At 69.5% G+C, this 91,520-nt stretch carries 84 protein-coding genes; 41 read left to right on the top strand and 43 right to left on the bottom strand.

Annotated features, from left to right (window positions below):
• Positions 1-408: ABC transporter ATP-binding protein (locus QZ258_RS02055; RefSeq protein WP_294178562.1), on the top strand; the 408-nt coding region annotated here is incomplete at its 5' end.
• Positions 405-1,721, top strand: a complete 1,317-nt coding sequence (locus QZ258_RS02050; protein WP_294178560.1) for an ABC transporter permease — start codon at positions 405-407, stop codon at positions 1,719-1,721. The genes QZ258_RS02055 and QZ258_RS02050, both read left to right, overlap by 4 nt.
• A gap of 59 nt (positions 1,722-1,780) precedes the next feature.
• Here QZ258_RS02050 and QZ258_RS02045 read toward each other — a convergent pair whose 3' ends face one another.
• Positions 1,781-2,368, bottom strand: coding sequence for an HhH-GPD-type base excision DNA repair protein (locus tag QZ258_RS02045; protein ID WP_294178559.1), 588 nt, complete (start codon positions 2,366-2,368; stop codon positions 1,781-1,783).
• Between the two features lie 41 nt (positions 2,369-2,409).
• Between QZ258_RS02045 and QZ258_RS02040 the strand changes: the two genes are divergently transcribed.
• The 3 genes from QZ258_RS02040 to QZ258_RS02030 are packed head-to-tail and all read left to right on the top strand — an operon-like array spanning position 2,410 to position 4,156.
• Positions 2,410-3,204 carry an NAD(P)H-hydrate epimerase gene (locus tag QZ258_RS02040; protein ID WP_294178558.1) on the top strand — a complete coding sequence of 265 codons (795 nt, stop codon included), beginning with the start codon at positions 2,410-2,412 and terminating at the stop codon, positions 3,202-3,204.
• Entirely contained in the window at positions 3,201-3,482 is a 282-nt protein-coding gene (locus QZ258_RS02035; RefSeq protein WP_294178556.1) for an acylphosphatase, read from the top strand. The genes QZ258_RS02040 and QZ258_RS02035 overlap by 4 nt, the downstream gene beginning before the upstream one ends.
• 32 nt (positions 3,483-3,514) lie before the next feature.
• Positions 3,515-4,156 carry a phosphoribosyltransferase gene (locus QZ258_RS02030; RefSeq protein WP_294178554.1) on the top strand — a complete coding sequence of 214 codons (642 nt, stop codon included), beginning with the start codon at positions 3,515-3,517 and terminating at the stop codon, positions 4,154-4,156.
• Here QZ258_RS02030 and QZ258_RS02025 read toward each other — a convergent pair.
• From QZ258_RS02025 to QZ258_RS02010, 4 genes are all read right to left on the bottom strand, one after another.
• Entirely contained in the window at positions 4,153-5,190 is a 1,038-nt protein-coding gene (locus tag QZ258_RS02025) for an LLM class flavin-dependent oxidoreductase (protein ID WP_294178552.1), read from the bottom strand. The two genes, QZ258_RS02030 and QZ258_RS02025, sit on opposite strands and share 4 nt — an antisense overlap.
• Positions 5,191-5,224: 34 nt before the next feature.
• A complete protein-coding gene (locus QZ258_RS02020) occupies positions 5,225-5,968 on the bottom strand; it encodes a dienelactone hydrolase family protein (protein ID WP_294178551.1) in 744 nt (247 codons plus the stop codon).
• Between the two features lie 92 nt (positions 5,969-6,060).
• Entirely contained in the window at positions 6,061-6,330 is a 270-nt protein-coding gene (rpsO, locus tag QZ258_RS02015; RefSeq protein ID WP_294178546.1) for a 30S ribosomal protein S15, read from the bottom strand.
• A 127-nt stretch (positions 6,331-6,457) separates the two neighbouring features.
• Positions 6,458-8,344, bottom strand: a complete 1,887-nt coding sequence (locus QZ258_RS02010; protein ID WP_294178544.1) for a patatin-like phospholipase family protein — start codon at positions 8,342-8,344, stop codon at positions 6,458-6,460.
• A 115-nt stretch (positions 8,345-8,459) separates the two neighbouring features.
• On the opposite strand from QZ258_RS02010, the gene QZ258_RS02005 reads away from it, so the two are divergent.
• Complete coding sequence (locus QZ258_RS02005; protein WP_294178542.1) at positions 8,460-8,705, top strand: DUF167 domain-containing protein; 246 nt, start codon at positions 8,460-8,462, stop codon at positions 8,703-8,705.
• Positions 8,706-8,896: 191 nt separating this feature from the next.
• Positions 8,897-9,850 (top strand): DUF4190 domain-containing protein, encoded by a 954-nt coding sequence (locus QZ258_RS02000; protein ID WP_294178540.1) that lies wholly within the window; start codon positions 8,897-8,899, stop codon positions 9,848-9,850.
• 93 nt (positions 9,851-9,943) lie between these two features.
• Here QZ258_RS02000 and QZ258_RS01995 read toward each other — a convergent pair whose 3' ends face one another.
• Entirely contained in the window at positions 9,944-12,235 is a 2,292-nt protein-coding gene (locus QZ258_RS01995) for an LLM class flavin-dependent oxidoreductase (protein ID WP_294178539.1), read from the bottom strand.
• Positions 12,236-12,356: 121 nt separating this feature from the next.
• On the opposite strand from QZ258_RS01995, the gene QZ258_RS01990 reads away from it, so the two are divergent.
• On the top strand, positions 12,357-13,124 hold the full coding sequence (locus tag QZ258_RS01990) for a 1-acyl-sn-glycerol-3-phosphate acyltransferase (RefSeq protein WP_294178538.1): 768 nt from the start codon (positions 12,357-12,359) through the stop codon (positions 13,122-13,124).
• Here QZ258_RS01990 and QZ258_RS01985 read toward each other — a convergent pair.
• The gene (locus QZ258_RS01985; RefSeq protein WP_294178536.1) at positions 13,121-13,357 is read right to left on the bottom strand and encodes a helix-turn-helix transcriptional regulator; all 237 of its coding nucleotides are present in this window, start codon (positions 13,355-13,357) and stop codon (positions 13,121-13,123) included. The two genes, QZ258_RS01990 and QZ258_RS01985, sit on opposite strands and share 4 nt — an antisense overlap.
• Positions 13,354-13,827, bottom strand: coding sequence for a hypothetical protein (locus QZ258_RS01980; RefSeq protein ID WP_294178534.1), 474 nt, complete (start codon positions 13,825-13,827; stop codon positions 13,354-13,356). The genes QZ258_RS01985 and QZ258_RS01980 overlap by 4 nt, the downstream gene beginning before the upstream one ends.
• Positions 13,828-13,979: 152 nt before the next feature.
• On the opposite strand from QZ258_RS01980, the gene QZ258_RS01975 reads away from it, so the two are divergent.
• The 5 genes from QZ258_RS01975 (at position 13,980) to QZ258_RS01955 (ending at position 18,931) form a co-directional block, all read left to right on the top strand.
• Positions 13,980-14,657, top strand: coding sequence for a TetR family transcriptional regulator (locus tag QZ258_RS01975; RefSeq protein ID WP_294178532.1), 678 nt, complete (start codon positions 13,980-13,982; stop codon positions 14,655-14,657).
• Complete coding sequence (locus QZ258_RS01970) at positions 14,654-15,571, top strand: ABC transporter ATP-binding protein (protein ID WP_294178530.1); 918 nt, start codon at positions 14,654-14,656, stop codon at positions 15,569-15,571. Before QZ258_RS01975 ends, QZ258_RS01970 begins: the two co-directional genes overlap by 4 nt.
• The gene (locus tag QZ258_RS01965) at positions 15,568-16,407 is read left to right on the top strand and encodes an ABC transporter permease subunit (protein WP_294178529.1); all 840 of its coding nucleotides are present in this window, start codon (positions 15,568-15,570) and stop codon (positions 16,405-16,407) included. Before QZ258_RS01970 ends, QZ258_RS01965 begins: the two co-directional genes overlap by 4 nt.
• Positions 16,408-16,477: 70 nt before the next feature.
• On the top strand, positions 16,478-17,668 hold the full coding sequence (locus QZ258_RS01960; protein WP_294178527.1) for a MarP family serine protease: 1,191 nt from the start codon (positions 16,478-16,480) through the stop codon (positions 17,666-17,668).
• Positions 17,669-17,854: 186 nt separating this feature from the next.
• Complete coding sequence (locus QZ258_RS01955) at positions 17,855-18,931, top strand: hypothetical protein (protein ID WP_294178525.1); 1,077 nt, start codon at positions 17,855-17,857, stop codon at positions 18,929-18,931.
• On the opposite strand, the gene QZ258_RS01950 is transcribed toward QZ258_RS01955, so the two are convergent.
• The 4 genes from QZ258_RS01950 to QZ258_RS01935 all read right to left on the bottom strand — a co-directional run bounded on the left by QZ258_RS01950 (position 18,921) and on the right by QZ258_RS01935 (position 23,176).
• A complete protein-coding gene (locus QZ258_RS01950) occupies positions 18,921-20,117 on the bottom strand; it encodes a PrsW family intramembrane metalloprotease (RefSeq protein WP_294178522.1) in 1,197 nt (398 codons plus the stop codon). The two genes, QZ258_RS01955 and QZ258_RS01950, sit on opposite strands and share 11 nt — an antisense overlap.
• Before the next feature lie 79 nt (positions 20,118-20,196).
• A complete protein-coding gene (locus QZ258_RS01945) occupies positions 20,197-20,970 on the bottom strand; it encodes a hypothetical protein (RefSeq protein WP_294178518.1) in 774 nt (257 codons plus the stop codon).
• Between the two features lie 96 nt (positions 20,971-21,066).
• A complete protein-coding gene (locus QZ258_RS01940; protein ID WP_294178516.1) occupies positions 21,067-21,684 on the bottom strand; it encodes a hypothetical protein in 618 nt (205 codons plus the stop codon).
• Between the two features lie 100 nt (positions 21,685-21,784).
• Positions 21,785-23,176, bottom strand: a complete 1,392-nt coding sequence (locus tag QZ258_RS01935) for an FAD-binding oxidoreductase (RefSeq protein WP_294178514.1) — start codon at positions 23,174-23,176, stop codon at positions 21,785-21,787.
• Positions 23,177-23,268: 92 nt separating this feature from the next.
• Here QZ258_RS01935 and QZ258_RS01930 point away from each other — a divergent pair, with 92 nt between their 5' ends.
• From QZ258_RS01930 to QZ258_RS01910, 5 genes are all read left to right on the top strand, one after another.
• Entirely contained in the window at positions 23,269-24,864 is a 1,596-nt protein-coding gene (locus QZ258_RS01930) for a DNA-3-methyladenine glycosylase 2 family protein (RefSeq protein ID WP_294178512.1), read from the top strand.
• Positions 24,865-24,874: 10 nt separating this feature from the next.
• Entirely contained in the window at positions 24,875-25,393 is a 519-nt protein-coding gene (locus tag QZ258_RS01925) for a DUF6328 family protein (protein ID WP_294178510.1), read from the top strand.
• Positions 25,394-25,571: 178 nt separating this feature from the next.
• Positions 25,572-26,453, top strand: a complete 882-nt coding sequence (locus tag QZ258_RS01920; protein ID WP_294178504.1) for an SDR family oxidoreductase — start codon at positions 25,572-25,574, stop codon at positions 26,451-26,453.
• A 27-nt stretch (positions 26,454-26,480) separates the two neighbouring features.
• Positions 26,481-26,747 carry a Rho termination factor N-terminal domain-containing protein gene (locus QZ258_RS01915; RefSeq protein ID WP_294178502.1) on the top strand — a complete coding sequence of 89 codons (267 nt, stop codon included), beginning with the start codon at positions 26,481-26,483 and terminating at the stop codon, positions 26,745-26,747.
• A gap of 23 nt (positions 26,748-26,770) precedes the next feature.
• The gene (locus tag QZ258_RS01910) at positions 26,771-26,965 is read left to right on the top strand and encodes a hypothetical protein (RefSeq protein WP_294178499.1); all 195 of its coding nucleotides are present in this window, start codon (positions 26,771-26,773) and stop codon (positions 26,963-26,965) included.
• 37 nt (positions 26,966-27,002) lie between these two features.
• Here the strand turns inward: QZ258_RS01910 and QZ258_RS01905 are convergent, their stop codons facing one another.
• The 3 genes from QZ258_RS01905 to QZ258_RS01895 all read right to left on the bottom strand — a co-directional run bounded on the left by QZ258_RS01905 (position 27,003) and on the right by QZ258_RS01895 (position 29,806).
• The gene (locus QZ258_RS01905; RefSeq protein WP_294178568.1) at positions 27,003-27,773 is read right to left on the bottom strand and encodes a CPBP family intramembrane glutamic endopeptidase; all 771 of its coding nucleotides are present in this window, start codon (positions 27,771-27,773) and stop codon (positions 27,003-27,005) included.
• 65 nt (positions 27,774-27,838) lie between these two features.
• Positions 27,839-29,290: an aspartate ammonia-lyase gene (locus QZ258_RS01900; protein ID WP_294178567.1), complete on the bottom strand. Its 1,452-nt coding sequence runs from the start codon at positions 29,288-29,290 to the stop codon at positions 27,839-27,841.
• A gap of 93 nt (positions 29,291-29,383) precedes the next feature.
• Complete coding sequence (locus QZ258_RS01895) at positions 29,384-29,806, bottom strand: DUF1761 domain-containing protein (protein WP_294178498.1); 423 nt, start codon at positions 29,804-29,806, stop codon at positions 29,384-29,386.
• 409 nt (positions 29,807-30,215) lie between these two features.
• Between QZ258_RS01895 and QZ258_RS01890 the strand changes: the two genes are divergently transcribed.
• Positions 30,216-30,503, top strand: a complete 288-nt coding sequence (locus QZ258_RS01890; protein ID WP_294178497.1) for a hypothetical protein — start codon at positions 30,216-30,218, stop codon at positions 30,501-30,503.
• Between the two features lie 42 nt (positions 30,504-30,545).
• Here QZ258_RS01890 and QZ258_RS01885 read toward each other — a convergent pair whose 3' ends face one another.
• Positions 30,546-33,158: an RNA helicase gene (locus tag QZ258_RS01885; protein WP_294178495.1), complete on the bottom strand. Its 2,613-nt coding sequence runs from the start codon at positions 33,156-33,158 to the stop codon at positions 30,546-30,548.
• A gap of 189 nt (positions 33,159-33,347) precedes the next feature.
• On the opposite strand from QZ258_RS01885, the gene QZ258_RS01880 reads away from it, so the two are divergent.
• From QZ258_RS01880 to QZ258_RS01860, 5 genes are all read left to right on the top strand, one after another.
• Positions 33,348-34,589 carry a DUF2510 domain-containing protein gene (locus tag QZ258_RS01880; RefSeq protein ID WP_294178494.1) on the top strand — a complete coding sequence of 414 codons (1,242 nt, stop codon included), beginning with the start codon at positions 33,348-33,350 and terminating at the stop codon, positions 34,587-34,589.
• Positions 34,590-34,783: 194 nt separating this feature from the next.
• On the top strand, positions 34,784-36,130 hold the full coding sequence (locus QZ258_RS01875) for a DUF2510 domain-containing protein (RefSeq protein WP_294178493.1): 1,347 nt from the start codon (positions 34,784-34,786) through the stop codon (positions 36,128-36,130).
• 24 nt (positions 36,131-36,154) lie between these two features.
• A complete protein-coding gene (locus QZ258_RS01870) occupies positions 36,155-36,502 on the top strand; it encodes a DUF2510 domain-containing protein (protein WP_294178492.1) in 348 nt (115 codons plus the stop codon).
• A 135-nt stretch (positions 36,503-36,637) separates the two neighbouring features.
• Entirely contained in the window at positions 36,638-37,318 is a 681-nt protein-coding gene (locus tag QZ258_RS01865) for a histidine phosphatase family protein (RefSeq protein ID WP_294178491.1), read from the top strand.
• A 349-nt stretch (positions 37,319-37,667) separates the two neighbouring features.
• The gene (locus tag QZ258_RS01860; protein WP_294178490.1) at positions 37,668-38,042 is read left to right on the top strand and encodes a hypothetical protein; all 375 of its coding nucleotides are present in this window, start codon (positions 37,668-37,670) and stop codon (positions 38,040-38,042) included.
• A gap of 76 nt (positions 38,043-38,118) precedes the next feature.
• On the opposite strand, the gene QZ258_RS01855 is transcribed toward QZ258_RS01860, so the two are convergent.
• From QZ258_RS01855 to QZ258_RS01840, 4 genes are all read right to left on the bottom strand, one after another.
• A complete protein-coding gene (locus QZ258_RS01855) occupies positions 38,119-38,910 on the bottom strand; it encodes a DarT ssDNA thymidine ADP-ribosyltransferase family protein (RefSeq protein WP_294178489.1) in 792 nt (263 codons plus the stop codon).
• A gap of 284 nt (positions 38,911-39,194) precedes the next feature.
• Positions 39,195-40,766: an HNH endonuclease signature motif containing protein gene (locus QZ258_RS01850; RefSeq protein ID WP_294178487.1), complete on the bottom strand. Its 1,572-nt coding sequence runs from the start codon at positions 40,764-40,766 to the stop codon at positions 39,195-39,197.
• A gap of 601 nt (positions 40,767-41,367) precedes the next feature.
• Positions 41,368-41,928: a hypothetical protein gene (locus QZ258_RS01845; protein WP_294178485.1), complete on the bottom strand. Its 561-nt coding sequence runs from the start codon at positions 41,926-41,928 to the stop codon at positions 41,368-41,370.
• Positions 41,929-42,093: 165 nt separating this feature from the next.
• Entirely contained in the window at positions 42,094-45,645 is a 3,552-nt protein-coding gene (locus tag QZ258_RS01840) for a bifunctional RecB family nuclease/DEAD/DEAH box helicase (protein WP_294178483.1), read from the bottom strand.
• A 107-nt stretch (positions 45,646-45,752) separates the two neighbouring features.
• Between QZ258_RS01840 and QZ258_RS01835 the strand changes: the two genes are divergently transcribed.
• From QZ258_RS01835 to QZ258_RS01820, 4 genes are all read left to right on the top strand, one after another.
• Positions 45,753-46,166: a hypothetical protein gene (locus QZ258_RS01835; RefSeq protein ID WP_294178481.1), complete on the top strand. Its 414-nt coding sequence runs from the start codon at positions 45,753-45,755 to the stop codon at positions 46,164-46,166.
• Between the two features lie 44 nt (positions 46,167-46,210).
• A complete protein-coding gene (locus QZ258_RS01830) occupies positions 46,211-46,522 on the top strand; it encodes a helix-turn-helix domain-containing protein (protein ID WP_294178479.1) in 312 nt (103 codons plus the stop codon).
• Between the two features lie 65 nt (positions 46,523-46,587).
• Positions 46,588-47,808 (top strand): exonuclease SbcCD subunit D, encoded by a 1,221-nt coding sequence (locus QZ258_RS01825; RefSeq protein ID WP_294178477.1) that lies wholly within the window; start codon positions 46,588-46,590, stop codon positions 47,806-47,808.
• Complete coding sequence (locus QZ258_RS01820) at positions 47,805-50,741, top strand: SMC family ATPase (RefSeq protein ID WP_294178475.1); 2,937 nt, start codon at positions 47,805-47,807, stop codon at positions 50,739-50,741. The genes QZ258_RS01825 and QZ258_RS01820 overlap by 4 nt, the downstream gene beginning before the upstream one ends.
• A gap of 193 nt (positions 50,742-50,934) precedes the next feature.
• Here the strand turns inward: QZ258_RS01820 and QZ258_RS01815 are convergent, their stop codons facing one another.
• The gene (locus QZ258_RS01815; RefSeq protein ID WP_294178473.1) at positions 50,935-53,151 is read right to left on the bottom strand and encodes an AAA family ATPase; all 2,217 of its coding nucleotides are present in this window, start codon (positions 53,149-53,151) and stop codon (positions 50,935-50,937) included.
• Entirely contained in the window at positions 53,144-57,919 is a 4,776-nt protein-coding gene (locus QZ258_RS01810) for a type ISP restriction/modification enzyme (protein ID WP_294178471.1), read from the bottom strand. Before QZ258_RS01810 ends, QZ258_RS01815 begins: the two co-directional genes overlap by 8 nt.
• A 224-nt stretch (positions 57,920-58,143) precedes the next feature.
• Here QZ258_RS01810 and QZ258_RS01805 point away from each other — a divergent pair, with 224 nt between their 5' ends.
• The 4 genes from QZ258_RS01805 to QZ258_RS01790 all read left to right on the top strand — a co-directional run bounded on the left by QZ258_RS01805 (position 58,144) and on the right by QZ258_RS01790 (position 60,379).
• Positions 58,144-58,464 carry a hypothetical protein gene (locus QZ258_RS01805; RefSeq protein ID WP_294178470.1) on the top strand — a complete coding sequence of 107 codons (321 nt, stop codon included), beginning with the start codon at positions 58,144-58,146 and terminating at the stop codon, positions 58,462-58,464.
• A gap of 401 nt (positions 58,465-58,865) precedes the next feature.
• A complete protein-coding gene (locus QZ258_RS01800) occupies positions 58,866-59,492 on the top strand; it encodes a vWA domain-containing protein (RefSeq protein WP_294178469.1) in 627 nt (208 codons plus the stop codon).
• A gap of 92 nt (positions 59,493-59,584) precedes the next feature.
• Positions 59,585-60,040: a prevent-host-death protein gene (locus QZ258_RS01795; RefSeq protein ID WP_294178468.1), complete on the top strand. Its 456-nt coding sequence runs from the start codon at positions 59,585-59,587 to the stop codon at positions 60,038-60,040.
• A 3-nt stretch (positions 60,041-60,043) separates the two neighbouring features.
• Positions 60,044-60,379, top strand: coding sequence for a hypothetical protein (locus tag QZ258_RS01790; RefSeq protein ID WP_294178467.1), 336 nt, complete (start codon positions 60,044-60,046; stop codon positions 60,377-60,379).
• 21 nt (positions 60,380-60,400) lie between these two features.
• On the opposite strand, the gene QZ258_RS01785 is transcribed toward QZ258_RS01790, so the two are convergent.
• Positions 60,401-60,523, bottom strand: a complete 123-nt coding sequence (locus tag QZ258_RS01785) for a hypothetical protein (RefSeq protein WP_294178466.1) — start codon at positions 60,521-60,523, stop codon at positions 60,401-60,403.
• Positions 60,524-60,617: 94 nt separating this feature from the next.
• On the opposite strand from QZ258_RS01785, the gene QZ258_RS01780 reads away from it, so the two are divergent.
• Positions 60,618-62,705 carry a nuclease-related domain-containing DEAD/DEAH box helicase gene (locus QZ258_RS01780; RefSeq protein WP_294178465.1) on the top strand — a complete coding sequence of 696 codons (2,088 nt, stop codon included), beginning with the start codon at positions 60,618-60,620 and terminating at the stop codon, positions 62,703-62,705.
• A gap of 198 nt (positions 62,706-62,903) precedes the next feature.
• Here QZ258_RS01780 and QZ258_RS01775 read toward each other — a convergent pair whose 3' ends face one another.
• The 5 genes from QZ258_RS01775 to QZ258_RS01755 all read right to left on the bottom strand — a co-directional run bounded on the left by QZ258_RS01775 (position 62,904) and on the right by QZ258_RS01755 (position 69,321).
• Complete coding sequence (locus tag QZ258_RS01775) at positions 62,904-64,244, bottom strand: GNAT family N-acetyltransferase (protein ID WP_294178464.1); 1,341 nt, start codon at positions 64,242-64,244, stop codon at positions 62,904-62,906.
• 194 nt (positions 64,245-64,438) lie between these two features.
• A complete protein-coding gene (locus tag QZ258_RS01770) occupies positions 64,439-65,653 on the bottom strand; it encodes a GNAT family N-acetyltransferase (protein ID WP_294178463.1) in 1,215 nt (404 codons plus the stop codon).
• 14 nt (positions 65,654-65,667) lie between these two features.
• Positions 65,668-66,375 carry a hypothetical protein gene (locus QZ258_RS01765; RefSeq protein ID WP_294178462.1) on the bottom strand — a complete coding sequence of 236 codons (708 nt, stop codon included), beginning with the start codon at positions 66,373-66,375 and terminating at the stop codon, positions 65,668-65,670.
• A 42-nt stretch (positions 66,376-66,417) separates the two neighbouring features.
• Positions 66,418-67,386: a J domain-containing protein gene (locus tag QZ258_RS01760; protein ID WP_294178461.1), complete on the bottom strand. Its 969-nt coding sequence runs from the start codon at positions 67,384-67,386 to the stop codon at positions 66,418-66,420.
• A 9-nt stretch (positions 67,387-67,395) separates the two neighbouring features.
• Positions 67,396-69,321 carry a DUF2207 family protein gene (locus QZ258_RS01755; RefSeq protein WP_294178460.1) on the bottom strand — a complete coding sequence of 642 codons (1,926 nt, stop codon included), beginning with the start codon at positions 69,319-69,321 and terminating at the stop codon, positions 67,396-67,398.
• Between the two features lie 34 nt (positions 69,322-69,355).
• Between QZ258_RS01755 and QZ258_RS01750 the strand changes: the two genes are divergently transcribed.
• Positions 69,356-69,694, top strand: a complete 339-nt coding sequence (locus tag QZ258_RS01750; RefSeq protein ID WP_294178459.1) for a tryptophan synthase subunit alpha — start codon at positions 69,356-69,358, stop codon at positions 69,692-69,694.
• Positions 69,695-69,701: 7 nt separating this feature from the next.
• Here the strand turns inward: QZ258_RS01750 and QZ258_RS01745 are convergent, their stop codons facing one another.
• On the bottom strand, positions 69,702-70,112 hold the full coding sequence (locus tag QZ258_RS01745; protein ID WP_294178458.1) for a DUF5997 family protein: 411 nt from the start codon (positions 70,110-70,112) through the stop codon (positions 69,702-69,704).
• 22 nt (positions 70,113-70,134) lie between these two features.
• On the opposite strand from QZ258_RS01745, the gene QZ258_RS01740 reads away from it, so the two are divergent.
• Positions 70,135-70,680: a LysR substrate-binding domain-containing protein gene (locus QZ258_RS01740; protein ID WP_294178456.1), complete on the top strand. Its 546-nt coding sequence runs from the start codon at positions 70,135-70,137 to the stop codon at positions 70,678-70,680.
• Between the two features lie 230 nt (positions 70,681-70,910).
• Here QZ258_RS01740 and QZ258_RS01735 read toward each other — a convergent pair whose 3' ends face one another.
• Both QZ258_RS01735 and QZ258_RS01730 read right to left on the bottom strand, forming a co-directional pair.
• Positions 70,911-73,031 (bottom strand): DEAD/DEAH box helicase, encoded by a 2,121-nt coding sequence (locus QZ258_RS01735; RefSeq protein WP_294178454.1) that lies wholly within the window; start codon positions 73,029-73,031, stop codon positions 70,911-70,913.
• Between the two features lie 196 nt (positions 73,032-73,227).
• Positions 73,228-73,590, bottom strand: coding sequence for a DUF6804 family protein (locus tag QZ258_RS01730; protein WP_294178452.1), 363 nt, complete (start codon positions 73,588-73,590; stop codon positions 73,228-73,230).
• 52 nt (positions 73,591-73,642) lie between these two features.
• Between QZ258_RS01730 and QZ258_RS01725 the strand changes: the two genes are divergently transcribed.
• The gene (locus QZ258_RS01725; protein ID WP_294178450.1) at positions 73,643-74,974 is read left to right on the top strand and encodes a M20/M25/M40 family metallo-hydrolase; all 1,332 of its coding nucleotides are present in this window, start codon (positions 73,643-73,645) and stop codon (positions 74,972-74,974) included.
• 156 nt (positions 74,975-75,130) lie between these two features.
• Here QZ258_RS01725 and QZ258_RS01720 read toward each other — a convergent pair whose 3' ends face one another.
• The 6 genes from QZ258_RS01720 to QZ258_RS01695 all read right to left on the bottom strand — a co-directional run bounded on the left by QZ258_RS01720 (position 75,131) and on the right by QZ258_RS01695 (position 81,777).
• The gene (locus QZ258_RS01720) at positions 75,131-76,048 is read right to left on the bottom strand and encodes a glycerophosphodiester phosphodiesterase family protein (protein ID WP_294178449.1); all 918 of its coding nucleotides are present in this window, start codon (positions 76,046-76,048) and stop codon (positions 75,131-75,133) included.
• A 99-nt stretch (positions 76,049-76,147) separates the two neighbouring features.
• On the bottom strand, positions 76,148-77,650 hold the full coding sequence (locus QZ258_RS01715) for an SDR family oxidoreductase (RefSeq protein WP_294178448.1): 1,503 nt from the start codon (positions 77,648-77,650) through the stop codon (positions 76,148-76,150).
• Between the two features lie 178 nt (positions 77,651-77,828).
• The gene (locus QZ258_RS01710; RefSeq protein ID WP_294178447.1) at positions 77,829-78,689 is read right to left on the bottom strand and encodes an aldehyde dehydrogenase family protein; all 861 of its coding nucleotides are present in this window, start codon (positions 78,687-78,689) and stop codon (positions 77,829-77,831) included.
• Complete coding sequence (locus QZ258_RS01705) at positions 78,686-80,236, bottom strand: aldehyde dehydrogenase family protein (protein WP_294178446.1); 1,551 nt, start codon at positions 80,234-80,236, stop codon at positions 78,686-78,688. The genes QZ258_RS01710 and QZ258_RS01705 overlap by 4 nt, the downstream gene beginning before the upstream one ends.
• Before the next feature lie 10 nt (positions 80,237-80,246).
• Positions 80,247-81,209: a deoxyribose-phosphate aldolase gene (gene deoC / locus QZ258_RS01700; RefSeq protein WP_363181828.1), complete on the bottom strand. Its 963-nt coding sequence runs from the start codon at positions 81,207-81,209 to the stop codon at positions 80,247-80,249.
• 112 nt (positions 81,210-81,321) lie between these two features.
• On the bottom strand, positions 81,322-81,777 hold the full coding sequence (locus tag QZ258_RS01695; RefSeq protein ID WP_294178444.1) for a hypothetical protein: 456 nt from the start codon (positions 81,775-81,777) through the stop codon (positions 81,322-81,324).
• A gap of 141 nt (positions 81,778-81,918) precedes the next feature.
• Between QZ258_RS01695 and QZ258_RS01690 the strand changes: the two genes are divergently transcribed.
• Positions 81,919-82,860 (top strand): ROK family protein, encoded by a 942-nt coding sequence (locus tag QZ258_RS01690; RefSeq protein WP_294178565.1) that lies wholly within the window; start codon positions 81,919-81,921, stop codon positions 82,858-82,860.
• Here QZ258_RS01690 and QZ258_RS01685 read toward each other — a convergent pair.
• Entirely contained in the window at positions 82,857-84,113 is a 1,257-nt protein-coding gene (locus QZ258_RS01685) for an MFS transporter (RefSeq protein ID WP_294178443.1), read from the bottom strand. The two genes, QZ258_RS01690 and QZ258_RS01685, sit on opposite strands and share 4 nt — an antisense overlap.
• A 71-nt stretch (positions 84,114-84,184) precedes the next feature.
• Between QZ258_RS01685 and QZ258_RS01680 the strand changes: the two genes are divergently transcribed.
• Positions 84,185-84,772, top strand: coding sequence for a hypothetical protein (locus tag QZ258_RS01680; RefSeq protein WP_294178442.1), 588 nt, complete (start codon positions 84,185-84,187; stop codon positions 84,770-84,772).
• A 5-nt stretch (positions 84,773-84,777) separates the two neighbouring features.
• On the opposite strand, the gene QZ258_RS01675 is transcribed toward QZ258_RS01680, so the two are convergent.
• From QZ258_RS01675 to truB, 4 genes are read right to left on the bottom strand one after another with little or no spacing between them, the layout of a single operon-like run.
• Positions 84,778-85,740, bottom strand: a complete 963-nt coding sequence (locus QZ258_RS01675) for a bifunctional riboflavin kinase/FAD synthetase (RefSeq protein ID WP_294178441.1) — start codon at positions 85,738-85,740, stop codon at positions 84,778-84,780.
• Complete coding sequence (locus QZ258_RS01670) at positions 85,737-86,192, bottom strand: hypothetical protein (protein ID WP_294178440.1); 456 nt, start codon at positions 86,190-86,192, stop codon at positions 85,737-85,739. Before QZ258_RS01670 ends, QZ258_RS01675 begins: the two co-directional genes overlap by 4 nt.
• A 43-nt stretch (positions 86,193-86,235) precedes the next feature.
• Complete coding sequence (locus QZ258_RS01665) at positions 86,236-86,604, bottom strand: hypothetical protein (protein WP_294178438.1); 369 nt, start codon at positions 86,602-86,604, stop codon at positions 86,236-86,238.
• Positions 86,601-87,512, bottom strand: coding sequence for a tRNA pseudouridine(55) synthase TruB (truB, locus tag QZ258_RS01660; RefSeq protein ID WP_294178436.1), 912 nt, complete (start codon positions 87,510-87,512; stop codon positions 86,601-86,603). The genes QZ258_RS01665 and truB overlap by 4 nt, the downstream gene beginning before the upstream one ends.
• 53 nt (positions 87,513-87,565) lie before the next feature.
• Between truB and QZ258_RS01655 the strand changes: the two genes are divergently transcribed.
• Entirely contained in the window at positions 87,566-88,561 is a 996-nt protein-coding gene (locus QZ258_RS01655; RefSeq protein WP_294178434.1) for a ketopantoate reductase family protein, read from the top strand.
• A 31-nt stretch (positions 88,562-88,592) separates the two neighbouring features.
• Here QZ258_RS01655 and QZ258_RS01650 read toward each other — a convergent pair whose 3' ends face one another.
• A complete protein-coding gene (locus tag QZ258_RS01650; RefSeq protein WP_294178432.1) occupies positions 88,593-89,180 on the bottom strand; it encodes a hypothetical protein in 588 nt (195 codons plus the stop codon).
• A gap of 37 nt (positions 89,181-89,217) precedes the next feature.
• Here QZ258_RS01650 and QZ258_RS01645 point away from each other — a divergent pair, with 37 nt between their 5' ends.
• Positions 89,218-90,135: an A/G-specific adenine glycosylase gene (locus QZ258_RS01645; RefSeq protein WP_294178431.1), complete on the top strand. Its 918-nt coding sequence runs from the start codon at positions 89,218-89,220 to the stop codon at positions 90,133-90,135.
• Between the two features lie 9 nt (positions 90,136-90,144).
• Positions 90,145-91,520: RNB domain-containing ribonuclease (locus QZ258_RS01640; protein WP_294178429.1), on the top strand; the 1,376-nt coding region annotated here is incomplete at its 3' end.

Genomic DNA, 91,520 nt, shown 5'->3' with positions numbered 1-91,520 from the left:
CTGAACGCCAACAGCACCGTGCTCGACAATGTCACGCTGCCGATGAAGATCGCCGGCGTGGGTGCGGCCGAACGGAAGCGCCGCGGGCTCGCGGCGCTCGAACAGCTGGAACTCGCGGACAAGTCCAAGAACAAGGCGATGAACCTCTCCGGCGGGCAGAAGCAGCGTGCCGTCATCGCGCGCGCCCTGGTCAACAACCCGCGCATCATCTTCGCCGACGAGCCGACCGGCAACCTCGACTCGGTCACCGGGTCCGTGGTGGAAGACATCCTCTTCGACCTCAACCGGGATCACGGCATCACGCTCATCATCGTCACCCACGATGAGGAATTGGCGGCGCGGTGCGATCGGCAGTTGCGCATCCGCGACGGACTGCTCATCGACGACCCGAGCGAGGTGGCCGCGTGAAGACGACCGACCTGATCGCCTCCGCGGTCTCCAACACGTTCCGATCCAAGACCCGCACCATCCTGACGATCCTCTCGATCTTCATCGGCACGTTCACGCTCGCCATCACGAGCGGCCTCGGCACGGGGATCAACAACTACATCGACGACACCGTGAGCGGCGTCGGCGCCTCCGACGCGATGACCGTCACCAAGGCGAGCGAAAGCGCCCAAGAATTCTTGGGCGGCGACAGCGGACCGAACGAGTACGACCCCGATGCCATCTCGAGCGGCGTGTCGAACGGGCCCGGCGAGGGTGCCACCGTCGTTGCGTTGACCCCGGACGACATCGACGACCTCGCCGAGATCGAGGGCGTCGTCGAGGTCGAGGCACAACGGACGATTACGCCCGACTTCGTGCAGTTCGAGGACGGCACGCAGTACGAGGCGTACGTCGGGAGCCTGGTTGCCGACCAGACCACCGTGCTCGCCGACGGCAGCGAACCCGACAACACGGACGAGGCCGCGCAGGTCGCCATCCCGCAGTCCTACGTCGAGCCGCTGGGCTTCGACTCCGACGCGGATGCGATCGGCCAGACCGTGACGATCGGCATCACCGATGCGCTGCGCGACAGCCACGAAATCCAGGCGACCGTCGTCGGAGTGACGGAGGAAGCGCTGGCATCGCCCACGGGCTCCAGCATCCTCATCAATGAGGCGCTCAGCGATGAGCTGTTCGACGCGCAGAGCACCGGGCTCACCGAGGACGAAGCCAACCGCTACGCCCAGGCGACCGTCTGGTTCGCCGAGGACGCCACCGTCGACGACGTCGACGCGCTCAAGGATCTCCTGGCCGAGGAGGGCTACAGCGGCACCACGGTCGCCGATACGCTCGGCACGGTCACGAGTGTGATCGACGGCATCGTGCTGGTGTTGAACGCCTTCGCGATCATCGCGCTGCTCGCGGCCGCGTTCGGCATCGTCAACACGCTCTACATGTCGGTGCAGGAGCGCACCCGTGAGATTGGGCTGATGAAGGCGATGGGCATGGGCAGCGGGCGTGTGTTCAGCCTGTTCAGCCTCGAGGCGACCTTCATCGGATTCCTCGGCAGCGCAATCGGCGCGGTGGTCGCCATCGGGGCCGGCACCGCCCTCAGCTCGGTGCTCTCGGGCTCGCTGCTGGCCGACCTGCCCGGGCTTCAGCTCGTCGCATTCGACCCGGTGTCGATCGTGAGCATCATCGCGCTCGTCATGGCGATCGCGTTCCTCGCCGGGACACTCCCGGCGGCTCGCGCCGCGAAGGCCGATCCGGTCACGTCACTGCGCTACGAGTAGGCAGTTCCTCACCGGGGTGTCGGGCGTTCGCGCCCGGCACCCCGTTCTGCTGTACCCGGCTAGCCCTTCTTCGCGGCCGCCTTCGCCGCCTTCTTGTTCTCGCGCACGCGCTCGAGGCTCCCGCGATCGACGATGTCGGCCACCGAGTGGTGCGACCCCTCCTCGCCGTAGTGCCCGGCGGCCTCGCGCCAGCCCGGCGCCTCCACCCCGTACTGCTTGCCCAGCAGGGCCAGGAAGATGCGCGCCTTCTGTTCGCCGAAGCCCGGAAGCGCCTTCAGACGCTTCAGCACGGTCGCACCGTCGGGGGCGTCGCGCATCCACAGTGCTGCGGCGTCGCCGTCCCACTCGTCGACAAGGGTGACGCAGAGTTTCTGGATGCGCGCCGCCATCGAGCCGGGGAAGCGGTGCACAGCGGGGGTCTCGGCGCACAGCGCCGCGAAGCCATCCGGGTCGTGGGCGGCGATCGTGGCCGCATCAAAGCGCCGACCGTGCCGGGCCAGACGCTCGGTGAGCTTGTACGGGCCGGCGAACGCCGTCTCGAGCGCCACCTGCTGATCGAGCAGCATGCCGATCAGGAGCGCGAGCGGATCGGTGGAGAGCAGGTCGTCGGCGGCGGCGTCGCCGGTGATGTGGATCGCGGGGGTCATCCGCCCATGGTGCCACCCGGGGCGGAGCGTAGCCTGGAGAAATGAACGCGCCCGAGTCGCTCGGCTACACGGCCGCGCAGATCCGCGCCGCCGAGCGCCCGTTGCTGGAGGCCGGGGTGCCGCTGATGCGCCGCGCGGCGGCCGGGCTCGCTGGCGAGCTGACCCGGTTGCTCGCCGAGCGGACGTCCGATCGGCCCGCACGGGTGCTGCTGCTCGTCGGCTCCGGCGACAACGGCGGTGACACCCTGTTTGCCGGGGCCGAACTGGCGGCGGGCGGGGCGCACGTCGTCGCGCTGTCGACCGGGAGCCGCGTGCACGAGACCGGTGCCGCCGCGGCACGTGCCGCCGGGGTCGAGATCCTCAGTGAGGACGAGGCGGATGCGCGAGTTGCCGAGCTCGTCGGCGCGGCCGACGTGCTCGTCGACGGGATTCTCGGCATCGGGGGTGCGGGCTCCCCCGCGCTGCGGGGCCGAGCGCGCGAGATCGTGGCGCGCATCCGGCCGTTGTTGGAGGCGGAGAACGCGCCGCTCGTGGTGGCGGTGGATGTGCCGAGCGGCATCGACGCCGACGACGGTAGCCTGCCCGACCCGACGGTGCTCCCCGCCGACGTCACCGTCACGTTCGGCGCGCTCAAGGCGGGGCTGTTGCACTCCCCCGGCGCCGAACTCGCCGGCGAGCTGATCCTCATCGACATCGGGCTCAATCCGGACAGCCGGTCGAGCAGCGCGACTCCGAGCCGGTCGAGCAGCGCGGCCCCGAGCCGGTCGAGTAGCGCGACCCCGAGCCGGTCGAGTAGCGCGAAGCGCGTATCGAGACCCCAGGACGCCCGCGAATGACCCCCGTCCCCCGCGTCCACGCACACGTCCACGGCGTCGTCCAGGGCGTCGGTTTCCGCTGGGCCACCCGCGCCGAAGCCGAACGTCTCGGCCTGACCGGCTGGGTGCGCAACCTCCCCGACGGGTCCGTGGAGTGCGAGCTCGAGGGCGAACCCGACACCGTCGCCCGGATGCTCGACTGGCTGCGCGTCGGACCGTTCGGCGCCCGCGTCGACCGCGTGGACGAGCACGCCGTCGCGCCGACGGGTGCGACCGGGTTCGAGATCCGGCACCATTAGCCGGCACTGCCGTGACGACGAGGAGGTCGTTCATGACCACGGGGTTTCGAGACCGGGTCGACGCCGGTCACCGCCTTGCCGCGCACCTTCGTGAGCGCAACGACGCCAACCCGGTGGTGCTGGGGCTCCCCCGCGGCGGGGTCCCCGTCGCCGCCGAGGTCGCCACCGCGCTGGGCGCGCCGCTCGATGTGATTGTCGTGCGCAAGCTCGGCGTGCCGTACTCGCCGGAGGTGGCGATGGGCGCCATCGGCGAAGGCGGCGTGCGGATTCTGGATGCCGACCTCGTCCGCCGCGCCGGCGTCACCGATCGCGATGTCGCCGCCGTCGAACGCGCGGAACGCCGCACGCTCGATACCCGCGCGGCGCGGCTCCGGGGCGAGTTCGGTCGGCTCGAGCTGGAAGGTAAGACCGCGATCATCGTCGATGACGGCATCGCGACCGGCGCCACCGCATCCGCCGCCTGTCGGGTGGCCCGCGCGCTCGGTGCACGCCGGGTCGTTCTCGCCGCGCCGGTGGGTGGGCCCGATGCCGCCGCCCTCGTTCCCGATGCCGACGAGGTGATCTGCCTCCTCCAGCCTCGCGACTTCCACGCCGTCGGGGCCTTCTACCGCGACTTCGGCGCGGTCAGCGACTCCGAGGTGGTGGCGTTGCTCCGGGCGGGACGTCGCACCTAGCCTGCGAGCGCCTCCAACGTCCGTTCGCGGCTCAAGCTTCGGTCGCTCGGGTCGGTCTCGCGCGCGCCCGTGTTGGGCGACACCATGACTTCGTCGACGCCGAATCGCGCGGCGAGCGAACGCACGGCGGCGGCCGCCTCGGCCGGCGCATCGATGATCCAGCGCCCGCGCATCGCCTCGATCAGCTCACGCTGGGCGGGGCCGAGCTCGGCCCGTGCGGCCTGCTCCACCGTGTCGAGCGCGGTCAGCGGCTGCCCGGTGCGCAGCCGCGCCATGCTCAGCAGGCTCGGCAGGGCGAGCTCCTCCGCCTCGTCGCGGGTCTCGCCGACGGCGACGTTGACCGTCACGAAGGTACGCGGTGCGGCGCCGTGCTCGCTCGGACGGAAGCCGTTGCGATAGAGGTCGAGCGCACGTTCGGTGCCCTCGCCCGAGAAGTGGTGCGCGAAGACGTAGGGCAGCCCGAGCTTCGCGGCGAGCTGCGCCGAGAAGTCGCTCGACCCGAGCAGCCACACCTCGGGGACGCCCGCGGCGGCCGGCGTCGCGCGCACCGTGTAGTCACGATCGCCGAGCTGCAGTGAGGCACCGTCTCGGCGCAGCAGGGCGAGGATGTCGTTCACGTGCGAGGGGAACCGGTCGGCGTCGCTCGTCGGCCCGCTCGATCGCAGCAGCGCGGTGATCACCGGATCGCTTCCCGGGGCGCGCCCGAGACCCAGGTCGATCCGTCCCGGGGCCGCCGCCTCGAGGGTGGCGAACTGCTCGGCGACGACGAACGGCGCGTGGTTCGGCAGCATCACCCCACCGGACCCGAGCCGGATGCGCTGCGTGCGCCCCGCCGCGAGCGCGATCAGCACCGGCGGGGTCGTCGCCGCCACCGCGGGCATGTTGTGGTGTTCGGCGAACCAGTAGCGCCGGAAGCCGAGTTCGTCGGCGCGCTGGGCGAGGTGGAGCGAGGCGCCCACCGCATCCGCGGAGGTCTGGCCATGCCGCACGGGCACCAGGTCGAGCACGGAGAGGGCGGGCGGAGCAGTCATCATCGGGTGCAACCGCCGTACCCCTCGGCGCATTCCGCTACGGCGATGTCGGCCCGATCGTGGCGCCGAAGAAGGTCTCGATGCGGTGCCAGGCATCCGCCGCCGCCTCGGGGTTCGGGCCGAGCCCGAGGAAGCGCGTGAACAGCAGCCGGGCGGCGAGCGGACCGGAGTCGGCGTCGTTCATGAAGGCGTGCCCGGCCTCGGGGTACTCCTTCACGTCGTGCGGCACGTCGAGCCGCGTGAGTGCCGCGTCGAGTTTCTCGGCCGCGCCGCGCAAGGAGTTGTCACGAGCACCGAAGCTCGCCACGATCGGGCACGCCCCGCGCAGGTCGTCGTCGAGGTTCGTCGGCAACATGCCGTAGTTGGCCGCGGCGACCTCGAAGCCGCGCCCGCTGGCGGCGGCGAGTGCGAAGCCGCCACCCATGCAGAATCCCAGGATGCCGACCCGGCCCGTGCAGTCCCCGCGGGCGGCGAGCCACGACCTGGCGGTCTCGATGTCGACGAAGGCGCGCCCCTCCCCCGCGCGCAGCGCCCGGAAGGTCGCGGTGAGGCAGCGTCGGGCGCCGCCCTCGGCGAACAGGTCGGGCATGAGCACCAGGTAGCCGGCGGAGGTCAGCCGCTCGACCTGGCGGCGCATCACGTCGTTGATGCCGAACGCCTCGTGCACCATCACGACCGCGGGCCAGGGGCCGTCGCCCTCCGGGACACCCAACACGCCGGTCAGGCCGCGACTGCCGCCCGGCGTCTCGGGGAGGTCAGTGTCGGTGAGCGCCGCGGGCATGCTGTGAGGGTACGGGAGGTGGCGCATCCGTGACACACAAAACGGGCCGCCACCCGAAGGTGACGACCCGTCTCGTAAGAAGTTCGCGGAATCTATCGACGCAGACCCAGGCGCTCGATCAGCGAGCGGTAGCGCTCGATGTCGATGTCCTGGAGGTAGCCGAGCATGCGGCGACGCTGACCGACGAGAAGCAGCAGGCCACGACGCGAGTGGTGGTCGTGCTTGTGCTCCTTGAGGTGCTCGGTGAGGTCCTTGATGCGCTTGGTCATGAGAGCGACCTGCACTTCGGGGGATCCCGTGTCACCGGGCTGCGTTGCATACTCTTCGATGATCGCCTTCTTGGTCTCGTTGTCGAGTGCCATAGATGGGACCCCTTCCTCTCGTTGCGCGGCGCCCGTCACCGTATGTGTGGGCTCTCTTCATCCGCGGCCGTTCTGACGGCAACCTTGGGAGTTTAGCAGAGCGCGCCGCGGTGCCGGCGCCCCGTTCTCAGATCCGCGCGACGCGGCGCAGACTCCCCCGTGGCCGCGGCGAGTCGGTGAGCGACTCGACCGCCGCATCCGGGGCCGCCGCGACCGCCTCGGCGCCGTGGGTGAGCGCCCCGCTGAGCCTCCCGGCGAGCGCGCGGCTGGGCGCGGGCAGATCGAATCCGGGCGGCTCGGTCGGGTCGATGTGCAGCTCGGCGCGGCCACGGCGGTAGGCGCCGAGGAACTCGGGCAACGTCGCCATCAGCGCGCGGTAGCGCACCCAGCGGTGGTTCGCCCACCCGTCGAAGCCTCGGTAGTGCGGCTTCGTGAACTGGTCGATCAGCGCGGAGGCCGCCGCCTCTCCGCGGAGCGCGAGGCGCTCGATCGCGTCATCCGACATGTTCAGGTTCAGCCCGCCCTGCTCGCTCGTCTGCAGCACCCGCACGATGCGGTCGCGATAGCCGGGCATCGTCACGTAGGAGTTGTCCTGCCAGTTGCGGGAGGTGTCGAGCATGGTGCCGGCGAAGTCGACGAGCGCGCCCACCCCCTCCTCGGCGATCGGCTGGTAGGGCGGCTGCACCCCACTCGAGTTGCGGGTGGCGAACACGATGTTCTCCGACTCGTCCGTCGGATGCTGGTCGGCGTCGCGCCGGAACGATCCGAGATTGATGGCGAAGGTGGGCCGGGTCGGCAACGGCGCCTCGAAGAGGTGCAGCGGGAAGTTGCTGCACATTCCGCCGTCGGTGAACCAGAGCTTCTCGAACTGCAGCTTCTCCCCGCGACGCCGCCGCACCGCATGCAACGGGATCGCCGAGATCAGCACCGGGAAGCTCAACGACATCCGCACGGCGACGATCACCGGCAGGTCGCGCGCCTCCGGCAGCCGCACGAGCCCCCGCTCGTTCGCCGCCTGGTTCTCGCGGCGCCCCCGCGCCTCGCTCGCGCCCTCCTCCGCCTCGGCGCACACGGCAGGAGCCGCGAGCAGCGACTCCATGACGTTCGGCGGAAAGAGCGTCGCCCACTCCTCGGGGTCGAAGAAGAAGTTCGACCCTTCGAGGGGCATCTCGTAGGGGCGACCACGACTCAGACACGTGGTGATCAGCCGCAGGTCGATGTCGCGCGCGCGACGATCCTCGGTCGCCGTAGCGTCGTCGCCCCACAGCTGCCCGAAGGTGAGCGGCGGGCCGCCTGCGGGAAGACCGGCGACCTCGTCGATGAGGTCAGACAGCCAGTCGGTGAAGCCGGGGCCGCCACCCTCCGTGCCGAGGCCGCGGCAGATGCCGAACAGGTTCTGGGGCGTCGCGACGGTGAGCAGGTCGACGAGCCGAAGCGTCAGCGCGAGCGCCCAGCCGACGACGACGAGCGCGAGCGCGGCGAGCGCGAGCGCGATGGCCGGTGCGAGCTGGAACCACTGCTCGCCGAGCACGGCCACGACGACGCTCGCCACCCCGAGCGCGAACAGCAGGATGCCCGCGAGAGCCCCGACGAGGCTCCGGCCCGGGAAACGCGTCAGCAACGCGCCGACGACCGCCCGCACCTTCGCCGCGGTGCCGGGCTTCGCGCGCAGCACGGCGAGCAGCACCCGCAGCAGCGGTTCGGTGCTCGGCTGCGCCTGGAACAACGCCTCCAGGCGCCCGTCGCGCAGCCGCCCCGGGATTTCGGTGAGTTTCTGGAAACCGCCCGTCTCGCGGCCGAACTCGGCCGCGCCGGCCAGCGCCGCCCCGATCGCGCCCGCCGAGGAGCCGCCGACGCCGCGCAGCCGGTACTCCTCCGCGAACTTCGCGATCGCGAGCGGGTAGACCACCCCCGAGGTGATCCCGCCCTTCATCACCAGGTCGCACTGCCGCTGCGGTGCCGCCCAGCGCTCGGCACCCTCGTGGTCGATCGTCGTTCCCCGTCTGCGCGCCATCGGCCCGACCTCCCGCGTTGTCGTGGCGCCACCTTCGCACCGTCCGTCGCCAGCGTCAACGCCCGCCGAACTCGCGGCAGGCGCGGCCGATCCGCGGCCGTGCCAGGCTGGGCCTGTGTCCTCGCCCGCCGATCTGCCCGAGCAGCTGCGCATCCGCGTCAAGCCCGGCAGTCGCAAGGGCCCGCTCATCGAGACGGATGCCGAGGGCACCCTGGTCGTGTTCGTGCGCGAGCGCGCCGTCGACGGCGCCGCCAACACGGCCGTCGAGACGGTGCTCGCCGCGCACTTCGGCGTCGCCCCGTCCCACGTGGCGATCACGCGCGGTCACGGCGCACGGTTCAAGACCGTCCACTTTTCCTGACGCCCGGAGCGACGCTCCGAGTCCGCGATGCGACCCGCGACGTGCGGGGTACGTGAGGGAATGTCGGCCGCATGGTGTGCACTCCTCATGTTGCGCCGTGTCACTTCCGGCGCGATCGCGAAGGTCGCCGACCGACGCGGAGCCGCGTCGCCTCGCGTCGATGGCTCGCCGAACAGCAAGAGGAAGCAGCTATGCAAGAATCCAACACCCCTGACGACGCCACGCAGTCTGCCGACGCCGCGCCGACCGAGAGCGCGCCGACGATGACGCAGCCCGACGCGCCGACGCCGACGGAGGCCGACGCGCCGACGCCGAACGACGTGCCGACGCCCGTCGCCGCGGAGGCAGCCCCGCGCGGCAGCGGCCTCGCGATCACCACACTCGTGCTCGGAATCGTCGCGTTCGTCTTCGCGTTCATCCCCGGTCTCAGCTTCGCCGCGTGGCTTCCCGCCATCGGCGCGATCGTCTTCGGCGTCATCGCGCTCGTGCGCAAGTCGGGCAAGCGCGGTTTCACCATTGCGGGCCTCATCCTCGGACCGCTCGCCTGGCTGGTCGCCATCATCGTGAGCGTCGGCGCCCTCGTCGGCGCGGCGGGCTCGTCGATCTCGGACGGACTCTCCGAAGGCGTCTCCGACGGGAGCGGCTCCACGCTCGAGGACGTCGACGACTCGACCACGGAGGAGGCGGCCGCTGCCGACTCTGACCTCGGCACTCGCGCCAATCCGGCACCGGCCGGGTCCAGCGTGGAACTCGGCGATTTCGGGGCCACGGAGTGGGAGGTGACGTTCGGCGAGACCGTTCTCAACGCGAACAAGCTCGTCGCCAACGAGAACCAGTTCAACGATGCCCCCGAGGACGGGTTCCAGTACATCCTCGTTCCGGTCACGTACACGTACGTGGGTGACGAGAGCGGAACGCCGTGGATCGATGTGACCATCGAGTTCGTCTCTGCCGCGGGCACGACCCACTCGACCTCCGACCAGTTCATCGTGGCTCCCGACAGCGCGTACGACATCAACGAGCTCTACCCGGGTGCCTCGGCGACGGGCAACGTGGTGATCATGGTGCCGAGCGATGGCGTCGACGCGGGCACGTGGTCCGTGTCGTCGTGGTTCAGCGACTCCGTCTTCGTGAAGGTCGTCTAACCGCGCCCGCCGGTGCCGGGGTCGCGCACGCCGCGCCCTCGGCACCGGAACACGCCACGCGACGCGGCGGCGGGTCGCGCCGAGCGGCGCGGGTCAGACCCCGTCGCTTGAGGTCGCGACGTTGAAGTTGTCGCGGAACACGTTCTCCGGATCCCACTCCGCCTTGAGCGCACGAAGCCTGGCGAGGGTCCGCTCCGACCACGCGCGACCGAGGCGCGCGGGATCCAGACTCGAATCGAAGTTCAGATACGAGCCCGACAGCAGCGGCTCGAGGCGGCGCCACTCGGTCTCGAGCGCCGCCTCATCAGACCCCTGGGCGACGATCGACACCGTGGCCGATCGCCCCGAATACGCGGTGGCCTCGCTGGCGACATCCGAGACCGCTCCCCCGAGCGAACGCAACTGCACGAAGTGGCTCACCCCCTTCTCCAGCAGCCGCACGGTGCGGGTGGCGACCTGAATGCTGAACTCGTCAACGAGCCCCGACCGCGAGACCGGTTCGCCGTTCGAGTCGTGCGGCGCATGTTCGACGAGCGTCGCGACGACCTCCTCATACGGCGCCATCTGCACCTGCTGCCCGACGAGGGGCGCGAGCCCGGCGAACGGGCGCAGTCGTTCGATGACGAGGCCCGACTCGGCGGTGTCGACGACGGCCAGCAGCCGCACGATGTGGGGCTGCCCCGCCGGCACCGGCGTCAGCACGAGCGAGGAGGTGAGGTCGCGCGAGGCGATCGCCATCGCGGCGGCCCAATTGACCAGGAATCCGGCGACCCCGCCGGGCGCCGCCGAGGCCTCGAAGGCCAGTTGCGCCCAGCCGACGTGGGGCTCCACCGGATGCGCTTCGAACTCGAACGCGGTCGCGATCCCGAAGTTCGCCCCGGCGCCGCGCATCGCCCAGAACAGCTCCGGATGCTCGTCGTCGCTCGCGCGCACGAGTTCACCGGACGCGGTCACCAGTTCGACCGCGCGCAGGTGGTCGATCGTGAGGCCGTGTTCACGGGCGAACCAGCCGAACCCGCCCGCCGTCGCAAGACCGCCGACGCCGACGGCGCCGTGATCGCCGGAGGTGAGCGCCCAGCCGTAGGGCGCCAGCACCGTCGACACGTCCACCCACCGCGCGCCCGGTCCGACGCGCACCCGCCGGGACTTCTCGTCGAGCGCCGTGATCTCGGCGAAGTGCGACATGTCGATGACGATGCCGCCGACGTTGGTCGAACGGCCGCTCACCCCGTGACCGCCGCTGCGCACCCCGAGCGGCACCGGCTGCCGGCGCGCGAAGGCGATCGCGTCGCCGACCTGCGCGAGGGTGCGCGGCGTCACGACGAGCCCCGGGGCACCGCCGCGGTTGTAGGTGTTGCGCACGCGCGCATAGCCGGGGTCCCCCGGCTCCACCGCTTCCGCGACCAGGGAGGCCGGTAGCGCCTCGTAGTCGATGCCGGCGACCCGCTGTGCGCGCGCCGCTGCCCCGCGCATCCCGTCGCGCTCGCCCCCGCGCCCGCGCCGCGCCGCATCGACGGCGGCACGAAGCGGCGGCATCACCTCCTGCGCGAAGGTGGTCATGGTCTCGGGATCATCGGTCGCCAGGATGAAGGTCGAGACGCCGTCGTCGACGGCGAACGCCAGGAGCTCCTCGACCCAGCGTTCGGGCGGCCCCTGAAGCAGTTCTGTTCCGGCCGACGCGAAGCGCCCGCCGACGTTGAGCATGCGACGAATGTGCCGCGGATCGCGCCCGGCGTCGACCGCCGCCTCGTCGACGACGGCATTCGCCCGCGCCAGGTCGCCCGGCTGAAGGGCGAACAGCGAGGGAAGCCATCCCTCGGCGCGACGCGCGATCAACCGCAGCATGCGCGGCTTGTATCCCCCGACCCAGATCGGGATGTCGTGCGCGGGCCGAGGCCCCCGCTTCGCCCCGTCGAGGCGGTAGTGCTCGCCCGCGATGCGCAACGGCGTTCGGTCGTCGACATCCCAGATGCCCCGGATGACGTCGAGCGCCTCGTCGAGCGCCTCGATGCTCTCCCCCGGGGTGCGGCGCTCGCCACCCATGGCGGCGATCGCGTCCCAGAAACCGCCCGCGCCGAGGCCCAGCGCCACGCGCCCGCCGGAGAGCACGTCGAGGCTCGCCGCCGCCCGCGCGAGCACGGCGGGGGGACGCAGCGGCAGATTGTGCACGTTCGCGGCGATCTGCACGCGCGACGTCTGCGCCGCCACCCAGGTCATCAGCGTCCAGGTGTCGAAAAACGCGGGCTGGTACGGGTGATCCTGAAACGTCACCAGGTCGTACCCGAGCTCTTCGGCGCGCTGGGCGAGACCGAGCGCGCCGTCGCTCGGCGACACGTTCGGGGTGATGAACGTGCCGAACGCCAGCTCGTGGCCGTAGTCGGGCATAACCCCACTGTGCTCCTGTGAGCTGGACTTCGCTAGCCACCTGGGGAGAACTCCCCTGCTCGGCGCCCGGTGGGTGCGCTTTCCTCGGGAGGCATCCGCTTCGCCCGCGTACGCTGAAGACATGACCGTCCGGTACCGAAACGAGCCCATCTACACCGCCGCGATCGGCGCCGGCCGGCTGATGTTCGGGGCCCTCCGGGTCAAACGCGACGTGCGCGGCGCCGAGAACTTCCCGGACTCCGGCGGAGCCGTCATCGCGATCACTCACTACGGCTTCCTGGAGTTCGCCCTCGTCGAGTGGGTGCTGTGGCTGCACAACCGCCGCCGCATCCGCTTCATGGCGAAGAAGGGCGCGTTCCGCGGCTGGCCGCTCGGCTTCTGGATGCGCAACATGAAGCACATCCCGGTCGACCGCGACGCGGGCGCGGGCGCCTACGATGCCGCCATCGAGGCGCTGCGGCGCGGCGAGTTGATCGGCGTGTTCCCCGAGGGCACCATCAGCCGCAGCTTCGAGGTCCAGAACCTGAAGACCGGCGCGGCGCGACTCGCGCAAGAGGCCGGGGTGCCCATCGTTCCGGTCGCCGTGTGGGGCGGGCACCGCATTCTCACGAAGGGGGCGAAGGGCCGCCGCCGCGACCGTTTCGGGGTTCCCGTCCAGGTGCGGGTCGGTGCGCCGATCACGGTCGCCGCGGGGGCCGACGTGACGACGACGACGGATGCGCTGCGCGGCACCCTGCAACACCTCACCGATGAACTCCAGGCCAGCTATCCCGTCGACGGCACCGGCCAGTGGTGGCAGCCGGCGCGCCTCGGCGGCACGGCTCCGACCGTCGCCGAGACAGCGCACGAGCAGCGGGGCTCGCGCCGTCCCGACGAGATCAGCGGTTAGCTCGCCGACGCGTCGCCCTGCTCGTCGGGGTAGTGGAATACCTCGTCGAGCGGCACCTCGAAGGCGCGCGCGATCTGAAAGGCGACCTCGAGCGAGGGAGAGTAGCGCGCCTGCTCGATCGCGATGATGGTCTGCCTCGTCACGCCGACTCGGTCGGCGAGTTCTGACTGCGTCATCTCGCCGCGCGCGAACCGCAACGCGCGGATCGAGTTGGTCACCCGGGTGGACTTCACGCGCGCAGCCCCCACCGGTAGGCCGAGAGCTTGAAGATCGCGCCGAAGATCGCCGAGACGTAGAAGCCGAGGAAGATCACATTCGCGATCCAGAAGTGCTCGAGCTCGAGCCCGGCGAACCCGAGCGCGGCGAGCGCTCCCGCGATGAGGAACCAGCGCGCGGCCAGTTCACCCGACCTGTTGATGGCCCGGTCTCGCTCGTCGCTCTCCTGCATGACGCGGCGCACGGTCGCGTCGGCGGTCTTCGGGTCGCGCGAGCCGGCGACGATTCCGGCGATCACGGCGACGACGACGTTGAGCACGACGGTGCCGACGACCGAACCGACGATGACGACCGCCATCGGGATCAGATACTCGGCCTCGACGAGCGGGCCGCCAGCGGCGCCGGTCATGACGAGATTGAAATAGACCGCGTAGCCGACGACGGCGACAAGAAGCGCGATCCAGGCGTTGCGCTGTTCGGCAACCATTGATGTCCTCCAGTGATGTGAGTGGGTGTGTAAAACAAACTTGACATTGGGAATGTACAGATATCTCGACGTGGTGTCAAGAATCATTGACACTGAGTCCGAAATTCCTGACACCCTTGACGTGAACTGAACGTGTGTTTAGTATTTTGAACATGCGTTCAGCCTCGAGCTCCCCGGGCGACCGCGTGGCATCGGCCCGCATTCGCGACGCCGCGATCGTGCTCTTCGGTCGCGACGGCCTCGAACGCACGAGCGTGCGCGCCATCGCCGCCGAGGCGGGAGTGAGCCCCGGCCTCGTGATCCACCACTTCGGTTCGAAAGAGAACCTGCGTGATGCGTGCGATCTCTTCATCACCGAGGAACTCTTCGGGCGCAAGTCTGCGCTCGACGCCTCCCGATTGAACGAGCAGTTGCAGCGCTGGCTCGCCGACGTCGACCAGTTCCGCCCCTGGCTCGACTATCTCGCGCGCATGCTGATCGACGACTCCCCCGCCTCCGGCCGCCTCTTCGATGCGCTCCTCGGCTCGACCCGCTCGACGCTCGACGCGCAGACCGAGGCGGGTCTCGTACGACCCAGCGACGACCCGGATGCCCGCGCCGCGATCGTCACCGTCTCGGGGCTCGCCTCCTTGATCATGTCCAAGCAGCTCAGCCGGGTCTTCGGCGACGACTACTTCGGTGACGCCATGGTGCGGCGGATGACCATTCCCACACTCGAGCTCTACACCCACGGCCTCTACCGCGACGACCGGATCCTCGAAGCGGCGCGCACTGCGCTCGCACCGAGCCCGGACAACGACCGCCCCACCCCGAAGGAGAACACCGCATGACTCTGGCGATACAGACCTCCGCGCTGAGCAAGAGCTATGGCTCGGTCACCGCCGTGCATTCGCTCGACCTCGCCGTCGAACAGGGCACCGTCTTCGGGCTGATCGGCCCGAATGGCGCCGGGAAGACCACGACCCTGCGGATGCTGCTCGACATCATCCGCCCGAGCTCCGGCAGCGCCACGATTCTCGGGCAGAGCCCGCGCGCCGGCGGCGCAGCGCAGCGCCGACGCATCGGCTTCATTCCCGGCGAGCTGCGACTCGACGGGCGTGTGAAAGGCCTGGCACTGCTGCGGCACTACGCCGACATCAGCGGCCCGGTGGCCCCCGGCGCGATCGAGGCACTCGCGGAACGTCTCAACCTCGACCTCACCCGCCCGGTGCGTGCCCTCTCGAAAGGCAACCGCCAGAAGCTCGGACTCATCCAGGCGTTCATGCATCGGCCCGAACTGCTCGTACTCGACGAACCGACGAGTGGCCTCGATCCCCTCATCCAGCGCGAGTTCCTCCAAATGCTGCGCGAGGCGCGCGACGCGGGACAGACCGTGCTGCTGAGCTCGCACGTGCTGAGCGAGATCCAGCAGTCCGCCGACCAGGTGGCAGTCCTCGCGGCGGGACGCATCGTCGCCGAGGGCGATGTGGCATCGCTTCGACTCCACAGCGTCCGGCGTCTGCGCGCGGGAATCGCCGAGAGCGACGTCGCCACCGTACGCGACCGGCTCTCACGACTCGAGCACGTGCGCGACCTCGAAATCTTCGAAGGCGCGACCGTGCGCGTGCTCGCGACCGTCAACGGCGACATCGACGAGCTCGTCAAGGCGCTCGCGAACTTCCGCCTGACCGATCTCACGGTGGAAGAACCCGACCTCGAAGAGTCGGTGCTCGATCTCTACGGACGACAGGAGGTCGCCTCATGACCCACACCGCCGAAACCCGCGACCACGTGGACGCCGGGCGCCGGGCGCTGCTGCCGGTGTTCCGCCGTGCGGTGCTCGACAGCTGGCGTTCGACCCTCGGCTGGGCCGCCGGACTCGCCGCCGCCGTCATGCTCTACCTGCCGCTCTACCCCTCGATCGGCACGACACAGATGATGGATGTGCTCGACAGCATGCCGCCCGAGCTCATCAAAGCTCTCGGCTACGAGCAGATCGGAAGCGGTGCCGGCTACACCCAGGCCACCATCTTCGGCCTGATCGGCTTCGCGCTCCTGACGATCGCCGCGACCACCTGGTCGTCGGCGGCGATCGCGGGCGCCGAGGAGAGCGGACGCCTCGAACTCATGCTCGGCCACGCCGTGAGCCGCGTGCAGTACGCGCTCGAATCGACGCTGGCACTCGTCGTCCGCCTGGCGGCGCTCATCGCCTTCACGATGGCGCTGATTCTCGTGATCAACGACTCCGCCCAGCTCGAGCTGGAACCGGTCAACGTGCTCGCCGCGAGTCTGGCGTTTCTCGGCCTCACGGTGCTCACCGCGAGCGTCGGGCTCGCCGTCGGCGCGGTCAGCGGTCGGCGCGCGATCGCCACCGCATCCGCCGCCGGTGTCGCGATCGCCGGTTACGTGATGAGCGCGATCGGCAACCAGAGCGCCGACCTCGAGTGGCTTCACCGCTTCTCGCCGTACGACTGGGCCTACCTGAATTCTCCGCTCACCGAGGGGTTCGATGTCGGAGGCCTGGGCCTGCTGTTCGGCCTCGCGGCCGTCGTCATCGGCCTGGCGGTGGTCGCGCTCGATCGACGGGATGTGACGGGCTAGCCGCGCTCAGCCAACGAACGGACGCATCCGACAGACTGGATGCGTCCGTTCGTCTGTCAGGAGCAACCCGGTGACCGCTGCGCTCGTCCTCGACGTGATCCTGGTCGTCGTGCTCGTCGGCTTCCTGATCTCGGGACTTCGCCACGGGCTCGCGCGCAGCCTGGGTTCGATTCTGGGGCTCGCGGCCGGGGGCGTCGCCGCCTTCCTGCTCGCGCCCATCCTGACCGGCATCGTGCCGTGGCCGTTCTGGCGCGTCTTCTTCGTCGTCACGGCGGCGGTGTTCCTGCTGATCGTCGGGCACTCGATCGGGCGCGCGATCGGGCGACTGATCGGCCGCGGAGTGGATCGCACGGCGCTGCGCCCCCTCGATCGGATGCTCGGCGGTGCCGCGACGCTCGTGACCGCCGCGCTCGTCACCTCCCTTCTCGCGGGAAGCATGACCGCGCTCGGAGCCCCGGTGCTCTCGCGCGCGGCGAACGATTCCGCCGTCATCTCCGGAATCGAGCGGCTCACGCCGGACCCGGTCGATAGTGCGCTCGCACGCCTGCGATCGCTGATCCTGGCCGACGGCGTTCCGGTGCTCGGGCAGGGCCTCGGCGGCGTCGCGACGGCTCCGAGCGCGGCGCCCGAGGTCGAGACCGCTACGGACCCGTTGATCGCCGCCTCCGCCTCGGTCGTGCGGATCACCGGCACCGCCTATGCCTGCGGGCAGAACCAGTCCGGCTCGGGTTTCGTGATCGCCTCGAACCGGATCGTCACCAATGCCCACGTCGTCGCCGGTGTCGACCAGCCGGTCGTCGAGGCCCCGAACGGCCAGAGCATCGAGGGACGCGTCGTCTACTTCGATGCGCGCGATGACCTCGCCGTGATCGCCACCATCGGGCTCGACGTTCCCCCGCTCGCGCTCAACGAGCCTCTCGCGATCGGCGACGAGAGTGTCGTGCAGGGTTACCCCTTCGGTGGTCCCTTCGTCTCCGACGGCGCCGAGGTGCTCGCGGTCTCGACCGAGCGCCTGCGCGACATCTACGGCGGCCAGACGAGTGAACGCGAGGTCTACACGCTCGCGGCCGAGATCAACCCCGGCAACTCCGGCGGCCCCCTGCTCGCGCTCGACGGCGAGGTGGCGGGCGTCGTGTTCGCCAAGAGCGCCGACTCGTCGCAGCTCGGCTACGCGATGACGAACACGGAACTCGCCCCGGTGGCCGACGCGGCCCCGGGCCTCAGTGCGCAGGTCTCCTCCGGGAGCTGCGTCGCCGGGTAAGGACGCGCATCCGCGAGCCCGCGCCTGAGCGGAGCTCGACCAAAATCCTCTTGACGACAGCGGCTCCGAGGTGCACCCTGAATACAGAACAACTCGTCGCCCAGAAGAGCCGGAGTCACTGACCCGCCGCTGGGCGACGAGTCTGTTAAGGCGCGAAGTTCACTCAGAACCCGCTTAGATGGGCGGATGGGCCGCACCGTCGACTACTCGCCGCTCTGGCTCGAGCCGCCGGCGGCGGAAGTTCGCGAGTATCGGCGTCGGGCCCGCGCACTCGGGATGCCCGGAACGCTCCTGGCGCCGGGCAACCTCGTGCAGGTCGTTGTCGTGTTGCCGATCGCCCTCGTCGGCGGATCGTTCTTCGTCGGCGGCGCAGTCGACGCGTTCCTGGATCGCACCGACCCCGTGCTGCCGGCGTTCTTCGGTGTATTCCTGGTCGCGATCCTGGCGGCATCGGGCATCGGAGCGCTCCTCAGTCTCCTCGGACGGCGCACCTGGGTGCGCTGGACCCAACTCGACCGCTTCGCGCGAGCCAACGGTCTCCTGTTCTCTCCCCACAGCCCCGCGCCGAACTATCCGGGGGCGATCTTCGGGCTCGGTGACGCGCGCGCCTCGAGCGAGCACCTCCGCAGCGCCGAGGGGCGGTTTCTCGACTTCGGCAACTTCCAGTACACGACCGGGTCGGGAAAGCGACGGACACGGCACCGGTGGGGATTTCTCGCGCTGCACCTCGATCGTCGCCTTCCGCACATGGTGCTCGACTCACGCGCCAACAACGGCCTGTTCGGCGTTTCGAATCTGCCGACGACGTTCGATCGCTCCCAGCGGCTCTCACTCGAGGGCGACTTCGATCGCTTCTTCACGCTCTACTGCCCGGCACGCTACGAAACCGACGCTCTGTACGTCTTCACCCCCGATCTGATGGCGCTCCTGATCGATGAGGCATCCCCGTACGACGTCGAAATCATCGACGACTGGATGTTCGTCTATCACCCGGGCGGATTCGAGTCCGGATCGCCCGCGGTCTACCAACGGCTCTTTCGAATCGCCGACACGGTCGGGGCGAAGACGCTCGACCAGACCGAGCGCTACCGCGACGAACGTGTTCCGGATGCGCTCGCCTCGAACGTCGTCGAGGCCTCGGGTCAGCGTTTGCGTCGGGGCGTTCCGGTCGCCGCGGTCGTCGGCGTGGTCGCCGTCGTGGCGGTGTGGCTCGTGGGCTTCGCGCCCGAGGTCATCGGCGCCGTGCTGAACCTCAGGCCGTAGCGCTCGTCGGGCGGGCCGCCGCGAGCCGCCGCCGCGTGTCGGTGATCCGTGCCAGCAAAGCCGCCTCGTCGGCCTGATTGCCGATCAGATCGCGCCCGGTCATCATCCGCTGGCGCGCGTAGGCGAGCTTCGTCGCATCGCGGATGTAGTCGCGCATGACCGACCCGATGCCGTTCGACTTCGCCCACTGCATCGCCTGTCGGCGTCCGGCGGGCGTGGCGAGGCTCGGAACCTCGGCGGCGCTGATCCATCCGGCGGCCGCGTACTCCGCCAGCCGCTCGCCCGTCAGCTGCACCTCTTGGCGCCGCATCAGGGCGACCATCCCGACCGCGATGAGGAACAACGGCACGTGAATCGCGATGTAAACGACGAAGAAGTCCGCGAAGAACGTGGATCCGTTCCAGAACGCGTGCAGCACGATCGCGGGGACCAGTCCGAGAAGGAACGCCCCGAAGGTCAGCCAGGCACTCCCGCGCTTGGCGGCGACCCCGATCGCGTAGCCGATGCAGGCGGTGAAGAGCACATGCGCGAAGGGAGACAGGATGCCGCGCACGAAGAACACCAGGGCAACGTTCGAATCCTCGCCGTAGTAGCCCGAGACCTCGAGCCCGAAGTACTGGATGTTCTCAGTGAAGGCGAAGCCCGCCGCCACCACCGCCGCATACACAATGCCGTCGATCGGGCCGTCGACGTGGTGTTTGGCGAACAGGTAGATCAAGAAGACCCCGATGCCCTTGCCGAGTTCCTCGACGATGGGCGCCTGAATCGCGCTCTGGGCGAAGTTGGTGAAGTCGGTCGGGCCGCCGATCGCCGCGATGACCTCCTGCAGCCCCGAATCGACGAACAGCGCGACGAGGATCGCGATCGTGGCACCCCAGAGGAAGGCGAAGAGCAGCGCGCCGCGCGGTTCGGGCTCCCAGCGGTCGATCCAGCCCACGCCCACGAGCACGACCGCGAGCGGAATGAGCGCGATGATCGCGGCGATCAGGGTGAATGCGGGGCCGAGCACCGACAAGAAATACGCGGCGAGCACGACCAGAGCGATGCCCATCAGCGTGAAGCCGATGACGGCGCCGACGACGCGACCGGTGCGCGGACGCGCAGGCAGTGCCAGCACCGCCTGGGGCGCGTGATCGGTCGTGCGGCGGACCTCGTCGGGTGCGACGTCGGGGCTCTCCTGGCTCATGGGGCAACCCTATTCCAGCACCCCACGCCCGTGGGCAATCCTCACTGCGCGTCGGCCCGGCGGTGCCCGATCGGCCCGCTCAGTCCTGCTGTTCGCGCAGAATCGCGAGCGCGCGGCTCACCCGATCGCGCAGCCCCGGCACGCGACGCCGCTGCGGGATGCGGGCGCGTTCGAGCAGCGCCACGACCTCGGCACGTTGGGTCTCGAGTACGACCGTCAGCGCTGCCTGCCGCGCCACATCAGCACGGACGGCGAGAGCACCGGCCGCCAATGAGACCACCGCCCCGATCGTGAAACTGATCGAGAAGACGCCCGGTGCCAACAGCCAGCTGGCAACGGCGAGAGCGACGACGACCGCCACACCGAGAAGGCGCAACGGCAGCGCGTTCTGGCTGCGACGCGCGCGCGTGCGGTCGGCGAGACTCAACCGGCGCTCGAAGTCGAGCAGCTCGTCGTCGTCGAAGCTGTAGATCGCGCGGTCCCGCAGATCGCGGCGGATGCGCGCATAGCTTGGCCGTTCACGGCGGCCCGCCGCGACGACCGCGCCCACCCCGACGACGAACGTGAACACCGTGACGGCGAACAGGATGAGCGCTGCGGCGACCGGGTCATTCGCATCCCAGACGGCACGCGCCGCCGAATCGACGGCGAAGGCGATGATCACGGCGAGTGCGGCGACGATCGCCACCAGCCAGGCCAGATCGCGGATGCGTCGCCGGGTCAGCGCATCCGGTTCCTCGTCGTCGCGGACGTGTCGCGCATCCACCCAAGCGGAGATCGCATCGGCCACCAGAAGCGCCAGAACGACGAAACCGACGAAGGCCGAACTCGCAAGCAGAGCATCGGTGTTCACCCTGCGACCCTACCCCGCGCTCGAAGCCCGGCCCGTGCGTGAAACGTGACCCTGACTCGGCTTCGGGGCAGCCGTCACCGGCCGTGCCGAACGGCGTCAGGCGGCGAGGTTCGGGCGGCGTCCCTCGATCGTCTCGACGTCGTCGAACACGCCCGCACGGATCGCCTGGAACACCTCGACGGCGGCCTGCGCGAGCCGGCCGTGGCTGCCGAGACCGATGCGGCGGGCCTGCGGCTCGTCACGGATCGCGATCGCCTGCTCCGCCTCGACGACACGCGCGCCGAGGGAGCGCACCCACGCCGCCGTCATCTCGGCGACCACCGAGTCGGTCGACTCGACGCGCACCTCGGCTCCGCGAACGACCGGCCGCGTGCGCAACAGGGCACGGGCGATCAGCCCTGGAGCCAGGTAGCTCACGACCTGCTCGTCGCTGATCCAATCGGGCACCCCGAGCACATCGGTCTGGTCGAGCAGGACGAGCTCCCCGAGTTCTTGGCCGCGGTCGCGCCAGGCCACCCGGTCACGCGGCGCGAAGCCGTTCGTGTCGGGGCCCGCCGCATCGACGACGCCGACCACGAAGCCGCGACCGCGGCGGGTGGGGCGAAGGCGCAATCGGCCCGTGGAGGGGCGAGGGATGCCCGAACGCGTGCGGGCTCGGCCCGTGTGCGCCGACATCGGGCTGGGGGTGTTGGGAACGGCTTCGATCGTATTCATCGTGTTTGACGTACTCACCTCACCAGGAGAAAACCCCGTCTACCTCCGCGACATTCCCGCATTGCCTGGGAGTTCGCTCAGAGCGAAAGGGGCCCGTGGGTCAGTAGACCTTGCCCGGATTCAGGATGCCGCGCGGGTCGAACACGCGCTTGATCTCGCGCTGAAGTTCGAACGAAACATCACCGATCTCGGCGCGCAGCCAGCGCCGTTTGAGCAGTCCCACGCCGTGCTCGCCGGTGAGGGTGCCGCCCAATCGCAGCGCCGCGGTGAACATTGCGTCGGCCGCCGCCCACACCTCCTCGGGGACGATCGGTTCGCCCGCGGCGTCGACGCCGCGACTTTCGAACGTGAAATTCGGATGCAGGTTGCCGTCGCCCGCGTGCGCCACCGTCGAAATGTCGACCCCGAAACGCGCGCTGATGCGTTCCAGCTCGTCGAACATCTCGGCGAGGGCACTCCGCGGAACCGCGACGTCTTCGATGAGCACCTCGCCCCGCGCGGCCATCGCCCCGTGGAAGGCGCGGCGCATCGCGAACAGCTCCTCCCCCGCCTCGACGCTGACGGCGAGTTCACCGCGGCCACCAAGCTCCGCGGTGAGTTCCAGCGCACGCTGGGCGGCCTGGGCCGCCCCCTCCCCATCCGTGCGGATGAGCAGCTGAGCGCCGCGATCGGAGAAGTCCCGACCCAGATGGGTGCCGATCGCGCGAAGAGCCGCGGCATCCAGGATCTCCAGGGCCGAGGGCTGGATTCCCGCCGCCATGATCGCGGCGGCGGCTCGCGCCGCGTCGCGCGTGCTGTCGAAGCTCGCGCTGACGGTATCCGGTGTTGCCGCCGGGCGCGGCCTGACCCGCAGCGTGGCCTCGACGATCACGCCCAGCGTGCCCTCCGAGCCGACCATGAGGGCCACCAGATCAAGGCCCGTGACGCCCTTCACCGTGCGATGACCGGTGCGTAGCAGCCGCCCGTCGGCGAGCACCACGGCCAGCCCCAGCACGGCCTCGCGCGTCACACCGTACTTCACACACGAGAACCCGCCCGCGTTGGTCGCGATGTTGCCGCCGATCGTCGAGATCGCGCGGCTGGCCGGGTCGGGGGCGAACCACAGTCCGTGCGCGGCCAACTGGTCGTTGAGATCGCCGTTGAGGATCCCCGGCTCCACCACCACCAGCTCATCGGCGGCCGAGAGTTCGAGCACGCGCTGCATCGGACGCGTCGACAGCACGATCTCGCCCGCGCCGCCGATCGCTCCGCCCGCGAGCCCCGTCCCCGCTCCGCGCGGAACGACCGGGATGCCGTGCTCATTCGCGTAACGGAGCGTCGCCTGTACGTCCTCGATGCTGCGGGCCTCCACGAGGCCCAGCGGCGGCGCCCCGGAGAGGTGGCCCGACTTATCGGCCCGAAGCGTCTCGAGCACGGGAGCGTCGACGACGAAGGCCGGCTCGAGCAGCGCGGCGAGCGCCGCCCGGTGACGATCGAATTCGTCGGAACGCATGAGGCGAGGCTAGCGGCACCCCCGGGCATGCCGCCTGATCGCCGTGTCCGATTTCCGCTGACACGGGGCGTGTTCGCGTGACACCCTGAGGCATGCCGGAATCCCCGTTCGCCGAACGCTACGCCGCCCTCTCGGCGCGCGACGCCCGCTTCGACGGGCAGTTCATCGCCGGCGTCACCACGACCGGCATCTACTGCCGGCCGAGCTGCCCCGCCGTCACCCCCAAGCCGCACAATGTCCGCTTCTTCCGCACGGCGGCGGCCGCCCACGAGGCCGGGTTGCGCGCCTGCAAGCGCTGCCAACCCGATGCCGTCCCCGGATCCCCCGAGTGGAATCTGCGCGACGACCTCGCCTCGCGAGCGATGCGCCTCATCGAAGACGGCGTCGTCGAGCGCGACGGGGTCGAAGGTCTCGCGCGGCGCCTGGGCTACAGCAGCCGCCAACTCGGTCGCGTGCTGCGCGCCGAGCTCGGCGCCGGCCCGCTCGCGCTCGCCCGGGCGCACCGTGCCCACACCGCCCGCACCCTCCTCGCCGTGACGGAGCTGCCGATCGCCGATGTCGCCTTCGCCGCCGGATTCGGGAGCCTGCGCCAGTTCAACGACACGATCGCCGAGATCTATCGCGTCACTCCGACCGAGCTGCGCGCTCTCGCGCGGCGCGGTGCGCGCAGGGCGTCCCGCAAGATCGCCCCGGACGCCGCCAGCAGCCCCACCGCCAGCGCCGGCGCCGACGCATCCGCCGCGGCTCCCTCCAGCTCCACCTCCACGTCGGCGGAGGATCCCGCGTCGACGGGCACCTCCCTGACGCTGCGTCTGCCCGCCCGCGAACCCTTCGACGGAGCCGGGCTCCTGCGGTTCTTCGCCGATCACGCGATTCCCGGGCTCGAAAGCGACGACCCCGACGAGTACTCCCGCGAGATCGCGCTCCCCCGCGGGGATGCATCCGTGCGGGTGCGCATCGATGCCGAGCGCCCGGGCGTCGTCGTGCGCGCGCGCATGAGCGACCTCGCCGATGTGCCCGCCCTCTCGGCACGGCTCCGGCGCCTGTTCGATCTCGACGCCGACGCCCTCGCCGTCGACCGCGCCCTCGCGGCGGACCCCGTGCTCGCCCCGCTCGTCGCCGCGCGCCCGGGCGTTCGCCTCCCCGGCAGCATCGACGGGGCCGAGACGCTGTTCCGCACCCTGCTGGGGCAGCAGATCTCCGTCGCTGCCGCCCGCACCGTCACCGGCCGCCTCGTCGCCGAACTGGGTGACGGGCGCTTCCCCACGGCGGAGCAGTTGGCCGCCCGCGGCGGCGAGGTGCTGCGCGGTCCCGCCCGCCGGATCGCGACCGTCGTCGCCGCCGCGCGCGCCATCCTCGACGGCCGACTTCGACTCGACCCTGAAACGCGCGCCGACGAGTTGCGCGCCGGGCTGCTCGCGGTGCCCGGAATCGGTCCGTGGACCGCCGGCTACGTCGCGATGCGAGTGCTCGGGCATCCCGACACGTTTCTCGCCGAGGATCTCATCGTCCGCCAGACGGCGGCGGCGCTCGGACTCCCCGGATCCGCGGGGGCACTCACCGCACACGCGGCGCGCTGGGCGCCGTGGCGCAGCTACGCCACTCTGCACCTGTGGCGTGCGCGCGTCTTGGCCCCGGCCGCCCCGCCGGTGACGTCATCCGGCCATTCCCCCGGCGGTCGATCCTAAGATCGGGACTATGGCGACGGAGCAGTCACACCACGCGGCGGGCGCACCGGCGCACCGCCGGTCCGACGGCCGCGACGAGACCGAGGCCGAGCGCCTCGACCGCAACTGGGGCGAGATCCTGCAGGAACTGCGCGTCACGCAGACCGGATCACAGATTCTCACCGGATTCCTGCTCACCATCCCGTTCCAGTCCCGATTCAGCGAACTCGAGACGCACGAGCGCGTGATCTATCTGGTGCTGGTCGGCTTCGCCGTGCTCGCAACCCTGCTCGCCCTCACCCCCGTCACCCTGCACCGCGCCCTGTTTCGCCAACGCGCCAAGCCCCAGCTGGTGGCCCTCGCCAACGTGATCATGCGCGTCACGTTCGTGTCGCTCGCGTGCACCCTCACGGGCACGGCGCTCCTCATCTTCGACGTCGTGCTCGGCCGCACCGCGGGAATCATTGCGGGCAGTGTCACGCTCGGGTTCGCAATCATCGCCTGGTTTCTGTTGCCGCTCGTCGCGCGATCGCGACACCTCGCGCCGTAACGCCCTGCACGCCACCCGCACGGCACCTGCGCGCCACCCACACGGCACCCGCGCGGCGCCTGCACGGCACCAGCACGCCAGCTGAACACCACCCGCACGGCTGAGCGCCGACTGTGCGCGCGGTGAGAAGGCGGGCAAAACAGCCCCACGGCCGGACGCCAGGACGTAAACCGGACACATGACCACGCTCGATCCGAATCCCGTGACGCGATACCGCAGCGACGGCTTCCCCGAACAACACCAAGATCAGCCCGGACTCACCTCGGCGACCGTCCCCGCCCCCGACCACGGCGAAGAGTCCTACGTCGGCTCGGGGCGCCTCACCGGGATGCGCGCCCTCATCACCGGCGGCGACTCCGGCATCGGTCGCGCCGTCGCGATCGCCTTCGCGCGGGAGGGGGCCGACGTCGCCATCACCTACCTTCCGGACGAGGTCGACGACGCCGCCACCACCATCGGCTGGATCGAACACGCCGGCCGGGTCGGAATGGGACTCCCGGGCGATCTGCGCTCCGAGGATGCCAACGAGACCGCCATCGAGACGGTCGTGGAACGACTGGGCGGGCTCGACATCCTCGTTCTCAACGCCGCGTATCAAGAACAGCGCGACGGCCTCGAACACGTGCCGACGGAGGAATTCCAGCGGGTCTTCGAGACCAACGTGTACTCGCCGCTCTGGATGGCGCGCGCGGCGATCCCGCACCTGAAGCCGGGTTCCTCGATCATCACGACCACCTCGATCCAGGCCTTCACTCCGTCGCCCCCGCTGATCGACTACGCGATGAGCAAAGCGGCGCAGGTCGCGTTCACGAAGGCGCTCGCGCAGCAGCTCGGCTGCCGGGGCATCCGAGTGAACGCGGTCGCGCCCGGGCCGATCTGGACACCACTCATCCCCGCGACCAGCTGGCCCGAGTCGCTCCCCGACTTCGGGCAGGACACGCCTCTGCGGCGCGCCGGACAGCCGGCCGAGCTCGCGTCCGCCTACGTGTTCCTCGCCGACCCGGCGTCGTCCTACGTTTCGGGGGCCATCGTGCCGGTCACCGGAGGGAAGGCGCTCTGATTCCGGCCTGACAGAAAGGAGCACCTCGTGCCCACCACCCGCGACAGCTCACTCAAAGACACAGAGCTCTACGAAACACTTCGCGCCGAAGGCAACAGTAAAGAGAAGGCCGCTCGCATCTCGAACGCGGCCGCCCGCGACGGCCGGAGCGCGGTGGCCGAGCGCGGCGGCGAGTCGGGCGCCTACGAGACGTGGACTGTCGCCGAACTGCGGACACGCGCGAAAGACCTGGGGCTCACCGGGTATTCGAGCCTCAGCAAGCGCGAGCTCATCCGAGCGCTGCGCGAGCACTGACCACCACACGGAAGGAGTCCGCCATGGAACGAGAGCCGAACACCGACACGAGCACCCACGACAGCGACCCGCTGGAGTACGTCCCGAACCCGGACGACGAACGCGAAGTTCCCCGCGACGATGCCGTCGAGACGGAGCTGCCCCCGCCCACGCTCGACCCCGAGGAACGCATCGAAGCCGAGCCGGAGACGGATCCCGAGGCCGAGCTCGACGGCTGAGCCCGACGGCTGAGCCCGACGGCCGGGCCCGACCGCGTCAGTAGACGAAGATCGGAATCCAGTCGCGATGGTGCGCGTGCACGATCGCCAAGAAGACGATCGCGTCAAAGAGCAGGTGCACGATCAGCACGTAGCCGAGCGAACGGGTGCGGCTGAACAGCCAGCCCTGCAGCAGCGCGAACGGGATCGTCAGCAGCGGACCCCATGCACGGTAGCCGAGCTCCCACAGGAACGACACGAAGATCGTCGCCTGCAGCAGGTTCGCCTGCCACACCGGGAAGTGCCGGCGCAGCAGCGCGAAACAGGTGCAGATGAAGAACAGCTCGTCCCAGGTGCCCACTGCGTTGACCCCGACGAAGAACCGCGCCAGCTCGGAGGCGTTCTCGATGTTCGGCCAGTTCTCGTAGGCACCCGAGCGGATGAAGTAGAACGGCAGAATCGCCCAGCCGAGCGCCGGCACCGCGAACAGGTACAGCAGCTCCGCGCGCGTCTTCTTCTCGTGGCTGCGCCACGGGAACCGCACCGCGCGGCGACGATAGACGAAACGGTCGACGAGGAACGGCACCGCCACGGCCGCCCCCAGCACGATGCCGATCCGAATGAAGCTCGGCCAGGAGACATCCGCCTCCACGCTCGTCGTCGACACGATCGCGATCCCGAGCCCGATCAGCAGCAGATCCTGCGCGAGCGCGCGATCCAGCAGCAGCGCCCAGACGAGCCCGCCGACCAGCAGCGGATACCCGAGCAGCGGCAACTGCAACGCGAACAGCGCGAACGCCGACAGCGCGATCGCGAGGGCCGGAATCAGCTTCGCCGTGCGCTCGCCGTCGACCTCGAGCGGTGTCACGATCGGCACCGCAGGGGATCGAGCCGTCACGCCATATCCTCCGCCGTCGGGAGGGTGATCACCGATGTCATCGGAACTAGGCCGCTCAACCGCTCCGGTCGCAGCACCTTCGCGACCTGCTCGGGTGTCATCAGCCCGGCGTCGACCACGAGCTGCGAGATCGACGCGTTCGACGTGAGCGCCTCGTGTGCGAGCGTCGCCGCCGCCCCGTAGCCGATGTACGGCGTCAAGGCCGTGACCACGCCGACGCTCGACTCGACCTGCATCGCCAGGCGGGCCTCATTGGCGGTGATGCCATCGATGCAGTTCACGCGCAAGGTGCGGCACGCGTTCGTCATCCACACGAGCGACTGCAGGATGCTGTGGGCGATCACGGGCTCGAAGGCGTTCAGCTGCAGTTGTCCGCCCTCCGCCGCGGCGGTGACCGTGGCATCCGCGCCGATCACGGCGAAGGCGACCTGGTTGACCACCTCCGGAATCACCGGGTTCACCTTGCCGGGCATGATGCTCGAGCCGGCCTGCCGGGCGGGGAGCGAGATCTCGCCGAAGCCGGCCTGCGGACCGGATGACAGCAGTCGGAGGTCGTTGCAGATCTTCGAAAGCTTGACGGCGGCGCGCTTGAGCGTGCCGGACACCGTCATGAAGATCCCGGCGTCGGCGGTGGCCTCGATCAGGTCAGGCGCCGTCTCCTGCGGGATGCCCGTGACCTCCTCCAGGTGCCGCCGCACCGCCTCCGCGTAGCGCGGGTCGGCGGTGATGCCGGTGCCGATCGCGGTCGCGCCCAGGTTGATCTCATTGAGCCACGGGATGACCTCGCCGAGCCGGTCGGAATCCTCCTGCAGCGTCGTCGCGAAGCCGTGGAACTCCTGACCGAGGGTCATCGGCACGGCGTCCTGCAACTGGGTGCGGCCCACCTTGAGCACGTTCTCGAACTCGCGCGACTTCGCCGCGAAACTCTCGATCAGCAGCGCGTGCTCGGTGAGCAGTCGGCGCAGGCCGAACACCATCGCCAGCTTGATCGCCGTCGGGTAGACGTCGTTCGTCGACTGGCTGCGGTTGACGTCATCGATCGGGTGCAGCGCGTGATACTCGCCCAGGTTGTAGCCCATCATCGACAGGCCCGCGTTGGCGATCACCTCATTGGCGTTCATGTTGGTGCTCGTGCCGGCGCCGCCCTGCACGACGCCCACCACGAACTGGTCGTGCCACTCCCCCTCGGCGATGCGCGCGCAGACCTGATCAATCACGTGCGCCTTCTCGGCGCTCAGCACCCCGAGATCGCGGTTGGCTCGCGCCGCGGCCTGCTTCACGAAGGCGAGCGCCCGGATCAGGTCGGGGTAGTTCGAGATCGCCCGTCGCGAGATCGGGAAGTTCTCCAGCGCCCGCGCGGTGTGGATGCCCCAGAGTACGAAATCCGGGATCTCCATCTCGCCGAGCGAGTCGCGTTCGGTGCGCGTTGGACCGGGAGAGGCCAACAACGCTGGGGCCTGCTCGGGACCGGACGTGACCGGCGTGCCGTCGGGGTCGTTCACGAAACCGAGTGTACGTCGCGACTCGCTCAGCGGAAGGGCTTAGACCGGCCAGACGCCGATGATCAGCGCCATAACCACGAGGGTGACGAGTTCGTGCGCGATATTCAACACAGTGAGCCCCGCGGGACGACGGTCGAACAGGTCGTGCGTGGTGAAGCGCGCCGCGGTGAAGCCCGCCCAGAGCACGACGGCGGTGATGACGGTGTCGAGCAGGAAGTTTCCGCCGCCGTAGTAGTCGTGCACGATCGTCGCGGTGCCGGCGAGCACGAGCGCGGTGACGAAGCTCACGAGCAGTGTGATGACGAGCGCCTTCACGAATCCGGTCTGGGTGTCTTCGGGCGTCATGCCGCTGAGCTTCATCCAGCGCCTGCCGAACACCTTCGGGGTGTACCAGATCGAGCCCACCACCATGCTCGAGAGGGTGGCAAGAACGACGGCGATGTAGTTGATCTCAGGAACCATGCCCCGCATCATCCTCGCCCGGCCCCCGCCGCGCAACCGCCCGGCAGGTCGGCAGGCTGGCAGGTCGGCAGGCTGGCAAGTCGGCAGGCGGGCAGGTCGGCAGGCTGGCAGGTCGGCAGGGATGCATCCCCGGCGCCGACGAGTGCCGCGCGCGATACTCGGTCGGGGCGCGAGTCACGCGGCGGGACGCGAGACACGCGTCACGCGGCGGGGCTGCAACGGCGCGAGCGACCGCGCTAGCACACACCCGGCTCTCGGAGGTCTCACGGCGTGCCCCCCAGTCGCGGGCGCCCCAGACGGGGGAATGTGCTGGCGATCCCTTCCCCCGTACTCTGAAAACGCATCCGCAGGGGGCGGGCGGCAGGGGGCTTGGTACGTGCTATCACGACGCGCGCTGGGAGTATTCGCGTTGGCGGCAATCGTCGTCGCCGCGATCAGCTTCGCGATCGTGGACGTCGCGATCGCCAGCCAACCATGCTCCGCCAGCGAGTTGGGATGCGCGGGTGTCGCCCCGCCGATCGTCGCTGTCACCTTCTCGGCGCTTGGTGCGCTCGGACTGCTTGTCAGCATCCTGCCCGCCGTGAATTGGGTGGTCGAATCGATCCAACACGCGGCCCACGTGCCCCATGAACTCGAGGCCGCGACGGCGCGATCGGTGATGCCCAAGAGCATCTCCGTGCTGGACGACGACGACTAAGCCACCAGGGTCAGGGCGAGTCCGCCGACCCGCGCCGCGACGCTAGAGCCGCTCGACCGAGAGCACGCGCACGACCGCGATCCCCTGTTCGGCCGAGGCCTCGAGGTCGACCTCGGCGTTGATCCCCCAGTCGTGGTCACCCGCGGGATCGTCGATCACCTGGCGCACGACCCAGCGTTCGGGCTGCTCGTCGATCTGGATCCGGGCGGCGCTGCGGGCGTCCGGTCCGGTTCCGATGGTGTCGTGCTCCTCGAAGTACGCGTCGAGGGCCGCCGGCCAGTCGACGTCGGGGTCGAGCGCAATGAGCTCGTCATCCTTCTGCAGCGCCGCGAGTTGGACGCGCCGCCAGAGCTCGTTCCGCACCAGCACCATGAACGCCCGCCGATTCGTCAGCACGCTCCGCGGCGCCGTACCGAGTGACTCGCGCCCCTCCCGCGTGCCGCGCGCGTCACTCCCGGGCGCCCGGGATGCATCCCCGCCACCGGAATCGGAGATGAGGGCTTCCCATTCGTCGAGGAGGGAGGAGTCGACCTGGCGGACGAGCTCGCCGAGCCACTCGATGAGGTCGATCAACTCTTCGGTCTTGCGCTCGTCGGGGATCGACTGCCGCGCCGTGCGGTAGGCATCCGAGAGGTATCGCAGCACGAGCCCCTCGCTGCGCCCCAGTTGGTAGAACGCGATGTACTCACCGAAGCTCATCGCCCGCTCGTACAGGTCGCGCACGACCGACTTGGGCTTCAGCTCGAAGTCGCGCACCCACGGCTGACTCGACGCGAAGGTCTCGAAGGCCTGCTCGAGCAGCGCCTCCAGCGGCTTCGGCCAGCTGATCTCCTCCAGCAGATCCATCCGCTGCTCGTACTCGATGCCCTCGGCCTTCATCGCCTGGACCGCCTCACCGCGCGCCCGATACTGCTGCTGCGCGAGCACCGGCCGCGGGTCATCCAGCGTCGCCTCGACGATCGAAATCATGTCGAGCGCGTAGTGGTTGGTGCCCGCGGCATCCGGATGCGCATCCGGCCCCCCGCGCCCCACCTCGGCCTCCGGGTCGAGCAGTTCGAATGCGGCGAGCGCGAACGGCGACAAGGGCTGGTTGAGCGCGAAGTGCGGAGGCAGATCCACCGTCAGACGGATGCTCGCCGTGCCATCAAATCCGCCGCCGGTCTGCAGCACCACGCCTCCCTGCCGCAGGGTGCGATACACGCCGATCGCGCGACGCGCGAGTTCGCGCTGGCGCGCGAGGGGTTCGTGGTTGTCGAAGACGAGGTCGCGCACCAGTTGGAACGCGCTCGCCGGCTCGCTCGCGGGCGCGTCGGCGCCGGGACGCCCGACGAGGTTGATGAGCATCGCGGCGGTCACCTGCATCGAGCTGGTGAGTGTCTCGGGCTCGGCGGCGATCAGCCGTTCGAAGCTCGCCGGCCCCCAGCTGACGAAGCCTTCGGGCGCACGCTTCTTGGGGCCCTGCTTCTTGCCGCGCGCCTCGGCTTTGGCCGTCGCGATCGCGTTCTCGATCTCGTGTTCGGGCGCCTCGGCCACCACCTCCCCCGCGGTGTCGAAGCCGGCGCGCCCCGCGCGCCCCGCCACCTGGTGGAACTCACGGGCGGTCAGCTGCCGCATCCGCGTGCCGTCGTATTTGGTGAGCCCGGTGAGGAGCACCGTGCGGATCGGAACGTTGATGCCGACGCCGAGCGTGTCGGTGCCGCAGATGACGCGCAGCAGCCCGCGCTGCGCAAGCTGTTCGACCAGGCGCCGGTACTTGGGCAGCATGCCCGCGTGGTGCACGCCGATGCCGAGCCGGATCAGGCGGGAGAGCTGCTGCCCGAATCCGGCGGCGAAACGGAACGCCCCGATCTCGTCGGCGATCTTGTCGCGCTGCTCGCGCGTCGCCACGCCCGCACTCGCGAGCGCCTGCGCCCGCTCGACCGCGGCGGCCTGCGAGAAGTGCACGAGATACACCGGGGCGAGCCCGTCGCGCAGCAGTTCGGCGACCGTCTCGTGCACGGGCGTCTGCACATACCGATAGTGCAACGGCACGGGCCGCTCGACGCCGGTGACGCGCGCCACCTCGCGCCCGGTGCGGCGCTCCAGATCTTCGGCGAGCTCGGTGACGTCGCCGAGCGTCGCCGACATCAGGACGAACTGCGCCCCCGGCAGCTGCAGTAGCGGAAGCTGCCACGCCCACCCGCGGTCGGGATCGGCGTAGTAGTGGAACTCGTCCATGATGACGACGTCGGCGTCGGTGTCGGGGCCGTTGCGCAGCGCCAGGTTCGCGAGGATCTCGGCGGTGCAGCAGATGATCGGCGCCTCCGGGTTGACGCTCGAATCCCCCGTCACCATGCCGACGTTCTGCGCGCCGAAGGTGTCGGTCAGCTGGAAGAACTTCTCACTCACCAGCGCCTTGATCGGCGCGGTGTAGAAGCTCCGCCGCCCCTGCGCGAGCGCCGCCGCGTGCGCCGCCACCGCCACGAGCGACTTCCCCGTCCCGGTCGGGGTCGACAGCACCAGGTGACGATCGAGCACCAGCTCGAGCACCGCCTCCTCCTGCGCGGGATAGAGGCGGATGCCCTGCTCGCTCGCCCACTCATCGAAGGTCGCGATGAAGGCATCCGGATCCCACTCACCGTCCGGGCGTGTGGCGGCAAGGCGGTCGGTCAGCATGCGTTCGAGTCTGCCGTACTCGCCGACGGCGCCGTCGCGGCGCTCGCGAGCGTGCCCCTCCGGAGGCCGTGCCCCCCGGTATGGGTGTACAGCCAGTACTACCCCCAGCCGGGAGGGCGGCTTAGAATATGCTGGTAATCGGTGCGTTTTTCTGGCACCGTATCCGGGGGAATTAGAAGGAGCGTGAGCGTGTCCGACGACGACACCCGCGTTCCCGCGGGATGGTATCCAGACCCACTCGGCCTGCCTCAGTTGCGCTGGTGGGACAACCACTCCTGGACGGAACACACCTCGGATGCGCGCCGTCCGGTCGCGCCGAGCCAGTCGCGGCCCGCGACCCGCGTCGACTACGCGGACCCCTTTGAGGTCTTCGAGCCGCGCTCCGCTGGCACCGCGACGGCCACCGACGACGACTCCGATCTGCTGTTCGGCACGCCGAACCTCGCGTACGCCGACCCGGCGCGTTCGCTCGCCGCACCCGACTACAGTGACCTGTTTCCCGACGAAGCCTCACCCGCCCAGCGCTACGCCAGCTACGGGGTCCCCGCGGGGGCGCCGACGAGCCAGGCCTACAACCTCGACTCACGTTTCGACGATCTGCTGGGCGGCATCCCGACTCCGCGCACGGCGACCTCGCACCTCGGCGACCAGGAGGAGCAGTACATCCCGGATGCCGAACACGCCCGCCGCGGAACCGCGACGTCCGAGCATCCCGCTCGCGGCGCGGGCGGCGGCCCGCGGTCGCCGTACCGCGCTACGGGCGGCGAGGCCCCCGCCCCAAGCCGCGCGACGCACGGCCCCCGCGCCTCGGCCGAGATCCCCCGCCAGGTGGGAACCGGTCCGGTGTGGTCGATCGCGCTCCTCCCCCTGGCTTTGCTCGTGCTCGGGTTGCTGTTCCTGCTCTCCGGCCTCGCCGGGCCCGCATCCCCCGTCTTCCTCGCGCTCGTCATCGTCGTTCCGTACCTGCTGGTCGTGATTCTTGCGTTCGCCGACTCGCGCGCGCTCGCGCGCCTCGGCTTCGAGCAACCGCCGCACTGGGCTTGGGCCTTCTTGACCGCCCCGGTGTATCTGGTGGTGCGCATGACCGCGGTTGTTCGCGAGTCCGGCCGCGGCTTCGGCCCGCTCATGACCTGGGTCTCGCTCGCGGTGGTGCTGGCCGGGTCGGTGATCGCGGTGCCCGGGCTCGTGATCGCCCTCGCGCCGGATGCCTTCGCGCAAGAGGCGGAGACCTCGGTGCAGGATGCGGCCGCCACCTTGGGCGGCGATATCGCGCTGGACTGCCCCGAGATGCCCCCGCTGCTCGTAGGTCAGAGCTTCGGATGCGCGGCAACGAACTCGCGCGGGCAGGAATTCGTCGTCACGGTGAGCCTCCAACGCGCAAATGGTTGGATCAACTGGCGTGTCGATGACTGGGGGATCTTCACGATGTAGTTATCTGGAGCTGGCTTTCAGCTTCAGCACCCCTGAAACATCCCTGAACCATCCCTGAACCACCCCGAGCTACCCCCGCACCAGCTCGCCTCGGCGATCTGGGGGTGCTCGAACCGTCCCCGTTTGGGGACATGAAGTGCACAGGTCGTTCTGCCTAAACTGGACGACACGTCGACGGCAAGGAGGGGAAACCCGTGACCGACCAAGCGACACGGGTCGTGCCCGCAGGCTGGTACGACGACCCCGCCTCACCCGCACGGGTGCGATGGTGGAATGGCATCGCCTGGACCGAGCACGTCGCCGACAAGCCGAGCGCCGAAGACCAGGCCGCCGCCGCGGCGCGGGAAGCGCAGGCCCGCGAGGCCGCCGCCCAGCAGACCGCCGCTGCCCAGCAGACCGCCGGCCAGCACTCCGCCGCCCAGCACTCGGCTGGCCACCACTCCGCTGCCTCTCACTCGGCTGCCTCTCACTCGCCTGCCGCTCACTCGGCTGCCTCAGACTCGGCTACCGAGCACTCCGCTGGCCAGCACTCCGCTGCCCAGCAGGCCGCGAGCCAGCAGGCCGCCGCCGACGCGAACCACGGCCTCGACACGGGCACGGCCGCCCACGCCTCGGGCGCCGCCACCGACTCGCTCTCGTTCGCATCCGAGTCGACCGGGATCCTCGGGACCGGCACGCAGGCCGAGACGCAGGCCGACGTTCAGGCCGACGCCGCCGACCGTGTCGCCGCCGCCCGCCGCATGGAACTCGAGTTCGGGATCGGCACGAGCGAGACGCCGGTCGTTGGCTCGACCGCATCCGACACGTTCGGCGTTCCCGGTGTCAACGGCTACGGCGCCGGCACCGACGACACCGCCTGGCGCTCGACCGCAACGGGCTCCATCGCCACCGAGTCGCTCACGACGGGGTCGATTCCGGCCGTCGGCGGGCGTCGCCGCGACCTCCCGGATCGTTACCTGCTCCCCGACGCCGGCACCTCGACCGGCCCCGCCTGGCTGATCGCGCTCAGCCCGCTGCTGACGCTCGTGCTCGCCGCGGCCGCCGGCTACGTGTACCTGTTCTTCTTCCCGGAGCCGCTGATCTTCGCGGCCGTCGCCGTCGTGTACCTCCTCGCGCTGCTGTGGGCGCTCGCGGATGTGCGCACACTGCGGGCGCGGGGATTCGAGCCCGCGAGCGCGCTGTTCACACTCCTCGGGGCATTCGTCTACCTGATCGCGCGACGCGTCCGCGTTTCCGGTTCGGGACCGCTCGTCACGTTCCTGCTCCTCGGCGCCGCCGCGATCGGGGCACCGGCCGCCGCGTATGCGACAGGTTTCGCGCAGCCGATGATCGTCGCGATCGAGGTGCAAGACACGCTCCAGCGCGAACTCGTGGGCAGCGGTTCGGCCACCTCGGTGAGTTGCCCGCTCGTGCTCGGCTCCACCGCCGCTGGCACGACGTACACGTGCGAGGCCGTGATGCCGACCGGCACCGAGCGCCTGGTCTGGGTGAGCCTCGACAACGACTCCGGCGGCTTCAGCTACGCCTACGCCGTCAACTAGGGGCTTTCGGGAGCGAAGGACATCATGACCCAGGTACCGGACAGCACCGAAGCCGGCTGGTACCCCGACCCCACGGATGCGCAGTCGTTGCGCTGGTGGGACGGGATGGGGTGGACGACGCACATTTCGGCCAAGTTGATCGAGACGATCCCGCGCGTCACCCCGACCGCGGGCGAACTTCGGGTGCGCGTGCGCGGGGCGCATGCCGCGCCGAGCGACGACGATGTCGAGCTCAGCGCCGACGCAGCGCCGGAACCCGGGCAAGCTGCCGATGACCCGGGCGCGGCCGAGACCCGGCGCGCCCGACGTCCGCAGTTGCGTCCGCGCGACGAGCGCGCGGCGGGCCGCGCCGCCTTCGGCGACCTGAGCTGAGCCACACCGCGCGTCGCAACGCCCGACGCGACTCGGCCGGCCCGCTCCCAGCGGGGCTGCTCCCGGCCGGCCCGCGTCTCGCGGCCGGGCGCTCACACCAGCCGCGGTTCAGGCGCGCGTGCCATGCTGGGGGCGATGCGCATCCTCTTCATTCGGCACGGTCAGACGCCCGCCAACGTGGCGGGAATCCTCGCGACGGCGTATCCCGGGCCGGGACTCACCGAGCTCGGTGAACGGCAGGCCGCAGCCTTGCCGCGGGCGCTCGCGGCTGAACGCATCCGGGGAATCTATGTGTCCACGCTCGTGCGCACGCATGCCACGGCGGCGCCGCTCGCCTCCGCGCTGCAACTCGATCCGGTCGTCGAGGACGGGCTGCACGAGATCGAAGCGGGCGGCCTCGAAGGACGACGCGATCGCGACTCGGTGACGCAGTATCTGGGCACGCTGGAACAGTGGGGCCTCGGCCGGCTGGACACCGCGATGCCGGGCGCCTCCGACGGGTTCACCTTCTTCGATCGGTACAACCGGTCGTTGGATCGAATCGCCGAGCGGCACCCGGAGCCGGATGCCACGGTGGCGGTGGTCAGTCACGGTGCGGCGATTCGGGTGTGGTGCGGTGGCTCGACGCTCAATGTGACCCCGGAGTTCGCCGTGCGGAACGAGTTGGAGAACACCGGCGTCATCGTGGTCGAAGGCTCGCGACGCGACGGCTTCGTCGTCGAATCGTGGATGAACCGCCCGCTCGGCGGGCGTCTGCTCGCCGACCCGGCGGCAGCCGATCCGACCGGCGAGCCGTTCGAACTCGCTGACGACTAGCTGGGGATCGTCACCGCATTCGGCACAAACAGGTGCGGCGCGCGCGGCCAGGTAGTGAACTGGATGGCGCGAAAGGAGCATCATGACTTCGCACGATTCATCCCCCACTGGGGGCCGGCGTCCGCGCGGTCTCGGAGTTGAGATCCCGTTGAACGCCGCCGCCGATTCGGCTGCTGCGGGCAAGCCCACCTCGCCCACGAGCGAGAGCACGCTCACGGGTAGCGCCCGTACGAGGCCCGCGGACGCGCCTGTCACGCCACCCGGAGGCATGTCCGGCGGTTCGCCGGGCGCGACAGGCAGCAGCGCGCCGGGCGGCTCGTCTCTCGCGACGCCCGACCCGATTTCCCGCATGACGCCGGACCCGAAGCCTCGCGAGACACCCGACACAACTCCCGACCCGAAGTCCCGCGTGACACCCGACGCGATGCGCGCCCCCACACGCAAGGCGAGTGCGGAACGACGCCACCGCGGCACTGCTGCGGCGAACGCGACGCCGCTGCACGACGACCGGTGCACGGGCGCCTATCGCGAGCGCGAAGTCCTCGCTCGCGAACACCACATGTCGGCGCGGCACGACCGTGCGGCCGCGGACGGTGACGACACTGACCACACTGACGACGCGACCTACGAGCTGGACGCGGGCAGTCAACGTTCCCCGCTACAGGCCAAGCAGCAGGCCGATACCCCCGCACCTCCGGCAACGCCGCGCTGGACCGGGGTGTGAGTCGGCGGTCCGGACACGAGTGCCAGTGCTCCTGACCTCGGAGCCGTGGGCTCTGGTGTCCGGCCGCGATGTCGGTCTACTCGGCGACCTGGAACCACGGCGGGTACACGGCCACCTTCGGCGCGGGGCCGATCCCGCCCGGCCACGATGCGCCGAGGATCTCACGCACACGGTCGCGCGCCGGCTCGTGCGCGACACCGATCAACGCGATCGACTTCACGGGCACGCTGGCCCCGGCAAGCAGTTCAGCGTCGCGCAGGCCGATGTCGGCGCTCGTGTCGTCGGGGTCGGCGAAGTAGGCGGAACTGCGACGCTGCCGCAGGAGCGTGTTGCCCGCGTCGATTCCGACGGCAAATCGCGACGACCCGGCAGCCGCATCGCCGTCGGAGACGATGACCTCCGCGCCGAGTTTCGCCACCGGCACCGCGAGAACGACAAAGTCGCTCGCGACCTGCGCCGCAACGATCGCCGCCCAGTGCGGGGTCACGGGGGTCTCGGGGGCGAAGATCGCACGGAGTTCACGCCAGCGTTCCGATTCCGCCGTGAGCGCGAATGCGACGTGGTCGGCGACGCGCGAGCCGACCGGGGTTTCGAGGTCGGCACGAGCTTCGCGGGCGAGCTGCGAGGTGACGTCGACGGCCGGCGTGGCATCCGCTCGTAGCGCGCCGTCGGCAAGGATGCTTGCCAGGTTGCGGATGTGCGTGAAGTGGAAGACGCGTTGCGTCGCGAGGTTGTACGCGGCCGGACCGCCCGACGACGCACCGCCTGCGGATGAACGGGCCGAGCCGGCGCGGCTCGCCGATGCAGGGGCCGAGCGAAGATTCGAGACACCCGAAATGCGGGTGGCGCGAGGCGTTCGGGTGGGCACAACCTTGGGCTCGGGCGCCTTCCGCGGGAAGCAGCTGTCACAGAGGCCCTCGTCGAAACCATGGATGCATTCGGGCATGAGGGTGCGGGCCTTTCGGGGTGAAGCGCGGGGTGCGGCTTCCACCGTACGCGACTCCCGCGTGTGCCAAGTGCGAGCGTCGGGGGACGTTTTCTCGCACTCTCCGAGGTCGGCGCCCGTCCCGGAGCACGGTCGCGATCCGACGTGACTCTCGGCATGCGAAGATCGGTGGTTGCCCCGACGGAGTTCTCTGACACGACGTCTGCTCAGGTGCGACGGACCGGGTTGCGATTCGACATCGGGTCGGGGCTACGGGTCGGCATCGGCATCGGCATCGGGATCGGGCTGCGGCTCGGCATCGGGTCAGGGCTGCGGCTCGCCATCGAGATCGGGCTACGGCTCGGCATCGGGACGGCGCCTCGCGACGGCAGTCCGCCACTCCTCGGAGCACGCGTCGGGCCGGGTGACACACCCTGCGATGGGGCCAGCGAAGCAGCCGGGGACGGCGCCGACGATGGTGACGACACGCAGTCATGTGGTCGGCCCTGCGGCGAGCCGTGCGGGGAGCCGTGTGGCGAGTCGTGGCGCGAGTCGTGCAACGAGTCGTGCGGCGACTCGTGCGGTGAGCCGTGCGGCGACTCGTGCGGCGAAGCGCCGGGAGGTTCGAGCCAATACTCCCCTCCGTGGCGCCGGATTCGGGATCCGGTGTTGTGCACGTTGAGGTGGTGGAAACGGCAGAGCAGGATTCCGGCGGCAAGGTCGGTGCGACCGTGGTCGGCGGCCCAGGCATCCACGTGGTGGGCTTCGCACCAGGCGGGCGGTCGATCGCAGCCCGGATACCGGCACCCGCCGTCGCGCGCGGCGAGGGCGATGCGCTGACGTCGGGTGAAGAGTCGCTGTTCGCGCCCGACGTTGACGGCCTGACCGTCGTCGTCGAACGCGATCGGCACGCTGCCCTGTTCGCAGGTGATGCGTTCGACCGTGGCGATGGAGATCGCGGCCGTTTCGCCCTCGAGGTAGCCAGCGCCCGCCCGGCGGGCGAGGTCGCGCTCCGACACGTGGACGCGCACGCCCGGCTGCCAGCGCCCGAACAGGGATCCGTCGTCGGCGTCGGTGGCGAGACGGACCATCGCGACGAACGCGTCGAGCGCGAATTGTTCGTTGGACCGCGGATCGTCGATGAGCGCGGCCGTGCGCGCCTGCTCGGTGGGATCGACGAACCGCGGCCCGCCCCGACGCGGGGCCGTGACGCGGTCGAACGCACCCTTCACGAGCGCCGCCGACTCGGGGTCGAGGAGGCCGTGCAGGCGAGTCATGCCGTCGTCGGCCGGCGAGAGCTTGAGGTAGCGACGCTCGAACCGCGCCGCCTCGCGTTGAGCGACACCCGCCTCATCGATCGCGTCACGTTCGTGACGCGCAAACTCGGCGAGCCGGTCGGCACCGATCTCGCGGGCTCGCGCAACAAGGCGCTCGGCCGCTCGGCCCAGTGCTTCGGGCGCCACGGTCGGGGACGGGTCACCGAGCCCACTTCGAATGGCGTGCGCCGCGTCGACGCCGAGGTCTCCCCCACGCACGGCCTCGGCCACTGCTCGAAGCCACGGTCGTGCGGGCTCGTCGGGGGACGGTGCCGCCAGAAGCGTGCCGACCTGCACAAGTGTGCGCGCGTCGCGGCCGGACTGGCCCGAGACCCGTTGAATCAGTTCTTCGCCGGTGCGGGCGCCCGCGCGCTGCGCGAGACCGGAGTGCCCGAGCTCGCGGCGCGAGCGCCTCGCGATCTCGGCTGAGATGAGCGCCGCGCGGGCATCGATGCGGCGGCGCTCCTCGGCACATCGCGCCAAGCCGGCGAGCAATTGCTCGTCGCTGAGCGTGTCGATCGCCGGTTCGTCGCGCGGCGCCGCTGAATTCGATGAGCCCGGGCCAGGTGCCGCAGGACCCGGGGCAGCCTCACCCGAGTCAGCCTCACGCGGGAGAGCGGCGCCGGAGGTGGCAGAGCCTGAGACAGTGGCGGAGACCGTCGGGCCGGAGACAGCGGCGCCGGAGGTGGCGGGGCCTGACACAGCAGTCGCGGAGACCGTCAGGCCGGGGAGAGCGGTGCCGGAGACAGCAGGGCCCGAGACAACGCGGCCCGAGACCGCGGGGCCCGGCGCAACCTCGCCCAGCGCAGCCTGGCCCGGCGCAACCCGATCAGGCGCAGCCTCGCCCGGCGCAGCCTCGCCCGGCACAACCTGAACAGGCGCAACCCGGCCCAGCGCAATCTCGCCCGGCGCGACCGGACCAGGCACAACCGACTCCGACTCAACCGGACGCGTCAAACCCGGACCCGGCACAACCGGATCGGCCGCGATCGATGCGCGCGCGCCGCCCACCGGAGGGTGGTCGAGAAGTGTGCCGGGCATCCGAATTCCTCAAGGAGATGAGTTCGGCACGAACAAGTCAATTTTAGAACATATGTTCGAATGCGTCAAGGGTTGTGCACAGGTCGTCGGGGGTGGCGCAACGAATCCCGTCGGCGGTCACCAGGAGGGTCGCGCGAAGGTCGAGTCGGTCGGCGTCGCACAGTTCGGGTCCCGGACACGGTGTTGCGGTGCACACGCGCAGACGCCGGGCCGTCGCGGTCACGAGCGCGAGCCAACTGACGTCGTCAGCGAGCGCGGAATCGCGCCGCGACTGTCGGATGCGTCGCAACAGCCCCTGTCGTCGCCGCGACACGAGCGCTCGCCCGGCCTCGATCGCGACGACCATGCCGCGCGCGCCGCCTCCGATGGCGCCGCTCAGCAACTCGACGATCACGATGGCGTCATGCGGCAGCGCGGGGCCCGGCGGGATGTCGATCTTCAGGATCGACTTACTCGGACGGCCCGTCTCGTCGAGGCAGAAGAACCAGAGTTGCCGGCGAATCGGGCGCTCGACGAGGGTCGTCACTAGCCGCAGCGCGTCGCCATCGTTCGCGACCGGGTGGTCGCGCAGGTCGGGTTCCGGGGCGTCGGGTTGCGTAGGCATGTCACGACTGTGCACCGCGCGGCGGCCGAGCACTCACCACCGACCGTTGATCGTGGATATGGACGCGGTCGAGAGCCTGGGGAGGAGTCGATCGCCGTCCTCCCTCACGCGACGACGTACCGCGGCACCACCCGCGCAGCCCAACCACCCCTGCGCAGCCCGCGCTCAGCGCGGGCGTGCCGCCACCAGCTCGGCGAACCGGCTCAGCTCGGCCACACCCTCGGGCGTGGTTGGCAGGGACCGCAACAGCCCCGGCGAGTACACCAGGTATGCCGCCCATTGCGCGCGCGAGATCGCCACATTCAATCGGTTCCGTGACAGCAGGAACGACAGCCCGCGCGGCACATCCTCGGCGCTCGAAGCGGCGAGCGACACGATCGCGATCACCGCCTCCTGCCCCTGAAACTTGTCGACCGTGCCGACGCGCACGCGGTCAAAGCCGGCCGCATCGAGCACCTCGCGGATGCACTCCAACTGGGCGTTGTACGGCGTCACCACGATCACGTCGTTGGCCGACAGCTTCCGAGCAGCAGCACGCGAGTTCTGCCCGGACGTCCACTCCCGCCCGAGCACCGACGCGACAATCTCGCGCACCCGCTCCGCTTCGGCGAGCGACTCGGTCGATTCCCCGGCATGCTCGACCGGCACCGCGTGCAGCCCAGGCGCGACGCCCGAAAGCTCCCGCCCCAGCACACTCGGATGCGACCGCAACGCATCCTCGTAGCTCAGGTGCGAGACGACGGCGGTGAGGTCGGGATGCATCCGCCGGGTTTCGGCGAGGAAGTATCCGAGCGCGTCCGGCAGGACATCGTGCCCGCCGCCTACGTGCTCGAGCGCCGAGCCGTCGACGGGCGCCGGGTGGATGCCCTGGCTGACCTGCGGCAGCTGTTGCGGATCCCCGACGAGCAGCAGCCGCGACGCCGCCTGGGCGACCCCGATCGTGTTGGCGAGCGAGAACTGCCCCGCCTCGTCGATGACGAGCAGGTCGAGCTGCCCGCGCGCGACGCGTCTGAGGTTGGTGAAGTCCCAGGCGGTGCCGCCGAGCACGTAGCCCGAGGCCGCATGCCGCGCGTGGAATGCCGCATGCCCGTTGTAGGGCAACTCACTGAAGGGGCTCTCGGAGTAGAAACCCGGGCCGTTGTCACCCGACGGCGTCTTGGCGACGAGGTCCGCATCCAGCCCGGCCTCGACGATGCCGTCGAGTACGTTCTCGACGACGCGGTGCGACTGCGCCACCACGCCGACCCGCCAACCGTGCTCGGCGACGAGGGCCCGAATCACATGCGCCGCCAGGTATGTCTTGCCGGTGCCGGGCGGGCCTTGCACGGCGAGATAGCTGCGGTCGAGCCGCAGCAGCGAGTCGATGGTCGCGCGCACCACGTCGTCGGCGCCCTCGGCGACCGCGAGCGGGCCGTCGGTGTGCGGCGTCGCCGCCAACAGCACATCGGATGCGGCAGACCGCGGCCACTCCCCCGCACCCGCGAGCAGGGCGGTTCCGAACTCTCCGATCGCGACCTCGATGCTGCCGGCCTTCGGCGGCGGCCCGGGCGCGAGGGCGAGCGGCACCTCGTTCCACTCGGATCCGCCGGTCGGGCACACCTCCTCGATGAGCACGCTCAGCTCGTCGCCGTCGTCGCCCCCGTCAAGGACCTTCACCCCCACGTCGAGCCGCGACCCCGCGGCCCGACCGTTCTTGACGAATGGCCCGGGCGCCTCGTACAGCGCGAACGCATCACCGCCGACCCGCGGAACCCCGCTCCCCGGCGCCCACTCCCCGTGCAGCCGCAAGTGCCGCCGGAGGTTGCGTTGGCGACCCTCGACAAACCAGTCGCGTTCGACCTCGACCCGCTCAACCAGGAACACCCCGCGCTGCTCCGACCACTCATCGACCGGGTCGGTAAGGCGCGCGAAGTGCTCCCACCAGAAGCTCTTCTGTTCGCGGCGGTGGTAGTCGATCGCGGCGGCGGCCAGCCGGTAGCCGCGCCCCGAGGCGGGGTCGCCCGCCGCCTCCGCCTCTGCCGCGCGAGCCTCGAGCCCGAGGGCGAGCGGGCTCTCCTCAAAAGGGGCGCGCTCACCGCCCTCCGCGAGCGACGAGGCGTCAGACGGGACGCCCGGAAAGACCCCGTGCTCCCCCGCGCGCGCGATCAGCCAGTCGCGCAGCCGCCGCGTCGAGACGCAGTCGTACGTGTTGTAGTCGGCGATGTCGTCGAGCATTTTCTGCGCAGTCGACTCGTCGCCGGCGAGCGCCAACTCGCGCGAGCGTTGGTACTCCTCCACCGAGTCGGCGGCGTTCGTGACGCCGTCCTCGCGACGCAGGTCCGACCCCATGTACAGCGGCTCGAGCTTTTTGATCGAGTACGAGGGAACCCCCGCCCGCAGGGTCTTCCGCACCAGCGGGTACAGGTCGACGAGCACCCCGTCACGTAGCAGTTCGTCGACTTCGTGCTCGCCGACCCCGTGCCGCGCGGCGATCGACAGCAGGTGCGTCTTCTCGTAGGCGGCGTAGTGGTAGATGTGCATGCCCGGATGCGCCGCCCGCCTCGCCGCAACGAGGTCAAGGAAGGCGCGCAGGGCATCCGCTTCGGCCGGGAGGTCGTGCGCCCAGAAGGCGGTGAAGGTGTCGTCGTTGTCGGTCATGCCGAACAGGTAGTCGAGCCCCCACAGCACGCGGCCGTCGCGTTCGGCGCGCCAGAGCGGGTCGCCTTCGAAGTCGAAGTACAGGTCGCCGGCATCGGGCGCCGGCAGTTCGGCGATCGCACCGGGCGTGTGGAGGGTGACGCGGGGAAGGCCCGCCGCATCCGGCCCCTCGGTTTGCAGTCGCGCCTGCTCGTGCAACGCCTGGTAGCTGCGCTCGGGCACGGTGCAGCCCTCGGGCCGCGTCGGGGTGGCGGCAAGCGCGCCCATGGTGGTGATGCCCGCGTCGAGGAGTTTCTGGCGCTGCGCCAGGCGGATGCCCGCCACCTGCAACAGGTCATCGTGCGCTTCGAGCTGGTCGGCGCAGTGCACGCAGTGACCGTCGATGGTGAGCTCGGGGTCGCCCCACTCGGTGGGCCCGGTGGCGGCAAGCCGCTCCGTCACGACCTCGCGCAGGCGTTCGCGCTGTAACCGGTAGACGGGGGCGATGTCGCAGATGGCGTGTTCGCTGGTGGAGCCGTCGCCGAGCAGCAGTTCGACGGTGTCGTCGACCGGGATGCCGAGCCGCACCAGGTGGTCGTGGTAGGCGGCGAGCTGCAGCAGCGCGCTGACTTTCACGGAGCGCGCGACTTTGGTGTCTTGCACGCGGTAGCGCCCGTCGGGCTGCCGCACGAGGAAGTCGGCGTAGCCGATCGTCGGTGCGGTCGGGTCGGTCTCGTCGAAGAAGGTGGCCTGGAATACGACGGCCGCGCCGCTTCGCAGCGCCTCGACGGTGGATGCGGCGGCGGCCCGCAACGATTCTGCGGTCAGCGGGGTGGGGCGTGCGATCTCGACGACGCCGGGGCGCCCGTCCACCGCATCCGCGTGCTCGGCCCGGTAGCCGTCGAGCACGTCGGCCTCGTGCCGGTCGCCGAGCCGCCCGGCGCGTTTCAGCATCGGGTCGTCGTCGACGGGGACCTTGTCGAGCCGCCCCAGTTTGAGGTCGAGCGTGCGCGCGAAGGCGTACTCGCAGTCGGAGAGCAGCTTGAGGTCGCTGGGGCTGGTGACGAGGGCGGAGCCGTCGGCGTCGCGCAGGATGAACACACCCGCAGGTTAGCGGCAGGGTGCGACGTTGACCGGGGCGGCCGGCGATGGTCGCCACCCGTGGACAGTCCGAACGTCCAGCGTGCCCGTTCGATGACACTCGCACCGTGACCCGGTGGACTGTTGAGTACGAGGGAGCGTCCTTCGAGCGCTTCTATCGCCGTCTGCCGGATCACGCCCAGGCCGTCCTTGCCGCCGCGATTGAGAACGTTCTCGCCGTCCACGGGATGGATGTGTGCTCCGGCGAGTGGGGAAAGGCGCTGGGCGGCGGGCTCTATGAGTTCCGTATTCGACGCTCGCTCAACACGATCCTCACGAGTGCCGGCCTCGAGAAGTCCACCGATGTCGCCGCCGACCGCCCAACGCTGCTCCGCGTGTTCTGCACGTTTCACGGCGACCGGATCGTGCTCTTATTCCACGGCTACGACAAGGGCCGCGACCCCTCTGCGCAACGCCAACGGCGTGAAATCGCGAAGGCGCGAAAACTTCACGATGCCTGGAAGCGACGAGACGACCGTTGACATGGTATGTGCTAAAACACATACTGAGATCGGAGGTGGCAACGATGGCCAAGAAGTTCGGCGAGCTGGTGGAGAGTGCGCGCGAGGGTTGGTCCGACGACGCCCGTCGTGTCTATGAAGCCGCGTCAGCAACCTTCGCGGCCGAGCTCGATGAGAGCAGCCGGCTGGGCGCCCAGCTGGAGGCCGCGCGCAAAAGCCGTGCGCTCACCCAGCCGGAACTGTCACGGATGACAGGCATCCAGCAGGCCGAGATCAGCCGAATCGAGCGGGGCCTCGGCAATCCGACCGCGTCGACGCTGCTGCGCCTTGCCGGCGCGCTCGACCTGAATGTCGCACTGGTCCCGCGGCCGGCGTAGGAACGTCCCCAGCATCTGAAAAACTGAGGCTTCCGCCCGATTCCCCTGCCGAAGCCGGAGACCCCATGCGACTGCTCCACACCTCCGATTGGCACGTGGGCCGCACCTTCCACGGCTACTCGACCCTGGAGGCGGCCCGCACCGTGCTGGGCGCGATCCCCGCGCTGGTGCGCGAGCACCGGATCGACGTGGTGATCGTCGCGGGCGACGTGTACGACCTGACGAACCCGTCGGCCGACGCCGTGGCGGTGCTGCAGGAGGCGCTGGTGGCGATCACCCAGACCGGCGCGAAGGTGATCGTGACGAGCGGCAACCACGATTCGGCCGTGCGGCTCGGATTCGCGGGCCCGTTCACCGCGGCCGCCGGCTTGCATCTCGTCACCGATGCGACGACGGTGGGCACGCCGATCGAACTCACCGACGAGCACGGCACCGTCGACGTCTACGGCCTGCCCTACCTGCAGCCGGAGCTGGTGCGCCACCTCCCCTGGGCACCGAGCGACGCGCGCACGCAGCGCGACGTGGTCACCGCCGCCATGGATCGGGTGCGCGCCTCGATCGCGGAACGCGCGACCACAAACACCGACGCCGACCCCAGCACCAGCAACTCCCCCACCCGCCGCACCGTCGCCATCGCCCACACCTTCGTGGCGGGCGCCGAGACCGAATCCTCGGATTCGGAGCGCGCCATCACGAAGGCCCCGCTGGTGGCGGGCGGCGTCGACGCGGTGCCGGTGAACGCGTTCGACGGGGTCGACTATGTCGCCCTCGGCCACATCCACGGTCGCGCGAAGCTGGCAGAGGGCATCCGCTATTCCGGGGCCGCGCTGCACTATTCGTTCAAGGAGGCGGGCAAACCGCGCGGCGGCTGGTTGGTCGAGCTGGGGGCGCGCGGCGTCGAGACGATCGAGTGGGTCGACCTGCCGGTCCCGCGCGCGCTGAAGGAGATCCGCGGCACTTTCGACGAGCTGCTCACCGCCGAGGAGTGGGCGCCGTTCACCGAGCACTATGTGCGCGCCGTCTACACCGACAAGAACAAGCAGCTCGAGCCGCTGCAGCGCCTGCGCGCGCGCTTCGAGCACTGCGCCGAGGTGGTGCACGAGCCGACCGAGCGCACCGCGGCGTCGACGGCGAGCTACGCCGAGCGCGTCAAGGGCAAGTCCGACCCGGAGGTGATCGAGTCGTTCCTGGTCGATGTGCGCAGCGGCGACGGGCCGACGGCGACGGAGCAGAGAATTCTGGATGCGGTCATCGCCGAACGCGACGCGGAGGTGCAACTCGGATGAGGATCCGCACCGTCACCATCGAGGGTTTCGGCCCGTTCAAGGACCGCCAGCACGTCGACTTCCGCGTGTTCGACGCCGACGGGTTGTTCCTGATCGCGGGCGAGACCGGGGTCGGCAAGACGAGCATCCTGGATGCGATCGCCTACGCGCTCTACAACAAGACTCCGCGGTGGGACAACGTCAGCGCCACGGGTGCCGCCAACGCGGTGCGCAGCGACTTCTGCGGCGTCAACGATCCGACGGAGGTGGTCGTCGAGTTCGAGACCAACGGGCTGGAATACCGCGTGACGCGGTCGCCGGAATACGACCGGCCGAAGGCCCGCGGCGAGGGCACGACGCTGGAGAAGGCGCGCGTGCTCGTGGAGGTGCTCGAGGGCGAGACCTGGGTCGGCAAGGCGACGAAGGAGCGCGAGGCGGCGGCACTGGTCGAGAGCCTGTTGAAGCTCAACAAGGACGAGTTTCTGCAGGTGATCATGCTCGCGCAGGGGCGGTTCCAGGAGTTCCTGCTCGCCACCAGTGAGCAGCGGCTCGAACTGCTGAGCAAGCTCTTCGGCACCGGACGCTTCGCCGCCTACCAGCAGAAGCTCGCCGACCGCCGAAACGAACTGCGCAAACGGCTGGAGGGCGCGCGGGCGAAGCAGGTCATGCTCGTCGATACGGTGGATGCGCCGGAAGTTCTCGGCGCCCCGGAACCCGGGCAGGAACTCACCTGGCTCGACGCGGTGATCGAGGATGCGGAGGCGACGGTGCTCGCCGCCACCCGCGCGGTCGAGGCCGCCGACGTCGAGGAGAAGGCCGCGCTGGCCCGGCTCGAGGTGGCCCGCAAGCAGGCCCGTGCGGAGGCGGCGCGGCAGGAGCTCGCGACGCTGGAGGAAGGTCGCCCCGAGATCGACGCGGCCCGTGCCGAGCTGGAGCGCGCCGCGCGCGCCGACCGCGTGCGCTCGGTGCTCGACGACGCCGCCGAGAAGCGGGAGGCGTGGGAGCAGGCGACCTCGGCCGTCGAGGCGGCGCGCGGCATGTACACCGGCGACGCCGACGATGAGGCGCTCGGCGACGAGGTCACCCGGCTCACCGAGGAGATCGGCGAACTGGCCGGCGCGCTGCAGGACGAACAGCGCACGCAGTCTCTCGCGACGGAGATCACGGCGAAGACGACCGCCTGTGAGACTCTCGCGACGAAGCTCACCGCCGCGACGGAGTCGATCGCGGCGCTGCAGGAGGAGCGCGGCACCCTCGTGCCGACCGCCGCCCAGGCCGCCTCGGCCGGCGAGGACGTCACGCGTGCGAAGGCGCGACTGGCGGCCGCGACCGAGGCGGCGACCGTCGCCGAGGAGCTGCGCCGGGCTCAGGAGTTGCAGCTGGCCGCCGACCAGCGCGTCACTGCGGCGCGCGCCGAGGCGGATGCCGTGCTCGCCCGGTTCTTGAGCGGCCAGGCCGCGGTGCTCGCCGAAACCCTCGAAGACGGCGAGCCGTGTGCGGTCTGCGGCTCGACCGAGCACCCCTCCCCCGCGGCGTTCGCGGGTGAGCGCGTCACTCAGGACGACGTCGACGCCGCGCAGGCCGCGGTGGACACGCTCGAGTCACCCGCGAAGGCCGCGAGGGACCGCGTCGACGAGCTGAAGGTGCGGGCGGCGGGGCTCTCGGCCTCGGCCGGTGACGGCGATCTCGACGCGCTCACGGCGGCCGCGGAGGCGGCCGAGGCGGCGCTCGCGGGCGCCACGGCGGCGGCGGCGCGCATCGACGCGATCGACGCCGAGCTCACCGGTGGCGCGGGGGCGGACGCGGGGAACGGCGCCGGGCTCCTCGCCGAGCGCGAGCGACTCGAGGCCTCGTCGAAGGCTGCCTCAAGCGAGCTCACGGCCCTGCAGGCGGAACACGACTCTCTCGCCAAGAAACTGGCCGCCCTGCGCGGCGAGTTCGCGAGCGTGGCGGCGCGGCAGGCCTCCCGCGCCGCCGAGCGCGACGCGGCGAAGGCGCTGGCCGAGGCGCTCGCGACCCTCGCGCAGGCGACGACGCAGCGCACGGCGTCCGACTCGAAACTCGCGACCAAGCTGAGCGACGAGAAGTTCGAGTCGACCGAGGAGGCCGAGGCCGCACTCCGCAGTGAAGCTCAGGTCGGCGAGTTGACGAAGCGGATCGACGAGCACGCGACATCGGTGAGTGAGAACCAGGGCATCCTGAAGCAGGCCGATCTGCAGGATCTGCCCGAGGAGATCGTCTCGGTGGACGAGGCCAGCGCCGGCCACGTGGAGGCGCAGCGCGCGTCTCGGGCGGCGACGGCGGCGAAGGCGAACGCTGAGGGCCGCCGCACGCAGTTGCGGTCGCGGCGCACGGAGCTCGCCGAGCTGTTGGCGTCGACGGCGGAGCTGGCGGAGGAGTTCGAGCTGCAGCACCGCCTCACCGAGACGGTGCACGGTCGCACGCCCAACACGAAGAGCATGTCGCTGGAGAGCTACTACATCGCCGCCGAGCTGGAGGATGTGCTGGCGGCGGCGAACATCCGGCTGCAGACGCTGTCGCAGGGGCGGTTCGAGTTGCGTCACACGGAGCGCGGGGTGCGCCGCGCGGGGACGTCTGCTGGCTTGGAGATCGAGGTGTTCGACGAGTTCACGGGCACGGCGCGCCCGGCGAACCAGCTGTCGGGCGGTCAGCAGTTCTTGGCGTCGCTGGCGCTGGCGCTGGGTCTGGCGGAGGCGGTGACGAGCCGCGCGGGCGGCATCGAGCTGAACACGCTGTTCGTGGATGAGGGCTTCGGCAGCCTGTCAACCGAGTACCTCGAGATCGCGATGTCGACCCTCGACTCCCTCAAGCAGGGCGGCCGCACGGTCGGCGTGATCAGCCACGTCACCTCCATGCAGGAGCAGATCGCCGCGCAACTGCGCGTCGTCGCCGAGCCGGGCGGTCCGTCGCGGATTGCGGTGGACGGGCTGTAGTGAGTCGAGCGCAGCCGCACGGGCTTTGCTCTTGCGTCTCAATTCGGTAGCCAGCATTTTGGTGGCTACCGAGCCGCGAATGCGTCGAGGCCTGCGACGGTTGCTACTCGCCAGCGGAAACTGCGCCACACGTCAGGCAGGAAGAGCCAGGCCAACCGACGCGAGACTTCCATTTCGCAGCCGCGACAGCTGGCTACTCGACCGACATCATCATGTCGTAGTGGCCGATCTGACCTGTCTCAGAGAAGATCTTCCGGAATACAGCAAGGTAGACCACCTTGCTGATTCCTGAAGGCGAGTATTCGAGGTTGTCAACGAAAGTGTGAGATCCGTGATGCATCCATGCAAGCAATGAACGAGTCACGAGGGCGTCGTCCCCCGAAACGCTTTCCATCAATGCGTCCAGGTTCGGGTGAGTCCCAATGACGGTGAAGTAGTTCTCCAGAATGCGCCGCAATACGTTCTCCAGGCCCGCTCCGCTCACGTCGTCAGTTTCGCTAGCTTCACGCACGACAGACCAGAGACTCTGATAGTTCGACTTGACCGTGTTCTCCGCACCGGAGGCGTGCACGTTCGTGCTCCCGTCCGGGAGACGCTTCAATTCATAGAATCTGCGGCCAGCGAGTAGTCCCTCAGCTTTGTCCTGTGCGCGCGGATAGGTGACCTCAAGATGGAACTGAACGTTGTGGGTGAGCACAATCACTTGGCGCAATGCACCACTCTGGTCGTGAACCAAACGCAGTAGACGACGGACAAGACTGCCGACTACAAAAAGCACGTCGCTGTCCAAGCTCGATATCGGATCATCAATAACGGCGACAAGGCTCCGGCTTTCGAACTGCCGATGGCGACTTTCAAGCTGGACAAAAAAGTAGAGAAACGCGATGAATGTTCGCTCGCCGTCGCTCAACGTGTCCTCCACGACCGTGGACCCGTCATCGCGCTCGAGCATGTACCCGTCTTTAACTTCTAGCGACGAAGCGAGCCGAAATCGCCTGAAGCCGACACTTTGGAGAATCTGATTGACGCGCCTGATGGCGGGAGCAGTCGAGACCAGCCCGGCCTCGATCTCGGCAGCCCGGTCCGTTTTGCCACGCAGCTGCGCGTCGACGTCGCTCAGCTGCGTGAGCAAGTCCTGCTTCCGCTTCCGCGTACCGTCGACTAAGCCGACGTATTTCCCCATTTCTGCTGCGAGCACGTCCCACGCGAAATAACTCCAACAACGCGACAGAAGCGCGGTTCTCGCCGCGTCGCGGCTCCGAATCCGAGCATTGTGTTCAGCGACCCATTTGTTCGCATCGCCGATCAACTCGTTGACGGCTCTGACGTTCGGTTCGGGGTCCTCAATCTGAATCACGCTCGATGGCTTCAGGACTTTCGACGACACCGCCGAGTCGATCGCATCGAATGATCTGCGCACAGCAGCTATTGCGCTGTCGCGACGCTCCGCGACGACCGAGCTGTCGAGGGCCTCAAAGGCGAGCAACCGGTCGCGCGCATCCCCAAGCATGCGACCCATTGCGCTCTGCTCCTCTTGCAGCCTCGTGATCTTGCGCGCGAACTCGTCATCGAAGTACTCAGCTAAGTGTCGCAGGAAGTCGACAGGAAGATCCTGCTGACAGAACGGGCACTTCCCTTCCGAGTCGGGCAAGAACGCGCGACCGGCAGACACCCAGTCTTGGTTGCCGATCCCGGAAATCAACTGCGCAAGTGTTACGTCTGTGCTACCAACGACAGGTGTAGCGAGGAGCTCTGGCAACGCGTCATCGTTCGAAAGCTGCGGGACTTCCAGGGAACGAAGCGGCGTGATGGTTGAGCCAGACGCGTCAAACACGGAACGCGCCTCAAGGAGGAGATCCTCGAGCTTCGGAGGGGCCGTTCTCTCGACCGACACCAGCTTGTCGATAAACTTGGCTTTCACTCCCCGATACCCATCCAACATCGGAGCGATCTCGGCGGGCAATAGCTCTCGCGCCGCCCAACCCGCAACGAGAAGTTGCGTGCGCGCCTCGCCGATCTGCGCCTCAATCGCGTTCAGGTCGGCTTGATGCCTGTCGCGGGAAGCGGTGAGAACCGCGATTATGCCACCTTCGCGAGTCAGCTCATCGTATTCCCTTCTCGCGTCGGGATCCTCGTCGTCGAGCGTGAATACTCCCGCCAACCTGTCGGCTTCCCTAAGCGTGGTCGACACGTAGTCACGGTTATAGACGGCGGTCTCAACCCGAGCGTTGCCGTCGGCCTGGGCGACTCCGGCTCCTGCAAACCGGCCAGGATTAGCGACCACCCGACTGATGGTCGTCTTCCCCGTGCCGTTCGGCCCAAATACGAAGTTGAAGCGGCCGAGACCATCGAGGCTGCAGCTCCCCGACGAAAAGCTGGGCGCTCCGGTCAATTCGATCCTGCTAAGCATCGACAACATCCAGCGACGGCAGCGACTTGACGATCTTCACGGTCTCGACACTCACAGTCACAATCCGCGCGAGCAGGTCGAGAATGTAGCGCGGGCTGCCTTGCTCGTCAGCCCAGTCGTTGGGGTCATTGACGATGCCGGAGGCTTTGTCGGTCTTGACCTGGTAGCGCTCGATGATCCAGTCGATGGCAGAGCGGGAACCAAGCATGTATTCGTGCGCCTCCTCGGGGATACCCGAGACGGTGATACCGCTGTTGTATATGACGGTGGACTTGTCGGCCACACGACCCGTCTTCGCGTATTTCATCTTCTCGACGCGGTAGCTAGCACTGACGCCGTGCTGCTCATCGAGCGGGTACGGCTCGACGGTCTCGTACCCGAGGTGGAGATCGGAGAGCCTGCGCCCCGCATCGCTGAACGCTTGGAACTCCTTGACCTTCGGGATGCGCGGGAGCATCTTCTTCAGATCGCCCTCGAACTGCTCACGGAAATCGGGAGAGTGCAGAATGCCATAAAGGTAGAAGAAGATGTCGTCCTTCGTGACTTCCTTGCCGAAGCTTGTTTGGTAGTCCGCGAGGATCTCGTCGGTGACATTGTCGATGCGACGGTAGCGCGTTCCATCATCATCGAGCGTCGACAGCAGATCGAGATCGGTCGCCCGGTTCTCAAATGAGTATCGCGGGAAGAACTGTCCGCTGCCGGACCCCCAGAAGGCCAGGTCGGGCATTGCTGGTACGGCGACAGCTGAGAACCTGTGGCCCGCACCGGGCGCGGTTGTGTAGAAACCCCAGTTCGCAACTTCAGGAGAGGGAAACAGCTTGGGCAGCTGATAAGTGCGCTCCAGCAAAGAGCCGTCGTAGTAGAGAGGCACCCTTGAGAACGGTCGATAGAGCGCGGTCCTAATCCGCTCAGAGTTGAACTCCAACTTCTCCCGCCTCGACAATCGCGCGGCAAGAGCTTCGCTCCAGCTTATTTGCGTCGGATTGTTGTCCCGCTGCCACTCAGCTCCGGCGCTCTCCGCTTCGACAATTTGGTTGTTGAAGAAGCCGATCAACCGCTCGACATTTGACGCGAGCTTGGAACGAGAGAAGTTGAATACCCAGGCGTCACGATTCGTCCTCACTCCAGCGGAGTAGTTGCGTAGCGCACGCGCTCTCACTTGATCAGCCTTCTCTCGTGAGGCGAGGAGGGTGAACGATTCGAAGTCGGCGCTGCGCTGGTTGACCCAATCGCCCTCAGCATTCGGTGTGATCTCGGTCCAGTCGATGCTGGTGTAACTGCGGGCGCTTCGGACGAGTTCAAGTTTCTGTTCGCGAGTGAGGTAGTCGCCAATGTCGCGATAGAACACCTTGCCGAGACTCGCGTCGTCAGGGTTCTTGATGAGCAGGTAGATCGCTGCGGTGGTGCGAGTGCCCTGCCCGAAGACGTTGTCCTTCTCCTTGCGGCGTTGTTCACCGGCGGTGCGGGCGTTACCTCTGAGATTGAAGACGTAAATGCTGCTGAACTCGGCGGCGAAGCTCTTGCGGAGGCCGTCGGCAGTGTTGCCGTCGATGAATCCCCCGTTCGAGACGAAGGAAACGATGCCCCGGTCGCCGACTCGGTCGGAGGCCCAACGGATGGCGCGGATATAGGAGTCGTACAAGTTGTTCTTGTTCTGAGCCGTGGAGCGGGCCGCGTACGTGCCGGCAATTTTCGCATCGAGAGTGGGGTACTTCAGATTCTGGTTGTTGTCATTGCCGGACTCTTGGCCCTTCGAGTACGGAGGGTTCCCGATCACCACTCGGATGTCGAGGGCTTTCTGTGCCTCGGCGCGCTCGTTGTTCTCGGGGAAAACGCCGTGGTCGTCGAGTTCGTCGTCGGCTTCGTTCATCTGGAAGGTGTCGGTGAGCACGATGCCTTCGAACGGCACGTAGTCGCCGCCCGCGAGGTCGTGATAGGTCTCCTCAATGTTGATCGCGGCTACGTAGTAGGCGAGTAGCACGAGTTCGTTGGCGTGCAGCTCGTACCTGTACTTGTAGGCGAGGTCTTCGGGCCTAATGAGGCCGGACTGGAGGAGGCGGACGATGAAGGTGCCAGTGCCGGTGAAGGGGTCGAGTACGTGGACGCCCTTGTCGGAAAGGCTGGCCCCGAACCCGGCCTTCAGGGCGTCATCGACAGAGTGGATGATGAAGTCCACGATTTCGTTGGGGGTGTAGACAATGCCGAGGCGGTCGCTGGTTCCGGAGAACGCGGTCTGGAAGAACTTCTCGTACAGCTCCTTCACGATTTGCTGCTTCGCGGCGGCATCCGTGATCCCCGAGGCGCGAGTCCGCACGGACTCGTAGAACTTGTCGAGCTTCTCGGTCTCCTTGTCCAGGTGCTGCTCTTCGAGCGCGTCGATCATGTGTTGCATCACCTGCGAGACGGGGTTGTTGTCGCTGAACGCGTAGCCCTCGAAGAGGGCATCGAACACGGGCTTGGTGATCAGATGCTGGGAGAGCATCTCGATCGCGTCGCATTCGGTGATGAACGGGTTGAGGTTGTCCTGGAGTCCCTTCAAGAACCGGGCGAACTCGTCGTGGAGTGTTGCGTCGGACCCTTCGACCAGTCCCTTGATGCGAGCCATGTGGTCGGAAGCGATGCCAGCTACATCCTTGGCCCAGTTCTCCCAGTAGCGGCGCTCGCCAACCTTTTCGACGATCTTGGCAAGGATGGCCTCGCGCCATTGGTCGAGCTCAGGGAAATCGAGGGTGACCGACCCGTAGTCGGCCTCGCTCGACTCTCGGTCCTGTTTATTGCCGCCTCGCCCGATGACTCCGACGTCGATGATGTCGGTCTTCTTCGTCAGATCGATCTTGTTGACCTCGGCGTCGAATCGCTCGTCGTGGGCCCGAAGCGCCTGAAGCACTTGCCACACGACGCGGTACTTCTTGTTGTCATTCAGGGCGGTAGCGGGATCGACGCCGGCGGGCACGCCGATCGGCAAGATCACGTATCCGTACTTTTTGCCCTCAAGCTTGCGCATGACCCGCCCGACCGACTGGACGACATCAACGACGGAGTCTCGCGGGTTCAAGAACATCACCGCATCGAGCGCCGGGACGTCCACCCCCTCGGAAAGGCAGCGCGCGTTGGTCAGCAGCCGCGCATTGCCGTCGCCGGGTTCTTCTTTGAGCCAGTCGAGCTTTTGGTTGCGCAGAAGCACGTTGTAGGTGCCATCAACGTGTTCAGCTTCCACGGAAACCAGGTTCGTCGCAGCGGTGTCATCGTCGTCAGCATCGATCAGTTCGATTTCGCGAGAAACGACCTGCTCAAACATCTGAGAGATCTTCTTCGACTCGGCGATGTTCCTTGCGAATGCGACCGCGCGCTTCATCGGCTCCGGGTCAAGCGCAAACTCGTTCTTGGTCATTGCGCGTTTTGAGAGGCCGTTCCAACACCCAACGATCTTTGCCGCATCATCGAGGGTCAACTCGTTGTTCTCATCGGCCAAGAGTTTCTGAAAGCGCTTCGATATGTAGCTCTCATCAACCGCGAGCACAAGCACCTTGTAGTCGGTGAGGCGACCAATCGACACTGCCTCGCCGAATCCAAGCCGGTGAAACTCCTCGCCGAAGAACTCGGGATCGTTCATGTCGGTGAGGACGGCACCCGCCTCCTCAGCCTTCGATCGCGACGCGTCGGCATAAATTCGCGGCGTCGCAGTCATGTAAAGGCGCTTCTTGCCCTGGATATGCGCCTGACTGTGCACGCGCACGAAGGCTGACTCCTCGTCGCCGGCCAGCGTCACGCCGGTGGTGCGGTGGGCCTCGTCGCAGACGATCAGGTCGAATTCAGGGAGGCCAAGTTTCTGAGCTTGGGAGACGACATCGATCGACTGGTAGGTCGAAAACACGACCGTGATCGTCTCAGCATCATCGGGGCGGAGCTTGAACTTGGCGATGAGTCTTTCAGGGTTCGTGGTCGCGGGATACGCAAGATCGACGACTGGCGTGTCTTCATCGTTCTTGCGTTTTCCGACCGACACATCAGAACAGACAGCAAATGATCGCAGCGGGCGTGATGCCTCAATCGTCCACTCTTTGAGTGTTTGAGAGAGCAGCGCAATTGAAGGCACCAGGAACAACACGGTGCCGCCCGCGGGCACCATCCGCTCGACGATGTTGAGGCTCGTGTAGGTCTTGCCTGTCCCACACGCCATGATCAATTTGCCGCGGTCGGCGCTTTCGAACCCCGCGAGAACGTTGGCGATCGCTTTCTGCTGGTGAGGGAACGGCGACTTGTGCGGCTTCTTCGTGAGTTCGCTCGGTTCCGCGAGCGAGAACTGCGACCAGTCGATCGACGACTCGTCAAGGTCTTGCACGCGCAGGCGCGACACCGGCGGGTTCTGGCTTTCCACGGCCTCTTCCGCGTTCTTGCCCCACGTGTCGCTCGTCGAAACGATCAGCCGCGCGGCGAACTCCGGCTGACCGTTGAGCGATTTGCTCGACGCCGCCAAGAACGAGTCGAGCATCGGCTTCGTGACCGTCGTCGACGGGTCGAAGAACTTGCACTGAATCGCCGTCAGTTCCCCGCTGACTCGCGCGCGGGCAACGAGATCGATGCCCGTGTCGACTCTGCTTCCGCGACCCGGGTAGTCCTTCCACAGCCACACCTCGTCGTAGAGCTCGTAGTACTGCGGCTCAATCTTCAGGTATGCCTGCATGAGCCGCTCAAACCGGCTGCCCTTGTCGTGCGCGTCGTACGCAACAGATCGAAGCTCGTCGAGAATCTCGTGGATCGTCGTCATGAGACGCAAGGACTCGCTTTCCCGGCGTACGCCGACGTAGACAGTGCTGTTGCCACGTTATTGGTTCGCGACGACGTTCTCGGGCGGTCACAGACGCTACCGTTCGCGTGTCGTCCACAACCGCAGCGAAGTCGTGCGTTTCCCTCGTGCCTCGTCGCGATGGGTCGACGCGTCGCTCGGCGATTGACACTCGGAATCATGGCGCCGCACGAAATGAAGCACCGATGAGCAACGAGGTCGCAAGATACCGGGATGGGTACGAGAGCACCCACGGCGAAATGACTGTGTTGACGGATCGAATTGTCGCCGCTCACGGCTGGCCGAGCGCCGGCGATGCAATCGCGACGTGGCGTGCTCGCGGGGATTTCGACGACGCGACAACGGAAAAGCTCCTCAACGGGAAACGTCAGGTTGTCGACGTTCGTGGCGATAGTCGATTCCACGCGCTCGGCGTGGCGCGCATCTGGCGCGAGATCGTGTTCGAACTTCGCGCCGACTCGGCAACTCCGTCCGGCGACGCTGCGCCTCGGCTTGCGGAACACTAGCCCTCCAATTCGGCCGCTGACGACGCGGTGGCCGCGAGATCGAGCGCGCAGCTCTCCACCACCAGGCAGAAAAAGTCTCCGCGAGCCATCCCCACGTCGAACAGGTCGCGCACGGGGCCACCGCCCGCTGTCCTGTCCTGACATCGGGCGGGACTCATCCGGGGGCATGAAATTGACAATAGCGAGGAATGTTCCGCACCCAAATCCCGGGTCTCGGGTCTCGGGTCTCGGGTCTCGGGTCTCGGGCGAGTCGGTCGCAGACCGAACTGTATCGAGTAGCTCCGACACAACGCCGCCCGCCGCTAGCCCGCTCGCCGCTTGCTGAGCAAATGTCGGAGGCCTCCCCCACACTCATCGAGCCCCAGCGCCGCCCATGGCCGTCAGCGATCCGAGGAGCCCCCATGACCGACCCGAACTACACCGCCCTGCTTCTCGTCATCGACCGCTCCGGCTCGATGGCATCGATTCGCGACGAGATGGTCGACGCGCTCAACCAGCTGCTCGCCGAGCAGTCCGCCCTCGAAGGCCTGCTCACCGTCGACGTCGTCATCTTCGACGGCGTCGTCGAGCACACCCACACCATGGCCGATGCCCGCACGGTGCGCATCGAACTCGACCCGCGCGGAGGCACCGCCCTGATGGATGCGATCGGCGCATCCGTTCAGATCTTCGGCCAGCAGCTGGCCGCGCTGCCCGAGCACGCCCGCCCTGCGACCGTGCAGGTCGTGATCGTCACCGACGGGCACGAGAACTCCAGCCGCGAATACGACCACGACATGGTGCGCGACCTCATCACCCGCCAGACCCAGGACTACGACTGGGATTTCGTGTTCCTCGGCGCCAACCAGGACGCCGTGCTCACCGCCCGCGACCTCGGCATCGGCCGCGACTCCGCCCTCACCTACGACGCCCGCGCCGACGGCATCACAGGGATGCGCCGCTCCACCAGCCGCTACCTCACCGACCGCCGGCGCGGACAGAAGCGCGGCTTCGACGAGGGCGAGCGCGGGGAGGCGCAGGGGGCGTGAGATCGGCTCCTCCACACCTCGCACGCCCGGCTTCGATGTCATTGCGGCCGGATACCCAGAATTCAGAACACATTCTGAATTATGATGGGGTCATGCCCGCCACACGCACCGCCCGCCAGAGCTTCCAGTCCTCGTCGCTCTCCCGTCACGCGGTGCCCGTGTTCGCGGCCGCGGAGCGGGCGCCCGTCGAAGTCACACGGCGTGACGGCGATTCGCTCGTGCTCATGAGCTCGGCGGAAGCCGACGCGCGCGAGTCGCTGCTCGAGCTCGCCGCGCAACTCATCGCAGCCACCACCGACGATCGTGGAACGCTCGCCGAGCGCCTCTCGGAACGCTTCGACTGGATGCTCGCCCTCTCCCCCGCCGAACGCGACACCTGCGCGCGCGACCTCATCACCGCCGCGCGCGCGTCCTTCGCGACCGGCCAAGCCCACCTCGCCATCGCGGAACTGGCGTCGTGGCGTTCCACCGCCGAAGCGCTCGCCAGCGGCCTCGGGCGCGACCGCGTCGGGTGGTACGACGACGCCCCGCGGGTCCCGCGCCCGTAGGCGATGGCGGCGAAGGGCCGGGTGCCGCGGCCGACCAAAACCACTGAGCATCCGATCGTCTTCGCCACCCGCGAGGCGCACCGAGGGTGGACCGACCTCGCGGCAACCCAGCGGAACGCCCTCACGGACGCGTGGGACTTCCTCACCACCGACCCGCTTCGGACCACCCCGCGCAATCATCCGCTTCGCGGCTCACTCCAGCTCGTGACGCGGGGCGGCGAAACGCACGAACGCTGGCAATACGAGCTCACCGGCGGGGCACGGATCTGGTACTACGTCGACAGCGGCACGGTCTACCTGGAGCAGGTGCACACGCACCATCCGAATCAGACGAAGTAGTCCGCCCGGCGCCGGCTCACGTCACACCCCAACAAACTCCCGCACCCATCCGCGCATCTCGGCGAGACACGCCTCGTCGACCCGCCCCGCCACCCCGAGCAGCAGGCGGTTCGAGTCGCCGCGGGAGCGGGTCGTCACCGGCATCACGAGCGCACCCCTCTACCCCCACAACGCGGCCTATCCGCAGTCTCCGCATTTGATGAGGATAGGTCTGGAACACTGTGCATGGGGGTGCAAGATGGGGGCCGGAGACTCGGCGCGGCTGGAGGCGGAACGCCAACTCCTGATGCGTGATCAGCACGCGGAAGCGGCGCGCAACGCGGAAGCCGACGCCGCCCGGTGGATGGCCGCGTACCGCACCGAGAAGCGCACCGCCGAAGCCCTCGCGCCGCTCACCGCCCACGGCTACCACCTGCTCGCCGACCGAGGGTGGCCGGGAAGCCGCCGCGCGCAGGTCGACCTCATCGTGATCGGCCCGTCCGGCGTCTTCATCGTCGACACCAAGGCCTGGGCCGAGGTCACCGTCGCCGCGGGCCGCGTGTTCCGCGACCAGGCCGACGTGACCGATGAGTTCGACAAACTCGTCTCGCTCACCCTCGACACCGAGGCGGCACTCGCCGAGATCGGTCTCGCACCCGGCGAGGTGCACGCCGTCGTCGCGTTCGCGGGCAAAAAGAACATCCGCGGCGAGGTCGGGGCCGTCGAGCTGATCGGCGACGTCGACGTCGCCCGCCACATCCTCAAGCCTGGGCAGCGGCTCACCGCGAACCAGGTCAACTCGGTGCTGCGCGTGCTCGCCGAGTTCTTCCCCGTCGTCGGAGCGCCCGCCCCCGTCAACGTCACCCTGCCCGAGCCGGTCGCTCCGATCCCGTCGCTGACGCTCGACATCCCCGACCTTCCGTCCGCCGACGAGGTGCAGGCGCTGCATCTCGAAAGCATGCTCGCGCCGCCGATCGAAGAGTGGATGGCGTTCCTGCACCCCGATCAGGCCCGCCTCGTGCGCCGCAGCTTCGGTGGGCCCGCCCGCATCCGCGGCGCGGCGGGCACCGGCAAGACTGTCGTCGGGTTGCACCGCGCCGCATACCTGGCCCGGACCCGGCCCGGCAAGATCCTCGTCACCACCTACGTGCGCACCCTCCCCGCGGTACTCAAAAACTTGATGACCCGCCTGGCACCCGAGGTCGCCGACCGGGTCGAGTTCGTCGGCGCGCACAAGTTCGCCCTCGACCTGCTCAAAGAGCGCGGGGTCGCGGTCAAAGTCGACGGACGCAAGGCATCCGAGGCCTTCTCCACCGCCTGGCGGACGAGCGGCGGCGACCTGCGACGCCTCGAAACGAATCCGCAGTACTGGCAGGAAGAGATCGAAAGCGTCATCAAGGGTCGCGGCTTTACCGTCTTCGAGCAGTACGCCGACTGTGCCCGAATCGGGCGGAAGCGACGCCTCACCGTCGACCAGCGACGCGAAATGTGGGAGCTCTACTCGGAGTACGAGGCGGAGCTGCGCCGCCGGCGCATCCACGACTTCGCCGACGTCATCCTTCTCGCCGAACGCGAGCTGCAGCGGGAACCGCTCGAGGGCTACTCGGCGGTCATCGTCGACGAAGCGCAAGACCTCTCGTGCGCCATGGTGCGCATGATGTGGTCCGTCGCCGGCGACGGGCCGGATGCCTTCACCCTGATCGGCGACGGCCAGCAGACCGTCTACCCCGGCGGCTACTCACTCGCCGAGGTCGGGATCTCGCTCGCGGGCCGCGGCGTCGTGCTCGACGTCAACTACCGCAACACGGCCGAGATCCTGGAGGCCGCGGGCCGCATCGTCGCCGACGACCAGTACACCGACATCGAAGACGCCGCCACGATCGGGTTTGAGGGCGGCGGGGCTCCGTCACGCCACGGCGCGCGGCCGGTATTCGTGCGGTTCGACTCGCCACGCGAGCACAGTGAGGCGATGGTCGCGCGCATCCGAACGATCACACAGTCGATCGACACGAGCCTCGGTGACATCGGCGTGCTGTGTTCGACCAACGGGCAAGCACAGAGCGTGCAATCGCTGCTCGAAGCCCAGGGCATCACGAGCGTCAACCTGCTCGACTACGACGGAACTCAGGCGGATGCGGTCAAAGTCGGGACGATCAAGCGCGCCAAAGGCCTCGAGTTCAAGCACGTTCTGCTGCCGTGGACCCGGGCCGACCTCGTGTCGCCGGCGACCGTGCGTGCGCTCGACGGTGCCGAGTCGCTGCTGGAGCGCGAGGAACGGGAGCGGCGGGAGTTGTACGTCGCGATGACGCGGGCGCGCGATGGGCTGTGGGTGGGGACGGTCCGGTAGGGGGCTCTCTGGGTTTCGATACGCGCGCGAAGCGCGCTACTCAACCCGCAGAGCCTTGCGGTTTCGATACGCGCGCGAAGCGCGCTACTCAACTCGCAGGGCCGTGCGGTTTCGATACGCCGCTTCGCGGCTACTCAACCGGCGAGGCATTGCGGTTTCGATACGCGCGCGGAGCGCGCTACTCAACCGGCGAGGTGCTCAGTACCAGACGCTCAGGTGCGGGGGCACCGGCGAGCGCAGCAGCGCATCCGCCGCCGCCGCATCGCCCGCGGCGCGCTCGTGCACGCGGCCCGCCGCCGCCAGCGTCACCGCCGAAACCCCGCCGAGGTACAGGGTCGACAACTCCGAGACACCGAGCGACAGCATCGGGATGCCCGCTGGCGCCTCGTCGACCGCACGGACCGTTGCCGTGCCTGACGCATCCGCCTCGATCAGCCAGGTGCCGTCGGCGAAACCGTGCGAATCCTCGACCTCGAGCGCGAGCGCGAGCGACCCCGCTGCCTCGAACCCGCGCGCCTCGAACGCCGCCGGCACGTCGAGCACGCGCACGTACTCGTGCTCGACCGTCGAAACCTTCGCGGCGCGGAAGTCGGCGAGCATCCACCGCAGCGGCTCGTCGACGCTGCGCAGGCGCGCCCGCACCTCGGTGATCAGGTCCAGCTCCAGCACGAAACTCCACAACGCCGCGTACGCCTCCGGGGTTGCGTCGAGCAGGTACTTCACCTCGACCTGGTGCTGCGTGAAGTCCTCCTCGCCGCCCGACACCGAGTACGCCGCGACACCCTGCACGACCCCGTCAGCGTCGAGGTAGCGCACGGCGCGCAGCTTCGTCGCCTCGACCTCCTGCCCCACCGTGAGCGCCGAAATCTGGTCCCAGCGCGTCGGCCACACGGCGACCTCGCCGGGCTTCGTCGGCCGCACGCGCTCGTGCAGCGGCTGCACCTCGGCGCGGAAATCCTTCAGCGGCACGAACTCGACCCGACCCGCATCGGATGCGCGACGCAACGGCCGCGCGCGCCGCGGGTCGATCACCCAGTCGGTCGCGAGCGCCGCCGGGCCGAAGCCGTACCGCCCGTACAGCGTCGACTCCGAGACGGTGAGCATCGCCACCGGCACCCCGAGAGCGGATGCGGTGCGCAGCTCCGCCTCCAACAGCGAGCGCGCAATCCCCCGGCGCTTGTGCGTCGGGGAGACCGTCACCGAACTGATCGCCCAGCCGGTGATCACGCGGTCGCCGGGAACGCTCACCTCGGTCGGCCAGGAGTTGACCGTGGCGACGGGGGCGAGGCGATTGTGCGTCGACTCGTCCCACACCCCGGTCGTGCGACGGTCGCCGACACCGGAACGCTGGAGCGCCAATGCGTCCTTGCTGAGTCGTGCCCCGTGGAATCCGCGGGCGTCGGCCTGCGTCCACGCGTCGTAGCGCGCGATGGCGGCCTCGCTCGTGTCGAGGCCATCGAGCACGTCAAGGGTGAGGCCCTGCTCGGCAAGGCGGGCGCGGGAAGTTTCGTCGATCGGGTGCAGTCGGTAGTCAGTCATTGACATCCAGCGTAGGCGGGACCGCTGCGGCGCGGTTTCGATACGCCGCCACAAGGCGGCTACTCAACCGGCGAGGGTGCACAGGAGCGGGTTGAGTAGCCGCGCAGCGGCGTATCGAAACCCACGGAGGGGCGGACGTGGGGCGCGGTTTCGATACGCCGCCAGAAGGCGGCTACTCAACCGGCGAGAGGCGGCTACTCAACCGGCGAGGGCGGCGCGGGGGCGAGGCGGGCGTAGGCGCCGGTGGAGGCCCAGTCGCCCTTGAAGAACAGGTCCTCCACGAAGTGGGCCTCCTCGACGAGACCGAGGCGCTGGCACAGCGTGATCGAACGCTCGTTGCGCGGGTCGAGTTCGGCCACGACGCGGCTCAGTCGCAGCTCCCCGAACGCGAGCTCGAGCATCGCCCGCGCGGCCTCCGTCGCGAAGCCCTGCCCGTGCGCCTCGGGGTGGAAGGTCCAGCCGATCTCGGCCACCCCGCCCTCGGGATCGGTGAGCGCGAAGTACAGATCCCCGATCAGCGCACCGTCGTCCAGTCGCTCGACGGCGAGCTGCCAATAGTCGCCGCGCGCCGCGAGCGTCGTGTGCACGGCATGCTCGGCGAGCTTCGCCGCCACCGTCTCACGATCGCGCGGCTCGAAAAGCAGATAGCGGCAGACGTCCTCCCGGCTCTGATACCGATGCACCGCATCCACGTCCTCCGTGGTGAGCAACCGCAGGCGCAGACGCTCCGTGCGGATGCCCGAAAACTCCGCCGGCAACGCCGGGTCGGGCGCCGGGCGAGCCTGTGTGCCGTAGGGCACGGTTCGCACGAAGTCGGGTGCCACCGGCGTGGGCGCCCCTGCCTCGGCCGCCGCGAATTCGCGGTCGAGGATCGCCCAGACCTGCAGGCTGCGCCACCCGCCGCGCAGCCAGCCGAAGTTTTCGCGCTCGGCTTCGATGCGCATCCCGAGCCGGCGGCAGAGCGCCGCGGAGGCGAGGTTCTCGGGCTGCACCCAGGCGAACACGCGGTGCACACCGACCCGGCCGAACAGCTCACGCAGCAGCGCGCGCGCCGCCTCGTTCGCGAAGCCCTGCCCGGCGAAGTCGGGGTGCAGTGCCCAGCCGACCTCGGCGCTCGCATTCTCGACACTCGACAGCGCCGCGTGGATGTGGCCGAGCACGGCCTGGTCGGAACGCCTCTCAATCGCGAGCATCACAATGTCGCCGTCGGCACGAAGCGCGTCGCCGCGCGCCCACACCGCGACCTTTTCGGCCACCTGGTCGCGCGTTCGCGGGGCGAACGGCAGGTAGCGGCAGACGTCGTCGCGCGACTGCACGGCGTGAATCGCGTCGACGTCGTCGGGGCCAACGACCCGCAACCGCAGCCGTTCGGCCTCGATCGGTGCAAACTCGTGTGGGAGGGCCAGCATGCCCTCCGCCGCGCTCATCGTGTTCCCGCCGCCCACACCGCGTCGGCCACGACGGGTGCGATCGCGGCCGCCGTGCGCGCATAGTCCTCCGAGGTGCCGAGCGTCTTGCGCGTGCCCGGCTCCGCGGCCGGCGCGAGCAGCGCCCCCGGATGCTGGTCCACCCATTCGGCGCTCACCTCGCTCAGTTCGGCAAGGGTACGCGTCACGCGGCGTCGCACCCAGTGCGAGACGTCGAGGTCGGCAGGCAGGGTCGGTGGCAGCGCGACGACGAGCGGTGGTTGCCCCACCGACACGGCCGGGGCGAGCAGTTCGAGGTCTTTGCGCCAGAGCGCGGCGGGGCGCAGCCGGAAGCCCTCGATCAGGCCGGCGAGCACGATGCGCACGTGCGGGCGCGGAGCTCCGGGGGGAAGCAGTCGGGGCGCCATGTCGTAGAGGTCCGCCCCGGCCTCGCCCCAGGCATCCACGCTCACCCCGCGTCGCAGCGACGACTGCAGCATCCGGCTCAGATGACCGGCCAGACCCAGCTCAGCGGAGGTCACTCCGAGGCCGCGCACCATGCCCCCGCCGACCAGGCGTATCCGCAGCATGTTGTCGCCGGGGCGCAGCATGCTCGACCCGGTGGGCGCGACGGGGAGCCGTCCGTCTTTCGCGAATCCGCGCATGACGGCACTCTCGACGGAGCGTCCGACGAGCCGGTGCAACAGGGTGTGAGGCAGATTCACGACAGTTCACGGTAGCGCGCGGGAGGCACAGCGTCGAGCACGTCAGACGAAGCGCGCGGTCGCTTGCACGCGCGAGCGCACCTCGAACAGGTCGGTTCCGCCGGTCGCGACACCCGCGATGCCGGTGCGCAGCAGTTGCACCAGGCGCGGCCGCTGCACGAGCAGCGCGTGCGCCCCCTTGACGTTGCCGAGCGGCACGACGTCGGCGGGAGCCGCGCCGTCGGGAACCACCACCACGAGCCCCGAGAACTTGACCCGGGCAAGGCGCGCGAAGAACCGTGCGCGAGCGCCGAGCGCCTTCACCGGCTGCTCGCCCGGCTCGAGACCGGCACCGATCACCTCACTGCGTTTGACCTTGACCGGTTCGCCCCAGTCTTCGCTGAGAATCGCCCACAGCCCGGTCGGCCCGAGCACGATGTGGTCGATCTTCTCGACCTGGCTCATCGGCGTTCCACCCGGATGCCCGACGCCGATCCGCGACGGCGGTCCGCCGCCGACTCCGGTCGAGACGTCGTGCCACACGGTGAAACCGATGCCGAGGGTCGACAGCACGCGCGCCGTGTCCTCTTCAGCGACCGCCGACGCCAGCAGGTGCTTCACGGTGTGCGGCGCGCGGCGCAGCAGCGCGGCATCGTAGGGGTCGGCGATGCTCACCCCGCGCCCCACCCATTCGCGGAGTTCGGCAAGATACTGCTCACGGAACCAGCCGCCCGGATGGCCGTGCTGGCGGGTCTGCGGACGCGTATCGGGGCGCGGCGGCGGCCCGCCGGGCGCCCACGAGCGACCGCCGAAATCGGGTTCGCCGGCGCGATCGAACTGCTCGCGCGCCTCGGGGGTGCCGACCAGTTGCCAGGCGTGCTGCACGCGATGGAAGTGCTCGACGTTGCCGCCGGCATCCGGGTGGGTGGCGCGCAACTGCTTCCGGTAGGCCTTGCGCAACTCGTCGTGACTCGCCGTCGCCGCAACGCCGAGCACCTCATAGGGGCTCGCAGACAAGGGAGAATCGGGCATCGGTCGAGTTTATCGGCCGCGGCCGCCACCTCCGCCGCCCCCGCCGCCGGAGAATCCGCCGCCGGAGGAGAAACTGCTCGAACTCGATCCCCCGCTCGACGACCAGCCGCCCCCCGACGAGAACCCGGTCGATCGCGCGCGGGCCACGACGGGTGCGGGCGGGGTGGACCGGCTGACGCTGTCCACGATCGAGTACAGCCGCCATCCGGTGAGCTGATCGGTGCTCGACACCCACTCGATCGGCGCGTGCACCTCCGCCGCCGCGGTCACGAGCACCTCACCCCAGCTCTTCTCGACGCCCCAGAGCACCGCCCACGGCAGGAGCTTCTCGTAGAGCTTCACCAGTTCGTTCTGATCGTCGACGCGGATGCGCTCCGCCCCGGTCACCGACTGCAGCACCGCGAAGCGGTCCTTCTCGGCCAGCTCCAGGTAGTCCTTCATTCCCAGCAGGTAATCGTTGAGCTTCTCGCCCTTTGCCGTCAGCACCCGGCGACTCGAGGGGTGCGTGTAGGTCTGCACGGCGCCCCAGCCGGCGGCCAGAACGCCGAGGAACGAGCCTTCGCTGCCCGAGTAGGGGGTGGAGGCGGTCAGGAGCGCGACCGCGCCGACCGCGACACCCGTGCCGGCCGCCATGAGTCCCGCCGACAGGGGGCGCAGCTTCGTGCCCGCCGCGTAGCCGTGCGCGCCGATCTCGTCGGTGATCGCCTTCTGGCCTCGGTGAAACGCGGTCGACAGTTTCTTGTTGGAGCTCGACAGCGTGAAGCGCGTGCCCGGTCCGAGTGTGCCGCCGAAGATGCCGACGAGCAGCGCGCGTTCGTGGCGATCGACCCCGTCGGCCGTCACCAGTTCGGCGACGTAGTCGTCGCCGCCGGAGGTCGTCGGGTCGAGCAGCCGAATCTTGCGGCGCACCGCGAGGTCGACCAGCTGGGCCGCGAAGGCGCGATCCGGTCGCCCCGCGATGTGTGCCGCGAGCATGATGTTCTCGTCCGGCGGGGTGTACTGCGGCACGATGATGTCGCTCGCCGCGGTCTCGGCGGCGACATCCTTCGTGCGTGTGAGGCGCGCGACGACCCCGATCAGCACGCCGAGCGGGCCGATCAGGAACAACCCCGTCTCGATCCAACACGGCGCGGGCGGCGGCGGTGTGTACTGCCCGTAGTCGTCGTCGTAGCTCGACGGCGGGTAGCTCGTCGGTCCTTCGACGAAGGTGCCGGCGGTGAAGCCGACGGCGACGGTCAGGCTCTCGAATGGCTCGAACGGTCCCGCACTCGCGCGGAACACCGCCTCCCCCGTCTCGGCGTCATCCTCGCGGATGATCCCTCCGGGGCACTCGGTCTCGCCGTAGGCGCCCGCCGCGCAGAACACCCCACCGGTGAGCGCCTCCACGAGGTCGGGAGCGACACGCAGCTCGGCCGAGACGCGCCCGAAGGGCTGCGCCCAGCCGGTTCCGTTCACATCCCACTGGAACTCGTCGACGTCGGCGTCGGCGAAGTACCGGATCGTGTTGCGCTGCTGATAGTGGATCACGTAGGTCTGCTCGCCGTGGACGTAACTGTCATCGCCGAGGCCGACGCTGAAGAAGTCCTCGAAGTACTCGGTGAAGTGCGGCACGGCGGCGCCGTCGGCATCCGTCACGCTGAGCACCGTGGTGTGCAGCTGCACGTTGCCGTAATACTCGGGGATGTCGCGGTAGAAGCCCTTGTTCTGATCGAATTCGGGAAAGACGGCGACGATCGTCTCGACGACATCGAGTGTTGCCGACCCGTCCGCGTCGCGCCCGAGCGAGTAGACGGCGTCGAAGGAGGCGATCTCGAAGTCGTCGACGTCGGCGCGCAGCGCGTCGTGAGCGAGCGCCGGAGCCGCCGGCAGCAGCACGGCCGCGAGCACCGCCACCACCCCGACGACAGGGCCCCACCGTCGTTGACTTCGGCTCATGCCGCGAGCCTAGCGGGACGCGTAGTCTCGAAGGGTGAGTGAGGAACGCCGAGAGATCCCGCACCCCGGGGTGTTGCGCCGCGCGAGCCTCGAGGTGCTGCGGGCGGAGGCGCACGACGAACTCAGCACCGTCGTCTGGGAGCGCCTGCACGGCGGTGAAGACCCGTGGGCGTTCATGGAGGTGCTGCCAACGATCGACGAGTTCGTCGTGCTGGGCCTGCGTTCGGAGTTGATCGCCGCCGACAACGGGCGCCGCCCGAGCGCCGACGTGGACCGCCGGATGCTGCGGCAGATCGCGCTCGCCTATCCCCAGCTGAGCGAAACGGTGTGGTCGATGCTCGGCCGACTGGATCGGTTGCGCTGGAGCGCGTAGGCGCTGACTAGACTCCCGAGCCGCCCTTGCGGCCGCCCGCGTCGCGGGGCTCGCCCGCGGGACGCTTCTCGCGCTTGATGCGCGCGTTCTCGCGCACGACGGCGGCCTGGCGCTCGCGTTCGGCGACGAGCCAGTCGGGCATCTCGTCAAGCAGTGCCTTGATCTCGGGCGTCGTGAGCGGGTCGACGATGCCGCCTCGCGCAAGCCCCGAGTTTGAGACGCCGAGTTTGCGCGCCACGACCTCACGCGGGTGCGGACCGTCGGCGCGCAGCACCTTCACCCACTCGGGCGGGTCGGTCATCAGCGCCTGCACCTCGGAGCGGGTCAGCGGCTTCGCGCGGAACTCCTCCGGCGTCGCCGCCAGCAGCAGCTCCAGCTTCTTGGCCGCGGTTGCCGGGTTCATCGTCTGATCGCTCACAGGCCCAGGCTAGCCTGAGCGGGTGGCAGATCCCTTCGTCGTGTGTTTCGTGCCGGGAGTGACCCCCACCAAGTGGGAGCGCATCTGGCGCGAGCGGATGCGCCGCGAACCGCTCGAACTGCGCCCCAGCTCGCAGGGGGATGCGCTGGCCGCGCTGGCGAGCGGCGAGGCCGCGATGGCGTTCCTGCGCGACGTCGCCGCAAGCGAGGAGTTGCACGTCATCCCGCTCTATGAGGAAACGCCGGTCGTCGTCGTCGCGAAGGAGCACGTGTTCTCCGTCGTCGACGAGGTGAGCGAAGCGGATCTCGCCGACGAGGTCGTGCAGCCGGGCGACGACGCCGACACCGTCGCGCTCGTCGCGGCGGGGGTCGGCGTGGCACGGATGCCGCAGTCGGTCGCGCGCACCCACTCGCGTCGCGACGTGGTGGTGCGCCCGATTCGCGATGGGGCCAGCACCCGCATCGGGCTCGCCTGGCCAGTCGGCCCGGCAGCGGAGCCGATCGATCCGCGGATCGACGCGTTCATCGGGATTGTGCGGGGCCGAACGGCCAACAGCACCCGGGGCTGAACGCCCGGAGAAGTCCCGTTAAAAATTACTGGCGGCGGTGACTTCGTCCGCTGTGTCCGGTTACCCCCGTAGCCGGTATTCGCGTTTCGACGATGTCACCGCCGCCCCTAGTCCCCCAACTAGTGCACTTATGAAGTTACTCATCTGAGAACCCCCGCGCTCCCCCCACTCTGGGTGTCCCTCACTTGTAGGACAGGACGACCGTTTCGGGGTACAAGACGCCGAGGGCTCTACAGCTCCGACACGGCGTCGCGGAGCATCGTCACGAGCGCCGAAAGCTGCACCGAGCCCTCCTCGCCCTCGTCGATGTTCACGCCGTCGAGCGCGCGCGCGGCAAGGCCAGCCTTCGCGTCGATGAGCTCCGAGATGCGGGCGTCGAGTGTGCCGGCGGCAATGATGCGCCAGGCCGTCACCGGCAGGCCCTGACCGATGCGGTGCACGCGATCGATCGCCTGCGTCTGCTCCGCGTTCGTCCAGCTGAGCTCGGCGAGCACGACGTTCGACGCCGCCTGCAGGTTGACGCCGATGCCCGCCGCGGTGAGCGAACACACCGCGATCGAGACGTCCTCGTCGTTCGTGAAGGCGTCAATCGCCTCCTGGCGCGCCTTCGAACTCTGGTCGCCACGGATCGACACCGTGCGCAGGCCCTCCTTCGCGAAGTGCTTCTCGGCGGTGTCCATCACGTCGATGTGCTTGGCGAAGAAGACCACCTTGCCGACGTTGCGGGCCAGATTGACCGTGTAATCCGCCGCCGGGGTGGCCTTCGCCTGCCCGATCTTGCGCACCATCGTGAACACGTTGTCGCCGCCGGAGGTGGCCGAACGCGACTCCTCGAGTTCGGCGTGCGCCACCAGACGGATGATGTCCTCCGGGTTCGCGTCGGGACGCTGCGCGAGCACGCGACGGTAGCGATCCACGAGGCGCGTAACGAGCGCCTGCTCGGCGGCGCGAATGGAACGCCCCGCCTCCCCGTCGAGCTCCACCGGGATGTCGGCGATCCGGCGCGCGGGGATGTCGGCGGCGACATCCTCCTTCTTGCGGCGGACGATACCCATGTCGATCACGGCGCCGCGGGCCGCGGCGAAGAAGCCCGGGTCGCCGGGGGTGCGCTCGGTCTCCTCCAGCTTCTTCATCAGCTGGGCGAGCGGCTGCTTGTCGTCGATCCAGCCGAGGAACTGCCAGATCATCCGGAAGTCCTCGATCTGGTTGATCAGCGGCGTACCGGTCAGTGCGATGAACAACGCGTTCGGCGAGACCGCCCGGATGCTCTTGGAGATCGCGAGCACGTTCTTCGAGCGCTGCGACTCCTTGTTCTTGATGAAGTGCGCCTCGTCGACGATCATGCCCTTGAAGCCGCGGCGGCTGAGCCACGCGGCGTGGCGATCGAGGATCTCGTAGTTGACGATCGTGACGTCGGCGAAGGCGTCCAGGTCATCCCCGTCGCCGTGCACGACCGTCGCGGTGCGCTTCGGGGTCCACTTCTCGACCTCACGCGCCCAGTTGACCTTGACGACGTTCGGAACCACGACGAGCAGCGGGTAGGACCCGGCGACGTGCGCCGCGAGCAGCGCCTGCGCCGTCTTGCCGAGGCCGGGCTCGTCGGCGAGCAGGAAGCTGCGGTGTCCGGTGCGCGCCGACTCGATGAAACGCGCCTGGTGGATCATCAGCTCGGTGCCGCCGGGCGTCTCGCGCGTGCGCGGCGCCGGCAGGTTCATGGTGGCGGCGCCGCCGCCCGCGCCGACCTCGAAGGAGCGGAACAGCGGCTCGATGAGCTCCCAGTTCGCGAGGCGCCCCTCGGTGGTGGGCTTCGCCTGGGCCGCGCTGAAGTCGGGCGCCAGGAACGGATTCGACATCTGGTACTGCTTGACCGACTGCGGCACGACCTGGCGGTCCTCCGCGGGCGACTTCTCCGGCGCCTCGGTGACGATCACGAGATCTTCGGGGCTGAGCTCGGCGCCCGCCTCCATCAGGATCGTGCGGCGCACCTCGAGCGCCGCGGTCGACAGCGGCGCCGTGTCGGTGAGCAGCTGGATGAGGCTCGTGTCGCGCGAGGCCGTCTTCGCCATGATCGTGGCGATGCCGTCGAGGCGGGTCAGCTCCTTGCTGCGCTCGGCGTCACCCAGGCTCGCATCCGCCTTGATCCGGGCGCGCTCCTCGCGCACGAGCACGGCGACGACACGGAACCGCGTGCGGTTCGCGGCATTGACCTTGCCGCGCTCCGCCGAGTTCTCGATCGTGCGCACAATGCGCGCGAGCACGGGAATGACGCCCGTTTCGTCCTGATGCTGACGCTTGCGCTGCGGCGCGGCGCGGCGTCCCCCGTTGCGCGACTTCTGCCCGGTTTGGGCCATGATTCTCCTCGAGCATTCGCCAGAATGCCGGTCAATCCGCCCGAGACTCGGGCTGCTGCTGTGTGGTACGAGACCGCCATGCGGGATCGGCGCTCACCGTGCGTGCACATTGTTCACCGTGCACTTTCCGCGGAATCCCAGACCCGGCTTTGGCCGGTGGGGCGGAACGTACCCCCACTCTAGCCGAAACGCCCCGTCAGCGGGATCGTGACGCGCTCGCCGGCGGAACCGCGACGCGAATCAGCACGCCCGCGGCGACGACCACGAGCACGGCCAGGTACTGCATCCCGAGCCACCACTCGTCGGGCACCGCAATCGGGATCACCGGGTTCCAGACCACCGCGATCGCTGCCAGCGGCGGCACCCACCACCAGTGCCGCGCCCGCACCGCGAACCAGGCGATGATGAGCGCAAAGATCGAGACCACGAATCGGATGACCAGGAACGCATCCGACTCCAGCAGCACCACCCCGATGAGCAGCGCCATTGTCGCAATCAACGCCGGCGCAAGCGCGAGTCGTCGAGGCACCGGGGCGGATTGGCGCGGCTGGGAGCTCATTCCTCGAGCCTACCGATTCGGGCGGCGCGGCCCTCGCACCTAGCATCGAAGCGTGAGCACCCCCGTCGATCGCCTGCGCGAACTGATCCGGATTCCGACCGTCTCCCGCTCGAACGCCGAGGAGGTGGACTGGGCGGCCTTCGACGCCTTCCGCGCCACCCTTGCCGAACTCTTCCCGCTCGTGCACGAGCGCCTCGAATCGGAGCTCGTCGGCGGCGCGTCACTGCTCTTCCGTTGGGCGGGAAAGGACGCCGCGGCGGCCCCGCTCGTGCTGATGGCCCACCAGGACGTGGTGCCCGCCGACGAGCCCGGGTGGCAGTTCCCCGCCTTCGAGGCGGAGCTCGTGCGCGACGAGGACGGCGAGGAACGCATCCGCGGCCGCGGCGCCATCGACGACAAGGGCGCGCTCGGCAGCATCCTGGAGGCGGTCGAGTCGCTGCTCGCCGAGGACTTCACGCCCGCAGCCGACGTGTACCTGGCCTTCGGGCACGACGAGGAGGTCGCCGGCAACGGTGCCCCCGCGATCGTCGACCTGCTGGAGGCGCGCGGCGTCCGCCCGGCGCTCGTCGTGGATGAGGGCGGCGCGGTCGTGGAGGGCATCTTCCCCGGCGTCGAGGCGCCGATCGCGGTCGTCGGCGTGAGCGAAAAGGGTCTCGCGGGCATCGAACTCTCGGTGGAGCGCAGCGGGGGGCACGCCTCCACGCCCGTCCGCGACGGCGCCACGACACGGCTCGCGCGCGCGATCGTGCGCCTGGATCGCAGCCCCGCGCCGGCCCAGCTCGCCGAGCCGACCGCCGAGATGATCCGCCGCCTCGGCGCCCACACAAAGCAGCCGATGCGGTTCCTCTTCACCCACGTCGGGCTGTTCCGTGGGCTGCTGACGGCCGTGTTCTCGCGGCTGGGCCCCGAGACCAACGCCATGGTGCGCACCACCTACGCCGTGACCCGGCTGCGCGGATCCGCGGGCGACAACGTCATCGCCGAGAAGGCGACGGCGATGGTGAACGTGCGCATCGCGGTCGGGTCGAGCCTCGCCGAGGCGCTCGCCCACATCCAGCAGGTGGTGGCGCGCGACGGGGTCGAAGCCCGCCTGGTCTACGGGGCGGAGCCCTCCCCCGTCTCCCCCTCCGAGGGCGAGGCGTGGGACCGGCTCTCGGCCTCGATCGGCGCCCTGTTCCCCGAGGCGATCGTCACCCCCTACGTGATGCTGCAGGCCAGCGACGGGCGGCACTTCACGCGCGTGAGCGACCACGTCTACCGCTTCCTGCCGTTCGATCTGACGACCGCCGAGCGCGCCACCCTGCACGCGATCGACGAGAGCATCCGCGTGTCGACGTACCTGCGCGGCATCGAGTTCTTCCGCGATCTGCTCGCCCGCAGTTAGCCGCCGCCTAGGTGTCGTTCCCCGCGAGGTGGTGAACGCGGGCACCGTGTGCTCGTTCGATATCCCCTCGAGCGGTGCGAAAGGTGCGATGTTGCGCGCTCGGATCGCGCTTTTGGCACCGCTCGAGGGTCGTTTGAACAGCGCATGGCGCCGAACCTAGGTTCCGGGCGCGGTCTGTGCGATCCAGCCGTCGAGGGCGCTGGGGCGGTCGGTGGCGATCCCGTCGACCCCGAGCGCGAGCGCCTCGGCCCAGCTCTCGCGGTCGTTGAGCGTATAGAGCAGCACCCCGAGTCCCGCCTCGTGCATCGCCACGACGACGTCGGGGCGGGCCTCCAGCTCCTCGGTGCGCGTCATGATCGCGCTGGCGAAGTACTTCTCGACGAGCGCGACCGGATCCTCGGGGAGCGTCTTGCGCAAGACGATGCGCGGGAACACCGCCGCCGCCTCGGCGAGCGAGGTGAGCGACTCCTTGCTGAAGCTCGCGAAGGCGACGCGGTTCTGCACCCCGCGCGGGAAGATCTCGGCGAGCATCGAGCGCACCTCGGTGGGCGTCCAGTCGCCCTTCAGCTCGAGCAGGGCGCGTGACTCAGATGCCGCCAGCAGGTCGAGGAACTCCCCGAAGGTGGGCACGAGTGTTCCGCGGAAGCGTTCGTCGCACCAGGCTCCGGCATCAAGTGTGCGCAGCTCCTCAAGCGTCATGCTCGCGACGTTGCCGGTGCCGTTCGTGGTGCGATCGACGCTCGGGTCGTGCATCAGCACGACGTGGCCGTCGCGCGTCAGCTGGAGGTCGGTTTCGACGAAAGCGAAGCCGCTCTCGAACGCGGACTCGAAGGCCGGCAGGGTGTTCTCGGGCGCATCGGACCGGTCGCCGCGGTGGGCGGCGATGAAGGCCGACTCCCCCGGGCTTCGGAGTTCGCCGAACGGGCTCGCGGCGAACACGCGCACGGCGTCGGGGTTGAGCGCCATCACGAGCACGAGGCCCAGGGTGAGCGCGCTGGCGACGAGAGCACGCCGAAGCGGATGGGTGGGGTGACCGAGTTTCGGGGACTCGGCAACGGGCTGCGATGTCGCCATTGACACGCTTTCGGTTCGGGTTCACCACGGGTGTGGTCCCCGCGTCGCTGCGGGTGCCTCGAACTTAGCAGGTTGCGTTACCGGTTTGTTACCTTTTCGTCACCGAGTCGTGATCTCGTCCGCGGGGCTCGCCGCGGCCCCGTCTGCGCGCGCCTCGGCCTCGGCGCGTTCTGTGATGCGTAGCGCCATGCCGCGGAAGATCACGCCATGAAAGGGCAGAATCGCGAACCAGTACAACCGCCCGGCGAGCCCGCGCGGGAAGAACACCGCACGCTGCCGGTATCGCGAGCCGTCCGGATGCGGAAGCGCCGAGAGCTCGAGCCAGGCGCGCCCGGGTAGCTTCATCTCGGCGCGCAGTCGCAGCACGCGGCCGCGGTCCAACTCCTCCACGCGCCAGAAATCGAGCGCCTCGCCGAGCGCCAACTCGTGCGGATGACGGCGCCCACGACGCAGACCCACCCCGCCGACGAGCTTGTCGAGCCAGCCGCGCAGCGCCCAGGCGAGCGGCAAGGAGTACCAGCCGTTCTCACCGCCGATCCCCTCGATCACGCTCCACAGCCGCTCGGGCGAGGCGGTCGAGACCTGCTCTCGCTCATCCACGTAGACCGTGTGACCGGCCCACTCCGGGTCGCTCGGCAGCGGGTCGCTCGGCGCGCCGAGCACCTGATCGTTCTGCCAACTAGTCTCCACCTCGCCCGACCGCATCTTGCCGAGCGCCAGGCGCACCGCGCGCCGATAGCCGGTCAGCCCGCCCTCGGGGTCGGGAATCCACCGGGAGATGTCGTGCTCGCGGCACACCGCGTCGTTCTGCAGGCTCGTCACGAGCGGCACCGCGAGGGCGCGCGGAATGGGCGTGACCAGGTTGACCCAGTGCGAGGCGAGCCACGGCGTCAGCACCGGAAGCGAGGCGATCGGACGCTGGTGCAGGCCCGCCTCGACCGCGTAGCCGTTCATCATCTGGCCGTAGCGCAGCACGTCGGGGCCGCCGATGTCGAAGGCGCGGTTCACCTCGGGCGGCAGCGCGGCGGCCTCGAGCAGGTAGTAGAGCACGTCGCGCACCGCGATCGGCTGGATGAAGTTGCGCACCCATTTGGGCGCCGGCATGTAAGGCAGCACCTCGGTCAGGTGCCGGATCATCTCGAAACTCGCCGAGCCGGATCCGATCACCACCCCCGCCTGGAGCGCCGCCGTCGGCACCCCGGAGGCGAGCAGAATGTCGCCGACCTCGGCGCGCGAGCGCAGGTGCGGCGACAGCCGGCCCTCGGGGTGCAACCCGCCGAGGTACACGATGCGTGAGACGCCCGCCTCGCGCGCCGCCGCGGCGAAGGTCTCGGCGTGGCGCCGATCGACGTCGGCGAAGTCCATGTGCGCCGACATCGAGTGCACCAGGTAGTACGCGACCTCGCGATCCCGGAGCGCGCGGTGTACCGCATCCGCGTCGCCCAGATCGCCCTCAACGACCTCGACATCCGCCGCCCAGGGCACATCGCGGAGGCGCGACGCGTCGCGCACCAGCACGCGCACCTCGTGACCACGTTCCAACAACCGGGGAGCCAAGCGCCCGCCCAGATATCCGGTGGCGCCGGTCAGGAGGATGCGCATGCCGCCACGCTAGAGCGCCGGCCTGAAGAATTCCCGCGTCTCGACGAGATGTCGTCCCCCGTGCTCGCAAACGCGCGCGCCCGTTCCCGCGAGCGGCGCCAAAAGCGCGATCTTGCGCGCCGCGATCGCACTTTTGGCACCGGTCGCGCGGCTCGCGACGGCGTACGCGAGGCGCGGCTCAGATCAGCGACTTGGTGTGCCAGACCGTCTTCGTCTCGGTGAGCGCGACGATGCGGTCGAGCGTCCGCGGCGGAACACCGGGCTCCGGATGCAGGACCCGCTTCAGCGTGTCCGCCGCCGCGATCTCGAGCTCCACCCAGTCGAGCGCGTCGGCGCCGGCCAAGTCGAGCGCGTTGACATCGGCGTGGCTCGCGAGCCACGGCGCGATCTCGGCGGGCGAGCCGGTGAGCACGTTGACGACGCCCCCCGGGAGGTCGCTCGTGGCGAAGACCTCGGCGAGGCTGATCGAGCTGAGCGGGTGCTGCTGGCTCGCGATCACGACCACCGTGTTGCCGCTGACGATCGCGGGAGCGACGACGTTGACAAGACCCAGGAGCGACGCGCCCTTGCCCTGCGGCGCGACGATCGCGACGACCCCGGTCGGCTCGGGCACCGAGAGGTTGAAGTACGGTCCCGCGACCGGGTTGCCGGTGCCCGCGACCTGCACGTACTTGTCGGCCCAGCCGGCGAACCACACCCAGGAGTCGATCGCCGCCTCCACCTGCGCGGTCGCGACCGACTTCGACACCCCCTCGGAGGCGGAGATCTCGGCGACGAACTGCTCGCGCCGCCCCTCCAGCACCTCGGCGATGCGGTACAGCACCTGACCGCGGTTGTAGGCGGTGGCACCGGCCCAGCCGGGCTGGGCGGCGCGGGCGGCGACAACCGCATCCCGACCGTCCTTGCGGCTGGCCAGGGCGGCGTTGGCGAGGAACTTGCCCTTCGGCGTCGTCACCTCGTAGCTTCGCCCCGACTCGGTGCGCGGGAACTTGCCGCCGATGTAGAGCTTGTAGGTCTTGGGGATCGTCAGGTGGGTCATCGGCCGGCTCCCTTGGTCTCGATACGCCCGCTGCGCGGGCTACTCGACCCGCGGGGGTTGTCGCTCCGCGGGCTACTCGACCCGCTGGCGGCGAGGTACGCGGTGAGGCCGTGGCGGCCGCCCTCGCGGCCGTAGCCGGACTCCTTGTAGCCGCCGAACGGCGACGCCGGGTCGAAACGGTTGAAGGTGTTCGCCCAGATCACCCCCGCGCGCAGCTTGTCGGCGACGGCAAGGATCTTGGAACCCTTGTCGCTCCAGATGCCCGCCGAGAGGCCGTAAGGAGTGTTGTTCGCCTTCGCGATCGCCTCCGCGGGGGTGCGGAAGGTCAGCACGCTGAGCACCGGGCCGAAGATCTCTTCGCGCGCCACGCGCGAACTGGTCGACACGTTGGTGAAGATCGTCGGCGCGTACCAGAACCCGTTCTCGGGGAAGTCGCACGGGGCACTCCAGCGCTCGGCGCCCTCCGCCTCGCCCGCGGCAACGAGCGCCGTGATGCGCTCGAGCTGCTCCTGCGAGTTGATGGCCCCGATGTCGGTGTTCTTGTCGAGCGGATCGCCGAGCCGCAGTGTCGACAGCCGGCTCTTCAGGCGGTCGATCACCTCGTCGTGAATGTTCTCCTGCACCAGCAGGCGGCTACCGGCGCAGCAGACGTGGCCCTGGTTGAAGAAGATGCCGTTGACGATGCCCTCGATCGCCTGATCGATCGGCGCGTCATCGAAGACGATGTTGGCCGCCTTGCCGCCGAGCTCGAGCGTGACCTTCTTGCCGGTGCCGGCGATCGCCTTGGCGATCTCCCGACCGACCGCGGTCGAGCCGGTGAAGGCGACCTTGTCGACGTCCGGATGCCGCACGAGCGTCGCACCCGTCGCGCCCGCCCCGGTGACGATGTTGACGACACCCTTCGGCAGGTCGGCCTGCTGCAGGATCTCGGCGAACAGCAGCGCCGTGAGCGAGGTCGTCTCGGCCGGCTTCAGCACCACCGTGTTGCCCGCGGCGAGCGCCGGGGCGACCTTCCAGGCGAGCATCAGGAGGGGGAAGTTCCACGGGATGACCTGCCCGGCCACGCCGAGCGCCTTCGGGTTCGCGCCGAGGCCCGCGTAGTCGAGCTTGTCGGCCCAGCCGGCGTAGTAGAAGAACCAGGCCGCCACCAGCGGCACGTCGACGTCGCGGCTCTCCTTGATCGGCTTGCCGTTGTCGAGGCTCTCGGCGACCGCGAGCTCACGGGCACGCTCCTGCACGAGGCGGGCGATGCGGAACAGGTACTTGCCGCGGTCGGCGCCCGAAAGCTTCGACCAGGTCTTGTCGTAGGCGCGGCGGGCCGCGGCGACCGCCAGATCGACGTCGCGCTCGTTGGCGGTCGCGATCTCGGCGATCACCTTCTCGGTCGCGGGCGACACGGTGGAAAACGGCGTGCCGTGCCCGTCGACGAAGTCGCCGTCGATGAACAGGCCGTAGGAGTCACGAAGCTTCAGGATGCTCGTCGACTCGGGCGCCGGGGCGTAGTCCAGGAATCCGGCGCCGGCGGGGATGTCGATGTCTTTCACCATGCTGCGGTCCTTAGTCGATCGTGACGTAGTCGGGGCCGGAGTAGTGGCCGGTCTGGAGCTTCTGGCGCTGCAGGAGCACATCGTTGAGAAGGCTCGACGCGCCGAAGCGGAACAGGTGCGGCTGCAGCCACTCCTCGCCGACCGTCTCGGCGACGGTCACGAGGTATTTGATCGCATCCTTCGAGGTGCGGATGCCTCCGGCCGGCTTCACGCCGATCTTCTCGCCCGTGAGGCGATACCAATCGCGCACCACCTCGAGCATGAGAAGCGTCACCGGCAGGGTGGCGGCGGGGCTCACCTTGCCGGTCGAGGTCTTGATGAAGTCGCCCCCGGCGAGGATCGCCAGCCAGCTGGCGCGGCGCACGTTGTCGTAGGAGTTCAGCTCGCCCGTCTCGAGGATCACCTTGAGGCTCGCGAAGCTGCCGTCCTCGCGGCGGCAGGCCTCCTTCACGGCGACGATCTGCTCGAAGACCTCGCCGTAGCGGCCCGCGAGGAACGCCCCCCGGTCGATCACCATGTCGATCTCGTCGGCGCCCGCCGCGACCGCGTCGCGGGTGTCGGCGAGCTTCACCGCGAGCGAGGCACGGCCGCTCGGGAAGGCGGTCGCGACCGCCGCGACGGAGATCAGGCCGTCGTCCGGATCACCGTGGAGCGCGCCGAGGGCGGCCACCGCATCCGGAACCATGTCGCCGTAGACGCAGACCGCCGCGACGCGGGGCGTGTCGGGAGAGCTCGGATCCGGGGTGACCGCCTTCGCTACGAGCGAGCGGACCTTGCCGGGCGTGTCGGCGCCCTCGAGCGTCGTGAGGTCGATCAGCTCGATGATGCGGTCGAGGGCCCAGGCCTTCGAGGTGGTCTTGATCGAGCGGGTTCCGAGGGCGGCGGCGCGCTGTTCGAGGCCGACCGCGTCGACGCCCGGAAGACCTTCCAGATGCAGCCGCAGGCTCTTCTCGGTCAGCTCGGCGCCGAGCAACCGGGTCGCGCGTTCGGCGGGAGCGAGCGCGGTGCGCGTCGTCACGCCGGAATTGGTGGCATTCACCCCCTGAGTCTAGCGAGCGTGCCTGCCGAACTCAGGGAGGAGACTCTCAGGGGGATGCCGCCGTCGCGGCGCGCACGAGGTGGCTCTCGTAGTCGGCGCCGTGGTCGCGTTCCCAGTTGTCCCAATCGACCGGATGCCCGCGCAGCAGACCCTCGAGCTGGTCGAGCCGCGTCTGCCAGCCCGCGATCAACGGTGCGCGGAAGCGGTCGTCGATGTGCTGGGGAACGGTGAGGACGACCTCGGTGACGCCGCCGCGCGTGCCGCCGCGCGATTCGGTCACCTCGACGCGCACGTGCCCGAGGTGCGGGCCGTCGGATTCGAGGATCGCGGGCAGCTCGGGCGTTTCAGCAACCGGGTCGCGGCGTTCGAGCACCTCGACGCCGTCGAGCAGACTCGCGTCGGGGTGAAGCCAGCCCTCGCTCAGAATCGGATCGACGAGCGCCTCCCAGACGATCGAACGCGGCAGATCGATCACCCGTTCCAGCCGCGAGACGCCGTTCACGCGGCCAGTGTACGGCGCGGTCGACCCCCGCGGGGGCAGCGACGCGGCGATCGCTACGCTGAAGGGGAGATCCCCTCGCCCACCCGCCGCGCGCGTGCGCTGACGCCGTGACCGCGCCGACCGAAAGCAGTCCGCCTCGTGATTCCAGTTGCTCTCGCCCTCGACCTCGGCGGCACGAAGGTCGAAGCCGCGCTCGTCACCGCCGACGGCGCGGTCGTCACCTCCTCGCGCCACCGCCGACCGACCGGCGCGGGATCGACCTCCGAGCAGCTGGCCGAGGCCGTCACGGGCGCCACGATGGCGGCGCTCGCGAGCCTGGCCCCCGAGCACGAGCTCGTCGGCGCCGGAATCGGCGCGGCCGGCCCGATCAATGTGGGGGCGGGGGCGGTTTCGCCGCTCAACCTGGCGAACTGGCGCGACTACCCGCTGCGCGACCTGGTGCGCAGCGTCGTCGAACCGGTCGCGCCAGGCATTCCCGTCACGCTACGGATGGATGGCCTGTGCATCGCGCTCGCCGAACACTGGGTGGGCGCGGCGCGCGGCGCCGACAACGCGATGGGAATGATCGTGTCGACGGGCGTCGGCGGCGGCCTGATCCTCGGGGGTCGCACGGTTCCCGGCCCGACCGGCAACGCCGGTCACATCGGGCACGTCGAGGTCGCCGGATTCGACGACCCGTGCGCGTGCGGTGGGGCCGGATGCCGGGAGGCGGTCGCCTCAGGCCCCAAGACGGTCGCCTGGGCGCGTCGCGAAGGCTGGGACGGGTCGACCGGCGAGGAGCTCGCGGCCGCCTACGCCGCCGGCGACGAGATCGCCCGCCGCGCGGTCGCCCGCTCGGGTCGCGCGATCGGGCAGGCGATCGCCTCGGCGACCGCGCTCGTCGACCTCGATGTGGTCGCGATCGGCGGCGGCTTCTCTCACGTGACTCCGGACCTGTTCGACCTGATTCGCGAGCCGATCGCCGAGCACGTCCAGTTCGGCTTCGTCACCAAGGTGCGGGTCGTGCCCTCCGCGCTCTCCGGCGACGGCCCGCTGATCGGCGCCGCCGCGCTGATCCACCGCTCCGAGCTGATCGGCGACTAAGCGGCGCGGCGCTCGAGCTCGTCTTCGACGGTTTCGCCGCGCGCCAGCACGAACAGCGCCGGAATCGCGAACACCGCCGCACCGAGCAGGAGCCACAACGGGGCGATCCAGCCGCCCGTTGCCGAGTGGATGATGCCGACGAGAAAAGGCCCGGCCGCCCCGATCAGGTAGCCGAACCCCTGCACGAACCCGCTCAGCGCCACCGCGCCCTCAGTGGTGCGCGAGCGCAGGCCGATCAGCGCGAGCGCGAGCGGGAACATCAGCGGGCCGAGGCCCGCGAACAGCACCCAGAGCCAGGTCGCCGTCGTGGGCACGAGAATCAACCCGAGGTAGCCCGCAAGGTGGAACGCGATGCCGGCCACCACGAGCGGCGTGGCCGAACGCAGCCTCGACGCGAGGACGGGAACCAGCAGCGCGGCCGGGAAACCGGCGATCGTGAACAGGGCGAGAAGTCCGCCCGCCGCCGCCGCATCCACGCCTGCCAAGTCGGTCAGCAGCAGCGGCAACCAGGCGAACGCGGCGTAGGCGCCGAAGGACGCCATCGCGAACACCCCCGCGATCGACCAGGCGACCCGGGAGCGCACCACGCCGAGCCGAGCCGCGACCGGGAGCGCCCCGGTCTCGACCGCCTCGGCGGCGCGCGTCGCCGCGTCGTGCGCCTGATCGTGCCGCCCGAGCAGGCCCGCCACCCACGGGATCGCGACGATGAGCGCCGACGCGAACCACACGCCGAGCGACACCCTCCACCCCGCACCGTCGGCGACCGGCACGGCGATGAGGGCCGGAATCGTCGCCCCGACCGACATGACCGTCGCGTAGAGCGCCGTGACGGCGCCGACGCGATGCGGGAAGTAGCGCTTCACGATCGGCGGAAGCAGCACGTTCGCCACGCCAACACCGAGCAAAGTGACGATCGTCGCGATCACGAGCATGAGGGTGGAGGCCGCGAGCGTGCGACCCAGGTGCCCGGCGATCATCACGACGATCGCGAGCACGAGCGCCCGCTCGAGCCCCACCCGGCGCACGATGAACGGGCCAATCACCCCCGAGGCGGCGAACGCGAGCGGCGGCGTCGCCCCCAGCACACCGAGGGCCACCGGATCGAGCGCCAGCTCCACCGAGATCCGGTCGACGATCGGCGAAATCGCGGCGACCGCGGTGCGCAGGTTGAGGGCGAGGAGAACGACGCCGATGAACACCAGCACGCGGCCGCGACGCATCCTCCGCTCCTCGAAGGCCCGCTCGTCACTCACCGCACGAGTCTAGAGATCGCACGCCGTGCGCCGCCGCGTCGTGCACGGCGACGGCGGCGTACGCTCACAGCATGAGCGATGTGACCCGGCACCTGCCGCTGAGCACCCGGGCGCGCCGCGACGAGTCGCGTGTCGAGTCGAATTGGTCGAGGCGCCAGGGCGAACTGCTGCTCGCCGTGGCCGAGATCCTCGAAGCCGAAGGGCCCACCATCGCCGCGCACCCGACGCTGCGTCCGAACACGACCGTGGAAGATCTGGCGCGCTCGATCGCCCGCACCGCGACGCGGGGTCGACGCGACCGCGCCATCCTGGCGACCGAAGATCTCGGCGCTCTGACGGCGCGCATCCGCTCGCTCGCGATGGAGCGCCTGACCGCCCGCACGCGCGTGCGCGTGCCCGAACTCGGGGCGACGCTCGCGGATGCCTTCGAACTCACGCTCGCCCTCGGCCGCCCGCTCGCCGTCAGCGCGACCGTCTCGGGAGCGGTGGCGCTCGCCCGCAGCCTCTCGGCGCCGCTGCCGATCCGCGCGGTCGTGCGCGGTCGCCGACTGATTGCGAGCGACGCCGGTTGGGAGATCGGCACGGGGCCGGCGATCACCGGCAGCGCCGCCGCCATCGTGCTCTTCCTCTACGGCCACCGCGGGGTGCCCGGCAGCTGATCCGGCTAGCGCGGCGCCGGAGTTCCGAGGATCTCGCGGACCTTCTCCACGTCGGCGGTCAGCCCGGCGATGAGCGACTCGATGCCGTCGAAACGGAGCATCGGGCGCACGAAGTCGATGAACTCCAGTTCGATCGTGCGGCCGTAGGCATCCAGCTCCGCATCGAGCAGGAAAGCCTCCACCTGGTGCGCGGGGATGCCCTCGAAGGTCGGGTTGTTGCCGATCGAGACGGCCGCGGCGTAGCGCTGCCCGTCGATCGTCGCCCACGCCGCGTAGACGCCGTCCTGCGGAACGAAACCCTCGATATCCGGATCGAGGTTGGCGGTCGGGAACCCGAGTTCGCGACCGCGGTGCTCACCGTGCACCACCACGGAGCGCAACGTCGGCGGGCGGCCCAGCAGCCTCGCCGCGTCGTGAACCTTGCCCTCGTCGAGCAGCTCGCGAATCCAGGTCGAGGAGGCGCGACGGTCGGAGCCGGTCACCGAATCCCCGGAACCGGCGACATCACCGATCACGACCGTCTCGAAGCCGCGCTCGGCCCCGATCCGAGTCAACAGCTCGACGTCGCCCTGGCCGCGCGCGCCGAAGCGGAAGTCGGCGCCGGCGAGCACGAGACGTGCGCGGAGCGCGCGCACCAGGGTGTTCTCCGCGAACTCGGTCGCGGGAACCGCGCTGAGCTCCTCGTCGAAGGTCAGCATGAGGGTCGCCTCGACGCCGGCCTCGGCAAGCAGCTCAAGCTTTTGCGCATTGCTGACGAGCGCGGGCGGGCACCGTTCCGGGCGCAACAGCGCGAGCGGGTTGCGATCGAAGGTGACCACCACCGGCGCGATGCCGAGTTCGCGCGCGCGCTCGCAGAGCGTCTCGATGAGCGCGCGATGGCCGAGGTGAACGCCGTCGAATTTGCCGATCGCGATCGCCGACGGACCGAACCCGTGCGGCACCTCCTCCAGGCTGCGGAAGACCCTCACGATGCCGGCGCCTCGGCCGTCGCCCGCGTGCGGCGACGCAGCCACAGCAGACCGAGAATCGGCAGCACAAGGGGCACCAGCAGGTATCCGGCCCCGAACGCGCTCCAGACGGTCGCCTGACCGCCGAACGGCGACGCGGAGGCGAGCCCCAACAGCGCCGGAGCGACAACACTCACCGCGCCGATCGTCACCACACCGAGGAGCTCGAATCCGATCGTGATCCAGGCCAGGCCGTCCCAGCCGAGCGCCAGGGCGAGCGTGGCGAGGATGTACACCACGGCCGCGACGGCCGAAAGCGAATACGCGAGCGGCGCCTCCTCGAACCGGGTCGCGATCTGCAGCACCGAGCGACCGGTCGCCGCGATCGCCAGGATGCCGTACACGGCAACGAGGACACGACCGGGGCCGGTGATTCTCCGCGGCGGCGGACTCGAATCGGGTGAGCGCAACATCGCCCCCCAGCGTACTGCGGTGGGGCGCGGCGCGCCGCGCGGCTCAGGCCAGTTGGATCGCCCAGATCTGCTGCATGCGGTAGATCATGATCGCGATCGAGATCGCCGCAATGCCGAGCACGACACTGCTCCACCGCGACCGCTCGAGAAGTGCCCACAGCACCGCGATCGGCGGAATCAGGAGCGCGGTGACGAGGTATAGGAAGAACTCGAGCACGCTGCCGGTCGCCACGTTGCCGAAGCCGGGCGCGACGAGCGCGACGACGAACTGGGCGATCAGCAGCACCTCCACGAGCGCCACCGACAGGATCGCGGCGTCATTCGGCGAGCGCTTCGCGATGCCCAGCCCGATGCAGTAGAGCCCCGCGAGCGAGGCGACGACGACCTGAATGATCGTGAACCAGGAGATCACGAGAGCACCTCCTGTGTGGGGAAATTGACGAGGATGCGCGCGGCCCGGTCCGTCACGGCGGCGAGCCCGGCCAGGCGCCCATCCGGTCCGAGGAGCGCGAGGACCTCGGCATCCGGGTGGTCCACGGTGATGCGCTTCCCGTGGGCGAGATCGCGCAGCTGAGCCGCGTCGAGCGCCGCGCTCGGGTAGAGCGCGGTCGCGACCGCCGCGGGCTCGAGAAGCGCGGCGCGGGCCCGCTCGGGGTGTTCGGGATCGAGCCGGATCGCGTCGTCGACCGAGAACGGCCCGATGCGGGTGCGCCGGAGGGCGGTGAGGTGGCCGCCGACGCCGAGCGCCGCACCCAGATCGCGCGCGAGAGCACGCACATAGGTGCCGGATGACACGCTCACCCGCACGTCGAGGTCAATCGTGCCCTCGGGCAGGTCGTCCCCGCGCCGCTCCGCGTCGACCACGAACGAGCTCACCGTCACGTCGCGTCCGCGCAGCTCAACCGTCTCCCCCGCCCGCGCCAGCTCGTAGGCGCGCCGACCCTGCACCTTAATCGCGCTCACCGTCGAGGGCACCTGGGTGATGTCGCCGGTGAGGGTCTGGATGACCGCGTCGATCGCGGCGCGGTCGATCCCGCGCGCATCCGAGCCGCCCGTGACGTCGCCCTCGGCGTCGTCGGTGCTCGTCGACTGGCCGAGTCGGATCGTCGCGGCGTAGTCCTTGTCGAGCCCCACCAGGTAGGTCAGCAGACGCGTCGCGCTGTTGGCGCCGAGCAGCAGCAGCCCGGTCGCCATCGGATCGAGCGTGCCCGCGTGGCCGACCTTGCGGGTGTCGAGGGCGCGGCGGGCCCTCGAGACGACATCGTGGCTCGTGATGCCCTGTGGCTTGTCGACGAGCAACACTCCCGGGCTTGCTGACACCTCGCCATCGTATCGCCGCGCGACGAGCCCGCTCGCGCCCCTACGATGCGAGAGTGCGAATTGGAATCATCGGAGCCGGGGCCGTCGGCGGCGCCCTCGCGGCGCTGCTGGATCGAGCCGGCCACGAGGTCGCGGTCGCGGCGCGCGGCGCGCACCTCGCGGCGATCCGCGAGAACGGCATCCGACTCGACGGCGGCTTCGGCGACCACGTCGCCCACGTGAGCGCCGACGAGTTCCTGACCGAGGCCCCCGAACTCGCCATCCTCGCCACCAAGGCGCAGGATGCTCGTGCCGCCCTCGACGCGCACAGTGCGGTGCTCCGCGGCGTTCCGCTGCTCGTCGTGCAGAACGGTCTCGGCGGCCTCGACGTCGCGCGCGAAGAACTCCCCGACGCGACACTGTTCGGCGGCCTCGCGCTGTTCGCCGCCTCCTACCTCTCCCCCGGCAAAATCACCATCACCGCCGCGCTGCCGCTCGTGATCGGCGCCGCCGAAGGCACCTCGCCGGAGGAGCTGGAACGCCTCGCCGCCACCCTGAGCGAGGCTCTGCCCACCGAGGTCGCACCCGATCTGGACGCCGCCCAGTGGAGCAAACTCCTCGTCAACCACGTGAACGCCCTGCCCGCGATCACCGGGCTGAGCGTGCAAGAGGTGGTCGCGGATCCGGGCCTCAGACGAGTGATGACCGCCAGCATGCGCGAAACGGTGCGCGTGGCGCGGCGGCTCGGCATCCGCCTCGGCGACATGCAGGGCGTCTCGGGCCGCGTGCTCGAAACGATCGGCTGGCTTCCCCTCGCCGTCGGTTCGATCTTCCCGCGCATGCTCGCCGACCGCATGGGCGACGTGCCGAACCCGGGCTCGACGCTGCAAAGCATTCAGCGCGGACAACTCACCGAGATCGACTTCCTCAACGGCGCCGTCGTCGGTCTCGCACAGCAGACCGGGATCGGCACGCCGACGAACGCGGCGCTCGTCACCCTCGTGCACCAGGTGGAGCGATCCGGGCAGTTCCTCGAGCCCGAGACGGTGCTGGCGCGGGTTCCGGTGTAGTCGGCGGGCTCAGCAGGGGTCGGCGGCCCGCTCAGCAGGAGTCGGCGAAGACGCGACGCGGGTGCTCGGGGTCGGTGGCGTCGATGATCGCGCTCGCGCGGGTGCGGGGCTGCGCATCCGCGGTGTAGGCGGCGAGGGGCTCCCCCGGCCCGTCGAGCCACACGCTGAAGTTCCAGATCGCGCGCAGGTCGGGGCGCAACAAGAACTCGCCCTCGACGAGCAGGATCGCGTTCGCGGGGGCCGTCGTCCAGGTCGGCTCGATCGGCTGATCCGCGTCGGCGTCGAACGCCGCCAGCACGAACGCCGCGCTGCCGCCGAGCCGGAACGGGTCGATCAGCACGCGACGGAACACCGAATAGTCGAAGGCATCGCGGTAGCGGCCCTCGGCGGTGTCGGCCCCGCGCTCGGCTCGCGGTCGCTGGAAGTCGTCGATGTGCGCGGTGACGGCGGCGTGCCCGCGGCGCACCAGCACGGCCGCCAGATCGCTCGCGAACGCGCGCGAGCCCGAACCCTCGGCGCCCTCGACCGCGACAGCGACCCGACCCTTGGCGTAGTGGGTCAGAATCTCGGCGGCAAGCGCCTCCAGCACGTCCTCGCGGGCGGGCGACCATCTCGGCATGATCTCAGCGTAGCCACGGCGTCGTAGCCTGGCTGGGATGACTGCACCGAACTCCGCCGCGGACGCGCCCGCTGTGCTCGGCGCGCGCGTCGCCGCCTGGTTCGCGGCCGGGCATCGGGACCTGCCATGGCGACGGGACGGCTTCGGCGCCTGGGGCATCCTGGTGAGCGAGTTCATGCTGCAGCAGACGCCTGTCTCGCGCGTCATCCCGCGACTTGCGGCCTGGCTCGAACGCTGGCCGACACCCGCCGACCTCGCGGCGGTGCCGCCCGGCGAGGCGGTGCGCGCGTGGGACCGGCTCGGCTACCCGCGCCGCGCCCTCAACCTGCACGGCGCCGCCGTCGCCATCACCGAGCGGCACGCCGGACGCGTGCCCGACGAGGTGGAGGCGCTGCTGGAGTTGCCGGGCGTCGGCCCGTACACGGCGCGCGCCGTCGCCGCCTTCGCCTACGGCGTGCGCACCCCCGTCGTCGACACCAATGTGCGGCGCGTGCTCGCGCGAGCACTGCGCGGCGACGCCGAACCGGGGCCGCCCGCGACGCGCCGCGACCTGGTCGAGATGGAGGCCACGCTACCGACGGATGCGGCGACCGCCCGCCTCGTCAACGCCGGCACGATGGAACTCGGGCAAGTCATCTGCACGGCGCGCGCGCCGCAGTGCGAATCGTGCCCCGTTGCCGACCTCTGCGCCTGGCGCGCCGCCGGATACCCCGAGCACACCGGCGCGCGGGCACCGCGACAGAAGAAGTACGAGGGCTCCGACCGCCAGGTGCGCGGGCTCGTCCTCGCCGAATTGCGCGCCCACGAGGTGCCGGTGCCGCTCGAGGCGCTCCGCGCGCGCTGGTCGGCGGCCGGGCTCGACGATGCCGCGCAGTTCGCCCGCGCCCTCGCCGGACTCGAGCGCGACGGACTCATCACCGCGGCACCCGAGGGCTACACGCTGCCCGCCGCCTAGGGTGGAGTCGTGCCCGTTCATCCGCTTCGCCTCGCCCGCGCCACCGCCGAAGCCGAACTGGTCACCGCGCTGGCGGAGCTGCCCGCCTCGCTCGGGCTCGAACGGAAGTTCGCGCCCGAGGTGCTCGCCGAGGCCGACACGGCCGTCGAGCGCACCGCACTTCCGTCGGCGGATCGCACCGACATCCCGTTCCTCACGATCGATCCCGAGGGCTCGACCGATCTCGACCAGGCGCTCGCGCTGGAGCGCGGTGCCGACGGGCTCGTGGCGCACTACGCGATCGCCGACCTGCCCGCGTTCGTCACTCCCGGCGGCGAGGTTGATCGGGCGGCGCGCGAACGCGGCACGACGATCTACGCGGCCGACGGACGCATCCCCCTCCATCCGGTCGCCATCAGCGAGCACGCCGCCTCCCTGCTGCCCGGCTCGGTGCGCGGCGCATTCGTCTGGACCTTCCACCTCGACGCGCGCGGTGAGGTCGCCTCCACTTCTCTAGAGCGGGCGCGCGTGCGCAGCCGCCGGCAGCTCTCCTACGAACAGGCGGATGCGGAACTCGCCGCGGGCAGCGGAGACTCCATCGACACGCTGCGGCTGCTGCTCGAACTCGGCGAACTGCGTCTCGCGCTCGAAGCGGAACGCGGCGGCGCGAGCCTGTCGACGCCCGAAATTCTCGTCACCCACGACGGCGAACGCTACGCGCTCGAACGCCGCGCCCTGCACCCGATCGAGCGCGCCAACGCGCAGCTGTCGCTCATGACCGGGATGGCCGCCGCGCAGATCATGCTCGACGGCGGCGTGGGGATCCTCCGCACCATGCCACCCGCCGACGACGAATCGGTCGAACACTTTCGTCGGCAGACGCGCGCGCTCGGGCGCCCCTGGCCCGCCGAACAGCCGTACGGCGCCTTCCTCCGCGAACTCGACGGCGAACAGCCGCGCGACCTGGCGATCCTGCACGCCGCCGCGTCACTGTTCCGCGGCGCGAGTTACACCGTCTTCGACGGCACCGAACCGGAAGAGACGCTGCAGGCCGCGATCGCCGCGCCCTACACCCACGTCACGGCGCCGCTGCGTCGGCTCGTCGACCGGTTCTCGCTGCTGGTCTGCGAGGCGCTCGTGCGCCGCGAGCGACCGGCCGCATGGGTGCTTGAGGCGTTGCCCGAGCTTCCCGGCATCATGGGCCGCGCCGCGAGCGCCGCCGGGCGCCTCGACCGGCTCACCCTCGACCTCGTCGAGGCGGCCGTGCTCGCCCCGCGCGTGGGTGAAGAGTTCGACGCGGTCGTGGTGCGGGCCAACGGTTCGGGCGGACGCATCCAGCTCACCGACCCCGACGTCGAGGCCGAGTTCACCGGAGACGTGACGCCCGGCGAGTCCTTGCGCGTGCG

Origin of the sequence: uncultured Schumannella sp., assembly GCF_905479755.1 — a bacterium.
Classification (GTDB): Bacteria; Actinomycetota; Actinomycetes; order Actinomycetales; family Microbacteriaceae; genus DCRR01.
The sequence above is the reverse complement of the archived record's forward strand: the minus strand, read 5'-3'. Positions and strand labels throughout refer to the sequence as shown.

Excerpts from the sequence above, each read along its gene's own strand:
- QZ258_RS02045 (WP_294178559.1), bottom strand. The coding sequence starts at position 2,368 with ATGACCCCCGCGATCCACATCACCGGCGACGCCGCCGCCGACGACCTG.
- QZ258_RS02040 (WP_294178558.1), top strand. The coding sequence starts at position 2,410 with ATGAACGCGCCCGAGTCGCTCGGCTACACGGCCGCGCAGATCCGCGCC.
- QZ258_RS02035 (WP_294178556.1), top strand. The coding sequence starts at position 3,201 with ATGACCCCCGTCCCCCGCGTCCACGCACACGTCCACGGCGTCGTCCAG.
- QZ258_RS02030 (WP_294178554.1), top strand. The coding sequence starts at position 3,515 with ATGACCACGGGGTTTCGAGACCGGGTCGACGCCGGTCACCGCCTTGCC.
- QZ258_RS02025 (WP_294178552.1), bottom strand. The coding sequence starts at position 5,190 with ATGATGACTGCTCCGCCCGCCCTCTCCGTGCTCGACCTGGTGCCCGTG.
- QZ258_RS02020 (WP_294178551.1), bottom strand. The coding sequence starts at position 5,968 with ATGCCCGCGGCGCTCACCGACACTGACCTCCCCGAGACGCCGGGCGGC.
- rpsO (WP_294178546.1), bottom strand. The coding sequence starts at position 6,330 with ATGGCACTCGACAACGAGACCAAGAAGGCGATCATCGAAGAGTATGCA.
- QZ258_RS02010 (WP_294178544.1), bottom strand. The coding sequence starts at position 8,344 with ATGGCGCGCAGACGGGGAACGACGATCGACCACGAGGGTGCCGAGCGC.
- QZ258_RS02000 (WP_294178540.1), top strand. The coding sequence starts at position 8,897 with ATGCAAGAATCCAACACCCCTGACGACGCCACGCAGTCTGCCGACGCC.
- QZ258_RS01995 (WP_294178539.1), bottom strand. The coding sequence starts at position 12,235 with ATGCCCGACTACGGCCACGAGCTGGCGTTCGGCACGTTCATCACCCCG.
- QZ258_RS01990 (WP_294178538.1), top strand. The coding sequence starts at position 12,357 with ATGACCGTCCGGTACCGAAACGAGCCCATCTACACCGCCGCGATCGGC.
- QZ258_RS01980 (WP_294178534.1), bottom strand. The coding sequence starts at position 13,827 with ATGGTTGCCGAACAGCGCAACGCCTGGATCGCGCTTCTTGTCGCCGTC.
- QZ258_RS01975 (WP_294178532.1), top strand. The coding sequence starts at position 13,980 with ATGCGTTCAGCCTCGAGCTCCCCGGGCGACCGCGTGGCATCGGCCCGC.
- QZ258_RS01970 (WP_294178530.1), top strand. The coding sequence starts at position 14,654 with ATGACTCTGGCGATACAGACCTCCGCGCTGAGCAAGAGCTATGGCTCG.
- QZ258_RS01965 (WP_294178529.1), top strand. The coding sequence starts at position 15,568 with ATGACCCACACCGCCGAAACCCGCGACCACGTGGACGCCGGGCGCCGG.
- QZ258_RS01955 (WP_294178525.1), top strand. The coding sequence starts at position 17,855 with ATGGGCCGCACCGTCGACTACTCGCCGCTCTGGCTCGAGCCGCCGGCG.
- QZ258_RS01950 (WP_294178522.1), bottom strand. The coding sequence starts at position 20,117 with ATGAGCCAGGAGAGCCCCGACGTCGCACCCGACGAGGTCCGCCGCACG.
- QZ258_RS01940 (WP_294178516.1), bottom strand. The coding sequence starts at position 21,684 with ATGAATACGATCGAAGCCGTTCCCAACACCCCCAGCCCGATGTCGGCG.
- QZ258_RS01935 (WP_294178514.1), bottom strand. The coding sequence starts at position 23,176 with ATGCGTTCCGACGAATTCGATCGTCACCGGGCGGCGCTCGCCGCGCTG.
- QZ258_RS01930 (WP_294178512.1), top strand. The coding sequence starts at position 23,269 with ATGCCGGAATCCCCGTTCGCCGAACGCTACGCCGCCCTCTCGGCGCGC.
- QZ258_RS01925 (WP_294178510.1), top strand. The coding sequence starts at position 24,875 with ATGGCGACGGAGCAGTCACACCACGCGGCGGGCGCACCGGCGCACCGC.
- QZ258_RS01920 (WP_294178504.1), top strand. The coding sequence starts at position 25,572 with ATGACCACGCTCGATCCGAATCCCGTGACGCGATACCGCAGCGACGGC.
- QZ258_RS01910 (WP_294178499.1), top strand. The coding sequence starts at position 26,771 with ATGGAACGAGAGCCGAACACCGACACGAGCACCCACGACAGCGACCCG.
- QZ258_RS01895 (WP_294178498.1), bottom strand. The coding sequence starts at position 29,806 with ATGGTTCCTGAGATCAACTACATCGCCGTCGTTCTTGCCACCCTCTCG.
- QZ258_RS01885 (WP_294178495.1), bottom strand. The coding sequence starts at position 33,158 with ATGCTGACCGACCGCCTTGCCGCCACACGCCCGGACGGTGAGTGGGAT.
- QZ258_RS01870 (WP_294178492.1), top strand. The coding sequence starts at position 36,155 with ATGACCCAGGTACCGGACAGCACCGAAGCCGGCTGGTACCCCGACCCC.
- QZ258_RS01865 (WP_294178491.1), top strand. The coding sequence starts at position 36,638 with ATGCGCATCCTCTTCATTCGGCACGGTCAGACGCCCGCCAACGTGGCG.
- QZ258_RS01860 (WP_294178490.1), top strand. The coding sequence starts at position 37,668 with ATGACGCCGGACCCGAAGCCTCGCGAGACACCCGACACAACTCCCGAC.
- QZ258_RS01845 (WP_294178485.1), bottom strand. The coding sequence starts at position 41,928 with ATGCCTACGCAACCCGACGCCCCGGAACCCGACCTGCGCGACCACCCG.
- QZ258_RS01830 (WP_294178479.1), top strand. The coding sequence starts at position 46,211 with ATGGCCAAGAAGTTCGGCGAGCTGGTGGAGAGTGCGCGCGAGGGTTGG.
- QZ258_RS01825 (WP_294178477.1), top strand. The coding sequence starts at position 46,588 with ATGCGACTGCTCCACACCTCCGATTGGCACGTGGGCCGCACCTTCCAC.
- QZ258_RS01820 (WP_294178475.1), top strand. The coding sequence starts at position 47,805 with ATGAGGATCCGCACCGTCACCATCGAGGGTTTCGGCCCGTTCAAGGAC.
- QZ258_RS01815 (WP_294178473.1), bottom strand. The coding sequence starts at position 53,151 with ATGCTTAGCAGGATCGAATTGACCGGAGCGCCCAGCTTTTCGTCGGGG.
- QZ258_RS01810 (WP_294178471.1), bottom strand. The coding sequence starts at position 57,919 with ATGACGACGATCCACGAGATTCTCGACGAGCTTCGATCTGTTGCGTAC.
- QZ258_RS01805 (WP_294178470.1), top strand. The coding sequence starts at position 58,144 with ATGAGCAACGAGGTCGCAAGATACCGGGATGGGTACGAGAGCACCCAC.
- QZ258_RS01800 (WP_294178469.1), top strand. The coding sequence starts at position 58,866 with ATGACCGACCCGAACTACACCGCCCTGCTTCTCGTCATCGACCGCTCC.
- QZ258_RS01795 (WP_294178468.1), top strand. The coding sequence starts at position 59,585 with ATGCCCGCCACACGCACCGCCCGCCAGAGCTTCCAGTCCTCGTCGCTC.
- QZ258_RS01790 (WP_294178467.1), top strand. The coding sequence starts at position 60,044 with ATGGCGGCGAAGGGCCGGGTGCCGCGGCCGACCAAAACCACTGAGCAT.
- QZ258_RS01785 (WP_294178466.1), bottom strand. The coding sequence starts at position 60,523 with ATGCCGGTGACGACCCGCTCCCGCGGCGACTCGAACCGCCTGCTGCTC.
- QZ258_RS01780 (WP_294178465.1), top strand. The coding sequence starts at position 60,618 with ATGGGGGCCGGAGACTCGGCGCGGCTGGAGGCGGAACGCCAACTCCTG.
- QZ258_RS01775 (WP_294178464.1), bottom strand. The coding sequence starts at position 64,244 with ATGACTGACTACCGACTGCACCCGATCGACGAAACTTCCCGCGCCCGC.
- QZ258_RS01770 (WP_294178463.1), bottom strand. The coding sequence starts at position 65,653 with ATGCTGGCCCTCCCACACGAGTTTGCACCGATCGAGGCCGAACGGCTG.
- QZ258_RS01760 (WP_294178461.1), bottom strand. The coding sequence starts at position 67,386 with ATGCCCGATTCTCCCTTGTCTGCGAGCCCCTATGAGGTGCTCGGCGTT.
- QZ258_RS01755 (WP_294178460.1), bottom strand. The coding sequence starts at position 69,321 with ATGAGCCGAAGTCAACGACGGTGGGGCCCTGTCGTCGGGGTGGTGGCG.
- QZ258_RS01735 (WP_294178454.1), bottom strand. The coding sequence starts at position 73,031 with ATGGCCCAAACCGGGCAGAAGTCGCGCAACGGGGGACGCCGCGCCGCG.
- QZ258_RS01730 (WP_294178452.1), bottom strand. The coding sequence starts at position 73,590 with ATGAGCTCCCAGCCGCGCCAATCCGCCCCGGTGCCTCGACGACTCGCG.
- QZ258_RS01720 (WP_294178449.1), bottom strand. The coding sequence starts at position 76,048 with ATGGCGACATCGCAGCCCGTTGCCGAGTCCCCGAAACTCGGTCACCCC.
- QZ258_RS01715 (WP_294178448.1), bottom strand. The coding sequence starts at position 77,650 with ATGCGCATCCTCCTGACCGGCGCCACCGGATATCTGGGCGGGCGCTTG.
- QZ258_RS01710 (WP_294178447.1), bottom strand. The coding sequence starts at position 78,689 with ATGACCCACCTGACGATCCCCAAGACCTACAAGCTCTACATCGGCGGC.
- QZ258_RS01705 (WP_294178446.1), bottom strand. The coding sequence starts at position 80,236 with ATGGTGAAAGACATCGACATCCCCGCCGGCGCCGGATTCCTGGACTAC.
- QZ258_RS01680 (WP_294178442.1), top strand. The coding sequence starts at position 84,185 with ATGAGCGATGTGACCCGGCACCTGCCGCTGAGCACCCGGGCGCGCCGC.
- QZ258_RS01670 (WP_294178440.1), bottom strand. The coding sequence starts at position 86,192 with ATGTTGCGCTCACCCGATTCGAGTCCGCCGCCGCGGAGAATCACCGGC.
- QZ258_RS01650 (WP_294178432.1), bottom strand. The coding sequence starts at position 89,180 with ATGCCGAGATGGTCGCCCGCCCGCGAGGACGTGCTGGAGGCGCTTGCC.
- QZ258_RS01645 (WP_294178431.1), top strand. The coding sequence starts at position 89,218 with ATGACTGCACCGAACTCCGCCGCGGACGCGCCCGCTGTGCTCGGCGCG.